The following is a 115,343-nucleotide window of genomic DNA, read 5'->3' as shown; positions in this document are numbered from 1 at the left end:
CTGCCAACTGTCGTCGGTTTCGGCCAGGGCGCTGGCGATGATGCCGAGGAACAACGGGATCAACAGGCCCATTTCATCCTGATACCAGCACAGCGCCATGCTGCCGGTCAGGGCGATGAACACCCGCACGCTGTAGCTGAATTTATCCAGCGCCCACAGGCGCCGCAAAGACTGACGAAACGAGGTCGAGGACATGAAGTGCGAAGGCCTTCCGAGGCGATGCCGCTAAATTGAGCCAGTAATGACGCCGACGCAATGGCGCCGATCACATCTGACAGCAAAAAGTGTTCCTTACTGCATCACACATAACAACTGTAGGAGTGAGCCTGCTCGCGATAGCGGCCTGTCAGCCAATAAATTCGGTGACAGACACACCGCTATCGCGAGCAGGCCCACTCCTACAGGGTTTTGTATTTGGCTCTGAGTTAGGCGTACTGCGCAGCGGCGTAGCCGGAGGCCCAGGCCCACTGGAAGTTGAAACCGCCCAGATGCCCGGTCACGTCGAGTACTTCGCCGATAAAGTACAGACCGGGGCTTTTCAGCGATTCCATGGTCTTGGAGGAAACTTCGCGAGTGTCGACGCCACCCAGTGTGACCTCGGCCGTGCGATAACCTTCCGTGCCCGCCGGCACGACTTTCCAGCTGCCCAGCCTCTCGGCAATTTCCGCCAGTTCCGCGTGGGTGTACTGCTTCATCGGCTTGGACACAAACCAGTTGTCCGCCAGCAAATTGGCCATCTTCTTGGTGAAGATTTCACCGAGCAGGGTTTTCAACTCGCTGTTCGGGCGCTCGGCCACTTGCTGTTGCAACCAGCTCGCCGCGTCGTGATCCGGCAGCAGGTTGATCTCCACCGTGTCGCCGGATTCCCAGAACGAGGAAATCTGCAAAATCGCCGGGCCACTGAGGCCACGGTGAGTGAACAGGATGTTCTCGCGAAAGCTCTGATCGTTGCAGCTGACCAGACAATCCACCGACGTCCCGGACAACTCGGTGCAGAGTTCCTTGAGCTGATCGGTGATGGTGAACGGAACTAGGCCTGCGCGGGTCGGCAGCAGTTCATGGCCGAACTGCTTGGCCACTTGATAACCGAAACCGGTGGCGCCCAGCGTCGGGATCGACAGACCACCAGTGGCGATCACCAGCGACTGACACTGAACCTGACCGAGGGTGGTGTCGAGCAGGTAACCGCTTTCGAGCTTCTCGATCGTTTGAATCGACGTGTCCAGATGCAGCTCGACGCCGGCCTGATCGCACTCGGTCAGGAGCATTTCAAGAATGTCGCTGGATTTGTTATCACAGAACAACTGGCCGAGTTTCTTCTCGTGGTACGGCACGGCGTGTTTGCCGACCATGCCGATGAAATCCCACTGGGTGTAACGCGCCAGCGCGGATTTGCAGAAATGCGGGTTCTGCGAGAGAAAATTGCTCGGCTCGGTGTACATGTTGGTGAAATTGCAGCGGCCACCGCCCGACATCAGGATTTTCTTGCCGGCCTTGTTCGCGTGGTCGAGCAGCAATACCTGGCGCCCGCGCCCGGCGGCGGTCAGTGCACACATCAACCCCGCGGCGCCAGCGCCAATGATCACGACTTCGGTAGAGCGCAAAACGGTGTCCTCTGAAATGTCACCACAAAACGAACTGTAGGAGTGAGCCCGCTCGCGATGGCGGTGTGTCATTCAACATAGAGGTTGGCTGACAGATTGCTATCGCGAGCAGGCTCACTCCTACAGGGGAGTTACGTTGTTCTTACAAAATACGGACGCGCAGCGAACGGCCCTTGATCTTGCCGTCGTTCAAACGCTGCAAGGCCTGCATGGCCACGGTGCGGTCCACCGCTACATAAGCCTGGAAGTCGAAGATGGCGATCTTGCCAACCTGTGCACCGGGAATGCCGGCATCGCCAGTCAATGCACCGAGAATGTCGCCCGGGCGAACCTTGTCTTTACGGCCAGCGCCGATGCAAAGCGTAGTCATCGGCGGTTGCAGCGGGGCGAGGCCCTGGGACTTGAGGTTATCGACCTGATCCCAGTTCAGCGGCGATTTCTGCAGTTGTTCGATGGCTTGCGCGCGATGCGCTTCACCCGGAGCAACCAGGCTGATGGCGATACCTTTTTCGCCAGCGCGACCGGTACGGCCAACGCGGTGAATGTGGATTTCCGAATCGCGCGCCAGTTCGACGTTGATCACCATGTCCAGTGCATCAATGTCCAGACCGCGTGCGGCGACGTCGGTGGCAACCAGTACCGAAGTACTGCGGTTGGCGAACATCGCCAGCACCTGATCGCGGTCACGCTGTTCCAGGTCGCCGTGCAGGCCGACGGCGGAAATGCCTTTGGCGGTCAGGTGATCAACGGTTTCCTGCACTTGCTGCTTGGTGAAGCAGAACGCCACGCACGACGCTGGGCGGAAGTGGTGCAGGACTTTGGTCACCACGCTCATACGATCTTCCGGGGAGATCTCGTAGAAACGCTGCTCGATCTGCGTGTCATCGTGGAACGCTTCGGCTTTCACCGTTTGCGGATCACGCATGAATTTCGACGCCAGTTGCTTGATGCCCACCGGGTAAGTCGCGGAGAACAGCAGGGTCTGACGACGCTCCGGGGTCTTGATGATGATGTCTTCGATGGCGTCGTAGAAACCCATGTCGAGCATGCGATCGGCTTCGTCGAGGATCAGCGTGTTCAGGCCATCGAGGACCAGCGAACCCTTGCGCAGGTGCTGCTGGATGCGGCCCGGGGTGCCGACGATGATGTGCGCGCCGTGCTCCAGCGAAGCGATCTGCGGGCCGAAGGACACGCCGCCGCACAGGGTCAGGACTTTGATGTTGTCTTCGGCACGGGCCAGACGACGGATTTCCTTGGCGACCTGGTCGGCCAGCTCGCGCGTCGGGCAGATCACCAGTGCCTGGCAACCGAAGTAGCGCGGGTTGATCGGGTTGAGCAGGCCGATGCCGAATGCGGCAGTCTTGCCGCTGCCGGTCTTGGCCTGGGCGATCAGGTCCATCCCTTTGAGGATCACCGGCAAGCTCTGCGCCTGGATCGGCGTCATCTGGGCATAACCGAGGGATTCGAGGTTAGCCAGCATGGCGGCGGACAGCGGCAGAGTATTAAAAGCGGTGGCGATGGTGGTCACGGGACTGGCCTGCAAAACAAAATGTCGCGCAGTGTAGCAGCCCCGTGCCACTTTCTTCGAAAGTTCTGGACGAACAGTGGTTAATGTTCGATGTGTTCTTGTGGACGTTTAGCGCGCCGGCCGTCTTCTTTCGACAGTTGCGAGAAGATCGTCGCGGCGAGCATCGCCATGATGCCGACGGTGACGAAGGTCAGCTGGAACGCGCCGAGCACGGTTTCCACGCCATCGTTGCCGACCTCCGCTGTAAACCCACCGAGCAATGCACCAGCGCAGGCAACGCCAAGACTCAGCGACAACTGCGCGACCACCGAGAGCAAACTGTTGCCACTGCTGGCGCTGGCGTCGTCCAGATCAATCAGGGTCACGGTGTTCATCGCGGTGAATTGCAGCGAGTTGATCGCGCCCAGCACTGCCAGCAGGCATAGCAGCAGCCAGTACGGCGTCTGCTCGCTGACCAGGCCCATGCTCGCCAGCATGATCCCCAGCGCCAATGTGTTGCCGGTGAGGACGATGCGATAGCCAAGCCGTTCGATCAGCGGCCGCGCGACCCACTTGGCGATCATCGCCGCCGCGGCCAGCGGCAGCATGCTCATCCCCGCTTGCGACGGCGAATAGCCCAGCGCTACTTGCAGCAGCAGCGGCACCAGAAACGGCAGAGCACCGCTGCCCAAACGCGCGAAGAGGTTGCCGAGAATGCCGACGGCAAAGGTGCGGGTCTTGAACAGCGACGGTGCGAACAGCGGGTTTTCGATGTGCCCGGCGCGCAACCAGTACGCCGCCAGACAGGCCATACCGCCGAACAGCAGCAACATCACGCGCAAGTGCGGCAGGTGCAGTTCGCCGAGGCCTTCCATGGCGATGGTGATCAAAATCATCGCCGCACCAAACAGCAGGAAGCCGAGGCTATCGAAGCGTGTGCGTTCAGTGCCGCGCAGGTCGGGAATGAACTTCCACACCGCGTAGCAGCCGATCACGCCGACCGGCAGGTTGATCAGGAAGATCCAGTGCCACGTCAGGTACTCGACCATCCAGCCGCCCATGGTCGGGCCGATCAACGGGCCGAGCAGACCGGGAATGGTGATGAAGCCCATGATCCGCACCAGTTCGGATCGTGGATAAGCACGCAACACCACCAGTCGCCCGACCGGCAGCATCAGTGCACCGCCCAGGCCCTGAATCACCCGGGCGCCGACCAGCATGCTCAGACTGCTCGACAGTGCACAAAGCAGTGAGCCGAAACTGAACAGCAGAATCGCGCCGAAGAAGATTTTCTTGGTGCCGAAGCGGTCGGCGATCCAGCCTGAGGCGGGGATCAGCAGCGCCACGGTGAGCATGTAAGAGATGACCACGCCTTGCATGCGCAACGGATCTTCGGCGAGATCGCGAGCCATGGCGGGCAGGGCGGTATTGAGAATGGTCCCGTCGAGGGACTGCATGAAGAAAGCGATAGCGACGACCCACGGCAACCAGCGGGCGGTGATGGCGTCGAGAGGCGGGCGGTTGGGCATGGAACCTCTGTTGTTGGAGTTAATACAAATCCAAGGTCGAGCACGGTCAGTGTGGGAGCGAGCCTGCTCGCGAAAGCGGTAGGTCAGTCGCCATCAATGTTGGATGACATGGCCTCTTCGCGAGCAGGCTCGCTCCCACAGGTTTTACGTTTACAGGGTTAGCGTCAAACGGCTGACCAGCGCCCCCGGCAGCAATGCCGAGGAGGTATTGCGCTGGCTATACGTACTCGCCGACAGCAGCAACTCGCGCTCGGTGGTCAACGCTTCCAGCTGCGAACCGAGCAGGCTGTAAGCGCTGTCGTCAAAACGCATGGTGCTGACCGGCGCCTGGATCTCGCCGTTCTCGACCCAGAAGGTCGCGAAACGGGTCATGCCAGTCATGCGCGCGGCCGGTTGATCCGAGTAGTTCAGGTACCACAGGTTGCTGATGTACAGCCCGGTACCCAACTGCTTGAGGATCTCTGCTTGCGACAGATCGCCCGCCGCCATGTTCAATGCACTGGGCATTTCACCGCCGCCGGCGCCGTTGGCGGTCAGCCCATATTCGGCCGCACTGCGTGAGCCGACCAGTTGATCGCCAGCCTTGCCTTCGACGATCAAACGCAAATCACTGCGCGGATAACCTTCGCCGGAAAACGCCGGGCTCAACGATTCGCTGACTTTCTCGTCCAGCGACAGCAGTGGGCTGAACGCCTGATCGCCGACATACAGCTTCTGCAACGGGCTGCTCTTGCTGGCAATCGACTGCGCCGAAAAACCGCCCCAGCTCAACATGCCCATGATTTCTTCCAGCGCCGCCGGTGCCAGGTACGCGCGGTACTGCCCCGGCGCCAAGGTGCGCAGCGGGCGGCCGAGAAACTCCAGTTGCTCGCGTGCCTGGCCGAAGCGCTTGGCGAAACCTTCGCTGCTCCAGTCATGCCCGGCGTAGCTGGCCTTAACCGCTTCACCGTTGTCGTGGAACAGGCTGAAATCGAAGTTGAAGCTGTTGGCCTGATGCCAACCGAACGCCCCTGAAGAACTGGCGAAACCACGGCTGATCGGGCCAGCAGCATAAAAGCCAACCAAGTCCAGACCTTCAGCGGCAGAACAGATTTCATCGACCACCTGTTCAGTATCCGGCAGCGGGTGCTCCTGCACGTTCTGGCTCTGCCAGCCGTTGTGATTGAGCAGCAGGTACGGATCCTGCGGCAGCAACGGCAGGGTTTCGCGCAGTTGTTGCAGGCCTTCGGCGAGGCGTCGCAGATCGCCTTCCTGATCACCGGACAGGGTGACTTGCAGGTCAGCGTGACGGCCATCGTTGATCAGCTTCAGGACGATATTGGCCTGCTGCACTTGGCCGGCCTGACGCACTTTGGCGTGATTGAAACGCACAAACGCCGAGGACTCGGCGGCATAGCTGAGGGTGAACTGTTCTGGCTCGCGCACGCTGTCGCGCAGCCACTCGACCATGACCTTGAAGGCGTCGGACTGACTCTTCGAAATGCTCATCAGGCGTCTCCCCCAAACACATCAACGTTGCTGAATACGCAGGCCGGCGAAGCGTGGCCGACGCGGATCACCTGGTTTGGTTCACCCTTGCCGCAGTTCGGCGTGCCCAGCACCTTCACGGTGTTGGCGTCGCCGACGGCGCGCAGGCTTTTCCAGAAGTGCGCGGAAATCGCCCGGTAGTTCGGGTTTTTTACCACGCCTTTGAGTTCACCGTTTTCGATCAACTGGCCCCATTCACAGCCGAACTGGAATTTGTTGCGCGCATCGTCGATCGACCACGAACGGTTGGTGCTCATCAGGATGCCGTGCTCGATGCCTTCGATCAGCTTGTTCAGCGGCTGATCGCCCGGCTCGATATTGAGGTTGGCCATGCGGTCGATCGGCGGCCGGTTCCAGCCACAGGCGCGGCTGTTGGCGACGCCGTCGAGACCGGCGCGGAACTGCGACAGCGCCCCGCCCAGTGGGCGCAGCAGCAAACCATCACGAATCAGGAATTGTTTGCTGGCCTTGCTGCCGTCGTCGTCATGACCATAGCTGGCCAGTTCTTCGGGAATACCCGGATCGAACGTCACGTTGAGCAGCTTGGAGCCGTATTGCAGGCTGCCGAAGTCGCTGGCTTTGACGAAACTGGTGCCAGCGTAATTGCGCTCGTCGCCGAGGATGCGGTCGAGTTCCAGCGGGTGGCCGATGGATTCGTGGATCTGCAGCATCATCTGGTCCGGCATCAACAGCAGGTCGCGCGGGCCTTGCGGGGTGTTCGGTGCGAGCAGCAGTTGCAAGGCCTGATCGGCGACTTGCGGGCCGGCGCCGATCAGGCCGCAGCGGCTGATCACGTCAGCGCCGCCCTGTTGGCCGAAGTTCTCGCGGCCGAGGCTACGGGTCTGGCTGTCGTTACCGTCGTAGGCGGTGACGTCGAGGCCTGGATAGACGAAGCGCTGGGCCTGGCGCAATTCAGCCCCGGCGCTGCTCAGGTAAATCTGTTCGACGTGGGTAATGCCAATGCTCACCTGCCAGTTCACCAGGCGCTCATCCTTTGGCACCGAGGCGGATTCCGCACCGAGCAACTCAAAGCATTCGCTCAGGGATGGGAAGGGTTGTTCGAGATTGGGCGAAAAGTAATCAGCGCGATCGCTGGACACTGGCTGATCGCGCAGGTCGAGCAAGGCGTGCGGCTTGAGCCGACGGGCTTGCTGCTCGGCGCGTTCGAGGGCGGCTTGCAGGCCTTGTTGCGACAAGTCATTGGTCGCCGCGTAAGCCTCAACGCCGTTGACGCGAACGGTGAGCATCGCCCCTTCGTCGCGGCTCAGGCTCGGCGGTTCGGCGACGTTTTTACGCACCGACAGGTACTGCCCGGATTCGCGTACATACCGCAAGGAAAAGAACTCAGCGCCCGTGCGCAAGGCAGCGAAGCGCTGCTTGAGCTGGGGGTGGAAATCGAACATTCGGGAACCTCCTTGTCAGGGGGAAGCGGTAGAGCAGCGGCGGGGAGGGGGTGAAACGGTTGCGCGAGGTCTAGAGTAGGCCTGCGTGGGGGTAGGATCAAGTGAAGAGGGGGTGTAGGGGGATTTACTTGAAACAGAGGGATTTGTGCTGAATTGTGGGGCCTCATCGCGAGCAGGCTCACTCCTACAGTTAATCTCCAGTGTTCACATGGATGTGTGTTCACTGGAGATCCTTGTAGGAGTGAGCCTGCTCGCGATCAGCCTTGATACGGTGTAACTGAATTACTGAGCAGCAGGCGTAATATCACGCATCGGCTTGCCCTTCACCGGCGCATCGCCCGCCACATAGTAAGCAGCGGTGCTACGCGGCAGCGGCTGGCGGCCACGGATCTTGTCGGCGATTTTCTCGGCGATCATGATCGTTGGCGCGTTGAGGTTGCCGGTGGTGATGATCGGCATGATCGAGGCATCGACCACACGCAGGCTCTGCATGCCGTGCACGCGACCTTCGCCATCAACCACAGCCATCTCGTCGGTGCCCATCTTGCACGAGCAGGACGGGTGGAACGCAGTTTCGGCGTGCTCGCGGATGAACTTGTCCAACTGCTCATCGGTTTGCACTTCGATGCCCGGGCTGATTTCGCGGCCACGGAAAGCGTCCAGCGCAGGCTGTTGCATGATTTCACGGGTCAGGCGGATGCCGTCGCGGAATTCCTGCCAGTCCTGCTCGGTGGCCATGTAGTTGAACAGGATGCTCGGGTGCTGGCGCGGGTCTTTCGACTTGGCCTGGATGCGACCACGGCTTGGCGAGCGCATGGAACCCATGTGCGCCTGGAAACCGTGCTCTTTCACACCGTTGCTGCCGTTGTAGTTAATCGCTACCGGCAGGAAGTGGTACTGGATGTTCGGCCATTCGAATTCCGGACGCGAACGGATGAAACCGCCGGCTTCGAACTGGTTGCTGGCGCCGATACCGGTGCCGTTGAACAGCCACTCGGCACCGATGGCTGGCTGGTTGTACCAGAGCAGCGACGGGTACAGCGAAACCGGTTGAGTGCAAGCGTATTGCAGGTACAGCTCAAGGTGATCCTGCAGGTTTTCACCGACGCCCGGCAGGTCGTGAACCACTGGTATGTCGAGCGACTTCAGAAGCTCGGCAGGGCCGACACCGGAACGCTGCAGAATCTGCGGCGAAGCGATGGCGCCGGAGCACAGCAGGACTTCTTTACGGGCTTTGGCTTCAACGCGCTCTTCAGCGTCGCCGACCAGGTAACGCACGCCAACCGCACGCTTGCCTTCAAACAGAATCTTGTCGGTCAGGGCGTGGGTGACGATGGTCAGGGTCGAGCGCTTCTTGGCGACGTCGAGATAACCACGGGCGGTGGAAGCACGACGGCCGTTCGGCGTGACGGTACGGTCCATCGGGCCGAAGCCTTCCTGCTGGTAGCCGTTCAAGTCTTCGGTGCGCGGATAACCGGCCTGTACGCCAGCTTCAACCATGGCGTGGAACAGAGGGTTGTTCCCAGCCTTCGGCGTGGTCACGCTGACCGGGCCTTCGCCACCGTGGTAGTCGTTCGGGCCGATGTCGCGGGTTTCGGCTTTGCGGAAGTACGGCAGGCAGTCGAGGTACGACCAGTTTTCCAGGCCTGGCAGTTTTGCCCAGCCGTCGTAGTCCATCGCGTTACCACGGATGTAGCACATGCCGTTGATCAGCGAGGAACCGCCGAGGCCTTTGCCGCGACCGCATTCCATGCGGCGACCGTCCATGTGTGGCTCTGGATCGGTTTCGTAGGCCCAGTTGTAGCGACGACCTTGCAGCGGGAACGCCAGAGCAGCCGGCATTTGCGTGCGGAAGTCGAAACGGTAGTCAGGGCCGCCGGCTTCGAGCAGCAGAACGGTGACGCCAGCGTCTTCAGTCAGACGGGTCGCCAGGGTGTTACCGGCCGAGCCGGCACCGATGATGATGTAATCGAATTCTTGGGACATTGAATGCACCCTCTTTAGATGTGGTCAGGTCGGGCCTGACGAGTGCTTTGCACTCGAATCGCAAGTAGGCTCGCTCCCACGTTGGAATGGGATCTCCTATGGGAGCGAGCCTGCTCGCGAAGACGGCCTCACGAGCAATACAAGACTCGGCTCTTAGAACACCGAGACGTAATCGCCCAACTCGACCTGTACCGATTTGATGCGGGTGAAGTTGTTCAGCGAGCTGATGCCGTTCTCACGACCAACACCCGACTGCTTGTAACCGCCAACCGGCATTTTTGCGTCGGACTCGCCCCAGGCGTTGATCCAGCAGATACCGGCTTCCAGTTGATGAATCACGCGGTGGGCGCGGTTCAGGTCTTTGGTGACGATACCGGCGGCCAGGCCGAAGTCGGTGTCGTTGGCGCGGCGGATCACTTCTTCTTCGGTTTCGTAGGAGAGGATCGCCATGACCGGGCCAAAGATTTCTTCACGAACGATGGTCATGTCGTCGGTGCAATCGGTGAACACGGTCGGCGCCACGAATGCGCCTTTGGCGAATTCGCCATCGGTCAGACGGTCGCCGCCGCACAGCACGCGGGCGCCTTGTTCTTTACCTTTGGCGATGTAGCTCAGCACGCTTTCCATGTGCGCGAAGCTGACCAGTGGGCCGAAGTTGGTGTTTTCGTCTTCCGGGTTACCGACGCGGATGCGTGCAACGCGCTCAACGATCTTGGCTTCGAAAGCGGCTTTCAGGTGCGCCGGAACGAACACGCGAGTGCCGTTGGTGCAGACCTGACCGGAGCTGTAGAAGTTGGCCATCATCGCGGTGTCGGCAGCGCGATCGAGATCGGCGTCGTCGCAGATGATCAGCGGGGACTTGCCGCCCAGTTCCATGGTCACGTCTTTCAGCGACGAAGCCGAAGCGCTGGCCATGACTTTCTTGCCGGTGTCGGTGCCGCCGGTGAAGGAGATTTTTTCGATGCGCGGGTGCTCGGTCAGCCAAGTACCGACTTCACGGCCGCTGCCGGTCAGTACGTTGAACACGCCATTTGGAACGCCGGCTTCGGTGTAGATCTCGGCCAGTTTCAGGGTGGTCAGCGAGGTGACTTCGCTTGGTTTGAAGATCATCGCGTTACCGGCCGCCAGGGCTGGTGCGGATTTCCACAGGGCGATCTGGATCGGGTAGTTCCACGCGCCGATACCGGCAACCACGCCCAGTGGCTCGCGACGGGTGTAGACGAAAGAAGTGTCGCGCAGAGGAATCTGCTCGCCTTCGATCGCTGGCACCAGGCCTGCGTAGTATTCCAGCACGTCAGCACCGGTAACGATGTCGACGTATTTGGTTTCGGAGAAGGATTTACCGGTGTCCAGGGTTTCCAGCGCGGCCAGTTCATCGTTGCGCTCGCGCAGGATGTCGACGGCACGACGCAGGATGCGCGAACGCTCCATGGCGGTCATCGCGGCCCAGATTTTCTGGCCCTTTTCAGCGCTGACCACGGCGCGCTCGACGTCTTCCTTGGTCGCACGTTGCACCAGTGCGAGGACTTCACCGTTAGCCGGGTTGATGGCTTCGAAGGTGGCATCGCTGCCGGCGTCGGAGTACGCGCCATCGATGTAAAGTTTTTGCAGTTCGAAACGGGCCATAGTGTCCTCGCAAGTGCATTGGTGGTTGGCGTTGACCACCGCGGTGAGGCTGCGGTGGCGTTCAGGGGCCGAGCGTTTTCTGTGTGCTCTAGCTCACCTTCTTGGCCAATTGGAAATCCATGTATTCGTAAGCGATCTGTTGCGCCTGCGCCGTGTCGAAAGCGTCTCCCGACAAAGCGCCGCGCAACCACAAGCCGTCGATCAACGCTGCCAGCCCCCGCGCTGCGCTGCGCGCATCTTCGAGCGGCAACACACGGCGGAACTCGCAGCACAGGTTGGAATACAGACGGTGATCGTTGATCCGCTGCAACCTGTGCAAAGACGGCTGGTGCATGCTGGTGGCCCAAAAGGCCAGCCAGGTTTTCATTGCCGGGCCATTGACCTGGCTGGCGTCGAAGTTGCCTTCGATGATCACCTGCAGATGCGCCCGTGGGCTGCTGTCTGCCAGCGCCTGCCGGCGCGCGGTGACGTTCTCGCTGAGGACGTTCATCAGATACCGCATCGTGGCGGCAATCAGGCCGTTCTTGTCCTGAAAGTAATGACTGATGATGCCATTCGAGACACCGGCCAAACGGGCGATCAGCGCAATGCTGGCGTCCCCCATTCCGACCTGATCGACCGCCTGCAATGTGGCTTCGATCAGTTGTTGGCGGCGGATGGGTTGCATACCGACCTTGGGCATCTTGCACATCTCCTTAGGCCTTCCGAGCGGCGAATCACGCCTATCGGATTGACGGCCAGTCTATTTTGTTTTGATTGAACGTTCAATCAACAAAGAATAAGATCTGCGACAAATCGTCGCTGCCTACAGATTTTTCCTACGTGTAAGTGGCGATAAAACCGACATCCGAAAAAGCTCGAAACCTGCGTGGGGCATGGCGCGGTTCGCGATTCGATGGACGTGTTGAAAGGGCAAGACGCTCAGGGCCAGGTTTCGGATGAACGTCCGTCCACCTTCGGCCACGAAAGCGATTCGCAGCGCCATTTCGGCAGGTTCGGGCATTTTTCGGGGTGTCTTTATATCACCCGCCGGTCGGCTGCCAACTAACCGATTGGTCGGGTTCCGTGTTGCCTTGTGTTCTTCTCTCGCACTGCCTGGAGCATTTGTGCCATGAGTTCTGCCTCGCTTATAAAGACCCCGCCCGAGAAGGTGACGGTCAACGGTTGGGTGTTTTACACCTCTACCGCGCTGATTCTGTTGTTGACCGCCATTCTGATTATCGCCCCGCAAGAGGCCGGCAGACTGTTGGGTATTGCTCAGGCCTGGTTGTCGCGCAGCTTCGGCTGGTACTACATGGTGGTGATCGCCGCCTACCTGGTGTTTGTGGTGGGCCTGGCGTTTTCCTCGTACGGCAAACTCAAACTGGGCAGCAAGGATGACACCCCGGATTTCAGTTACGGCGCCTGGGCGGGGATGCTGTTCTCGTCGGGTATCGGTATTTCGCTGCTGTACTTCGGCGCATCCGAGCCACTGGATCACTACTTCAACCCGCCGGAAGGCGCTTCGGCCAGCAACCTGGCCGCGCGTCAGGCGGTGCAGCTGACATTCCTGCACTGGGGCCTGCACGGCTGGGCGATCTACGCTCTGGTCGGTCTGGCCGTGGCGTACTTTGCTTATCGTCATAACCAGCCGCTGGCACTGCGTTCGGCGCTGTATCCGCTGGTCGGCGAGCGTTGGGTCAAAGGCGCGGCCGGACACGCGGTGGACGGCTTCGGCATGTTCGTGACCCTGCTGGGTCTGGTGACCAATCTGGGGATTGGTTCGCTGCAAGTGTCGTCGGGCCTGGAAAACCTGTTCGGCATGGAGCACAGCAACACCAACCTGCTGATCGTGATCATCGTGATGAGCACCGTGGCGACCATCGCTGCCGTGTCCGGCGTGGAAAACGGCATCCGTCGTCTGTCGAATCTGAACATCGTGCTGTTCAGCGGTCTGCTGATTTTCGTCCTGCTGTTCGGTCCGACCCTGCACCTGCTCAACGGCTTCGTGCAGAACATCGGTGATTACCTCAATGGCATCGTGCTGAAAACCTTCGACCTTTATGTGTACGAAGGCGACAACGCCAAGTCCGAACGCTGGATGGGCCTGTGGACGCTGTTCTACTGGGCGTGGTGGATTTCCTGGGCGCCGTTCGTAGGCATGTTCATTGCGCGTATTTCCCGTGGTCGTACCGTACGTGAACTGGTAGCTGGCGTGCTGCTGATTCCGCTGGGCTTCACCCTGGCCTGGCTGTCGATCTTCGGTAACTCGGCGCTGGATCTGGTGATGAACCATGGCGCGGTGGAGCTCGGCAAGACGGCGCTGGAACAGCCGTCGATGGCGATCTATCAATTGCTTGAACACTACCCGGCGTCGAAAGTCGTCATCGGTGTGTCGATCTTTGTCGGCTTCGTGCTGTTCCTGACCCCGGCCGACTCCGGCGCGGTGATGATGGCGAATCTGTCCTGCAAGGGCGGCAACGTCGACGAAGATGCGCCGCACTGGCTGCGGATCTTCTGGTCGGTGGTGATCACTCTGGTGACCATCGGTCTGCTGTTTGCCGGTAACTTCGAAGCCATGCAAACCATGGTGGTGCTGGCCGGTCTGCCGTTCTCGGTGGTGCTGGTGTTCTTTATGTTCGGCCTGCACAAGGCGATGCGCCAGGACGTGCAGATCGAACAGGAGCAAGCGCAACTGGCAGAGCGCGGTCGTCGTGGTTTCAGCGAGCGTCTGACGCAACTGGATCTGCAACCGAGCCAATCGGTGGTGCAGCGCTTCATGGACAAGCAGGTCAGCCCGGCGCTGGAAGATGCCACCGCGCAGATGCGTGCGCAGGGGCTGGAAGTGCAGACGCTGTTGGGTAAATCCAAGCGTTGCATGGGCGTGCGCGTCGAGATGGAAGAGGGCAACCCTTTCGTTTACGAAGTGAGCCTGGACGGCTATCTGGCGACCCCGACCGAATCGGCGCAGTCCGATGAAGCGCGCCAGCGTTACTACCGCGCTGAAGTGTATTTGCACAACGGCAGCCAGGATTACGACCTGATGGGCTTCACGCAGGATCAGATCACGCGGGATGTGCTCGATCAGTTTGAAAGCCATCGGCAGCTCCTTGGCCGGGTGTACAGCTAAAGTCAAAAGCCCCCTCACCCCAACCCTCTCCCCAAGGGAGAGGGGGAAGGGAGCAGATCGGGGGCTTTTCAAAGCCTGAGTTCGACTCAATTTCTCAGGTCGGTGTAGCTTGAAAGTACAACTCGGTCAGTCCCCTCTCCCTTTGGGAGAGGGCTAGGGTGAGGGGCTTTTCCCTGACCCAATAAAAAAGGGATCGCTCACCGCGATCCCTTTTTTTATCCCGCCTTAACCGAGGTTCTTGCCCAGCAGCGCGTGATACAACTCGCTGTCGCCCAAGATCCCCACCACATGATTGTCATCGTGCAGCACCAGCTTGTTGCCGGTCTGATAACGAATCTGCAGCGCATCACGCATGCCGATGTTCGAATCCACCAGCGTCGGCTTGCGCTCCAGGCCCTCGACCGCTTGCCCCGGTGCCCAGTTCTGCAGGTTCAGCACCGAACCATTCTGCCGCGCACCCTTGATGGTGTTGCCTTCAGCCAGGTCCAGCCACGAATCGCCGCCCGGATCGAGACACACCGAACCGTTGATACGTTTGCACTTGTCCAGTGTGCGCATCAGGCTGCGACCGCAAAGCACGTTGAGCGGATTGGTGTGCGCCACGAACGTACGCACATAATCGTCCGCCGGGTTCAGTACGATCTCTTCCGGCACGCTGTACTGGATGATTCGGCCGTCCTTCATGATCGCGATGCGGCTACCCAATTTGAGCGCCTCGTCGAGGTCATGGCTCACGAACACGATGGTCTTGCTCAGTTTGCGTTGCAGTTCCAGCAGCTCATCCTGCAGGCCCTGACGGATCAGCGGGTCGAGCGCCGAAAACGGTTCGTCCATCAATAGAATGTCAGCGTCCATCGCCAGTGCCCGCGCCAGACCGACACGCTGCTGCATGCCGCCGGAAAGTTCGTCAGGCTTCTTGTTGCGCCATTGGGTCAGGCCGACCAGTTCGAGTTTTTCATCGACGAGCTTCTTGCGTTCTTTCTCCGGACGGCCCTGCATTTCCAGACCGAAACTGATGTTCTCGCGCACCGTCAGCCACGGCATCAGGGCGAACTTCTGGAACACCATGGCGATGCGTTTGGTGCGCATCATTTTCAGCTCGGCGGGGGTGCAGGAGGCGATGTCGATCTGGCGGTTTTCATGCTCGACGAACAGTTTGCCGCGGCTCACGGTGTTGAGGCCGTTGATGCAGCGCAGCAGGCTCGACTTGCCGGAACCGGACAGGCCCATCAGCACGCAGATTTCGCCTTTGTTGATGTCCAGCGTGGCTTTCTCCACGCCGACGATCTGTCCGGTCTTTTTCAGGATCTCGTTGCGGGTCATGCCCTGATCCAGCAGCTTGAGCGCCTCGCGCGGATCCTTGGAGAAGATTACGTCGACGTCTTCGAAGCGAATTATGCTCATGCGTCACCCCCTACTTTAGCGTCGGGTTGTTTGCAGATACGGTCGAGCATGATCGCCAGCAGTACGATCGCCAGGCCCGCTTCGAAGCCCAGGGCGATATCAGCAGTGTTCAGTGCGTTGACCACCGGTTTGCCGAGTCCGTCGGCGCCCACCAGTGCCGCGATCACCACCATCGACAACGACAGCATGATGCACTGGGTGATGCCGGCCGCGATGCTCGGCATGGCGTGAGGCAGTTCGATCCGTGAGAGCAGTTGGCGACGCGAGCAGCCGAAGGCCTTGCCGGCGTCCATCAGTTCTTGCGGGACATCGCGGATGCCCAGGTAGGTCAGGCGGATCGGCGCAGCGATGGCGAACACCACCGTGGAGATCAGGCCCGGGACCACACCCAGCCCGAAGAGGGTCAGGGTAGGAATGAGGTAAACGAAGGTCGGTACGGTCTGCATCAGATCGAGTACCGGACGCATGACAGTGTAGAACATCGGTTTGTGCGCGGCGACGATGCCCAACGGCACGCCGATGACCACGCAGACCAGGGTCGCGAACATGACCTGGGCGAGGGTTTCCATGGTTTCCTGCCAGTACCCCAGATTGAGGATCAGCAGGAAGGAGGCGATCACGAAAGCGGTCAATCCCCATTTGCGCTGGATCAGATGCGCGAGCAGGGCGATCAGGCCAATCAAGACCAGTGGGTTGAACCAGGTCAGCGCAAACGTCACGCCGTGGATCATCGTTTCCAGGGTCACGGCGATTGCGTCGAAGGTGCTGGCGCCGTGTTGCGTCAGCCATTCAACGAAGCCCGCGATGTACTGGCCTAAAGGTATTTTCTGATCAATCAGCATGGTAGTGAACGTCCGCATGCAAGGAAATAAACAGCCCGGACGGCCGCAGCCGTCCGGCATAAGCGATTACTGAAGCTTGGCTTTCACGGCCTCCAGGCCAGGTTTACCGTCAATGGTGGTCACGCCAGTGAGCCAGGTATCGAGCACTTGTGGATTCTTTTTCAGCCAGGCCTTGGCGGCCGCGTCAGGCTTCATCTTGTCGTCGAGGATGTTGCCCATCAGTTCGCTTTCCATGTCGACGGTGAACTCCAGGTTCTTCAGCAACTGACCGACGTTGCTGCATTCCGCGGCGTAACCCTTGCGGGTGTTGGTCGCCACGGTCGCCGCACCGAAATCGGGGCCGAAGAAATCATCGCCACCGGTCAGGTATTGAATCTTGAAGCGCTTGTTCATCGGGTGCGGCGCCCAGCCGAGGAAGACCACCGCTGTGTCGCGTTTTTGCGCGCGATCCACTTGCGAGAGCATGCCCGCTTCCGAGGATTCGACGACTTTGAAACCGGCGGTCTTCAGGCCGAAGGCGTCCTTGTCGATCATGCTCTGGATCAGACGGTTGCCGTCATTGCCAGGCTCGATGCCGTAGATCTTGCCGTCGAGTTCTTTCTTGAATTTGGCGATGTCGGCGAAGTCATGCAGACCTTTGTCATACAGGGCTTGCGGCACGGCGAGGGTGTACTTGGCGCCTTTGAGGTTGGTGCGCACGGTTTCCACGGTGCCGGCATCGCGGTAGGCCTTGATGTCGTTTTCCATGGTCGGCATCCAGTTGCCGAGGAACACGTCCATGTTCTTGCCGTCGGCCAGCGACTTGTAGGTCACGGGTACGGAGATCATGGTGGTCTTGGTCTTGTAGCCGAGGGCGTTGAGCACAACAGAAGTGGTAGCGGTGGTGGCGGTGATGTCGGTCCAGCCGACATCGGAGAAGTTAACGGTACTGCACTGCGCCGGTTCTGCAGCTTGCGCCAGTAACGGCAGACTCAGCATGGCGGCCAACAACAACGACGGGGAACCTTTCATGGATGGACTCCTAGGTGTTTTTTTTGGCAGTGTTCCGACTGTGGACCACCGCACTTATAGGTTGCGGTTGGATGGCGTTCTGGAGACAGCTCTACCACGGCGCCTTGCAATCGAGTCACAACGATCATGTACCAGTGAAAATCTGACGCCTACAGGGGGGGTCGTATCCAGTACAGGGATGGTCGCATCCAGTGTCGGTGACGTCGTTTACAGCTTTTTTCAGCCCCCGATGGCCATCTGAACCGCATAAAAACGGCGAAAAACCGGGGCGAAAACGGCGCGGCGCTGGTGGGCATGAGTGCGTCGGTGTCAGACGCCGTGCGCTCCGACAAAAGCCTGATGATGCGGGCATTCCGGCGGATCGCAGCTTGAGCGTAGCAGCTCCGCCAGCGGGCGCTTTTGCGTCCCGGACCGGTATCCTCAGGAGCTCTGCAGCAATGGCTATCAGCGTTTTCGACCTGTTCAAAATCGGCATCGGCCCTTCCAGTTCCCACACCGTCGGGCCGATGCGCGCGGCGGCGTTGTTCGTCGAGTCGCTACGGGACAAGCACCAGTTGGAACAGGTGCGTCGTATAGAAGTGCAATTGTTCGGATCGCTGTCGGCCACGGGCATTGGCCACGGCAGCGACAACGCGGTGATCATGGGTTTGATGGGCGAGTGGCCGGACGCAATCGACCCGTCGCAGATCGGCCCACGTATCCAGGCGCTACGCGAAACGCACACCCTGCTATTGGATGGTCGCTTGTCGGTGCCGTTTGTCTGGGCACGGGACATGCGCCTGATCGACGAGAACCTGCCATTCCACCCCAATGCCATGACGATTGTGGCCGAGGGCGATCACGGCGAACTGCATCGCGACACCTACTATTCGGTGGGTGGCGGTTTTGTCGTCGATCAAAAGCAAGCCTCAAGCGGTGTCGTCGATCTGGATCGCACTGAATTGCCGTATGACTTTTCCAGCGCGGTTGAACTGCTGGATCTGTGCAAGAAGAACAACTTGCGCGTTGCCGAATTGATGATGGCCAACGAAAAGGTCTGGCGCAGTGAAGAAGAAATCCGCGCCGGGCTGATGAAGCTGTGGCGGGCGATGCAGGACTGCGTCGAGCAGGGGCTCAAGCACGAAGGCATCCTGCCGGGCGGTTTGAATGTGCGGCGGCGTGCGGCGAAGTTGCATCGCAGTCTTCAGGAATTGGGCAAGCCCAATGTGATCGGCTCGACGCTCAGCGCGATGGAGTGGGTCAACCTGTTCGCCCTGGCAGTTAATGAAGAGAATGCGGCGGGCGGGCGCATGGTCACGGCGCCGACCAATGGCGCGGCGGGGATCATTCCGGCAGTGCTGCACTACTTTATGAAGTTCAGCGAAGCGGTGACGGACGCCAACGTGGTCGACTACTTCCTCGGTGCGGCGGCGGTGGGGATTCTGTGCAAGAAGAATGCTTCGATCTCGGGCGCTGAGGTTGGCTGTCAGGGTGAGGTCGGTTCGGCCTGCGCAATGGCGGCGGCGGGGCTGGCGGAGATTCTTGGCGCTACGCCGGAGCAGTTGTGCAACGCGGCGGAAATTGGCCTGGAACATAACCTTGGGCTGACCTGCGATCCGGTCGGCGGCCTGGTGCAAGTGCCGTGCATCGAGCGCAATGCGATTGCCGCGGTTAAGGCAATCAATGCGGCGCAGATGGCGTTGCGTGGCGATGGTCAGCACTTTATCTCGCTGGACCGGGTGATCCGCACCATGCGTGATACCGGAGCGGATATGCATGACAAATATAAAGAGACATCGCGGGGTGGGTTGGCGGTCAGTGCGGTTGAGTGCTGAGACCGAGTCGCCTCCATCGCGAGCAGGCTCACTCCTACAGGGGAACGCATTCCAAATGTAGGAGTGAGCCTGCTCGCGATAGCGCTAGACCAGTCAAAATTGCTCATCAAGTGAACACAGACAATAAATCACGCTACCTTTTAGCGCGTCGCAAACAGATAAGAGTCTTTCCCACCTGTTACACGCGCTCAGCCCTTCTACCGTCCGTCACCCGTGCCTGCGGTGACACTCCCCACAAACTGCGCGCAGGCCCGTTCCCACAAGTGCTACCGATTTGCTCACACGCAACGGGGCAGGGCTTTCACCCACGCTGATGGCACTTCGAAATACCTTTCGTCGGACGTCTCGTATAGACACGTCGCGACGTCGTTTTCAGGAGTTATTGAACGGCCATCCAATTTTAGGCATGGCAATTGCTCTGTCATAACAAAGCCCGTCTCCCACGCGAGAACGCTGGCAATAACAAGAGCCTCCGCCTGAGGCCATCACCCGCTTTGTGTGAGGAGATACCGCGATGACGTCGTTCAACTCCGGGGCCCAACCCCAGAACCGTGCGCCTCAATCCATCGGCTTTCTGCTGCTGGACAATTTCACGCTGATTTCTCTGGCCTCCGCAGTAGAACCCCTGCGCATGGCCAACCAATTGTCTGGTCGCGAGCTGTATCGCTGGAGCACCCTCACCGTCGATGGCGGTCAGGTGTGGGCCAGTGACGGTCTGCAAATCACTCCCGACGCTTCCATGCACAAAGCGCCGCCGCTGGACACTGTGATTGTCTGCGGCGGTATCGGCATCCAGCGCACTGTCACCCGTGAACACGTCTCGTGGCTGCAAAGCCAGGCGCGTCAGTCCAAGCGTCTCGGCGCCGTGTGCACCGGCAGTTGGGCGCTCGCTTGCGCCGGGTTGCTCGACGGTTTCGATTGCAGCGTGCATTGGGAATGTCTGGCGGCGATGCAGGAAGCTTTCCCGCGCGTGGCGATGAGCACCCGTCTGTTCACCCTCGACCGTAACCGTTTCACCAGCTCCGGCGGCACCGCACCGCTGGACATGATGCTGCACCTGATCAGCCGCGATCACGGCCGTGAACTGTCCGCCGCGATCTCGGAAATGTTCGTCTACGAACGCATCCGCAACGAACAGGATCACCAGCGTGTGCCGCTCAAGCACATGCTCGGCACCAACCAGCCGAAACTGCAGGAAATCGTTGCGCTGATGGAAGCCAATCTGGAAGAGCCAATCGACCTGGATGAACTGGCGGTGTACGTCGCTGTGTCGCGTCGACAGCTGGAGCGCCTGTTCCAGAAATACCTGCACTGCTCGCCGTCGCGTTACTACTTGAAGCTGCGCCTGATCCGCGCCCGGCAACTGCTCAAGCAGACGCCGATGTCGATCATCGAAGTGGCGTCGGTGTGTGGTTTCGTTTCGACGCCGCACTTCTCCAAGTGCTACCGCGAATACTTCGGCATTCCGCCGCGTGACGAGCGCGTAGGCTCCAACACCACCCAGCAAGTGGCGATGCTGCCGCTGCCGCAGGCAATCGTGATGTCGCCGCTGTCGGGGCCGATGTCGGCGTTGAGTCAGGCGCGCAATGAGTCGACGTTTGCCAGCGTAAGGCTGTAGACCGAGTCATCGTTCTTCGCGAGCAGGCTCGCTCCCACAGTAGGAATGCATTCCAATGTGGGAGCGAGCCTGCTCGCGAATGGATTTATCAGGCGCTATGGCTTTGCTGATAGTCCGCCAATGCCGGCAACAACTGTTTGTCGATCGCCTGACGCACCGCCGGCTGAATGCTGGCGCCGCTGGTGTATATGTCCTTGACCATCTTGCGCAGTTCAAACGCGCGAACATTATCCAGACCGCGCACCGCGCACTCGCAAGCCTGATCGGCGGTAGTGCCGCTGGGTACTTGAATACCCAACGCCTTGAGCTGGCCCAACAAATCTTCCTGATCGATCAAATCGGCATACATCATGACGCGCATCCTTCTTCGGTAACGGAGGTCGTGGCTCGATTCTGGTAGCCATGCCGGGGCACGGCAAGGGCGATTTGTCGCAGTGGCTGCGACGACTATGAACAGGTCGTTTTCGGCTAACTCGCCGCTCAAGGGAGTGGGCACACTGAGCTCAGCTCGCAACACGAAGGTTTGGTCACCCTCGCACGGCAGCTCCTCAACAGTACCCTCTGCCCCGATCCTGTCACGGCTTGTATCGGGGCTTTTTTTTGCTGTGAATCAGTCAGAGATTTGTTGTTTCCGCTGACGCCTTCGCGAGCAGGCTCGCTCCCACAGGTGACCGCGTTCATTCATGGGAATGCGATTAAATGTGGGAGCGAGTCTGTCTCCGGGCGGCGTTCCGACGAAGAACGCTGACGCGGTCTAGCGTTGCAACACCAGAATCCGCGACAACAATTCATCTCTGTCGATATAGCAGCCCTGGAAATGCCGCGCCCCCGTGGCTGGATCAAAGGCATTGCGCGCATGCAGCGTGCGGCGATTATCGAAGCACCACAGCTCACCGGGATTGAGCCGTTGCATCAGCCTAAACCGTGGCTCGCGAGTCATCGCAATAAACCGCCGATACGCCCGATACAACTGCGGCATCTGCTCCACAGAGGTATCAAACGCCCCACGCAGAAAGTTCGCCATGCGAATTTCCGCCACGCGCCCCAACGGATCCACAGCAATGATCGGCGCCAGGCAGCGATAGTCGCTGTGGCGATCCTTGTTGCGAAACTCCACGGGGATTTCACACAGCGCCTGAAACGCTGCCGGATCCTCACTGCGCAACGCATCGGCAATCGCAAAACCATCGACAAAAATACTCTCGCCACCCTCGGCGTCATTCACCAGGCAATGCAGAAGTTGCAGCCCCGGTTGCAGCTCGCGGGTGGGCAGGTCGGTGTGCAACGGCAGGTTGAAAGCAGTGTAGGCGTTACTGTCGGCGTCGGCCCTGGATTGCACGTTGAACAGCACACCGAAGTTGCTCTCGCGGATAAAGGAAATACGTTGCGCGATGAGCTTCAGCGAACCGGGTTCGGTGGGTACGCCGCGCACTTGCGTCAGGCCGATGTCGCGCACGGCGAGCAGCCATTGCAGCAGCGCGGCGTTGTCGTTCATCAGCTCCGAATAGTCGAACACTGGCAACTGCAAATCGCTGCGCCACAGATAAGGCTTGGGTTTGCTGGCCAGGCGTTCGGCGCGTGATTCATCGTCATAGGCATGAGCGCGCAACCAGCCCGGATCGAAACGGCTGAGGTGGCCGTCCTGCCAGTCGATGCGCAGACAGCCGTCGGTATCGATATGCGCGGCTATCGGTTTCAGATCATCAGCAGCATCGACAGTCTCGAAAACCTGCTCACGGGTAACGTTGTAAACGCAACGTTCACACGGGCAGTTGTCGCGCAACCAGACATGGTGGAACGGGCTGATGCGACCATCAGCCCACTCAATGGCAACGCGATCCGCCAGGTTCTGCACGCCAGCGAGCGCGCTGATCAACGGATAAGTACGGAAATCGGCAACAGCGGCAGCGGTGTTCATGGCGGCTCCTTGCGATCGATGGATTTACCTTGCAGGCGGCAGCGCGATAACGCGGCCGATGTAAGCGGGAGCGGGCAGGTCGTTTTGCTCGGCGACGATGCTTTGCAGGCGGCTCAACGTGTCCGGGCTGAACGGCGCCGAACGTGGGCCTGCGAGGTCGACGTGCAACAGCATCTGTTCGTTGCCGGCCAGTTCCTGTTCGTCACCGACCTTGTGCAGGCTGTGATAGAGGTGCAGGCGTTTGCTGTCGTGGGCGATGATTTGCGTGTGCACTTCGACCTCGGTGTCGAGCTTCACTTCGTGCAGGTAGTTGAGGTGCAGTTCGAGGGTGAACAGGGAGTGGCCGCTGGCTTCGCGGTTGCTGCTGTCCATACCGAGGCGGTCCATCAGGGCGTCGGTGGCGTAGCTGAAAATCAGCAGGTAGAAGGCGTCCCGCAGGTGGCCGTTGTAGTCGACCCAGTCGGGGATGATTCGGGTTTGGTAGGTGGTGAGCTGGGGCATGGTTTGGGTTCCGGCAGTTAGGTGGTTTTCAAGATCAAAAGCTACCCCCTCACCCCAGCCCTCTCCCCAAGGGGAGAGGGGGAAAGGGAGCAGATCGGGGGCCTTTCAAAACTCGAGTTCGGCTCGGTGGTGCAAGTCGGCGTAACTCGAACAATCAACACGGTCAGTCCCCTCTCCCTCAGGGGGCAGAGGGGGAAAGGGAGCAGATCGGGTGCCTTTCAAAACTCGAGTTCGGCTCGGTGGTGCAAGTCGGCGTAGCTCGAACAATCAACACGGTCAGTCCCCTCTCCCTCAGAGGGCAGAGGGGGAAAGGGAGCAGATCGGAGGCCTTTCAAAACTTGAGTTCGGCTCGGTGGTGCAAGTCGGCGTAACTCGAACAATCAACACGGTCAGTCCCCTCTCCCTCAGGGGGCAGAGGGGGAAAGGGAGCAGATCGGAGGCCTTTCAAAACTTGAGTTCGGCTCGGTGGTGCAAGTCGGCGTAACTCGAACAATCAACACGGTCAGTCCCCTCTCCCTCCGGGAGAGGGTTAGGGTGAGGGCAGCGATGTCATGCCAGACACATCACTCGCTGAAACTCATCCCATGCTTTTCCTTGGTGGTCTTCACCGCCTCCAGCACTGCCAGCAAGCAATCATCACGATAGCGCTCCAGCGCCGAAATACTGTGACGACCAAGCTGATCACTGGTGCCATCAACCACATCATCAATCAACTTCTCCGTCAGCTCCGGTGCCGGCAGATAGGTCCACGGCAACTGCAACGCCGGGCCGAATTGCGACATGAAGTGGCGCATGCCCGCATCACCACCGGCCAGGGTGTAAGTCAGGAACGTACCCATGAACGACCAGCGCAACCCGGCGCCAAAACGGATCGCATCATCGATCTCGCCAGTGGTCGCGACACCGTCATTGACCAGGTGCAGCGCCTCTCGCCACAACGCTTCAAGCAAGCGGTCGGCGATAAATCCGGGCACTTCCTTGCGCACATGCAACGGGCGCATGCCGAGGGATTCGTAGACTTTCATCGCCGCTTGCACGGCTTCCGGCGCAGTGTTCTTGCCGCCCACGACTTCGACCAACGGCAGCAGATAGACCGGGTTGAACGGGTGGCCTACCACGCAGCGCTCCGGGTGCGTCGAGCTCTCGTAGAACTCACTCGGCAACAGGCCCGAAGTGCTCGAGCCGATCAACGCATTCGGCTTGGCCGCGGCGCTGATTTTGCTGTGCAGATCGAGCTTCAATTCGAGACGTTCCGGGGCGCTTTCCTGAATGAAGTCGGCATCGCGTACGCACTCCTCGATGGTCGCGACAAAGCGCAGACGATCCTGCGAAGCACCCGGCGCCAGACCGTTTTTCTCCAGCGCACCCCAGGCGTTGGCCACGCGTTTGCGCAGTGCCGCTTCGGCGCCGGGTGCCGGGTCCCAGGCGATCACATCCAGGCCATGGGCGAGGGCGCGGGCGACCCAGCCACTGCCGATGACACCGCTGCCCAGCGCGGCGAAGGTTTTGATTTCGGTGATAAAGCTCATGGTGATTTCCTGAATAGTTCGGCGATCAACTGTGGGAGCGAGCCTGCTCGCGAAAGCGGTGGCTCTGCTGATGAAGATGCTTCGGATGTACGGGCCTCTTCGCGAGCAGGCTCGCTCCCACAGGGGAAATGAGTGATGGTTTAACCACGCTGGGTCAGGCCCATTTTTTTGCGGCCTTCGGCAGGCGTGAGCACCCGGGCGCCGAGGCGGCTGAGGATTTCGCTGGCGCGCTCCACTAATTGGCCATTGGTCGCCAGCACGCCTTTGTCCAGCCACAGGTTGTCTTCCAGCCCGACCCGTACGTTGCCGCCGAGCAATACCGCTTGCGCGGCCATCGGCATCTGCATGCGGCCAATGCCAAACCCGGCCCACACCGCATCGGCCGGCAAGTTATCGACCATGGCTTTCATCGTGGTGGTATCCGCCGGCGCGCCCCACGGAATACCCAGGCACAACTGGAACAACGGGTTATCCAGCAAGCCTTCCTTGATCATCTGCTTGGCGAACCACAGGTGCCCGGTGTCGAAAATCTCCAGCTCGGCCTTCACGCCCAGCTCGGTGATGCGCTTGGCGCCGGCCCGCAATTGCGCCGGGGTGGAGACGTAAATGGTGTCGCCGTCGCCGAAGTTCAGCGTGCCGCAATCGAGAGTGCAGATTTCCGGCAATAGCGCTTCAACGTGGGCGAGACGAGTCAGCGGGCCGACCAGATCGGTGTTCGGGCCGAACTCCATCGGGTTCTCGCCGGCGCCGATTTCCAGGTCGCCGCCCATGCCGGCCGTCAGGTTGACGATGATGTCGACGTCCGCCTCGCGGATGCGCTCCATCACTTCGCGGTACAGCGCCACGTCACGGCTGAACTTGCCGGTCTGCGGATCACGCACGTGGCAGTGCACGACGGTGGCGCCAGCCTTGGCCGCTTCAACGGCGGCTGCTGCGATCTGTTTCGGGGTGACCGGCACATGCGGGCTCTTGGCGGTCGTGTCGCCAGCACCGGTGAGTGCGCAGGTGATGATGACGTCGTGGTTCATGGTGCGGTTTCCTTCAGGCGTGATGGGTCTGTCCGCAGCCTTTTTCGGGGCTGCGAAGCTTCGTCCGGTTCCCTCTCCCCTTGGGAGAGGGCTAGGGTGAGGGGCTTTTAAATGAGAGGGTTATTTGCTGGTCAGCTGCAGGTTTTCAGCAGCCGGTTTGCCATCGAACGTGGTCACACCTTCCAGCCAGCGCTGCTTGTCTTCAGGGTGATCCTTGAGCCATTGCCTGGCGGATTCAAAGGCGTCCTTGTGGTCGAGCAGCGGCTGCATCATCCGGCTCTCGTCTTCGGCGGTGAACGTCAGGTTGGTCAGCAGGCGACCGATGTTCGGGCACTGCTCGGCGTATTTCGGCGCGGTGACCGTCCACACCGTGGCCATGCCTTCGTTCGGGCCGAGGGCGTCGTCGCTGCCGGTCAGATACGTCATCTGCACGTTGACGTTCATCGGGTGCGGCGCCCAGCCAAAGAACACCACGGCCTCTTTGCGGCGCACAGCGCGGTCGACGGCGGCGAGCATCCCGGCTTCGCTGGACTCGACCAGCTGGAATTTGCCGAGGCCGAACTGGTTCTTGGCGATCATTGCCTTGATCTGCGTGTTGGCGCCCGAGCCCGGCTCGATGCCGTAGATCTTGCCGCCCAGTTCTTTTTCAAACCTGGCGATGTCGGCGAAGGTCTTCAGGCCCTTGTCGGCCAGATAAGTCGGCACGGCGAGGGTTGCACGGGCATCTTTCAGGATTGGCGCTTCGAGGACTTTGACCTGATTGGCGTCGACAAACGGCGTGATGGTCTGCGTCATCAACGGGTTCCAGTAACCGAGGAACAGGTCCAGGCGCTGATCGCGGATCCCGGCGAAGATGATTTGCTGGGAGGCGCTGGTTTGTTTGGTGTTGTAGCCGAGGCCGTCGAGCAGGACCTGGGTCATGGCACTGGTGGCGATCACGTCGGTCCAGTTGACCACGCCCATGCGCACGTTCTGGCACGAGGCGGGTTCGGCCGCCATGACGCTGGCGCTGAAGAAAGCGGTACCGCTGAGTGCGAGAACACAGCTGCTGATCAGTCGTTTCATGTCGGGTTCCTCGGCAGGTCGTTTATTGTGAGTTCCGGCATCTGTCGTGCCGGTGATGCAAAGTTACGCAGCTATACGCCCATGAAAGCGCACTGCGGCGACTGGCATTTGCACTGTAGCGACCTGTGCGCTTGAACGCTGACGACAATCGGCGTATCAACGAGCCACGCTCCCCTCCCTCTCGTTACCCGCGAATCGAGTGCGCACATGTCCCAGGATTTCTACTTTTTGCTGATGCCGGGGTTCTCCGCCATTGGCTTTATTTCCGCGATCGAACCGCTGCGCGTGGCCAACCGCTTCCGTGGCGAGTTGTATCGCTGGCATGTGTTGAGTGCCGACGGCGGCGCGGTGCTGGCGAGCAACGGCATGTCGGTCAACGCCGACGCGGCGCTGGAGCCGTTGAAGAAAGGCGCGACGTTGTTGGTGGTGGCCGGGTTTGAACCGCTGAAGTTCGCCACGCCAACCCTTGAACACTGGTTGCGGCGGCTGGATAACGAAGGCGTAACCCTCGGTGCCATCGACACCGGCAGCTTTGTCCTTGCTGAAGCGGGCCTGCTTGACGGTCATCGCCTGACCCTGCACTGGGAAGCCATCGATGCGTTCAGGGAATCTTATCCACAACTCAGCGTCACCCAGGAATTGTTCGAGATCGACCGGCGGCGCATCACCTCGGCCGGCGGCACGGCTTCCATCGATTTAATGCTCGATCTGATCGCCCAGGCCCACGGCCCGCAACTGGCGATTCAGGTCAGCGAGCAGTTTGTGCTGGGGCGCATTCGTCCACGCAAAGACCACCAGCGCATGGAAGTCGCCACGCGTTACGGCATCAACAACAAGAAATTGGTGCAAGTGATCGGCGAGATGGAGCAGCACAGCGAACCGCCGCTGACCACGCTGCAACTGGCGGAATCGATCAAAGTGACGCGACGGCAACTGGAGCGCTTGTTTCGGCTGCATCTGAACGACACGCCGAGCAACTTCTACCTGCGCTTGCGACTGGAAAAGGCCCGGCAGCTACTGCGCCAGACCGACATGAGCGTGCTCGAAGTGAGCATCGCCTGCGGCTTCGAATCACCGTCGTATTTCACCCGCAGCTACCGTGCACGCTTCGCTCGCTGCCCCCGCGAAGACCGGCGTACCGCCCAAGCCTGAATGGATGCACCCAAAACCCCTGTAGGAGTGAGCCTGCTCGCGATAGCGGTAAGTCAGACAACACTGATGTCGACTGACACTTCGTCATCGCGAGCAGGCTCACTCCTACAGTTTGATCGGGTTACTTCTTCAGCAACGCCGAACACGCCGCTTTATAAGCCTCATGCTGATACTTGTTCAGCGTCCCCGGCAGCTCGAAATTGTGCTTCTTCGCCTGCGCATTGATCGTCTGCGGCGACAACAACGTCACCTCACAACCATCCAGCAACTGCAAAATTCCTTCAATCTTGAACGTCGTCGGCCCACCGGCAAACTCACCTTTCTTGCTGCGCTTCTTGATCGCAATCCGGTCAACCGAATTCTCCCGCACAAACGACGCCACCTGCGCCGCAAAGAGCTTAACGTTTGCCGCTTCGTCATCGTCTTCGAGGGCGATCTTCTTGGTGGCAAGGGGAATGTGGCTCAACGCCGAACCGTCGAGAGCGGCCACGGCGATGATCGCTTCGCTGCCTTTGATTTCGATGCCGCAGATGTTCATGGGGAATTCCTTGAAGTGAAGAGGGCAAGCTTACAGCTCTAGCTGATTGGCGGTGATGCCGAACGCCGATGCAATTTTGTCACGCGTAGCTTTGCGAGGTTTGGCGACTGTTTCTTGCTGGGCAAACGCCGGTTGCGAAATGCCCATGCGTTTGGCGACTTCTTCCTGAGTCAGGTTTAGGTATTCGCGCCAGGCACGGATCGGTGTCGCTCCGTCGACCATCCGACTGACCACTTCATGGGGAATCAGATCGGGCTGCATTTTCTGCGCGACGTATTGCGCATAGGGAATGACCACGAAGGCGGGGTTGCCCTCGGCGTCGTTGATGATCTGGATATCTGTGGATAACTTCATATTCGGAGAAATATAAGTCTTTTATAAGATTTCAGAATCTTTGCTTATATTTCTCCCAAGGCCAATCAACAAGAATTGACGGCATGTTACGAGTGGTCAGGATCACTCCTGCCCAATCGACTCCAAAAACTCCGACCGTTCATCACTCATCCGCGCCACGCAGTCATTCTGCGCAATTGTGAAGGCCTTGCTGCCCGCCGTCGCCGGGAACGCTTCCACCGCGCAATCGGCATCCCGCGTCTTCAGCCATTGCTGCTGAGCCGTCTTGATCTTGGCGGTAATGTCCGCCAGTTGCGTGGCGTTTTTGCCGTACGCGGTCTGCATGCGTTCGGTCAGGCTGGCGTAGTTGTCCTTGAGCAGGTCTTCGGCGGTGCTGCGGCTGTAGGTCGAGCATTCCAGGGTCTGGACGTCGTTTTCGACGGCGTCGCAGGGGTTGTTGTCGGATTCTTCGGCGGCGTGTACGCCGGTCGCAAGCAAAGCCAAAGCCAGGAAGATCGATTTCATTGTTGTCGCCGCTCTAATCCAGTGGTGTTTCCAAGATGCCGGAGATTCTGGCTCAAGCTTGCGGGCTTGAACAGGTAGCTGATCGGAGCGTCTGGCGACCCTTTGTCGCGGATTGACGCTTTCGGCAATTCCCCTGTCGTTTTTGCACCCGGTCGCCCCGGCACCGAGGCATATGCTGGCCCCAAAGCGCCGGCAGACGATTCGGCGCATGAATCGCCAATAAGGGGACGCCTGATGAGCCCAGCCGAATTACACGCCGACAGCATCGTTATCGACGGTCTGATCATTGCCAAATGGAACCGCGAGCTGTTCGAAGACATGCGCAAGGGCGGTCTGACGGCAGCCAACTGCACTGTGTCGGTGTGGGAAGGCTTTCAGGCGACCGTGAACAATATTGCTGCCAGCCAGAAGCTGATCCGCGAAAACAGCGACCTGGTGATGCCGGTGCGCACCACCGCTGACATCCGTCGCGCCAAGGAGCAGGGCAAGACCGGCATCCTCTTCGGCTTCCAGAATGCCCACGCGTTTGAAGACCAGATCGGCTATGTCGAGGTGTTCAAGCAGCTCGGCGTCGGCATCGTGCAGATGTGCTACAACACCCAGAATCTGGTCGGCACCGGTTGCTACGAGCGTGACGGCGGCCTGTCGGGTTTCGGTCGCGAAATCGTTGCCGAGATGAACCGCGTCGGCGTCATGTGCGATCTGTCCCACGTCGGTTCCAAGACTTCTGAAGAAGTCATCCTCGAATCGAAAAAACCGGTCTGCTATTCCCACTGCCTGCCGTCGGGTCTCAAAGAGCACCCGCGCAACAAATCCGATGCAGAACTGAAGTTCATTGCCGACCACGGCGGTTTTGTCGGTGTGACCATGTTCGCGCCGTTCCTCGCCAAAGGCATCGATTCGACCATCGACGACTACGCCGAGGCGATCGAATACACCATGAACATCGTCGGCGAAGACGCCATCGGCATCGGCACCGACTTCACCCAGGGTCACGGTCAGGACTTCTTCGAATACCTGACCCACGACAAGGGCTACGCCCGCCGTCTGACCAGCTTCGGCAAGATCATCAATCCGCTGGGCATCCGCACCGTCGGCGAGTTCCCGAACCTGACCGAAACCCTGCTCAAGCGCGGCCATTCCGAGCGCGTGGTGCGCAAGATCATGGGCGAAAACTGGGTCAACGTCTTGAAAGACGTCTGGGGCGAATAACGCTGACTCAAGACCGCCGCCGAACTGCCCCCTCTCCTGTGGGAGAGGGCTGGGGTGAGGGCAGCGGTCAGCACTGAATCCACTATTTTTTCTGGAGTTAAGTTTCCATGGCCAAGATCGCCCCGCAATTGCCAATCGAAGTCGACAGCGAGACCGGTGTCTGGACCTCCGACGCCCTGCCAATGCTCTACGTGCCGCGTCACTTCTTCGTGAATAACCACATGGGCATCGAGGAAGTTTTGGGTGCTGACGCCTATGCCGAGATCCTCTACAAGGCCGGCTACAAATCCGCCTGGCACTGGTGCGAGAAAGAAGCCGAATGCCACGGCCTGGAAGGCGTCGCGGTGTTCGAGCACTACATGAAACGCCTGTCGCAACGCGGCTGGGGCCTGTTCAAGATCCAGGACATCGACCTCGACAAAGGCACCGCCAGCGTCAAGCTCGAGCACTCGGCGTTCGTCTACGTCTACGGCAAGGTCGGGCGCAAGGTCGATTACATGTTCACCGGTTGGTTTGCCGGGGCCATGGATCAGATTCTTGAGGCGCGCGGCAGCAAGATTCGCACGGTTGCCGAGCAAGTTTACGGTGGCTCCGAAGAAGGCCACGACGACGGCCTGTTCACCGTCAAGCCGTTGTAAGTCGAGGAACCCGCCATGGCTTTCGAAGCAATGTTCCAGCCGATCCAGATCGGCAAACTGACCATCCGCAACCGCGTGCTCAGCACCGCGCACGCCGAGGTCTACGCGACGGACGGTGGCATGACCACCGACCGCTACGTCAAGTATTACGAAGAGAAAGCCAAGGGCGGCATCGGCCTGGCGATCTGTGGTGGTTCTTCCGTGGTCGCCGTCGACAGCCCGCAGGAATGGTGGAGTTCGGTCAACCTGTCCACTGACCGGATCATTCCGCACTTCCAGAATCTGGCCGACGCCATGCACAAGCATGGCGCCAAGATCATGATTCAGATTACCCACATGGGCCGGCGCTCGCGCTGGGACGGCTTCAACTGGCCGACGCTGATGTCGCCCTCGGGCATCCGTGAACCGGTACACCGCGCCACTTGCAAAACCATCGAGCCGGAAGAAATCTGGCGGGTGATCGGCAACTACGCCCAGGCCGCGCGCCGGGCCAAGGCCGGTGGCCTCGACGGCGTAGAACTGTCGGCGGTGCACCAGCACATGATCGACCAGTTCTGGAGCCCGCGAGTCAACAAGCGTACCGACGAATGGGGCGGCACCTTCGAAGGCCGGATGAAGTTCGGCCTGGAAGTACTGAAAGCCGTGCGCGCCGAGGTCGGTGATGACTTCTGCGTGGGCATGCGTCTGTGCGGTGACGAGTTCCACCCGGACGGTTTGTCCCACGAGGACATGAAGCAGATCGCCAAGTATTACGACGACACCGGCATGCTCGATTTCATCGGCGTCGTCGGCTCGGGTTGTGACACCCACAACACCCTGGCCAACGTGATTCCGAACATGAGTTATCCACCGGAGCCGTTCCTGCATCTGGCCGCCGGGATCAAGGAAGTGGTCAAGGTGCCGGTGCTGCACGCACAGAACATCAAGGACCCGAACCAGGCCACGCGTATTCTTGAAGGCGGTTACGTCGACATGGTCGGCATGACCCGCGCGCACATCGCCGACCCGCACCTGATCGCCAAGATCAAGATGGGCCAGATCGACCAGATCAAACAGTGCGTCGGCGCCAACTATTGCATCGACCGCCAGTATCAAGGCCTCGACGTGCTATGCATCCAGAACGCCGCGACGTCCCGTGAATACATGGGCGTGCCGCACATCATCGAGAAATCCACCGGACCGAAACGCAAAGTCGTTGTGGTCGGTGCCGGCCCGGCCGGGATGGAAGCGGCACGTGTTGCTGCCGAGCGTGGCCACGACGTGACCCTTTTCGAGAAGAAAGAATTCATCGGCGGGCAGATCACCACCGCGTCGAAAGCGCCGCAGCGCGATCAGATCGCCGGCATCACCCGCTGGTTCCAGCTGGAACTGGCGCGGCTGAAAGTCGATCTGCGCCTGGGCACCGCGGCCGATGCCGAGACCATCATGGACTTGCGTCCGGACGTGGTGGTGCTGGCGGTCGGCGGGCATCCGTATCTGGAACAGAACGAACACTGGGGCGCCGCCGAAGGGCTGGTGGTCAGCAGCTGGGACGTGCTCGACGGCAAGGTCGCACCGGGCAAGAACGTGCTGGTCTACGACACGATTTGCGAGTTCACCGGGATGTCGGTGGCCGACTTCCTCGCCGACAAGGGCAGCCAGGTCGAGATCGTCACCGACGACATCAAACCGGGCGTGGCCATCGGCGGTACGTCGTTCCCGACCTACTACCGCAGCATGTACCCGAAAGAAGTGATCATGACCGGCGACATGATGCTGGAGAAGGTCTACCGCGAGGGCGACAAACTGGTCGCGGTGCTGGAGAACGAATACACCGGCGCCAAAGAGGAGCGGGTGGTCGATCAAGTGGTGGTTGAAAACGGCGTGCGGCCGGATGAGGAAATCTACTACGCGCTCAAAGAGGGTTCGCGCAACAAGGGGCAGATCGACGTCGAAGCGTTGTTCGCGATCCAGCCGCAGCCATCGCTGAGCGAGACGGGCGACGGCTACTTGCTGTTCCGCATCGGCGACTGCGTGGCGCAGCGCAACACCCACGCCGCGATCTATGACGCCCTGCGGCTCTGCAAGGATTTCTAAGGACTTGCACCAAACCCTGTGGGAGCGAGCCTGCTCGCGAATGCAATCTGTCAGTGAGCGATGAGCTGACTGATTCACCGCTTTCGCGAGCAGGCTCGCTCCCACAGTAAAGCGGATCGTGTTTCTCCAGGTTGTACTGGTGGGAGCTTCACCATGTTGAACACCCTTCTTCCAATCCTGTTGTTCGCAGCTCTGAGCCTTGGTGTCCTCGGCGCGTTGCGGCGGGTAGCGATGTGGCGCCGGGGCCGGGCCTCGAAGGTCGATCTGATCGGCGGCCTGTTGGCCATGCCCAAGCGCTACATGGTCGACTTGCACCACGTGGTGGCGCGGGACAAATACATCGCCAACACCCACGTCGCTACAGCGGGCGGCGCGGTGGCGTCGATTGTGCTGGCGCTGCTGGTGCACGGTTTCGGCCTGCATAACCGCATACTCGGTTACGCCTTGCTGCTGATGACGGCAGTGATGTTTGTTGGTGCGATTTTCGTTTACCTGCGTCGGCGCAACCCGCCGGCGCGGCTGTCGAAAGGCCCGTGGATGCGCCTGCCGAAAAGCCTGTTGGCGTTCTCGGTGTCGTTCTTTCTGCTGACCTTGCCGGTGGCCGGGATTCTGCCCGAGAACTTCGGTGGCTGGGTGCTCGCGGCGATCCTCGGGATCGGTGTGCTGTGGGGCGTGTCGGAACTGTTTTTCGGCATGACCTGGGGCGGGCCGATGAAACACGCCTTTGCCGGCGCGTTACACCTGGCCTGGCACCGTCGCGCCGAACGTTTTGGCGGCGGTCGTTCCACCGGCCTTAAACCGCTGGATCTCAATGATCCCTCAGCGCCGTTAGGTGTGGAAAAACCCAAGGATTTCACTTGGAACCAGTTGCTCGGTTTCGACGCCTGCGTACAGTGCGGTAAGTGCGAAGCGGCGTGCCCGGCGTTCGCCGCCGGCCAGCCGCTGAACCCGAAAAAACTGATTCAGGACATGGTCGTCGGCCTCGCTGGCGGTACCGATGCCAAGTTCGCCGGCAGCCCGTATCCGGGTAAACCTGTAGGCGAACATAGCGGTAATCCACATCAACCGATCGTCAACGGCTTGGTCGATGCCGAAACCCTCTGGTCGTGCACCACCTGCCGCGCCTGCGTCGAGGAATGCCCGATGATGATCGAGCACGTCGATGCCATCGTCGACATGCGCCGTCACCTGACCCTGGAAAAAGGCGCGACGCCGAACAAGGGCGCCGAAGTCCTCGAAAACCTGATCGCCACCGACAATCCTGGCGGTTTTGCCCCGGGCGGGCGGATGAACTGGGCGGCGGATTTGAACCTCAACCTGCTCAGCGAAAAGAAATCCACCGACGTGCTGTTCTGGGTCGGCGACGGCGCCTTCGACATGCGCAACCAGCGCACCCTGCGCGCCTTCGTCAAAGTGCTGAAAGCGGCGAAAATCGACTTCGCCGTGCTCGGCCTCGAAGAGCGTGACAGCGGCGACGTCGCCCGTCGTTTGGGCGATGAGGCGACCTTCCAGTTGCTCGCCAAACGCAATATCCAGACCTTGGCCAAATACAGTTTCAACCGCATCGTCACCTGTGATCCGCACAGTTTCCATGTGCTGAAAAACGAGTACGGCGCGTTCGACGGCAACTACCTGGTGCAGCACCACAGCACCTACATGGCAGAAATCATTCAGGCCGGCGCGCTGAACCTCGGTCAGCACAAAGGCAACAGCGTGACTTATCACGACCCGTGCTACCTCGGCCGCTACAACGGCGAATACGAAGCGCCGCGCGAAGTGCTGCGTGCGCTCGGTATCGAAGTCAAAGAGATGCAACGTTCCGGCTTCCGCTCGCGCTGCTGCGGCGGCGGCGGCGGGGCGCCGATCACTGACATTCCGGGCAAACAGCGGATTCCCGACATGCGCATGGAAGACATCCGCGAGACCGGTGCCGAACTGGTGGCGGTGGGTTGTCCACAGTGCACGGCGATGCTCGAAGGTGTGGTCGAACCGCGTCCGCTGATCAAGGACATCGCCGAACTGGTCGCCGACGCGTTGCTCGAAGACGCCGCGCCGAGCAAGCCTGCTACTCCGGCCAAACGTGAACCTGCGGAGGCCCACTGATGAGCGACATTATCCGCCGCGACCCGCGCGCCGAATGGATTGCGCGTAACCGCCTGCACCCGTTGCACGCGGCGATGCAACCGGCGCAACACAGCTGGATGGGCCCCAACGGTATCATCCGCAAAAACCTGCACGGCATCGGTTTTATCGGCCCGAACGGCATCAAGCGTATCGACCGCAGCGGCGCGCAACAGGGCGGGGCGGTCAAGCGTTCGGCTGCTGTGGAAGTGCAACTGCCGCTGCATCAAGTGCCAGCCCCGGCGTTCTACATCAGCGTGGTGCCGGACATGGTCGGCGGCCGCTTGAGCAGTCACGACCGTGATTTGCTTGGCCTCGCCCATCAACTCGCCGGCCAGGACGGTGCGGTGTTGGCGGTGGTCTTTGGCGAGCACAAGGAAAACGCTTTCGCCAGCGCAGGCGTCGATCGCTTGCTGGTGCTGGAAGGCGAGGAATTCAGCGGTTATGCACCGGAGCAACGGGTGCAAGGTTTGCGCGCTGTGGATAACCAGTTCAACCCGCGTCACTGGCTGCTACCGGACAGCCGCAGCGGTGGCGGCGAACTCGGTCGACGCTTTGCGGCGGCACTGGGCGAGCGCCCGGCCACGCGGGTCTGGCAGGTCAAGGATCAGGAGTGCATCGGCCGCGCTGGTGCTGGGCTGCAAGACCTTGCCCGCCCGGTTGCACGGTTGATTCTGGCCGCTGCCGAATGCGCCGAGCCGGTCAGTGAAACCCGTCACGAAGCGTTGCCGGTGGAGTTATCCACAAGTGTCGCGCGCAGCCTGTCGCGGATCGAAGACCTCGGCGCGGTGGCGGTCGACCCGGCAGCGATTCCGATGGCCGAAGCGGAGTTCATTTTCTCCGGCGGCAACGGCGTCAAGGACTGGCAGCTGTTCCACGAAACGGCGGCGGCGCTCGGTGCTACCGAAGGTGCGTCGCGGGTTGCGGTGGACGATGGCTTCATGGCGCGCGATCGCCAGGTCGGCGCATCCGGCACCTGGGTCACCGCGCGGGTCTATGTGGCTGTGGGTATCTCCGGCGCGATCCAGCACCTGCAAGGCATCGGCGCTTGCGACAAGGTGGTGGCGATCAACCTCGATCCGGGTTGCGACATGATCAAGCGCGCCGATTTGTCGGTGATCGGCGAGAGCGCAGAGATTCTGCAGGCCTTGATTGCGGCGGTCGCGGCTTACCGCAACGAAGCCAAGCGCGATGCGGCTTAAGGAAACGCTATGAACACGAAAGTTATCAGTCTGGTTTCAATCGGCGCCCACCCGACTTCCGGCAGGCCACGCCGCGCCGACCAGGATGCCCGCGCGGTGGAACTCGGTTTGCAATTGGCTGGGGATAACCTGCAAGTGCTGCATGCCGGCGACGTTGCGGAACCGGCGTTGCGCGCCTACTTGGGCATGGGTCTGGAACAGATGCATGTGCTGGAGCAACCGGCTGGCGCCGATGCGCTGCCGGCGCTGACCGCGTATCTGCGCGATGCCGGTGCGCAAGTTGTCCTGACCGGCAGCCAGGCAGAAACCGGCGAGGGTTCGGGGATGCTGCCGTTCTTGTTGGCGGAAGGTTTGGGTTGGCCGCTGGTGGTTGGGCTGGCGCAGGTCGAGTCGATCAATGACGGCTCGGCGCTGGTGCTGCAAGCCTTGCCGCGTGGACAGCGGCGACGGTTGAAGGTCAAGCTGCCGTTTCTCGCGACTGTGGATAACGCCGCGCCGAAGCCTCGGCAGAGTGCCTACGGGCCGGCGCGACGGGGTGTTTTGCAGGCTGAAGACGTCGAAGTGGTGGACGATGAGCTGCTCGCGGTTGCCACTTTGCAAGCGGCCAAGCCACGGCCGAAACGCTTGAAGGTGATCAAGGCCAAGAGCGGGGCGGACCGGATGAAGGCCGCGACGGCCAAGGCCAGTGGGGGTGGTGGGCAGGTGCTCAAGGGCGTCACCGCACAGGCCGGTGCTGAAGCGATTCTCAAGTTGCTGATTGAAGAGGGTGTTGTTCGCTGAAAAGGCCCTCACCCTAGCCCTCTCCCAGAGGGAGAGGGGACCGACCGAGTGGTATTGGCTAATTACATCGACCTGCGATTGCGCGGTGACCTTGGTTTGGCCAAGCCTGAGATCACACTGAACGTTCAGGTCGGCGTACCTCGCATAAGCGGCTCCGTCGGCCCCCTCTCCCTCCGGGAGAGGGCTGGGCGGGCGGCGTTCCGATGAGGGCAACTGCTTACCCACAATCCCTGTTAGCTGATCTGTGGATAACGTGTTCGCCCCTCTCCAAACCCCACGCTAATCAAGCCCTGCAGCCACCCGATTAAAAAACGATCAACCTAACTAACGGTTTTTACGGGATTTTTCCGCGGGATAACTTTATAAGTTGCCCCCAATCTCTGTTGGCGCTTCTGTGGATAAGATGTTCGCTATCCGCTGAGAGCTATATAAAACGTGGCTTTTAGAGAGTTGATCAATAACTGATCAATCTACGCTTTTGACCGATTAAATCACCCGTAGCGCCTGATTTTTCACAGCCTTCAGCGCTTTTCCACAGAAGATGCAAAGTTACCCCCGATCTCTGTTGGCGCTTCTGTGGATAACGTGTTTGCCATCCTCTACAGGCCATACAGACCGTGGCTTACAAGAATGTGATCAAAAATCAACCAGTGCGCCTTGCAAACCGTGCTTCTGGATAAGTCACGATTTTTCTTCACAAATCAGTCAGTTATTTTTTCGTTCATCCACAGTTACCCCCATTTGCTGTGGGTGGGTGTGTGGATAACTTGTTTGCGGAAGGCTGGGGGGCTTGGTGGGTATGGGGTGCGGGGTGATTGATCAGAAATTGTGCAATCAAGGTGTAGGGATGTGATGAATGTGAAGTAGCTATCGCGAGCAGGCTCACTCCTACAGGGGGAAAGCATTCCCAATGTAGGAGTGAGCCTGCTCGCGATGCTTTTTATCCTTGAACAGGAACGCCTTTGAGGTACGGCGCAGGCTCGGCGCCAAGGTTGTTCAGCAGACGCTCGCTGTACCAATCGACAAAGTTGACCACGCCGAATTCATAGGTCTTCGAATAAGGCCCAGGCTGATACGCCGTCGAGTTGATCCCGCGCTGGTTCTCTTCCGCCAGACGCCGGTCCTGATCATTGGTCGCGTCCCACACCTGACGCATGCGCTCGACGTCGTAATCCACGCCCTCAACCGCATCCTTGTGCACGATCCATTTGGTAGTGACCATGGTTTCCTGCGCGCTGATCGGCCACACCGTGAAGACGATGATGTGGTCGCCCATGCAGTGGTTCCACGAGTGCGGCAGGTGCAGGATGCGCATCGAGCCCAGATCCGGATTCTTGATCCGCCCCATCAGTTTCGCGCAGCCCTGTTTGCCGTCGAGGGTCATCGACACGGTGCCCTTGAGCAGCGGCATGCGCACGATGCGGTTGCGCAGGCCGAAGCTTGCGTGGGCGTAAGGAATCTTCTCGGCTTCCCAGGCAGCAGCGGACGCAGCAACGTGATCCTTGAACGCCTGATCGGCGCGCGGGTCGGTGACGTCGTCCCATTCCAGCAGGGTTTTCAACAGTTCCGGGTGCGACGCGTTGCAGTGGTAGCACTCGCGGTTGTTTTCCAGCACCAGTTTCCAGTTGGCTTTTTCCATCAAGGTGGTGGTGATCGCCACCTTGGTGTTCTCCATGTCGTACGGTTCCATGTAATGGTTCAGTGTCGACAGGAAGTCATCGATGGCCGGCGGGTTCTCCGCCAGACTGATAAAGATGTAGCCGCCGGCGGTCTTCACGTTCACCGGTTTCAGGCCGTACTGCTTCATGTCGAAGTCGGCGCCCATTTCGGTGCCGGCGAACAGCAGACGACCGTCCAGCTCGTACGTCCACTGGTGGTAATGGCAGACCAGTTTGGCGACCTTGCCTTTTTCACTGGTGCACAGACGCGAGCCACGGTGGCGGCAGACGTTGTGGAACGCATGCACCACGCCCTCGGCGCCACGAATGACGATGATCGGGTTCTTGCCGATCTGCAGCGTCAGGTAGTTGCCCTTGGCCGGGATCTCGCAGGTCATGCCGGCGATCAACCACTCTTTCTGGAAGATCTCCTGCATGTCGATATCGAACAACCGCTCATCGCTGTAGAACGGTTGCGGCAGCGAAAACGTCCGCTCGCGCTCCTGGAGCATTTGTGCGGTGGCCTTGCGTGCGGGTTCCAGCGGATCGCCCAGGCTGATTTTTGCGGTGACGTCCATCGATGTGATCCTCATGGCCATCTGCGTGGCCGGCGAAAAGTGGCTGATCAGGTGTGCTGCTAACGGTTGCTACGCAAGGTGTAAAGAAGCTGTCTTGGTGTTGGGGCGAGTGTGGGCCCGGCGCAGGGCGCAACCTTATCCATGGGCGACATGGTGCAATCTGTTCCCGACGCGCAACCCCCGGTGGTTGGGGGCTGGTCGCGATAAGTATGCCGATGTCGCGGATAGGTAAACGGGCGGTTCGCGCTATACGCAGAATCGCCGACATGAGGCCGACAGTCGGCCGTGGAGAACAGCATGTCCAACAGCTTCCTGAATCCGGTCACCACCCAGACCTGGGCCAATGGCCGACACATCGTCCGTTGCGTCAAAGTCATCCAGGAAACCTGGGACGTGCGCACCTTCTGCTTTATGGCTGACCAGCCGATCCTGTTCTTCTTCAAGCCTGGGCAGTTCGTCACCCTGGAGCTGGAAATCGAAGGCCAGCCGATCATGCGCTCGTACACGATTTCCAGTTCGCCGTCGGTGCCGTACAGTTTTTCGGTGACGATCAAACGGGTGCCGGGTGGCAAGGTGTCCAACTGGCTGCACGATACGCTGCATGAAGGCCAAGAACTGGCGGTGCACGGGCCGGTCGGGCTGTTCAATGCCATCGACTTCCCGAGCCCGAAAGTGCTCTACCTGAGCGGCGGCGTTGGTATCACGCCGTGCATGTCCATGGCGCGCTGGTTTTACGACACCAACGCCAACGTCGACATGACCTTTATCCACAGCGCGCGCTCACCGAAAGACATCATTTACCACCGCGAGCTGGAGCACATGGCGTCGCGGATCGACAACTTCAGCCTGCATCTGATTTGCGAGAAGCACGGCTTGGGTGAACCGTGGGCCGGTTATCGCGGTTATCTGAACCACAAGATGCTGGAACTGATGGTGCCGGACTTCCTCGAGCGCGAGGTGTTCTGCTGCGGGCCGACGCCGTATATGAATGCGGTCAAGCGCCTGCTGGAAGTGGCTGGTTACGACATGTCGCGTTATCACGAGGAATCGTTCGGTGCCACGCCGCCCGAGGCCCGTGCCGATGCGGTGGAACAGGCCGAGCAGGCTGCGGATGCGCCGGAAATCGATGCGGCGGATCTGCATCAGGTCGAATTCACTTCGTCCGGCAAGAGCATTCGTGTGGCACCGGGTGAGACCGTGCACGCGGCGGCGGCCAAGCTGGGGTTGATGATTCCGAAGGCGTGCGGCATGGGGATTTGCGGGACGTGCAAGGTGCTCAAGCTGGGTGGCGAGGTGGAGATGGAGCACAACGGCGGGATTACCGAGGACGATGAGGCTGAAGGGTTTATCTTGTCGTGCTGCAGTGTGCCGAAGGGGGATGTGCGTATCGATTTCTGATTGGTAAACCCTCACCCCAGCCCTCTCCCAGAGGGAGAGGGGGCCGACGGAGGTGTCTGGCGTTCTGCATCGACCTGAAAGACCTTATCGATTATGGATTCGGCAAAGCAGTTTCACGTCGGCGTATTTCTCGAGCATCCCCCAATCAGTCCCTTCTCCCTGTTGGAGAGGGGACTGACTGAGTTGTTCTCTCGAGGTACACCGACTTGAGATATCGAGTCGACTATGGATTCGGTAAAGCAGTTTCACGTCGGCGTAATTCTCAAATATCCCCCAATCAGTCCCCTCTCCCTCCGGGAGAGGGCTAGGGTGAGGGGCTTTTTCAGTCAACAAACAAATCCGTCATCAACGCCGCCTCGCTTTCCCGATCAAACCGATAATGATCAAACTCCGCCACACCGCTCTCCCGCAAAATCTCCTCATCAATCAACAACCGCCCAGTGATCTGCCGCTCACGGCTACCCAAAATCACATGCGCCGCATCCGCCATGATCGCCGGGGTCCGTGCCTGCTTGAACGACTCCCGGCTGCCCAACTGAAACTCAATCGCCGCCGTGGCAATCATCGTCTGCGGCCACAGCGAGTTGACGCTGATCCCGTAACTGGCAAATTCCTCGCTCATCCCCAGCGTCAGCATGCTCATGCCGTACTTGGTCACGGTGTACGGACTGAACTGCGCAAACCACTTGTTCGCCAGATTCAGCGGCGGCGACAGATTGAGAATGTGCCCGGCGGATTTCTTCAGATAGGGCAGGGCAGCCTGGCTGCACAGCAACACCGCGCGGGTGTTGATCTGGTGCATCAGGTCGAAACGCTTGAGTTCGATGTGTTGCACACCCGTGAGCTTGATCGCCCCGGCGTTGTTCACCAGCGCATCGATCGCGCCGAAATGTTCGTTGGCCTCGGCCAGTGCCCGGCGCACGCCGTCCTCATCACGCACATCCACCTGCAATGCCAGTGCCTTGCCGCCCGCCGCTTCGACTTCGGCGGCGACGCTGTGAATGGTCCCGGGCAATTTGGCGTGGGGTTCGGCGCTCTTCGCCGCAATCACGATATTGGCCCCGTCCCTCGCGGCACGCAGCGCAATTTCACGACCAATGCCACGGCTGGCGCCGGTGATGAACAGGGTTTTGCCTTGTAACGACATGCCGATGCTCCTGCTTATTGTTATCTGAGCGGATGGCTCGACAGACAATGTAGACCAAGAGTCATCGCCATCCCTGCCATTGATCGTTCCCAAGCTCCGCGTGGGAATGCAGCCACTGACGCTCTGCGTCATAGCGGTGCTCAGCATGGCGGTAGTGGTGAGGCTGGAACGCGGAGCGTCCCGGGAGGCATTCCCACGCGGAGCGTGGGAACGATCAGTGCGGAGGGAGGGGATCTGATCGCTCCTACGCTCTGCATCCCATTCAATACCAGCACTGAACCTCGATCAGCCCCGGCGTTCCCGCGTAGTTCCTGGCACTCGAATAACGCCAATGCTCTGGCAAATCCACATACCCGCGTTTTACCGGGTTGTTGTGAATGTATTCAAGTTTCTGTCGCATCACCGATTCGCTATAAACCATCTCTGAGTGAGAACCTTCCTGCCATAACTGGTAAACGCGATCCTGCTTGTGTGCACGTTTGCTAAAGCGCAGGCGTTGCAGTGCTTTGTCAGCGCCTTTGCTTTGCAGGTCATTAATGATCTGTCGAGCGGTGAAAGATTTGAACTGACTGAGGCATTTGCTCAGGTCAGGTGCCTGGGCGACGAAGTGAAGATGGTTTTCCAGAATCACGTAGCCGTACAGTTTCAGATCGTGATGAGTCTGTTGATATCGCCAGCAGTTGAGCAGGTGGTCGACTATGTATGGGCGGATGAACAGCGGTAACCATTCCATGATCGTGCAGGTCAGAAAATGCGGTTTGTCGGTTTCGGTAATGGTGTAGCGGCTGCGGCCCATGGGATTCTTCCTTGAATCTTGCGGTGCGACGGGAATGGAACGCGGAGCGTCCCGGGATGCGTTACCACGCGGAGCGTGGGAACCATCAGGGTGAGGCGGGCGAAGAGAACGCGCCAGAGGAGAAGTCTGGTCTCACGGTGGGAAAAATCATTCCCGATCGAAGATCGTTCCCACGCTCTGCGTGGGAATGCAGCCACTGACGCTCTGCGTCATAGCGGTGCTCAGCATGGCGGTAGTGGTGAGGCTGGAGCGCGGAGCGTCCCGGGAGGCGTTCCCACGCGGAGCGTGGGAACGATCAGTGCGGTGGCGGGAGGTCAGGCGGACATGACTTCGCGGATGTCGCGGGCCAGTTCGCGGACGCGTTCTTCTTCGGTGTCCCATGAGCACATGAAGCGCGCGCCGCCCTTGCCGATGAAGGTGTAGAAGCGCCAGTTTTTTGCGGTCAGCGCGGCAATCGCCGGTTCCGACAGTTGCAGGAACACGCCATTGGCCTGTACCGGGAACATCAGTTCGACGCCGGGAATGTCGCTGACCAGTTCTGCCAGCAATTGCGCGCAGTGGTTGGCGTGGCGCGCATATTTCAGCCAGGCGTCGGTTTCGAGGATGCCGACCCACGGTGCCGAGAGGAAGCGCATTTTCGACGCCAGTTGCCCGGCCTGTTTGCAGCGATAGTCGAAGTCTTCCGCCAGCTTGTGGTTGAAGAACAGGATCGCTTCACCCACGGCCATGCCATTCTTGGTACCGCCGAAGCACAGTACGTCGACACCGGCCTTCCAGGTCAGATCGGCTGGCGAGCAGCCGAGGAATGCGCAGGCGTTGGAAAAACGCGCGCCGTCCATGTGCAGGTGCAGGCCCAGCTCTTTGCAGGTGGCGCTGATGGCGCGGACTTCTTCCGGAGTGTAGACGCTGCCGACTTCAGTGGCTTGAGTCAGCGTAACCACGCGCGGTTTCGGGTAGTGGATGTCCTGGCGCTTGAGTGCGACTTCGCGGATCGACTGCGGGGTGATCTTGCCGTTTTCAGTGCCGGCGATCAGCAGTTTCGAGCCGTTGGAGAAGAATTCCGGGGCGCCGCATTCGTCGGTTTCGACGTGGGCGGTTTCCGAGCAGATCACGCTGTGGTAACTCTGACACAGCGACGACAGGGCCAGCGAGTTGGCGGCGGTGCCGTTGAAGGCGAAGAACACTTCGCAGTCGGTTTCGAACAGTTTGCGGAAATGGTCGGACGCGCGTGCGGTCCATTCATCGTCGCCATACGCGCGTTGGTGGCCGTGGTTGGCCTGCTCCATCGCAGCCCAGGCTTCAGGGCAGATACCGGAGTAGTTGTCGCTGGCGAATTGTTGGCTCTTGTCGGTCATGGCCGGCTTCCGTGGTCGAGACTCTTGTGAAGGCTCGTGGTCAATGATGGTGCGCACTTTACCGAAGATCTTCCGGGGAGCACACGGGATGTCGCTGGCAGAACATTACATGGACGCAGGCCGATTATGCACCTGACTAAACGCGACGGCGCGCTGGATCTGCTCAAGTGGCTGGCGCTGCTGAGCATGTTGTTCGATCACCTGCGATATGTCGGGTTCTCCGCCGATTGGCTGTATGTGTCGGGGCGGTTGGCGTTTCCGTGGTTTTGTCTGGCGATGGCGGCGAATCTGGCGCGTGATGGTTCGCGGAGGATGGAGTGGCGCTATCTGGGCTGGTTGTTGCTGTTCAGTGCGCTGAGCGAAATTCCTTACCGGTTGTACATTCCAGAGCCGGACACGTTGAACGTGATGCCGACGTTGGCGTTGGGTTTGCTAGTGGCGCGGGGGTGGCAGGATCCCTCGATCATGTCGCGATTGCTGGGCGTTGCTGCGCTGGTGCTGGCGATAGTTTTCCCGGAGCGGCTTATGTTTGGTTTCTTCGGGGTGTTGCTGCCGCTGGCGATGCTGTTGGTGTTTCGCCGCCCTTGGTACTTCAGCTTGCTGCCGGGTTTGATATGCCTCGCAGCGAATCAGTGGCAAGTGCTTTACGACTCGGCAAGGTTCGGTAGCAGCGTCGCCATTCTTGGCATTGCCACCTGTCTGTTTGCGCCCATGCTCGGAATGTTCCTGTTGCGACATGCGCGACATCTTCAGCCGCCACCGATGCGGCGCTGGGCTTACGCCTTCTATCCCGCGCATTTTCTCCTGCTACTCGCGGTTCGCCAGTTGATCGCATAACCCCCTGTAGGAGTGAGCCTGCTCGCGATGGCGGCGTATCAGCCAACATTTGCTCAGCTGACCCACCGCCATCGCGAGCAGGCTCACTCCTACAGGGGATCTGTGCAGATTCAACAAGCCATTTCAGGCCATGTCGTAAACGCACCTTTGCGTGGCGCGCGCAGGCATTTGAGCTGTCTGCGCCGGTCATACCATCGGCATCAAAGGGCACTGCCTTCATTGCCAGTGCCTTACCGAGACGAATGGCGCACAGATGCCGCTGGGAGAGACGCGATGTTCAGCAAGCAAGACCAGATCCAGGGTTACGACGATGCACTGCTGGCGGCGATGAATGCCGAGGAGCAACGTCAGGAAGATCACATCGAGCTGATCGCGTCGGAGAACTACACCAGCAAACGCGTGATGCAAGCGCAAGGCAGCGGCCTGACCAACAAATACGCCGAAGGCTATCCGGGCAAGCGCTACTACGGTGGCTGCGAGCACGTCGATAAAGTCGAAGCACTGGCCATCGAACGCGCCAAGCAGCTGTTCGGCGCCGATTACGCCAACGTCCAGCCGCACTCCGGTTCCTCCGCCAACAGCGCCGTGTACCTGGCGCTGATCCAGCCGGGCGACACCATCCTCGGCATGAGCCTGGCCCACGGCGGTCACCTGACCCACGGCGCCAAAGTGTCGTCCTCGGGCAAGCTCTACAACGCCGTGCAGTACGGCATCAACACTGACACCGGGCTGATCGATTACGACGAAGTCGAGCGTCTCGCCGTTGAATCCAAGCCGAAAATGATCGTCGCCGGTTTCTCCGCTTACTCGAAGACGCTGGATTTCCCGCGCTTCCGTCAGATCGCTGACAAAGTCGGTGCGCTGCTGTTCGTCGACATGGCCCACGTTGCCGGTCTGGTTGCTGCCGGTCTGTACCCGAACCCGCTGCCTTACGCCGACGTGGTCACCACCACCACGCACAAAACCCTGCGCGGTCCACGTGGCGGCTTGATCCTGGCCAAGTCCAACGAAGAGATCGAGAAGAAGCTCAACGCTGCCGTGTTCCCCGGCGCTCAGGGTGGCCCGCTGATGCACGTCATCGCCGGTAAAGCCGTGTGCTTCAAGGAAGCGCTGGAGCCAGGCTTCAAGGCTTATCAGCAACAAGTGATCGACAACGCTCAGGCGATGGCCAGCGTGTTTATCAAACGTGGCTACGATGTAGTGTCCGGCGGCACCGACAACCATCTGTTCCTGGTCAGCCTGATCCGTCAGGGCCTGACCGGCAAAGACGCCGACGCCGCCCTTGGCCGCGCGCACATTACCGTCAACAAGAACGCCGTGCCGAACGACCCGCAATCGCCGTTCGTCACCTCGGGCCTGCGCATCGGCACCCCGGCGGTGACTACTCGCGGTTTCAAGGTGACCCAGTGCGAAGTGTTGGCCGGCTGGATCTGCGACATCCTCGACAACCTCGGTGATGCCGATGTCGAGGCCAATGTTGCCCAGCAAGTGTCGGCCCTGTGCGCAGACTTCCCGGTTTATCGCTGAGTGTTCTGGAGTAACTGACTATGCAACGCTATTCGGGCTTCGGCCTCTTCAAACACTCCCTCAGCCACCACGAAAACTGGCAGCGCATGTGGCGCACGCCGACGCCGAAGAAGGTCTACGACGTGGTCATCGTCGGCGGCGGCGGGCACGGTCTGGCGACTGCCTACTATCTGGCCAAAGAGCACGGCATCACCAACGTCGCCGTGGTCGAGAAAGGCTGGCTGGGCGGCGGTAACACCGCGCGCAACACCACCATCGTGCGCTCCAACTACCTGTGGGACGAGTCGGCGCACCTCTACGAACACGCGATGAAACTGTGGGAAGGCCTGTCGCAGGATCTCAACTACAACGTGATGTTCTCCCAGCGTGGCGTCTACAACCTGTGCCACACCCTGCAGGACATCCGTGATTCCGAGCGTCGGGTCAGCGCCAACCGCCTCAACGGCGTCGATGGCGAACTGCTCAACGCCAAGCAAGTCGCTGACGAGATTCCGTACCTCGACTGCTCGAAAAACACCCGCTACCCAGTGTTGGGCGCCACCGTGCAGCGTCGCGGCGGCGTCGCCCGTCACGATGCCGTGGCCTGGGGCTTTGCCCGTGCCGCCGACGCCCTCGGTGTGGACTTGATCCAGCAGACCGAAGTGATCGGCTTCCGCAAGGAAAACGGCGTATGCATCGGTGTCGAAACCAACAAGGGTTTCATCGGCGCCAAGCGCGTCGGCGTGGTCACGGCCGGTAACTCCGGGCACATGGCCAAACTCGCCGGTTTCCGTCTGCCGATCGAATCCCACCCGCTGCAGGCGCTGGTGTCCGAGCCGATCAAACCGATTATCGACAGCGTGATCATGTCCAACGCCGTGCACGGTTACATCAGCCAGTCCGACAAGGGCGACCTGGTGATTGGCGCCGGTATCGACGGCTACAACGGCTACGGCCAGCGCGGTTCGTACCCGGTGATCGAGCACACCATTCAAGCGATCGTCGAGATGTTCCCGGTGCTGTCGCGCGTACGCATGAACCGTCAGTGGGGCGGCATCGTCGACACCACCCCGGACGCTTGCCCGATCATTTCGAAAACCCCGGTCCCGAACATGTTCTTCAACTGCGGTTGGGGCACCGGTGGTTTCAAGGCAACGCCTGGCTCGGGCAACGTGTTTGCCGCGAGTCTGGCCAAGGGTGAAATGCACCCGTTGGCCGCACCGTTTTCCATCGACCGTTTCCACAACGGCGCACTCATCGACGAACACGGCGCTGCTGCCGTCGCCCACTAACAGGAGAAATCCCCATGTTGCATATCTTCTGTCCTCACTGCGGCGAACTGCGCTCCGAAGAGGAATTCCACGCATCCGGCCAGGCGCACATTCCGCGTCCGCTCGATCCTGGCGCCTGCACCGACGAGGAGTGGGGCGACTACATGTTCTTCCGCGACAACCCGCGCGGTCTGCACCACGAACTGTGGGATCACGTTGCCGGTTGCCGCCAGTACTTCAACGTCACCCGCGACACCGTGACCTACGAGATTCTCGAAACCTACAAGATCGGCACCAAGCCGCAATTCACCGACAAGGCTGATACGGCGAAAACAGCCACGACGGCGCTGGGAGAGAAGGTATGAGCCAGACCAATCGCCTGTCCAACGGTGGACGGATCGACCGCAACAAAGTGCTGAGCTTCACCTTCAACGGTCAGAACTACAAAGGCTTCGAGGGTGACTCGCTGGCCGCCGCGCTGATCGCCAACGGCGTCGACATCATCGGCCGCAGCTTCAAGTATTCGCGTCCTCGCGGGATCTTCGCCGCCGGTGCCGAAGAGCCGAACGCGGTGCTGCAGATCGGTGCCACCGAAGCTACGCAGATCCCCAACGTGCGCGCCACGCAACAGGCGTTGTATCAAGGGCTGGTCGCGACCAGCACCAACGGCTGGCCGAGCGTCAACAACGACATGATGGGCATTCTTGGCAAGGTCGGCGGCAAGCTGATGCCGCCGGGTTTCTATTACAAAACCTTCATGTACCCGCAATCGTTCTGGATGACTTACGAGAAGTACATTCGCAAGGCTGCCGGTCTTGGCCGTTCGCCGACCGAAGTCGATCCGGACACCTACGACTACATGAACCAGCATTGCGACGTGCTGATCGTCGGCGCTGGCCCGGCCGGTCTCGCTGCTGCCTTGGCCGCTGCGCGCAGCGGTGCCCGAGTGATCCTTGCCGATGAGCAGGAAGAGTTCGGCGGCAGCCTGCTCGATTCCCGCGAAAGCCTCGACGGCAAACCGGCGATGGACTGGGTCGCCAGTGTCATCACGGAACTGAAGAACACCCCGGACGTGCTGCTGTTGCCGCGCGCCACGGTTAACGGTTACCACGACCACAACTTCCTGACCATTCACGAACGCCTCACCGATCACCTCGGTGACCGTGCGCCGATCGGTCAGGTGCGTCAGCGCATTCACCGTGTCCGCGCCAAGCGTGTCGTGCTGGCGACCGGTGCTTGCGAGCGTCCGCTGGTTTACGGCAACAACGACGTGCCGGGCAACATGCTTGCCGGTGCGGTGTCGACTTACGTGCGTCGCTACGGCGTAGCGCCGGGCAAGAAGCTTGTCCTCAGCACCAACAATGATCACGCCTATCGCGTCGCTCTGGATTGGCTCGACGCCAGTCTGCAAGTGGTCGCCATCGCCGATGCCCGCAGCAATCCGCGTGGTGCGCTGGTCGAAGAAGCCCGCGCCAAAGGCATCCGCATTCTCACTGGCAGCGCTGTGATCGAAGCCCGTGGCAGCAAGCGCGTGACCGCTGCCCGCGTTGCCGCGATTGATGTGAAGGCTCATGCCGTGACCAGCCCGGGCGAATGGCTCGACTGCGACGTGATTGCCAGTTCCGGTGGTTACAGCCCGGTCGTTCACTTGGCTTCGCACCTCGGTGGCAAGCCGACCTGGCGTGAAGACATCCTCGGTTTCGTGCCGGGCGAAGCACCGCAGAAGCGCGTGTGCGTCGGTGGCATCAACGGCGTCTACGGTCTCGGCGATTCGCTCGCTGACGGTTTTGAAGGAGGCGTGCGCGCTGCCGCAGAAGCCGGTTTCCAGACCGTCGAAGGCGTGCTGCCAAAAGCCCTGAGCCGTCACGAAGAACCGACGCTGGCGCTGTTCCAGGTGCCGCATGAAAAGAACACCGCACGGGCGCCGAAGCAATTCGTCGACCTGCAAAACGATGTGACCGCCGCCGCCATCGAACTGGCGACCCGCGAAGGTTTCGAGTCGGTCGAGCACGTCAAACGCTACACCGCGCTGGGTTTCGGCACCGATCAGGGCAAGCTCGGCAACGTCAACGGTCTGGCCATCGCCGCTCGCTCGCTGAACGTGACCATCCCGCAGATGGGCACCACGATGTTCCGCCCGAACTACACGCCGGTAACCTTCGGCGCCGTGGCCGGTCGTCACTGTGGGCACATCTTCGAGCCTGTTCGTCACACCGCGCTGCATGCATGGCATGTGAAGAACGGCGCCGAGTTTGAAGACGTCGGTCAGTGGAAGCGTCCATGGTACTTCCCGAAAAACGGCGAAGACCTGCATGCCGCTGTTAAGCGCGAATGCAAAGCCGTGCGCGACAGCGTCGGCCTGCTCGATGCCTCGACCCTCGGCAAGATCGACATCCAAGGCCCGGATGCCCGCGACTTCCTCAACCGCGTGTACACCAACGCCTGGACCAAACTCGACGTGGGCAAGGCGCGCTACGGTCTGATGTGCAAAGAAGACGGCATGGTCTTCGACGACGGTGTCACGGCGTGTCTGGCCGACAACCATTTTGTCATGACCACCACCACCGGCGGCGCGGCTCGCGTGCTGCAGTGGCTGGAGCTGTACCACCAGACCGAATGGCCGGACATGAAGGTTTACTTCACTTCCGTGACCGACCACTGGGCGACCATGACCCTGTCCGGGCCAAACAGCCGCAAGCTGCTCAGTGCCGTGACCGACATTGATCTGAGCAACGAGGCGTTCCCGTTCATGACCTGGAAAGAAGGTCAGGTCGGCGGTGTGCCGGCACGGGTGTTCCGCATCTCGTTCACCGGTGAGTTGTCGTACGAAGTCAACGTGCAGGCCGACTATGCGATGGGCGTGCTGGAGAAAATCGTCGAGGCCGGCAAGCAGTACAACCTGACCCCGTACGGCACGGAAACCATGCACGTACTGCGTGCCGAGAAGGGTTTCATCATCGTTGGCCAAGACACTGACGGCTCGATGACTCCGGACGATCTGAATATGGGCTGGTGCGTCGGTCGCACCAAACCGTTCTCGTGGATCGGCCAGCGTGGCATGAACCGTGAAGACTGCGTGAAGGATCAGCGCAAGCAACTGGTCGGCCTGAAGCCGATCGATCCGAACGTGTGGCTGCCGGAAGGTGCGCAGTTGGTGTTCAACACCAAGCAGGCGATTCCGATGACCATGGTCGGCCACGTGACCTCCAGCTACGCGCACAACTCCCTCGGTTATTCGTTTGCCATGGGTGTGGTCAAGGGCGGTCTGAAGCGCCTCGGTGAGCGGGTGTTTGCACCGCTGGCCGATGGCAGCGTGATCGAGGCGGAGATTGTTTCTTCGGTGTTCTTCGATCCGAAGGGGGATCGCCAGAATATTTGATGGTTCGGCGCCTGGGGAGTGCAGTTGCACCGCGTTGACTTCATCGCGAGCAGGCTCACTCCTACAGGTGATCGCGTACCCCTTGTAGGAGTGAGCCTGCTCGCGACAGCGGTAGATCTGCCTACACAGGGCTCAAGTCAGAATTCAGCAAAGGTGCTTTATGACCACAGCCAATGTTTACCAACAACGCCCGACCACTGGGGCCAAGGCCGAGTCGTCGCTGCACCATGCCGACCTCGCCAGCCTGGTCGGCAAGGGCCGCAAGAACGCCGGCGTGATCGTGCGTGAGAAAAAACTCCTCGGTCACCTGACAATTCGTGGTGATGGCCACGATGCCGCGTTTGCCGCCGGCGTACATAAAGCGCTGGGCATCGAACTGCCCGGCGCCCTCAGCGTCATCGTCAAAGGTGAAACCAGCCTGCAATGGATGGGCCCGGATGAGTGGCTGCTGATCGTGCCAAGCGGTGAAGAGTTCGCCGCCGAACAGAAACTGCGTGAAGCGCTGGGCGATCTGCACATCGCGATCGTCAACGTCAGCGGCGGCCAGCAAGTGCTCGAACTGAGCGGGCCGAACGTGCGTCAGGTGCTGATGAAGTCGACCAGCTACGACGTGCACCCGAACAATTTCCCGGTGGGTAAAGCGGTCGGCACGGTGTTCGCCAAGTCGCAGCTGATGATTCGCCACACCGCTGAAGACACCTGGGAACTGCTGATTCGTCGAAGCTTCTCGGATTACTGGTGGTTGTGGTTGCAGGATGCTTCGGCTGAGTACGGGTTGAGCGTTCAGGCCTGAAAGATCAAGAGCTACCCCCTCACCCCAGCCCTCTCCCCCAGGGGGGAGAGGGGGAAAGGGAGCTGATCTCGGGCGATTTCAACAGCCGAGTCTGGCTGGCGATAGATTTTCCAGAGCTTGAATTCGGCTCGGTATTTCAGGTCGACGTAACACGAAAGAACACCTCGGTCAGTCCCCTCTCCCTCTGGGAGAGGGCTAGGGTGAGGGAAAAACCTGACACCCCGCACAAAGAACAGGAGTCACCGCACCATGAGCCGCGCCCCAGACACATGGATTCTGACCGCCGACTGCCCCAGCGTCCTCGGCACGGTGGACGCGGTCACGCGTTTTCTGTTCGAGCAGGGCTGCTACGTCACCGAACACCATTCGTTTGATGACCGCCTCTCCGGGCGCTTCTTCATTCGCGTGGAATTCCGCCAGCCCGACGGCTTCGACGAACAATCCTTCCGCGCAGGCCTCGCCGAACGTGGCCAGGCCTTCGGCATGATCTTCGAGCTGACCGCGCCGAACTACCGACCGAAAGTGGTGATCATGGTTTCCAAAGCCGATCACTGCCTTAACGACTTGCTCTACCGCCAGCGCATCGGCCAGTTGTCGATGGACGTGGCGGCGGTGGTCTCCAACCATCCGGATTTGAAACCGCTGGCCGACTGGCACCAGATTCCCTACTACCATTTCCCCCTCGACCCCAACGACAAACCGTCGCAGGAGCGTCAGGTGTGGCAGGTGATCGAAGAGTCCGGTGCCGAACTGGTGATTCTCGCCCGCTACATGCAGGTGCTGTCGCCGGAGCTGTGCCGCAAGCTCGATGGCAAGGCGATCAACATCCATCACTCGTTGCTGCCGGGTTTCAAGGGCGCCAAGCCGTATCACCAGGCTTATAACAAAGGCGTGAAACTGGTTGGCGCGACGGCGCATTACATCAATAACGACCTCGATGAAGGGCCGATTATTGCCCAGGGCGTCGAGGCGGTGGATCACAGTCATTACCCTGAGGATTTGATTGCCAAGGGGCGCGATATTGAAGGCCTGACGCTGGCGCGGGCGGTTGGGTATCACATTGAGCGAAGGGTTTTCCTCAACGCCAATCGCACGGTCGTTCTTTAGATAGCTATCGCGAGCAGGCTCACTCCTACAAGGGGTACGCATTCCAATGTAGGAGTGAGCCTGCTCGCGATAGGGCCATAACAAACAACGCAAAACCAACAAGCAATAACCCGAGCACTTAACGCGCTGCCTGCCTGGGCAACGCGGTTCCATAAAAACAACAGCGAGGTGAAAGCATGTCTGGCAATCGTGGTGTGGTGTATCTCGGCGCTGGCAAGGTCGAAGTACAGAAAATCGACTATCCGAAAATGCAGGACCCGCGCGGTCGCAAGATCGAGCACGGGGTCATTCTCAAAGTGGTTTCCACCAACATCTGCGGCTCCGACCAACACATGGTGCGCGGCCGTACCACGGCGCAAACCGGTCTGGTGCTGGGCCACGAGATCACCGGTGAGGTGATCGAAAAAGGCTCCGACGTCGAAAACCTGAAAATCGGTGACCTGGTTTCCGTACCGTTCAACGTGGCTTGCGGGCGCTGCCGTTCCTGCAAAGAGCAACACACCGGCGTCTGCCTGACCGTCAACCCGGCCCGTGCCGGTGGCGCTTACGGCTACGTCGACATGGGCGACTGGACCGGCGGCCAGGCGGAATACGTGCTGGTGCCGTACGCTGACTTCAACCTGCTGAAACTGCCGGATCGCGACAAGGCCATGGAGAAAATCCGTGACCTGACCTGCCTCTCCGACATCCTCCCGACCGGCTACCACGGCGCCGTCACTGCCGGCGTTGGTCCGGGCAGCACCGTGTACATTGCCGGCGCCGGTCCGGTCGGTCTGGCCGCCGCTGCCTCTGCGCGGTTGCTCGGTGCAGCAGTGGTGATCATCGGTGACGTCAACACCATCCGCCTGGCCCACGCCAAGTCCCAGGGTTTTGAAATCGTCGACCTCTCCAAGGACACGCCGCTGCACGAACAGATCGCCGCACTGCTGGGCGAGCCGGAAGTGGATTGCGCAGTGGACTGCGTCGGCTTCGAAGCGCGCGGCCATGGCCACGACGGCGTCAAAGCCGAAGCGCCGGCCACCGTACTCAACTCGCTGATGGGCGTAGTGCGTGTGGCCGGCAAGATCGGTATCCCGGGCCTGTACGTCACTGAAGATCCGGGCGCCGTGGATGCCGCCGCGAAAATGGGCAGCCTGAGCATTCGCTTCGGTCTGGGCTGGGCCAAGTCGCACAGCTTCCACACCGGGCAAACCCCGGTGATGAAGTACAACCGCCAACTGATGCAGGCGATCATGTGGGATCGCATCAACATTGCTGAAGTGGTGGGGGTGCAGGTGATCAGTCTGGATCAGGCGCCGGAAGGGTATGGCGAGTTCGATGCGGGCGTGCCGAAGAAGTTTGTGATTGATCCGCATAAGTTGTTCAGTGCGGCGTAAGGCTTAAGCTCGATACAAAACGGCGACTTCAGGGTCGCCGTTTTTGTTGCAAGCCCAGGTCAAAAGCTACCCTCACCCCAGCCCTCTCCCGGAGGGAGAGGGGGCCGACCGAGGTGTCTTGCGTCGTACATCGACTTGAAAGATCGAGTCGACTATGGATTCAACGCAAGTCTTTCACGTCGGCGTATTACGTCAATATCCCACGGTCAGTCCCCTCTCCCTCTGGGAGAGGGCTAGGGTGAGGGGCTTTGCTTTACAGTGCCGCCAGCGCCCCTTGATACAGAACCGGTCCGGTCGGTTGTCCAGTCGGCGAGCCACCTTTAGGTTCCAGACTGACCGCCAAAGCAATCGGTTTGCCGATCAACATCTTCTGCGCCTCGTTCAGCTCAACCTTGCCTTTGCCCCCCGCCGGAATAACGCCGAGGGAAATCGGTTTGCCGTCAGCCGGAATCGCCCACAGTTCCAGGCTACGATCCGCACCAACCGCCGCCAGTGTCAACGGCTCGACCTGCAGATAATCCGCATGCGCCTCGACCTTCAGCGCCGGTTGCGCATCGGCGGTCAGCAGGGTGGCGTGGTAGCGGGCGTCGTCGCGGTTGTACAGCGAGCCGAGGAAGACCAACACCACGATCGAACACAGTGCAGCGGTGACGCGCAGCCAGTTCCAGAACGGCCGTTTCTCAGGCACATGCAGCACTTGCGGTTCGATTCGCGCGGTAATGCCTTGCCACACTCGGTCGGGCACGGGATGTTCCGGTATCGCTTCGGTGAGAGAGGCGAGGCTTTCCTGCCATTGCGCCACTTCAGCTCTCAACGCAGCGTCGTCCAGCAGCAATTGCTCAAACCGCCGCCGCGCAGGCGCAGACATCAGGCCGATGGCGTAATCGGCAGCGAGGGCGCGGCGCAGGGCAGGGGTCTGGTAGTTCATGATTCAAGGCACCGACGCAGACGCTCCAGGCCACGGCGGATCCACGATTTCACCGTTCCCAGTGGCGTGGCCAGGTGTTCGGCGAGTTCCGTGCACGACAATCCCTGAAAGTAAGCCACGGTGATCGACTGGCGCTGCATGCTTTCAAGGGTGTCCAGACAGCGGTTCAACGTCTGAGCCTCGCGTGCGCTGTTTAGTTGCTCGTGAGCCGAGGGGCTTTCGTCCGGCAGCGCGTCCTGTTCCAGATCGGTCAATGGCCGGTCACGATGTTTGCGCAACTGATCGATGGCCTGATTGCGGGTGATGTTGATCATCCAGGTCAACGGCGCCGACAGGTGCGCTTCGTAGCGCGAGGCGTTGTTCCAGATGCGCACGAAACTTTCCTGCAGCACTTCCTCCGCCAGATCGGTGCGGCCCATAAAACGCAGGGCGACGCCATGCAGGCGCGGGCCGACGCTGCGATAGAGCGTTTCGAAGGCGCGACGATCACCCAGTGAGCACTGGGCCAACAGCTGTCGCAGCTGATCGGTGTCGGCGATGGGAATGACGACTCTCCAGGCAAAGGTCGGGCGACGAGGGCGAGACTCGGACTGTTCACAGGCTAGTTCAGCGACAGCGGTTGTGCCATTCATCGCGAAGGTGTCCGGGATTTCACGTTTTATATACGCAGGCCGGACGAAAATGGATGCGCCGCGCCGGAACATGCCGGCGGATACCCGGTCAAACCGGCAGTTTCACTGCCCGTTCAACGGGTGGTTTTCACAGCGCAAGAGGATGTCTGAATGAAGATTTCACGCGGTATTGCCTTGGCTTCACTGATGACCCTTGCGGCCAGCCCGGTATTTGCTGGTTTCAGCCTCGACGACGTGACCAAGGCTGCTGCCAGCATGCAGGGCGGCAACGCGGCCACCGCTGCGGCTCCGACCTCGGAAACCGCCGGTCTGCTGCAAGCCGTCACCGGTCTGGGTGTGACGCCGCAGCAAGCCGTCGGCGGCACCAGCGCCATGCTGGGCCTGGCCAAGAACCAGTTGAGCAGCACCGATTATTCGCAGTTGGCCAAAGAAGTGCCGGGCATCGACAAACTGTCGGGCGGTAGCGGCAACCTGGCGGCGTTGAGCGGGTTGCTCGGTCAGTCCGGCAAATCCGCCGGTCTGGAGAACGCACTGGGCAACGTCAAGGACACCAATGACCTGAACAACGCCTTCGGTGCGCTGGGCATGGACAGCGGCATGGTTGGCCAGTTTGCTCCGGTGCTGCTCAAGTATCTGGGTGATCAAGGCGTCGGCGGCCCGCTGCTGCAAAGCCTGGGCAGCATCTGGGGCGCCGGCACCGGTAGCTGATTCAGCCGCGCTCGCTGCGCAGTTCGGCGATGCGCTGATCTTTCTCGTTCCAGAGCTGGTTGACCCAGCTCTGGACCTTCTCGCGAAACGCCGGATCATTCTCGTAATCGCCCTGCCACAGCGCCGGGTCGAGTTCGCGGGTCTTGATGTCGATGATCACGCGCGGCACGTTGCCGCTGATCAAATCCCAGAACCCGGGGATTTTCGCCTGTGGATAAACCACCGTTACATCGAGAATCGCATCCAGCTGTTCCCCCATCGCCGCCAATACAAACGCCACGCCGCCAGCCTTGGGCTTGAGCAGGTGGTTGAACGGTGATTGCTGCTGCGCGCTTTTCGCCGCGGTATAGCGCGTGCCTTCCAGATAATTGACCACGGTCACCGGCTGACGCTTGAACAGCTCGCAGGCCTGCTTGGTGATTTCCAGATCCTTGCCGGCCAGCTCCGGGTGCTTCGCCAGAAAGGCCTTGGTGTAGCGCTTCATGAACGGGTAATCCAGCGCCCACCACGCCAGCCCCAGAAACGGCACCCAGATCAGTTCTTTCTTGAGGAAGAATTTGAAGAATGGCGTGCGCCGGTTCAGCGTCTGAATCAGCGCCGGAATATCGACCCACGACTGGTGGTTGCTGACCACCAGATAGGAAGTGTCGCCGCGCAAGTCTTCACCGCCGCGAATGTCCCACTGGGTGGGGATGCACAGGCGGAAAATCAGCTTGTCGATTTCCGCCCAGGTTTCGGCGATCCACATCACCGCCCCCGACGCGTAATCGCGCCAGCGGCCTGGTGCGACCAGTTTGAGCAGGGCAAACACCAGCAACGGCCCGATCAGGATCAGGGTGTTGAGCAACAGCAGCAGGGTGACGAAACAGCCGGTGAGCAGGCGGCGCATAAGCAACTCTTTGCAAACGGATGGGCGCGCCATGATAAGCAGCTTCGCGCGGCAGGCCAAATCGGTGGTGACGAATGTTTCACTTTTGGGCCGGTATGCTTTGCTCAAGCGTTGTGTTGAATGTGCTGGCCTCTTCGCGAGCAGGCTCGCTCCCACACTGGATTCAGGTGTATTAAAAATGTCTGCTCAGCACAAAACCCTGTGGGAGCGAGCCTGCTCGCGAAAGCGATTTCAAGGCGAACGAATGCCTCAATGGGTGTCTAAAATCCCAGTCTGCCGCCCTCAATTTCCAAGGAAGCCCCTTACGTGAAATCCCTCCTTGCACTGTTTGCCCTCGTCGCGCTGCCGGTCATGGCCGCCGAGCCGACCCTGTACGGGCGCTATGAATACATCGCACTGCCGGAAATCGGCGGTGAAGTGCTCAAGGCCAAGATGGACACTGGCGCGCTGACCGCCTCGCTGTCGGCCAAGGACATCGAAACCTTCACCCGCGATGGCGATGAATGGGTACGGTTCCGCCTCGGCACCAAGGACGCCAGTAACAAGGTCTACGAACACAAGGTCGCGCGCATCAGCAAGATCAAGAGCCGTTCGGATGAAGAGGACGAGGGCGAAAGCACCGAAGTCGCCAAACGCCCGGTGGTCGATCTGGAGCTGTGCTTGGGTAACGTCAAGCGTACCGTTGAGGTCAACCTGACCGACCGCAGCAACTTCAATTACCCGTTGCTGATCGGTGCCAAAGCCTTGCGCGAATTCGGCGCGGCAGTGAACCCGGCGCGGCGCTTCACGGCCGACAAGCCGGACTGCTGAGCCAAGTGGTCTCATTGACGTAACGTCAGGCTTGGGGCACCGTTCGCGCACTTAACCCACGGGCTCGGACGCCATGCCTCATATCCTGATTGTCGAAGACGAAGCGGCAATTGCCGACACGCTGATTTTTGCCTTGCAGGGCGAAGGCTTCACCACCACGTGGCTGAGCCTCGGCGCGGCAGCGCTGGAGCATCAGCGGCAGACCCCGGCCGATCTGATCATCCTCGACATCGGCCTGCCGGACATCAGCGGTTTCGAGACCTGCAAGCAACTGCGGCGCTTCAGCGAAGTGCCGGTGCTGTTCCTCAGCGCCCGCGATGCCGAGATCGATCGTGTGGTCGGGCTGGAGATTGGCGCCGACGACTACGTGGTCAAGCCGTTCAGCCCTCGAGAGGTCGCGGCGCGGGTCAAGGCCATCCTCAAGCGCATGGCGCCGCGTCCAGTGATTGAAGCCACTTCGGCGCTGTTTCGCATCGATCCCGAGCGCGTACAAATCAGCTATCGAGGCCAGACGTTAAGCCTGACCCGCCACGAATTCCGCCTGTTGCAGTGCCTGCTCGAACAACCCGAGCGGGTGTTCAGTCGCGAACAACTGCTTGATGCGTTGGGCGTGGCGGCCGACGCCGGTTACGAGCGCAGCATCGACAGCCACATCAAAAGCGTGCGCGCCAAACTGCGTCTGGTGCGTGCCGACGCCGAGCCGATCCAGACCCATCGCGGCCTCGGTTACAGCTACAGCCCGGGGCACAGCTGATGTCGCTGGGGCTGCGGATCTTTCTGGTGTATGTGCTGTTTGTCGGCCTCACCGGGTATTTCGTGCTCAACACGGTGATGGAAGAAATCCGTCCCGGCGTGCGTCAGTCCACCGAAGAAACCCTGGTCGACACCGCCAACCTGATGGCGGAAATCCTCCGTGACGATTTCAAGGCTGGCACCCTTAGCGAGAACCGCTGGCCGGAGTTGCTGCGCGCGTATGGTGATCGTCAGCCGCAAGCGACGATCTGGGGCTTGCCGAAAAATCAGGTCAACCATCGCATCTACGTCACCGATGCCAAAGGAATAGTCGTGCTCGACTCCAGTGGCGTTGCGGTCGGTCAGGATTACTCGCGCTGGAACGACGTCTACCTGACCCTGCGCGGTGAGTACGGCGCCCGTTCGAGCCGCAGCGATGCGGATGACGCGAGTTCGTCAGTGATGCACGTCGGCGCGCCAATTCGCGATAACGGGCAGATTATCGGCGTGGTCACTGTGGCCAAACCCAACAGTTCATTGCAGCCCTATGTGGATCGTACCGAACGGCGTCTGCTGTTTTACGGCGCGGGTTTGATTGGTTTAGGTCTGTTGTTTGGCGCGTTGCTGTCGTGGTGGTTGAGCCGCGCGCTGCACCGTTTGACCGGTTATGCCCAAGCGGTGAGCGAAGGCCGGCGGGCGGAAGTGCCGCACTATCGCGGTGGCGAGCTGGAACAACTGGCTAACGCTGTGGAGCAGATGCGCACGCAGCTGGAAGGCAAGGCTTACGTCGAGCGCTACGTGCACACGCTGACCCATGAACTGAAAAGTCCGCTGGCGGCAATTCGTGGCGCCGCGGAGTTGCTGCAAGGGGACATGTCACCGGTTCAGCGGCTGCGCTTTGTCGGCAACATCGACAGCGAAAGTGCACGGATGCAGCAGTTGATCGAACGGTTGTTGAATCTGGCGCAGGTGGAGCAACGTCAGGGCCTGGAGGAACGGGTCGCGGTGCCGTTAACGGTCTTGGTCGATGAGTTATTGCAAGGTCAGGCGGCGCGGATCGAGGGCAAGCAATTGCGCATCGAGCAGACGATTGCGGCGGATCTGCTGCTGATTGGCGAGCCGTTTCTGTTGCGTCAGGCGTTGGGCAATCTGCTGGAAAACGCACTGGATTTCACCCCGGTTGAGGGGCTGCTGCGGTTCAGTGCCGAGCGGGTTGGCGAGCAGATCGAATTTCGAATGTTCAATGAAACGGCGCCGATTCCGGACTACGCTTTGCCGCGTCTGACCGAGCGCTTCTACTCGTTGCCGCGCCCGGACAGTGGGCGAAAAAGCACGGGTTTGGGGCTTAACTTCGTTGAAGAAGTGGTCAAGTTGCATGGTGGATCTATGCAGATTCGCAATGTCGAGAACGGTGTTGAAGTGATATTGCGCTTGCCTTGATACCGAGGCGCGGCCTTCGCGAGCAGGCTCGCTCCCACAGGGGAACGCATTCCAAATGTAGGAGTGAGCCTGCTCGCGATAGGGCCAGTGAATTCCCCACACAATCTCCATATTCCCCCCACATTCCCCTCATACAGCACCACCAGACTTTCCCCATCCAAACAGGGAGAGTCCCATGAACAAGAATCTGACGATAAAGCTCGGCGCCATCGCCGTGCTGATCCTGCTGTTGCTGATCCCGCTGCTGATGATCGACGGCGTCATCGACGAGCGCCAACAGTTGCGTGATGGCGTGCTCGAAGACATCGCCCGCAGTTCCAGCTCCAGCCAGCAACTGAGTGGGCCGGTGATGGTGGTGCCGTATCGCAAAGTGATTCACAACTGGAAAAACAACGACAAAACCAACCAGCGTTACGACGAACCGGGCGAAGAGCGCGGGCGTTTGTACTTCCTGCCGGAACGTTTTGAACTCGACGGCCAGGTGCAGACCGAACTGCGTGCGCGGGGTATTTATGAGGCGCGGCTGTTCCACGCCGATAACCGCATCAACGGCCATTTCTCATTGCCGGCGCAATTGGGCATCAAGGAAGACTTCAGCGATTACCAGTTTGATGCGCCGTTTCTCGCGGTCGGCATCAGCGACATTCGCGGCATCGAAAATGCGCTGAAACTGGAGCTCGATGATCAGCGTCTGGACTTTGTACCGGGGACTCAAGTGGGCTGGCTCGGTGAAGGTGTGCGGGTGACGCTGCCGTTGCTCGACACCAGCAAAGCCACGGAACTTGGCTTTGGCTTCGATTTGCGCCTGCAGGGCACCGGCTCGTTGCAAGTGCTGCCGGTGGGCAAGACCAGCAGTGTCAGCCTCACGGCCAACTGGCCACACCCGAGTTTTGTCGGCAACTTCCTGCCGGGCAAACGCGAGATCAACGATCAGGGTTTCAGCGCCGATTGGCAGACCACGTTCTTCTCCACCAACCTGCAAGACGCCATGAGTCGTTGCGTGAGCGGCAATGATTGCGAGGCGTTCAACGGTCGCAGCTTCGGTGTGAGCTTCATCGATCCGGTGGATCAGTACCTGAAGAGCGACCGGGCGATCAAATATGCGCTGCTGTTCATCGTCCTGACGTTCGCCGGTTTCTTCCTGTTCGAAGTACTCAAGAGCCTGGCCGTGCACCCGGTGCAATACGCGTTGGTCGGTGTGGCGCTGGCGTTCTTTTATTTGTTGTTGCTGTCGCTGTCGGAGCACATTGGTTTTGCCCCGGCGTATCTGTTGTCGGCCAGCGGTTGTGTGCTGTTGATCGGATTCTATGTCTGCCATGTGTTGCGCAGTGTGCGTCATGGCTTGAGCTTTTCGGCGGGGCTGGCGGCCCTGTACGGCCTGCTCTATGGCTTGCTGAGCGCCGAGGATTACGCGTTGTTGATGGGCTCGTTGCTGCTATTCGGTCTGCTCGGCGTGTTTATGGTGCTGACGCGCAAACTGGATTGGTACGGGATCGGGCAGAAGCCGGCCAAGCCGTTGGAGTTTGATGTGGGGGCGATGCAATGAGCGGGTTGCGTGAAGATCAGCGAGAGGTGGAGGTTTTGGTGACACTGATTTTTGCAGCGCTGCCGCCGGAACCGAGGTGGTGCATTCGCGAGCAGGCTCGCTCCCACAGGATTTGTGCTGAAACAGAGTTCTCTGCCACACCCAAAACCAATGTGGGAGCGAGCCTGCTCGCGAAGAGGCCGGAACAGGCGCCGCCGATTTAAGGCTTGGGCATCGTGGCGATCATGGACGGTCGCTGACTCACTTCAAAGAACCAGTTGGCCAATTGCGGGTTGGCCTCACGCCAACCCAGATCAGGGAAACGCAGGTCGAGGTAACCCAGCGCACATGCCACGCTGATCGCTGCCACATCGAAATGGCTGGTCAGCTCGGCAATCGCATCCTTTTCCAGTACAGCGAGGGCGCGGCGGATCTTGTCGCGCTGGGCCTCGAGCCATTCGTCCCAATGCTTTTCCGGAGCACGCAGGACCATTTCATAACGCACCATCACCGACGCATCCATGATCCCGTCGGCCATCGAGGCCAGGGTCAGACGCCGCCAGCGCGCCGAACCTTCGCGCGGGATCAGCGGGTTGCCGACGTGCTGCTGGTCGAGGTAATCGAGGATGACGCGGCTGTCATGGATGACATTGCCATCGGCCAGGCGCAGGGCAGGGATCTTGCCCAGCGGGTTGTCGACATTGAGCTCGGCGCTCGGGCTGACCGGGCTGAGTACGCAGTCTTGCAGGGTGACGCGATCCTGCTGGCCGGTTTCGTGCAGCAACACCATCACTTTGCGCACGAACGGGGAGAGCGTGTTGTGGTACAGGGTCATGCTGGGGGCGGACATTGGCAGGGTCTCGATCAGAACGATGAGGGAGCAGCATAGCCTGTCAGTGCACGAGCTCAAGCCTTGCGCCGATCCAAATGTAGGCCTTCGCCTGCTCGCGATAGCGTAATAACATTCAACAACTATGTTGACTGATCCACCGCTATCGCGAGCAGGCTCACTCCTACAAAGGTTTTTCAGCTTCGCTGCAGCAATCCTCTTATGGCCAGAAATGCCGGCACACCGAGCCCGACCCAGCTCAGCGCATCCCAAATCCCATCCCCAAGCAACGCCGCAAACAACCCCGCTGCACTGAGCAACGCAATCACGATCGGCGTGCTGAATACCTTCCAGAAATTCGACTGACGTGGCTTCATGCAGACGCCTCCGCCGTTTCCAGCACAGGCTTGGCCGCTTTGCGCCGCACCACCCACAGATACACGCCACTGCCGAGCACGATGATGGTCAGCACATCAAGCGTGGCCCAGAGGATTTTCATTGGCATGCCGCCGTAGTCACCGAAGTGCAGCGGTTGCGACATGCCCATGGCGTCCATGTACCACGGCCGTTCGGCCACGGCGGTGACCTGCAGCGTGGTGGCATCGATCAGCACCGGCGTCAGCAGATGCGAGGTCAGGTGCGTACCGCCCTTCATGAACACCGAGTAGTGGTGTTCGCTGGAAAACCGTGTGCCGGGGAAGGCAATGAAATCCGCTTTCATGTCCGGTGCCACTTCGGCGGCGATATCGAGCAAACGCGTGGCCGGTGCCAGGTGGGTCAGCGGTGGCGCATCGCGGTAGGGTTCGATCAGCGCAGTCAGTGCATCGTTGCGCCAAGCGGCGATCAACAGGTCTGCGCAAGCGCTGATCACACCGGTCACGCCGACCACCAACGCCCAGGTCAACGTGACCACGCCGATCAGGTTATGCAGGTCGAGCCAGCGCAACCTTGTGGATTTGTCCTGACGCACCGTGCCGAACTTCAAACGGCGCATGAACGGCAAATACAGCACCGTCCCGGATACGATGGCCACGACAAACAGCAGCCCCATGAACGCCAGCAGCAATTTACCCGGCAATCCGGCAAACATGTCGACGTGCAGGCGCAGGATGAACAGCATCAAGCCGCCGTTGGCCGACGGCGTTTCCAGCGCTTCACCGGTACGCGCATCGAGCATGAAGGTGTGCGACGAATTCGGCTCGGTGCCGGCAGTTTTCGCCATGATCGTCAGCACGGCATTCGGCTCATCGTCATCGAAACCGAAGTACTGCACGACTTCGTCGGGACGATGTTTTTCTGCGGCCTCGACCAGTTGCGCCAGATTCAGCCGTGGCGTGTCCGCCGGCATCTCGCGCACTTCAGGCGCATCGCCGAGCAGGTGCTCGATCTCGTGATGGAAAATCAGTGGCAGACCGGTCAGTGCCAGCAGCAACAAAAACACGGTGCAAATCAGGCTGGTCCAGGTGTGCACGAACGACCAGCGGCGGATTGTTTTACTTTTCATTTCATGACCTTCAAAAACACCAAAACCGTCCACGAGGGACGGCCTGGTCACAGGGCCTGTTTCAGCTCAATCGCTTACCACTTGTAAGTGGCGCTGGCGACGACACTGCGCGTGTCGCCGTAGTAGCAGTAGAAACTGTCGCAGGTGGAAATGTATTCCTTGTCGAACAGGTTGGTCGCGTTGACGGCCAGCGACGCGCCTTTGAGGCTGTTGTCCAGACGACCGAGGTCGTAATGCACCGAAGCGTCGAACACGGTGTAGGCGTCAGCCTTGCCCAGCCAGGTGTTGGCCTTGTCGCCGTAGGTGTTGCCGGTGTAACGCACGCCACCGCCAATGCCGAAGCCGTCGAGCACGCCGGCGTGCCAGGTGTAATCGGTCCATAGCGACGCTTGCTGGTTCGGCATCAGTTGCAGGCGATTGCCCTTGTCGACGCCATTCTGCACTTCCGATTTGGCCAGGGTGTAGGCAGCGATGACTTTGAGGTTGTCAGTCACGTCGGAAACCGCTTCCAGCTCCAGGCCTTTGACTTTCACTTCGCCGGTCTGGCTGGTGATCGACACGTTGTTGACGAAGGTGTTGACCGAAACGTTCTTCTGAGTGAGGTCGTATACGGCAGCGGTCAGCAGGGTTTTGCTGCCCGGTGGCTGGTACTTGATGCCCAGTTCCCACTGCTTGCCTTCGGTCGGTTTGAGCGAGCCGGTCGAAGTAGCGTCGGCGCCCGTGGTCGGCTGGAAGGATTCGGCGTACGACAGGTACGGCACGAAACCGTTGTCGAACACGTAGCTGAGCGCTGCGTTGCCACTGAAGGCCTTGTCGCGCTGGGTGTTGGTGGCATCACCCTTGTTGAGGAATTTGGTGCTGGTGTGTACCCAGTCTTCACGGCCGCCGAGGGTCAGGCGCCACTGGTCGAGGGCCATCTGGTCCTGGATGTACAGGCCGGTCTGGTAGGTCTTCTGGTCGTAATCGTAAAACGCCGTCGAGCGTGCCGGGCGCACGATCGGCTGACCGTAGATCGGGGTGATCACGTTGGTGGTCAGGCCGTCACCGAAGATCGAGGTGTAGTTGGTGTTGTTGCGCTGGTGATCAAGGCCCAGCAGCAGGGTGTGGCGGATGTCGCCGGTGGCGAAGTCGGCCTGGAAATTGTTATCCACGGCGAACTGGCTGATGTCTTCGTCGACGCTGGTGCTGGTGCGGTTTACGTTGCCCTGATCGTCAACTTGCGCGAACGGGTAGGAACCCGGCGTCAGCGACTGGAACGACAGATCCGACTTGGTGTAGCGCAGGTTCTGCTTGAACTGCCAGACATCGTTCAGACGATGTTCGAAGGCATAGCCCAGCGCGTAGTAGGTGCGGTCGTAATATTCCCAGTCCGGATCACCCAGATTCTTGTGGTGGGAAATATCACCGAACGGTGACTTGATCTTGGTGCCCTGAATCGGCAGAAACTGGCTGGTGATGCCGGTATCGTCGCGGGTGAACTGGCTCAGCAGGGTGAGCTTGGTGTCATCGTCGATGTTCCAGGTCAGGCTCGGCGCGATGTTGTAGCGCTTGTTGTCGACGTGATCGACCTGCGTGCCGCTGTCACGTACTACGCCACTGAGGCCATAGAGAAACTGGCCGGCGTCATCGATCTTGCCGGTGCTGGCGAAGTTGATCTGGCGGTGATTGTCGCTGCCGTACTGGAGCTGGATTTCGTTGCTGGCTTCAGCACTTGGGCGACGGCTGACCATGTCCAGCAGGCCGCCCGGTGGCGTCTGGCCGTAAACCGAGGAGGCTGGGCCGCGCAGCAGGGCGAGGCGGTCGAGGTTCCAGGTTTCCTGTTTCGGGTTGGCGTACACGCCTTTTGGCAGCGGCAGGCCGTCGAGGAACTGGGTCGGTTCGAAACCGCGCACACGCAGCCAGTCGGCGCGGGTGTCGCTGCCGTAGCTGCTGGCGGTGATGCCGGGCATGTAGCGCACAGCGTCGTCGAGACTGTGCACGCTGCGGTCGTCCATTTGCTGGCGAGTGGCGACGGAGATCGAACGCGGTGCTTCGACCAGCGCGGTGTCGGTCTTGCTGCCAGCGGCGGTGCGAGTGGCGGTGTAGCCTTCGACCGGGCCCCAGGCGCTTTCGAAGTTTTCCACGCCGATGACCGAAGTTTCCGGCAGGGCCAGCGTTCCTTCAGGCACGGCCACGAGGGTGTAGGTGCCGGTGCTGCTTTGCTCCAGTTGCAGACCGGTGCCACGCAGCGCCGCGCGCAGAGCGCCTGCCGCATCGTACTGGCCGTTGACCGGTGCCGAAGTCTTGCCTGCCGCCAGCGACGGATTCAGCGACAGCGCGATGCCGCCCTGGCTGGCGATCTGGTTCAGGGTGGTCGACAGTGGCGCCGCCGGCAGGTTGTAGGCGCGCACGCTGGACGCTTGTTCAGCGGCGAGCAACGGACTGCTGATCAGCGGTGCGCTGAGCGCGATGGCGACGGCCAGCAGACTGGGGCGCAACAAGGTGTCTAGCGAACGGGACATACGGCGGCTCCTGAATGGAAATATTTCTCAATTGCCTGTGTGCCGGATGAAAAGCAGAAAGTGATAGGGCTGGATGAAAATAATTTCGATTTAGGGAAAATAGCGTTGTAGCGGATGACGCCATCGCGAGCAGGCTCACTCCTACAGGGGAACGTATTTCAACTGTAGGAGTGAGCCTGCTCGCGATAGCAATAGCTCAGCCGCCACATCACTCAGGCTTGATATCGGCCTTCGCGACTGTGACCCAATACGGCGTATGCCGCTCGATCTGCACCGGCAGGGTTGGCAGCAATGCGCTCAAGGCTTTATCGGTGTCATGCAGCGGGAAGCTGCCGGTAATCCGTAAATCCGCCACGTCCGGCGCCACGCCCAGATGCCCGCGACGATAACGCCCGAGCTCATGCACCAGATCGCCGAGGCGCGCGTTATCCACCACCAACATGCCGCGCGTCCATGCGTCGGCGCCGGGATTGAGCGCGACAATCGAGCCTAACCCGTCACTGCGCAGCAGCACTTGCTGGCCTTCATGGAGAATGTGTTCTTCAGGATTGGATTGCGGGTGCGCCGCCACCGCCGACTGCAATACGCTCAGACGCGTGCCTTCGTCTTCACGCTTGACCAGAAACCGCGTACCCAGGGCACGCATGCTGCCTTCGCGGGTTTCGACGATAAAGGGCCGTGCATCGCCATGACCGGTCTCGACGAGAATTTCGCCTTCCTGCAATACGATCAGTCGGCGCTTCTCATCGAACTGCACATCCACCGCACTGTGGGTATTGAGATTCAGCACAGTGCCGTCCGCCAGGCGCACGGTGCGCTGTTCGCCCGTAGCAGTGCGTTGATCGGCGAGCCAGTAATCCAGCGGCATAAACCGTTCACTGGCGAACAACCCCAAACCAACAATCACTACAACGCTGGCCAACCCACTGCCAAGCTTGCGCACCCGTCGGCGAATGCCTTCGCGCGACTGTAGCAAGGCACTGCGTGCCGGGCCTTTAGCCACACTGAAACGCTGATCGAGCATGCCCAGTTGCCGCCACGCGCGGGCGTGTTCTTCATGGGCCGCGTGCCATTTGGCGAACTCTTCTCGCTCCAGCGGACTACTCGAATCGAGGGTCAGTTGCCAGGCAATCGCCGCGTCCAGCACATGCGCCGGCACCGGTCTGGAACTGGCCGGACTCATGTCGGTTCCCCGTACAGAGCGATGTAGCACTGCCGAATGCCTTGCGCCAGATATTGCCGAACGCGCGGCACCGAAACGCCGAGCTTCCCGGCGATCTCGGCATGGCTGAGACCATCGAGGCGGTTATAAAGGAAAGCGGCACGGGCCTTGGTCGACAGTTTGCCGAGCAAGCGGTCGATGGCTTTGAGGTCTTCGAGGATCATTTGCTGTTCTTCCACCGAGGGTTGTTCGCCTTCGGGGATCAGCATCAGTTCGGTGAGGTAGGCCTGTTCCAGCGCCGCGCGACGGAAGTAGTCAAACAGCAGACCTTTGGCGATCGCCACCAGAAAGGCCCGCGGCTCGCGCGGTGTCAGCATGTCGTCGCGACCGAGCAGGCGCACAAAGGTATCTTGGCTCAGGTCTTCGGCGCGCTCTGGGCACGCCACATTGCGCCGCAGCCATGCCAGCAGCCAACCACGATGGTCGCGATACATCGCACCGACGAGCTCACTGTTAGGGCTTGGGACTGACGACACCGGACATCACCGATTGGGAAATGTTAACTAACGCGAATTGTTCGCGATTGTGGCAGAGGTGGGAATGGTTAGCAATTGGCCACTGGTCAGGTGGGCGGTTAAAGGCAGACCCTCACCCTAGCCCTCCCGAAACGTCGGACCGCCCAGAGGGAGAGGGGACCGATCGGGGGATATTGACGCAATACGCCGACGTGAAAGATTTCTGCTGAATCCATAATCGACTCGATTTCTCAGGTCGATGGAAAACCCGAGACCCCTCACCCCAGCCCTCTCCCTCTGGGAGAGGGCTGGGGTGAGGGGGATGGATCTTGGACTTGACTCAACTTCAGAACGAAGGCGCCTGCTGCCGCCGCTTCCACTGACTCAACCGCTGCTGCAAATTCAACGGACTATGAATCTGCTGCCCCCGCGCCCGGCTGAACAGAATCAACGCCAACTCCGCCGTCGCCAGCGCATCGGCACTCGCGTTATGTCGCTCGAACACTTCCAGCTTGAACCAGTCGATCCACTCATCCAGCCCGGCCTCACGAATCTGCGCCTGCGGACACACCAGCGGTGCAATGTCGGCGACATCGAGAAACACCTGCTGCAACTTGTGCCCCAAATGTTCCTTCAACGCGCGACCGAGCATGTGCTGATCGAACGGCGCATGAAACGCCAATACTGGGCTTTCACCGATAAACTCCAATAACTCCAGCAGCGCCTCGGCCGGCTCACTGCCGGCGGCAATCGCATTCGGCCCCAATCCGTGAATCAACACGCTGGGGCTGAGCTTCAATTCGCGACATTGCAGCGTGCGTTCGAACTGCTGGCTGAAGTCGATCGCGCCGTCCTCGATCACCACCGCGCCAATCGACAGCACACGGTCTTTGTTCAGATTCAGCCCGGTGGTTTCCAGATCCAGCACCACCCAACGTTGTTCGCGCAACGTGCATTCGCGCAGTTCGGTGATCGTCGGCAGCTGCGCCAGACGCTGCTGAAAATCCACCGGCACCACCGCACTCGCCGGGCGCAGCCACGAGAACAGGCTCATAGCTGATACCGCAACGTCAGGCTGCTTTGCAGGCGCTGGGCCTGGCGCAGGGATTCTCGCAGGATGCGCCGGTCGAGGTGATTGAGGCTGTCCGGGTCGACGCGGTTGGAATAGGGCAGGTTCTCCCGCGTCTGCAGTTGATGCTGCTGCATGCGCGTTTGCTGAATGAAGTGATACGCCTCTTCATACGCCGCGCCATCCAGTCGCTCGATGACTTCTTTCTCGACCAACTGACGGAAACGTTCGAGGGTGTTGTTGGCGTCGATGCCGTTGGCCAGCGCCAGCAATCGTGCGCCATCCACGAACGGCGTCAGCCCCTGCACCTTGAGGTCCAGCGTGGCTTTCTCGCCATTCTTGCGCGCCAGCACAAACTCGCGGAAACGCCCAACTGGCGGACGATTGCGCAGGGCGTTCTCGGCCATCATGCGCTGGAACAAACGGTTGTCGCCGACCTGATCGAGAATCCCCCGGCGCAATTGTTCGCAGCTTGTTTCATCGCCCCAGACCACGCGCAGATCAAAGTAGATACTCGAACCCAACAGATTCTCCGGTGTCGCCTCACGAATAAAAGCCGCAAAGCGCCGTGCCCATTCCGCTCGCGACAAACACAGCTCGGGGTTGCCGGCCATGACGTTGCCCTTGCACAGAGTGAAACCGCACAGCGCCAGACTCTGGTTGATCTGCTGGGCGATCGGCAGCAGCTTGCCGCGAATTTCCGCCGCATGTGCTGCGTCTCTCGCATCGAACAAAATGCCGTTGTCCTGATCGGTGTGCAGCGTCTGCTCGCGGCGGCCTTCGCTGCCGAAACACAGCCAGCTGAACGGCACGCCGGGATCGCCCTTTTCGGCGAGGGTCAATTCGATCACCCGGCACACGGTGTGGTCGTTGAGCAAGGTGATGATGTGGGTGATCTGCGTCGACGACGCGCCATGAGCGAGCATGCGTTCGACCAGTTGGCCGATCTCGCCGCGCAGGCTGACCAGTTGTTCGACGCGCTGGGCGCTGCGAATCGTCCGCGCCAGATGCACCAGATCGACCCGTTGCAGCGAGAACAGGTCGCGCTCGGAGACTACGCCGCACAGACGCTGATCCTTGACCAGGCAGACGTGGGCGATGTGCCGTTCGGTCATGGCAATCGCCGCATCGAAAGCACTGTGATCCGGCGACAGATAAAAGGGCGAAGGCGTCATGTGGCGCTCGATGGCCTCACTGAAATCGCCGATGCCTTCGGCCACGACATGACGCAAATCGCGCAGGGTGAAAATCCCCAGCGGTGCCTTGTGTTCATCCACCGCAACGATGCTGCCGACCTGCTGTTCGTGCATCAGCTTCACCGCTTCACGCAGTGGCGTGTCGGGGCTGCAGGTTACCGGGTGACGCATCGCCAGTTCGCCCAGTCGGGTGTTCAGCGAATACTGGGTGCCGAGGGTTTCCACGGCTTTCTGCTGCACTTGCTGATTGACCTGATCAAGCAGGCTGCTGACCCCGCGCAAGGCGAAATCACGGAAGGCGTTGGAAAGGGCAAACAGTTTGATGAACGCCAGTTTGTTCAGTTGCAGGCAGAAGGTGTCTTCGCCGGCCAGGTGCTCGGTGCGCGTCGCGCGTTCGCCGAGCAATGCGGCCAGCGGAAAACATTCGCCGGTGGTGATTTCAAACGTGGTTTCGGTGCCGGGCTTGGTGATGTGCTGACGTTCGCCGACCACCCGACCTTGCTTGACGATATAGAAGTGTTCGACCGGGCCGTCGGCGGGTTTGATGATGCTCTCGCCCTGGCCGTAGAAACGCAGCTGACATTGCTCCACCAGATAAGCCAGGTGGGCGTGTTCCATCTGATTGAAGGGCGGGAAGCGCTGAAGGAATTGCAGGGTGCCCTGAATGTTCTGCAATACCGCGGTTTTCCCTGCCTGGGTGAAGGCGTCCGCTTTACTCATAACCATTACCGCAGTCTTTTTCGAATTGTTGTTGTCGGATCGTTACGGCCATGGTCGACCCCTACGGACAGGGTGCCCATTGGACGTAAGTCTAGGTTTTGCCACCATTGGCGCAGTTTCGGAGATGCCCTACACAAACAGTCGGAAATTCCCTTGTTTGCCCCCTTGGAAAAAAATCCGACGAAGTGCACATTGAAGCTCTGCCCAGCGATGTCTGACCACTTGCCAAGGGACTGTTTTGAATACTTAGAGAACGCCATGTCCGACCACGATATTTTGAGCGATGCCGAGCGAGAAGCGCTCAGTGCAGTCATGCTCGAACCTGATCTTCCACCTCAGCGTGTATTGATCGTTGATGACGACAAGGACGCCCGGGAGCTGTTGTCGGAGATTCTCGCGTTGGACGGTATTCGTTGCATGACTGCTGCCAGTGGTGAAACGGCGCTGAAGATGCTTTCGGAAAAACCCTCGATTGGGCTGGTGATCACGGATCTGCGCATGGGCAATGTCGATGGGCTTGAGCTGATTCGCCAAGTGCGCGAATCGGAGCGGGCAGAGTTGCCGATCATCATTGTTTCCGGCGATGCCGATGTGAAGGACGCGATTGCGGCGATGCATTTGAGCGTGGTGGATTTTTTGCTCAAGCCGATTGATACGGGCAAGTTGTTGGCGTTGGTGAAACATGAATTGGGGATTGAGCCCTAAGAGCCCCTCACCCTAGCCCTCTCCCAGAGGGAGAGGGGACTGACCGAGGTGGATGTGCAAGATACGCCGACCTGAAACTCCTCAGTCGAACTCAGGTTTTGAAAAGCACCAAGATCTGCTCCCTTGTCCCTCTACCCTTGGCAATTCCTGAGTCGAGCTCAGATTTTGAAAAGCATACAGATCTGCTCCCATTCCCCTCAACCCTTGGCAATTCCTGAGCCGAGCTCAGATTTTGAAAAGCATATAGATCTGCTCCCTTTCCCCCTCGCCCCCGTGGGGAGAGGGCTGGGGTGAGGGGGATCGATCTCAAGCCCTCCACAAATACCAGCCCACACCGCACTAACAAAAAAGCCCTGATCACTCGATCAGGGCTTTTTCATGTCCGGCATTCAGCGCAAGTTACAGGCCGTTGGCCTTCTTGAACTCGCGACGACGACGGTGCAACACCGGCTCGGTGTAACCGTTCGGCTGTTTGGTGCCTTCGATCACCAGTTCGACCGCCGCCTGGAAGGCGATGTTGCTGTCGAAGTTCGGTGCCAGCGGACGGTACAGCGGGTCGTTGGCGTTCTGACGATCCACCACCGGTGCCATGCGCTTGAGGCTTTCCATCACTTGCGCTTCGGTGACCACGCCGTGGCGCAGCCAATTGGCGATGTGCTGGCTGGAGATACGCAGCGTGGCACGGTCTTCCATCAGGCCGACGTCGTTGATGTCCGGCACTTTCGAGCAGCCGACACCCTGGTCGATCCAGCGCACTACGTAACCGAGAATGCCCTGGGCATTGTTGTCCAGTTCGTTCTTGATCTGCTCTGGCGTCCAGTTCGGGTTGACCGCCAGCGGGATGGTCAGGATGTCGTCCACCGAAGCACGAGCACGATTGGCCAGTTCGGCCTGACGGGCGAATACGTCGACCTTGTGGTAGTGCAGCGCGTGCAGCGCAGCAGCGGTCGGCGATGGAACCCAAGCGGTGTTGGCGCCGGCCAATGGGTGAGCGATTTTCTGCTCAAGCATCGCCGCCATCAGATCCGGCATTGCCCACATGCCTTTACCGATTTGCGCACGACCCTGCAGGCCGGTGCTCAGACCGATATCGACGTTCCAGTTCTCGTAGGCGCCGATCCACTTCTCAGCCTTCATGTCAGCCTTGCGCACAACCGGGCCGGCTTCCATGGAGGTGTGGATTTCGTCGCCGGTGCGGTCGAGGAAACCGGTGTTGATGAACACCACGCGCTCGCTGGCTGCCTTGATGCAGGCCTTGAGGTTGACCGTGGTACGGCGCTCCTCGTCCATGATCCCGACTTTCAGAGTGTTGCGCGTAAGGCCCAGCACGTCTTCGATGCGGCCGAACAGCTCGTTGGTGAACGCTGCTTCTTCCGGACCGTGCATCTTCGGCTTAACGATGTAGACCGAACCGGTGCGGGTGTTGCGGCGCGAGGTGTTGCCGTTGAGGTTGTGCATCGCCGCGAGGCAAGTGACCAGACCGTCGAGAATGCCTTCCGGCACTTCGTTACCGTCTTTGTCGAGGATCGCGTCGATGGTCATCAGGTGACCCACGTTACGCACGAACAACAGCGAACGACCGTGCAACGTCACTTCACCGCCATTCGGCGCGGTGTAGGTGCGATCCGGGTTCATGGTGCGGGTGAAGGTCTGGCCGCCCTTGGACACGGACTCCGACAGGTCGCCCTTCATCAGGCCGAGCCAGTTGCGGTAGATCACCACTTTGTCGTCAGCATCGACGGCGGCTACGGAGTCTTCGCAGTCCATGATGGTGGTCAGTGCCGCTTCCATCAGGATGTCTTTGACGCCGGCAGCATCGGTCTGGCCGACCGGGGTGCTGGCGTCGACCTGGATTTCGAAATGCAGACCGTTGTGTTTCAGCAGGATGGCGATTGGCGCGTTGGCGTCGCCCTGGAAACCGATCAGTTGCGCATCGTCGCGCAGGCCAGTGTTGCTGCCGCCCTTGAGGGTGACCAGCAATTTGCCGTCAGCGATTTTGTAGCCAGTCGAATCGACGTGGGAGCCAGCCGCCAATGGCGCAGCTTCATCGAGGAACGCACGGGCGAAGGCGATGACTTTGTCGCCACGCACCTTGTTGTAGCCTTTGCCTTTTTCTGCGCCACCGTCTTCGCTGATCGCGTCGGTGCCGTAGAGGGCGTCATACAGCGAACCCCAGCGGGCGTTCGAGGCATTGAGAGCGAAGCGGGCGTTCATCACCGGCACAACAAGTTGCGGGCCGGCGGTACGGGCGATTTCATCATCGACGTTTTGCGTCGTTGCGTGGAAATCAGCCGCTTCTGGCAGCAGATAACCGATTTCTTGCAGGAAGGCTTTATAGGCCACGGCGTCGTGCGCCTGACCGTTGTGTTCCTGGTGCCAGGCATCGATACGAGCCTGGAAGTCATCGCGTTTGGCGAGTAGGGCTTTGTTCTTCGGCGCCAGGTCATGAATGACCTTGTCGGCACCTTCCCAGAATTTTTCGGCGGTGAGGCCGGTACCGGGAATGGCTTCGTTGTTCACGAAGTCGAACAGGACTTTGGCGACCTGCAGGCCACCGACTTGAACGTGTTCAGTCATTGCTTGCCTCACTCTGCTCAGCTATTTCGCTTTTCAGCTCTTCAATTTTGACAATGAAGCCTCTGGCCATTTAAACCACAAACCTGCCGACCAGTACATGCCATTGCGGGCGGCTGGGCTGGGACCAATCAAAGGCTTGGGGCCTTGCTGACGGGGCTTTCAGGGTTGCGAACAGGCCTTGGGCAGACATCGATCCAGCGTTATGTAGTGCGCGCTGCGGCATACTACATGATGAGTTGCGCTTGTGAAAATCAGACTAATTACGTCGTTCTGCGACCTCATGTCGCATTGCGGTCACATCGCGGAACGGGATGTTCTCAAAAAACAGATGGATTGTTCCAGCTAAATATAAAAAGTTGTACACATAAATAGTATTTGGCTGCTATGCCAGCGGTTTATGTGGGAGCGAGCCTGCTCGCGAAAGCGTCGCTCGCCTCAACGCAAAATCGACCCTTGCCTATACTTCCCCTTCTATAACAAAAGTCATGACAAGAGGGCGACGCCATGGACCATCTCGTACTCACTGTTTTCGCCCCGGACAAGCCCGGACAGGTCGAGCGCATCGCCCAATGCATCGCCGAGCACGGCGGTAACTGGCTGGAAAGCCGCATGTCGCGGATGGCCGGGCAGTTCGCCGGGATTCTTCGGGTGGGCGTGCCGGCGGAGGCTTACGACGAATTAGTCGATTCCTTACAAGCACTGTCGACGCATGGCATCCGCGTATTGATTGCCGAGAGTGGCATCGAGCAATCCTGCACGTGGAAGCCGATTTCCATGGAGTTGGTGGGCAATGATCGGCCCGGCATCGTCCGCGACATCACACGGCTTTTGAGCGAGCAGGGCGTCAATCTTGAGCGGCTGGTTACCGAAGTGCGCCCGGCACCGATGAGCAGTGAACCGCTGTTTCACGCCGAGGCGATTCTGGCGGTGCCGCTGACCTTGTCGCTCGACGTTTTGCAGTCGCGTCTGGAAACCCTGGCCGACGATCTGATGGTCGAACTGGTGTTACGCACAGACGTTTAAGGGTCGATCAGGTTATCCAGTTTTAACGTGCACCTGCCTGTGGATAACCTGTAGAGACCGGGCGCAGCGTCAAGCCGGCCGGGGCTTGCGCGGAACTGATCAAAAAACCGCCAACATTCAGTGACTTGCGCACAAACGGCGGGGATCACGCTGTGGATAACCTTGGGAAGGAACGATGCAGGCCACGAGAACCGTGGCCTGCGAGGGTTTGTGCGTTTTTTGATCAGCTGCGCCGACGCAAACTGATCACCGCATCGACGCTGTAAACGGCCAGACCGGCCCAGATGAAGATAAACGCGACTAACGTGCTCGACGACAAGTGCTCTCCGAACAATAGCACCGCTTGCAACAGCACCAGGGTCGGCGCCAGGTATTGCAGGAAGCCGATCGTGGTGTACGGCAAGTGGCGCGTGGCGGCGTTGAAGCACACCAGCGGCACCAATGTCACCGGACCGGCCGCCACCAGCCACCAGGCTTGGGACGTGGTCCAGAACTCCGGTTGAGCACTGGTCGCGGTCTGGTTGAAGAGCAGCCAGGCAATCGCAATCGGCACCAGCATCCAGGTTTCCACCACCAGCCCCGGCAATGCCTTGACCGGCGCCTGTTTGCGGATGAGACCGTAGAAGCCGAACGTCAGCGCCAGCACCAGCGACACCCACGGCAGACTGCCGACCTGCCACACCTGTTGCGCCACGCCAACCGCCGCCAGAGCGACCGCGAGCCACTGCATCCGCCGCAAGCGTTCGCCGAGAATCAACATGCCCAACAGCACGTTGACCAACGGGTTGATGTAGTAACCGAGGCTTGCTTCCAGCATGCGTCCGTTGTTCACCGACCATACGTAGGTCAGCCAGTTGGCCGCAATCAGCGTGCCGCTCAGGGCCAGAATCGCCAGTCGCTTGGGATTGTCGAGCAATTCGCGCCACCAGCCCGGGTGTTTCCACACCATCAGCAACAGCGCACCGAACAGCGCCGACCACAGCACCCGATGGATGATGATCTCGACGGCCGGCACTTCGGCAATGGCTTTGAAGTAGATCGGGAACAGGCCCCAGATGATGTAGGCACTCAGGCCCAGAATGTACCCGCGACGCGGGTTGGCGGCTTGCATGCAGAATCCTTGCTTAGGCAGCTAACAAAGGAGGGATTGTAAGGAGGTTTGCCGGCGAGTGCCGTAGCACAATGGTCGGGAAATTGTGAACACCGAGCAAATGTCGGAGTGAGCCTGCTCGCGATCGCGGTCTGACATTTAACATTTACGTCGACTGACAAAGCGCTATCGCGAGCAGGCTCACTCCTACAAGGGGGAGGTGGTGATCAGAAAAGTTTCAGTGGCTCTTCATTCAGCGCGGACAGTTGCTCACGCAACGCCAACACCTGATCGCCCCAATAGCGTTCGGTGCCGAACCACGGAAAGCTGTGCGGGAACGCCGGGTCATCCCAGCGCCGCGCGAGCCAGGCGCTGTAGTGCATCAGGCGCAAGGCGCGCAGCGGTTCGATCAGTGCCAGTTCGCGCGGGTCGAAATCGTGGAACTCGTTGTAGCCATCCATCAATTCCGACAGCTGCCCGAGACATTCCTGGCGGTCGCCGGCGAGCATCATCCAGATGTCCTGCACCGCCGGGCCCATGCGGCAGTCGTCGAGGTCGACGATGTGGAACATTTCGTCGCGGCACATCATGTTGCCGGGGTGGCAGTCGCCGTGCATGCGGATGTTCTGGTGCGGTGTGTTGGCGTAAGCATCTTCCACGCGTTTAAGCAGGTCGCGGGCGACGGACTCGTAGGCCGGCAGCAGGCTTTTCGGAATGAAATTGCCTTCGAGCAAGGTGTTCAGCGAAGCGTGGCCGAAGTTCTGCACGGCAAGGGCTTCACGGTGTTCGAACGGCTTGGTTGCGCCGACCGCGTGAATCCGCCCGAGCAATTGGCCGAGGCGATACAGCTGATCAAGGTTGCCCGGCTCCGGCGCCCGACCGCCGCGACGCGGGAACAGCGTGAAGCGGAAACCGGCATGCTCGTGCAGGGTTTCGCCGTTGTGGATCAGCGGCGCCACCACCGGGATGTCGACGTCGGCCAGTTCGAAGGTGAACTTGTGTTCTTCGAGGATGGCTTCGTTGGTCCAGCGCTGCGGGCGGTAGAACTTGGCGATCAGCGGTTCGGAGTCTTCGATGCCGACCTGATAGACGCGGTTTTCGTAGCTGTTGAGCGCCAGAATGCGCGCATCACTGAGGAAACCGATGCTTTCAACGGCATCAAGGACGAGGTCGGGGGTGAGGGTTTCAAACGGGTGGGCCATGCTGACTCCTGCGCGCAGCAGGCTGCCGCGTCCGGCCCAGCATGGTAGCGCAGATGGCAGCGGGAGAGGTGGTTGGTGTCTGTGCTGACGCCATCGCTGGCAAGCCAGCTCCCACATTTGGAATGCGATCCCTGTGGGAGCGAGCCTGCTCGCGAAAGCGGTGTATCAGGCGCCGACGATCCCGCCATCCTCCCGAGTAATCGCCATCACCGAAGACCGCGGCTTGCCATTCGGCAAATGCTCAGGGAAGGTCGAACCGCCGTTCTCACCCGGATGCTGAATCCCGACAAACAGGGTTTTCTGATCCGGCGAGAAGCTGATCCCCGTTACCTCGCAACCAATCGGCCCGACCATGAACCGGCGAATCTCACCGGTCTTCGGATCGGCACAGAGCATCTGGTTGTTGCCCATCCCGGCAAAGTCGCCGGCGTTGCTCGAATCACCATCGGTGAGAATCCACAAACGCCCGGCCTTGTCGAAGCCCAAGCCATCCGGGCTGTTGAACATGTTCTGCGGGGTGATGTTCTTCGAGCCACCCTTCGGTGTCCCGGCATGCACACCCGGGTTGCCGGCGACCACAAACAGATCCCAGGCAAATGTCTTCGAAGCGTGATCGTCGCGGTCGGTGCGCCAGCGCAGGATCTGCCCGTAAACGTTCTTCTCGCGCGGGTTCGGCCCGCCCACCGGCTGGCCGTCCTCGCCGCGCTTGGCATTGTTGGTCAGGGTGCAATAGACCTGGCCGTCCTTCGGACTGACGACGATCCATTCCGGACGGTCCATGCGCGTTGCGCCAACGACACTGGCGGCGAGGCGTGCGTGGATCAGCACTTCGGCCTGATCGGCGAAACCGCTGCTGGCGTCGATGCCGTTTTTGCCGTGTGTCAGCTCGATCCACTGGCCCTGGCCTTTCGGGTGATCGGGGTTGCTGTCGCCGTTGTCGAATTTCGCCACGTACAGGGTGCCGTGGTCGAGGATGTCGCGGTTAGCCTTGGCGTTGCGGTGGTTGATGCGGTCGCGGCTGACGAATTTGTAGATGAATTCGCCACGCTCGTCGTCGCCCATGTACACCACGGCGCGACCGTCGTCGGTCTCGGCCAGTGCGGCGTTTTCATGCTTGAAGCGGCCCAGCGCGGTGCGTTTGACCGGGGTCGATTGCGGATCGAACGGATCGATCTCGACCACCCAGCCGTGACGGTTGAGTTCGTTGGGGTTCTTCGCCATGTCGAAGCGCGGGTCGTACGGGTGCCAGTTGATCTCGCGACTGGCGACCGAGACACCGTAGCGCTTCTGCGCCGGGTCGAACTGCTGCTGGGCGTTGCTGCTGCCGAAGCAGTCGGTGAAGTTTTCTTCACAGGTCAGATAGGTACCCCACGGCGTTTTACCGTTGGCGCAGTTCTGGAAGGTGCCGAGGACTTTTTTGCCGTGTTTGTCGGCAGCGGTTTTCATCAAGTCGTGACCGGCCGCTGGACCGCTGATGCGCAGCGGCGAGTTGCCGTGAATGCGGCGGTTGTAGCGCGAACCCTGAACGAACTGCCACTGACCGTTTTTGCGCTGCACTTCAATCACCGACACGCCTTCGCAGGCCAGTGCCTTGCGCACGTCTTCGGCCGATTGCGGCATGCCGCCGTGCGGGTAGAGGTAGCGGTAGTTGGTGTATTCGTTGTTGATCGCCATCAACGCGCGGTTGCGGTCGTCGGAGAAGGCGAACAGGCTCATGCCGTCGTTGTTGTCGCCGAACTGCACTTCCTGTGCGGCGGCGGTGCCGTTGCCGCTCGGGTCGAAGGCCGGACCGTTTTTCTGCAATGGCTGGCCCCAACTGATCAACACCGAAGACTTGTAGCCCTTGGGCAGCGTGATGACGTCGGTGGTCGCAGCGGGAATGCTCTCGAAACCGAGCAAGCGACTGTTGCCGGCGCTGACGCCGGTGGCCAGTGCGCTGCGGCTCAACAGACTACCGCCGAGGAACATTGCCGCGCCGCACAGTGCGCCTGCGCCGATGAAACCGCGACGGCTGAGGCCGACCATTTTTTCCAGGTCAGTGGATTGGTTTTCTTCTAATAGGCTCACATCAGGCTCCCTGCTTGGTTTTGGCAGCTACCTTAATGAGCGTCGATGACGCTTTCGTTGCAGCGCCGGATTACAGCGGCGTGCCGATCAGCACATTGGACGGCGAAAACTGCACCTGCACCGGTTGTTCGACCGTCAGCCCGCGAGTGCGCAACTCCAGCGGTTCCGCCAGCGCGCAGAGGGTATGGCCGTTGGGCAGGGTAATCCGCACTTCACTCGGGCCGTCCTCGGCGTCGAGAATCGCTTCGATGGTGCCCTTCAGAAGATTGTGACCAGACGTTGCAGATTGCTCGCTGCCGAGCAATTCCAGCCAGCCGGCCTTGATCAACGCGACCACTTCGGTGCCGGCTTGCAGCTCCAGATGCACGGTGCTCTCGTGGGTAATCTGGGCGTCGAGGCACAACCCTTCGGCCAGTTCGAGGCGGATCAGGTCATTGCGGCCCTGCGCCTCGATCGCCACGACTTTGCCGTGCAATTGATTACGCGCGCTGGTTCTGAGCATCAAGCGACCGAGCAGGTCGAGGTCGCTGGCATCTTCCGCTGCCTCCAGCACCTGCGCCTGCAAGGCCTGCAATTTTTGGTACAGACGCAAAACGCGCTCGCCTTCGCTGGAGAGTTTCGCGCCGCCGCCGCCCTTGCCACCGACGGCGCGCTCGACCAATGGTTTCTGCGCCAGGTTGTTCAGCTCATCGATGGCGTCCCACGCGGCTTTGTAGCTCAGGCCAGCGCTTTTCGCCGCGCGGGTGATCGAGCCCTGTTCGGCGATGTGTTGCAGCAGGGCGATACGCTGCGGACGGCGGACGATGTGCTGGGACAACAGGGAAGGCATGGACATGGATGGATGCTTTTTTGTGGCTGTGGCGTGGAAGTTGGCCGTTAGCGACGCGAGAGTCAAGTCGAGCCGAGATCCCTTGTAGGCCTTCGCCTGCTCGCGATTGCGGTGGATCAGTCAGCATAAATGTTGGCAATGATGACGCTATCGCGAGCAGGCTCACTCCTACAGGGGGGGTGTGTTGGCTTCAGCTTCCGGGTTTTGGCGTGCGCGCCAGACAATAGACATCGACCCGGGCGGCGCCAGCGTCCATCAATAGACGCGCAAGCGCCTGCGCAGTGGCGCCAGTGGTCAGCACATCATCAACCAGCGCCAGATGCCGGCCTTTCACCTGCGCATCCGGCATGAGGTTGAAAGCATTACGCAGATTGCGTTTACGCGCCTTGGCGTCGAGATCCTGCTGTGCGTCGGTCTCCTTGACTCGCCGCAGAACCTGTTCTTCGCACGGCAGATCCAGCGACTGACTCAACCAACGCGCCAACATCGACGCCTGGTTGAACCCCCGTTGGCGCAGACGCTTACCCGCCAGCGGCACCGGCAACAACGCATCGGGTCTTGGCAAACCTTCATCGAAGCGATGTTGCAGGTATTGCCCGAGAACGTCGGCGAGCAGGTGGCCAAACGGCCATTTTGCGTTGTGTTTAAAACGCGTAATCAAGCTGTCCACCGGGAAGCCATACGTCCACGGCACAACGACCTGTTCGAATGCCGGAGGCTCTAGCAGGCATTCACCACATGTCATGTCCGCCGCGGCCAAAGGCAAAGCGCAGGTGATGCACTGCTCGCCAAGCCAAGGCAGATCAGTTTCACAGGCCACACAAATTGGCATTTCTGCTTCTGCCGGCTCATCGCAAAGCAAGCAGGCCTGTACATTATTTAAACAGATGTAAACCTGTCCTTCGTATCGTGGTTGACAGCGCATGACTCTTCCTTAAATATGCCGAACATCCGTGTCGCGCCTGTGGGTATTCCGTTCCCGCAGCCGCCAGCCAAGCATAACCAAGGAATTACCCATGAGCGCGAGCACCACCGCCACCCTGCGTCACGACTGGTCTCTGGCCGAAGTCAAAGCACTCTTCGTACAGCCATTCAACGACTTGCTGTTCCAGGCGCAAACGGTGCACCGCGCACATTTCAACGCTAACCGCGTGCAGGTCTCGACCCTGCTGTCGATCAAGACTGGCGCCTGCCCGGAAGACTGTAAGTACTGCCCGCAGTCCGGTCACTACAACACCGGCCTTGAAAAAGAAAAGCTGATGGAAGTGCAGAAGGTCCTCGAAGAGGCGGCACGCGCCAAGTCCATCGGTTCGACGCGTTTCTGCATGGGCGCGGCGTGGAAACACCCGTCGGCCAAAGACATGCCGTACGTGCTGAAAATGGTCGAAGGCGTGAAAGCCATGGGCCTGGAAACCTGCATGACCCTGGGGCGTCTCGATCAGGATCAGACCGAAGCGCTGGCCAAGGCCGGCCTCGATTACTACAACCACAACCTCGACACGTCGCCGGAGTTTTACGGCAGCATCATCACCACCCGTACTTACAGCGAGCGCCTGCAAACCCTGGCCTATGTGCGTGAGTCGGGGATGAAAATCTGCTCCGGCGGCATTCTCGGCATGGGCGAGTCGCTGGATGACCGCGCCAACCTGCTGATCCAACTGGCCAACCTGCCGGAGCATCCGGAATCGGTGCCGATCAACATGCTGGTGAAGGTCGCGGGTACGCCTTTGGAAAACGCCGAAGACGTCGACCCGTTCGACTTCATCCGCATGCTCGCCGTGGCTCGCATCCTCATGCCGCAATCCCACGTGCGCCTGTCCGCCGGCCGCGAAGCGATGAATGAGCAGATGCAGGCTCTGGCGTTTTTTGCCGGTGCCAACTCGATTTTCTACGGCGACAAGCTGCTGACCACCGCCAACCCACAGGCGGACAAGGACATGCAACTGTTTGCGCGTCTGGGCATTCAGCCGGAAGCTCGTGAAGAACATTCCGATGAGGTTCACCAGGCCGCGATCGAGCAGGCATTGGTTGAGCAGAAGAGCAGCGAGCAGTTCTATAACGCCGCGGTGTAAAAACGTGCGCAAATTCCTCTGAAGGAATGCAAAACCCCTTGTGGGAGCGAGCCTGCTCGCGAAAGCGGTGCCTCAGTCGACATTGATGTTGGATGTGAAGGCCTATTCGCGAGCAGGCTCGCTCCCACATGGGATCTGTGTCACTTGAAAGTCGAGGCCTGCATGTCTTTCGATCTCGCCGCACGCCTTGCTGCCCGTCGTGCCGAAAACCTCTATCGCCAGCGCCCGCTGCTCGAGTCCCCGCAGGGGCCTGAAGTGGTGGTCGACGGCAAACCGCTGCTCGCGTTCTGCAATAACGATTATCTCGGTCTGGCCAATCATCCGCAGGTCATCGAAGCCTGGCGCGCCGGAGCTGAACGCTGGGGCGTCGGTGGCGGTGCATCGCATCTGGTGATCGGCCACAGCGGCCCGCATCACGCACTGGAAGAAGCATTGGCTGACCTCACCGGTCGCCCGCGTGCGTTGCTGTTCACCACCGGTTACATGGCCAATCTCGGCGCGGTCACTGCGCTGGTGGGGCAGGGCGATACGGTGCTGGAAGACCGCCTCAATCACGCTTCGTTATTGGACGCGGGCCTGTTGTCCGGCGCGCGTTTCAATCGCTATCTGCACAACGACGCGGTGAGTCTGGCCAAACGCCTGGAGAAAGCCACCGGCAATACGTTGGTGGTCACCGACGGTGTGTTCAGCATGGACGGCGACCTCGCTGACCTGCCGGCATTGGCTCGTGAAGCCAAGGCCAAAGGTGCATGGTTGATGGTTGATGACGCTCACGGTTTTGGGCCGCTCGGTGCGAATGGCGGCGGCATCGTCGAGCATTTTGGTTTGAGTCAGGAGGATGTGCCGGTGCTGGTCGGCACCCTCGGTAAAGCCTTCGGCACCGCTGGCGCATTCGTCGCGGGCAGCGAAGAGCTGATCGAAAGCCTGATTCAGTTCGCCCGTCCGTACATCTACACCACCAGCCAGCCACCGGCGCTGGCCTGCGCGACCCTGAAAAGTCTGGAGCTGCTGCGCACTGAACACTGGCGTCGTGAACATCTGCAGACGTTGATTCGCCAGTTCCGCCAGGGCGCCGAGCAGATCGGCCTGGAGCTGATGGACAGCTTTACGCCGATCCAGCCGATCATGATCGGTGATGCCGGGCGCGCGGTGCGGTTGTCGCAGATGTTGCGCGAGCGCGGACTGATGGTCACCGCGATTCGTCCGCCGACCGTGCCTGCGGGCAGCGCTCGCTTGCGCGTGACCCTGACCGCCGCCCACAGCGAAGCGCAGGTGCAGCTATTGTTAGAGGGACTGGCCGATTGCTTTGCCCAACTGTCGTCGGAGCCAAGCCATGCGTGATCGCCTGATTCTGCTGCCCGGCTGGGGCCTCGGCGTGTCGCCGATGGAGCCGCTGGCCGCCGCATTGCAAGGTCTTGATGAGCATCTGAAAGTCGACATCGAGCCGTTGCCGGAACTGGATTCCAGCGACCTGCAGGACTGGCTCGACGAACTTGATGAAAGCATTCCTCAGGACGTCTGGCTGGGTGGCTGGTCGTTGGGCGGCATGCTCGCGTCCGAGCTGGCGGCACGGCGTGGCGAGCGTTGCTGCGGTTTGCTGACGTTGGCGAGCAATCCTTCTTTCGTTGCCCATGAGCAGTGGCCGAACGCGATGCCCGGCGAAACTTTCGACGCGTTTCTTGCCGGTTGCCAGGCCGATCCGCGCACAACTCTCAAACGCTTCTCGCTGCTCTGTGCTCAAGGCGCGCAAGACCCGCGCGGCTTGTCGAGATTGCTGTTGGGCGGCGCGCCGAACACCGCGCCGGCGGCGCTGATGGCGGGACTGGAATTGCTCGCGCAACTGGACACCCGCGAAGCACTGCAAGCATTTCGCGGTCCGCAATTTCATCTGTTCGCCGGACAGGACGCTCTGGTCCCGGCGGAAGCGGCGGGGGCGTTATTCGCCCTGTTGCCGGATATCGAAATAGGTCTGATCGAACAGGCCTGTCATGCGTTTCTTCTGGAAGACCCCCACGGATTGGCGGGTGCTATCCAGGCTTTTCTACACGAGTGCGGTGATGACTGATTTGTCTCTTGTGCTGCCTGGCGGCTTGCCTGACAAACGTCAGGTCGCAGCCTCTTTCTCCCGCGCGGCGGCCAGTTACGACAGCGTCGCCGAGTTGCAACGTGATGTCGGTACACAGTTGATTGAGCGTTTGCCGCAGCAATTCGTGCCGGCGCGTTGGCTGGATCTGGGTTGTGGCACGGGTTATTTCACCCGCGCGTTGGCCTCGCGTTTCGCCGAGGGCCACGGTCTGGCGCTGGACATTGCCGAGGGCATGCTCAATCACGCGCGGCCATTGGGCGGTGCCGAGCATTTCATTGCTGGCGATGCAGAGCGGCTGCCACTGCAGGATTCGACCTGCGACCTGATTTTCTCCAGCCTCGCCGTGCAGTGGTGTGCGGATTTCGATGCGGTGCTCAGCGAAGCCTTTCGCGTGCTGAAACCGGGTGGGATTTTTGCGTTTGCTAGTCTTTGTGTAGGGACGCTGTTTGAGTTGCGCGACAGCTGGCGGCAGGTCGACGGGCTGGTGCACGTCAACCGCTTCCGCGAGTTCGCCCGCTATGAGCAGTTATGTGCGGTGAGTGGTTTACGCACGCTGAGTCTGGAGAATCAGCCTCACGTGCTGCATTACCCTGATGTGCGCAGTCTGACCCACGAATTGAAGGCATTGGGCGCGCACAATCTGAATCCGGGGCGGCCGGACGGTTTGACCGGGCGCGCGCGGATTCTCGGGTTGGTCGAAGCTTACGAGCAGTTCCGTCAGGCGTCGGGGTTGCCGGCGACTTATCAGGTGGTCTACGCCGTGTTGGAGAAACCCGTATGAGCGCAGCCTATTTCATCACCGGAACGGACACCGATGTCGGCAAGACCACCGTTGCCGCCGGGTTGCTGCATGCAGCTCGTTCGGCAGGGCTAAGTACGGCGGCGGGCAAACCGGTGGCGTCCGGGTGCGAAGTGACGCCGAAGGGATTGCGCAATGCCGATGCATTGGCGCTGTTGGCCGAATGTTCGCTGCCGCTGACTTATCAACAGGTCAATCCGGTGGCGTTCGAGCCGGCGATTGCTCCGCATCTGGCGGCGCGTGAAGCGGGTGTGGCCTTGACCGTGCAATCGCTGCTGGCGCCGATGCGCGAGATTCTGGCGATGAATGCCGATTTCACTCTGATCGAAGGCGCGGGCGGCTGGCGGGTGCCGTTGGCCGATCAGGATAATCTGTCGGATCTGGCGATTGCGCTGAAGCTGCCGGTCATTCTGGTGGTGGGTGTGCGATTGGGGTGCATCAGTCATGCTTTGCTGACGGCCGAGGCGATTGCCCGTGATGGCCTGCAATTGGCTGGATGGGTGGCGAATATCATCGATCCGAAGACTTCGCGGCTGGAAGAAAATCTCGCGACGTTGGCCGAGCGAATTCCGGCGCCGTGCCTCGGGCGCGTGCCTAAACTCAAGGCCTTGAGTGCAGAGGCGGTGGCCGATCATTTGCAACTGGATTTGCTCGACTAAGCTTTTCTCTATGGGCAGGCACTGTGCCATTAGTGTTTTTGACGGGTGTTTTTCTGACGCCTCTGCTTCAATGGCGTCATTGATCCTTCCCAAGGATGAGAACCGTTATGGAAATCTCCGGTAACACAGCTTTTTATGCAGGTCTCAGTTCGATTCAGAGCGGGCAGAACCGCGTCGATCAGGCTGCCAGCCAGATTGCCAACAACACCATCGAGCGTTCGGTCACCAGCCAGTCTTCGGAAGCGCAGGTCGATCGGCTGCGTGGTGTGGATCGCAGCCAGCAAATGGACCTGGGCAGCGACATGGTTCAAATGGCCCAAGGCAAATTTCAGGTGGAGCTGGGCGTGAAAGTCGCCAAGGCATCCGACGAAATGCTCGGCACGATCATCGATACGTTTGCCTGATTTTTCGCAATCTGCTTCATGAACGCCGCGCCTTGTCGCGGCGTTTTTCGTTGTAAGTCCTTCTCCCTCAACTAATCTTTTTTCAGCGCCCATGACTCGTTCGAGCTCATGGCGGTTTGCTGTGTCCGGTGTTTGAAAAATCTGATGACGAACGGCAAAAGATCGATGCTTGACAAGATTTCGGCGTAAACGTATGTTTCAAACAACTGTTTGACCGTCACAACAAATCAACACGGTCGTTCATTCCCGGTTACATCAGCAGAGGTTTATCGCTATGCCTGACTACAAGGCCCCCTTGCGTGATATTCGCTTCGTTCGTGACGAACTGCTCGGCTACGAAGCGCACTATCAGAGCCTTCCGGCTTGCGCAGACGCAACTCCGGACATGGTTGACGCCATTCTCGAAGAAGGCGCCAAGTTTTGTGAGCAGGTACTGGCACCGCTGAACCGCGTGGGCGACCTCGAAGGTTGCACCTGGAGCGAGTCCGGCGTGAAAACCCCGACGGGCTTCAAAGAGGCTTACAAGCAATTCGTTGAAGGCGGCTGGCCAAGCCTGGCGCACGACGTTGAGCACGGCGGCCAAGGCCTGCCGGAGTCGCTGGGTCTGGCCGTGAGCGAAATGGTTGGCGAAGCCAACTGGTCGTGGGGCATGTACCCAGGCCTGTCGCACGGCGCGATGAACACCATCTCCGAGCACGGCACCCCAGAGCAGCAAGAAGCCTATCTGACCAAACTGGTTTCCGGCGAATGGACCGGCACCATGTGCCTGACCGAACCGCACTGCGGCACCGACCTGGGCATGCTGCGCACCAAGGCCGAACCTCAGGCTGATGGTTCCTACAAAGTCTCTGGCACCAAGATCTTCATCTCGGCCGGCGAACACGACATGGCCGACAACATCGTCCACATCGTGCTGGCCCGCCTGCCGGACGCACCGGCTGGCACCAAAGGCATCTCGCTGTTCATCGTTCCAAAGTTCATGCCGAATGCTGATGGCACCGTCGGTGCACGCAACGCGGTGACCTGCGGTTCGCTGGAACACAAGATGGGCATCCACGGCAATGCCACCTGCGTGATGAACTTCGACGGTGCAACCGGTTACCTGATCGGCCCGGCGAACAAAGGCCTGAACTGCATGTTCACCTTTATGAACACCGCACGTCTGGGCACCGCGCTGCAAGGTCTGGCCCACGCCGAAATCGGTTTCCAGGGCGGCCTGAAATACGCTCGTGATCGTCTGCAAATGCGCTCCCTGACGGGCCCGAAAGCGCCGGACAAAGCTGCTGACCCGATCATCGTGCACCCGGATGTACGCCGCATGCTGTTGACCATGAAGGCGTTCGCCGAAGGCAACCGTGCGATGGTTTACTTCACCGCCAAACAGGTCGACATCGTCAAATACGGCGTCGATGAAGAAGAGAAAAAGAAAGCCGACGCACTGCTGGCCTTCATGACCCCGATCGCCAAAGCGTTCATGACCGAAGTCGGCTTCGAATCCGCTAACCACGGCGTACAGATCTACGGCGGCCACGGCTTCATCGCCGAGTGGGGCATGGAGCAGAACGTTCGCGACAGCCGCATTTCGATGCTGTACGAAGGCACCACCGGTATCCAGGCACTGGACCTGCTCGGCCGTAAAGTGCTGATGACGCAAGGCGAGGCCCTGAAAGGCTTCACCAAGATCGTTCACAAGTTCTGCCAGAACAACGAAGGCAACGAAGCCGTTGCAGAATTCGTTGCACCGCTCGCCGCGATCAACAAAGAATGGGGCGAGCTGACCATGAAGGTCGGTATGGCCGCCATGAAAGATCGCGAAGAAGTCGGCGCGGCTTCCGTGGACTACCTGATGTACTCCGGTTATGCCTGCCTGGCTTATTTCTGGGCCGACATGGCGCGTCTGGCTGCTGAAAAGCTGGCAGAAGGCAGCGGCGACGCTGCGTTCTACACCGCCAAGCTGCAAACCGCGCGTTTCTACTTCCAGCGCATCCTGCCGCGTACCCGTACTCACGTGGCCACTATGCTGTCGGGCGCCAACAACCTGATGGACATGAAAGAAGAAGACTTCGCACTGGGCTACTAAGCCTTAACGCGGTCTTTTGAAAAACCGCTGCGCCTTCGGGGGCAGCGGTTTTTTTTCGCGTTGAATTTGTCCCCAACTCTGGGGGGGAATCCCCAGCAGAAACGGTAAGCAGACAGCGCGCAGCCCTCGTGTTTATTGATTCAAAATGTTTCTCGAAAGGATGGCCAATTAATTGCACTGCGCAGATTAACCGGCGCTCACGAGAAATCCTGTGCTGTTCCACGACGCCTCTCGCCCGGCAAAACGCATAACAACAACGTCAGGGTGAAGCACATGAACATCTGCCGACTTGTCTGGTTAGCCTTTGCACTCGCCACTTTCAACACGATGGCCGCTACACCGGCCGAAGTCGATCCGCCCGTACCGGAAGTGCCAAGCCTGCAATCCTTGCGTGGCATGGTGCCGCCCGATCCCTCCGGAACCGAGGGCGGACGCAAGGTCGACCTGATGACCGACTACGTGCTCAACCGCTCCGCCGCGATCCTGCTGGGCAAGGCGTTGTTCTGGGACATGGAAGTCGGCAGCGATGGCGCCACGGCGTGCGCGTCCTGCCACTACCACGCGGGCGTCGATCACCGCATCACCAACCAGCTCAACCCCGGCCAGGCGCACACCAACGCCAACGTCGCCTCGATCTTCAACAAACCTTTCATTGCGTCAGATATCCCCGGTGATGTGGCGTCCTACGCGACGTTGTCCGGTGGTAAGGGCGGGCCGAACTACACGCTGAAGAAAACCGATTTCCCGACCCATGTGCTGAGCAACCCTTTGGAGCGCAACTCGCCGATTGTTTATTCGAGCGACGACGTCGTCGGCTCACAAGGCGTGTTCGACGCCAACTTCGTCAAACCCAATCAGCCACGTTTCGACAAATGCACGCAGCAGCCTGACGGCATCTTCCAGGTCGGCGGCATCAACGTACGCCGCAGCACCGGGCGTAATGCGCCGTCGGTGATCAACGCCGCGTTCAACGTGCGCAATTTCTGGGATGGTCGGGCCAATAACGTGTTCAACGGTTTTTCCCCGTTCGGTAATCGTGATCCGGATGCGGGCATTTACGTGACCAGCGAACGCAACACCGTGGCGACCAAAGTCAGACTCGCACTCAATGACGCGTCTGCCGCTTCGCAAGCCGTGGGCCCACCCGGCAGCGCGGTGGAAATGTCCTGCGGTGGTCGCACCTTCGCCGACATTGGCCGGCGCATGCTCGATCAGTTGATGCTCAAGCAACAGCGGATTTCCTCCAACGATTCCGTGCTCGCCCCCGTATCCGGCGCGCGACGTCCGACCTATCGCGAGCTGATCAAGAACGCCTTCCAGCCACGCCTGTGGAATGCCACGCAGAATGTGCTGGTGGGCGGTGCGCCGTATACGCAGATGGAGGCCAACTTCCCACTGTTCTTCGGTCTGGCGATTCAGATGTACGAAGCCACGCTGGTCTCCGATCAGGCCCCCATCGATGCTTACCTGCAAGGCGATTCAACCGCGATGAACGCGCAGCAGGTCCAAGGCATGAACCTGTTCCTCGGCAAAGGCAAATGTGTCAGCTGCCATGGCGGCCCGGAGTTGACCAACGCGGCCAGCCGCCTGCTGATGCATCCGCGTGAACGCATCGAACGCATGGTTATGGCCGATAACCTGACCACCCTCTACGACAACGGTTTCTACAACACCGGCGTGCGCCCGACCTCCGAGGATCTGGCGCTCGGTGGCTCGGATGCCTGGGGCAACCCATGGTCGTTCAGTCGTCAGTACAACAAGCTGTTGCAAGGCGGCAGCATTCCCGATCCGCTGGACGTCGACGTGTGCACCTTTGAAGCGCCACTCAGCGCAGCGATCCCTTGCGACGCCACGCTTAAACCCAACGTTGGCTTCCGCGATTCGGTCGATGGTGCTTTCAAAACCCCGACCCTGCGCAACATCGCGCTGACCGGGCCGTACTTCCACAACGGCAGCCGCGCCACGCTCAAACAAGTGATGGAATTCTACAACCGTGGCGGCGACCGCCGTGGCGAAGACGCCAACAACACCAGTGGCTTCGAGCACCCGGCGGCGAATCAGCACAATACGTCGAATCTCGATCCGGACATGACCAATCTCAACCTGACGCCGGATGAGATCGATGCACTGGTGAAATTCATGGAAGTCGGCCTCACCGATCCGCGCGTGGCCTGGGAGCGAGCGCCGTTCGATCATCCTTCGCTGGTCCTTCCGCAAGGCGAGATCGGCGATGAAAACGCCGTGACCCAGCGGCCGGCCAGTCCGAAAGTCACCACCCGGCAAGCGACGGACGCTTTGTTCTCGCTCAAGCCATACGGGGCCGAGGGACGGAGTTCGGCGGAAGGGCCGTTGTTGCCGTTCTACAACGATCTGTGAGGGATATTTTCAGGCCTGGCCATCAGTGATGGTGGCCAGCACGGCAAATCGGGCAAAAAACTTGGCAAATCGCTCAGATAGTCAGGTTTTCTGCCGTTAAAGAGACTGCGTGTGATCTGGATCACATTGTGTGTGCTTAACTGGCCACATTGCAGGCACAATGCCATCTCTTTGATATGACGGGTCGGAGCTTTACCCTTGCCGCGTTCTTCCGCTGTACGTTTCAGCCATTTCCTACCTTCACTGCTGTTGTTACTAGCGGGGTTGGCGGCTGCGTACGTCAAAGACCTCAGCGTGTTCTTCACTTCGCTGTTCAACGTGTTGCCGACCTTGGTGCTGTTGCTGGGCGGCGCGTATTGCGCGGTTTACCGACGTCAGCGCGAACTATTTCTGATGCTTACGGTGTACATCGCCTACTTCTTGCTCGATACCCAGACCGATTATTACCGCGACAACGGCAAGGTCCGCGAAGACGCTGCGGTGGTGTTCCACCTCGTCTGTTTGCTGCTGCCGTTGTTGTTTGGGCTGTTTGCGGCGTGGCAGGAGCGCACGCATCTGTTTCAGGACATGGTTGCGCGCTTCGCCGTGTTGCTGGCCTTTGGCAGTGTCGCGTTGGGCCTTGAGCAAAGTTATCCCCAGGCATTGCTGATGTGGCTCTCGGAAATCCGCTGGCCGGCGCTGCACGGCGCATGGATGAGCCTGATCCAGCTGTCCTATCCGGTGTTTATCTCGGCATTCCTGTTGCTCGCCTGGCAATACTGGCGCAACCCGCGCCCATTGCACGCGGCGCAACTGGTCGGCTTGCTCGGCGTGTTCTGGATGCTGCCGAAAACCTTCATCCTGCCGTTTACCTTGAACATCATGTGCAGTCAGGTGATGTTGATGATTGCCGCCGCCGTTGCGCACGAGGCTTATCAAATGGCCTTCCGCGACGAACTGACCGGTCTGCCGGGACGTCGTGCGCTCAACGAACGCATGCAGCGCTTGGGCCGCAATTATGTGCTGGCGATGAGCGACGTCGATCACTTCAAGAAATTCAACGACACCCACGGTCACGATGTCGGTGACCAGGTACTGCGTCTGGTCGCCAGCAAGCTGTCGAAAATCAGTGGTGGCGGTAGGGCGTATCGCTACGGTGGTGAGGAATTCGCCCTGGTGTTCGCAGGCAAAACCCTTGAGGAGTGCATGCCGCATCTTGAGGTGATCCGTGAGTCGATTGCTTCCTACAGCATTCAACTGCGCAATCAGGAAAACCGTCCGCAGGATGACCAGCAAGGTCGTCAGCGCCGGGCCGGTTCCGGTGCCTCTAGCGTTTCGGTGACGGTGAGCATCGGCGTCGCCGAGCGAGTGGAGCAGCGCAATCCGGAACAAGTGCTGAAATCCGCCGACGAAGCGCTCTACGCGGCTAAAGGCGCAGGACGTAACTGCGTTGTCGCATTCGGCCAGAACCGCCGCGGCGCGGTGCGCATGGACACGGCCGCAGGTTGAGTGATGACGGCGCATTCAGCGCCTGCACAATGATTGTCGGGCGTGGTGGCCAGCAGTAGGTTGGAGCAATCTGCTGACGGAGAAGCCACCATGCCTGAGTACAAAGCTCCCCTGCGCGACATGCGCTTTCTGATCGATCACGTCTTCGACTTCCACGCCAATTACGCCGCCCTCGGCGCCCACGACGCCAGCCCCGACATGATCAGCGCGATCCTCGAAGAGGGCGCGAAGTTCTGCGAGAACGTTCTGGCGCCGCTCAATCGTAGCGGTGACGAAGAGGGCTGCCATTTCGACAACGGCGTGGTGACAACGCCCACAGGCTTCAAGCAGGCCTTCGCACAATACGTCGAGGGCGGCTGGCACGGTCTGGCCGCAGACCCGACCTACGGCGGCCAAGGCCTGCCGAGTTCGCTTGGGCTGGTAATCAGCGAGATGGTCGGCTCCAGCAACACGTCCTGGGGCATGTACCCAGGGCTGACCCACGGCGCGATGTCGGCGATCCACGCCCACGGCAGCGCCGAGCAGAAAGAGACTTACCTGAGCAAACTCACCGCCGGGCAATGGACCGGCACCATGTGCCTGACCGAAGCCCATTGCGGCACCGACCTGGGCATCATCAAGACCCGCGCCGTGCCTCAGGCTGACGGCAGTTATGCGGTCACCGGCAGCAAGATTTTCATCTCTGCCGGCGAGCACGACATGAGCGACAACATCATCCATCTGGTGTTGGCCAAACTGCCGGACGCGCCGGCCGGGACCAAAGGCATTTCGCTGTTTATCGTGCCGAAGTTCTTGCCAGATACGGCGGGCGAAGCGGGCGAGCGCAACGGCGTGTCCTGCGGTTCGATCGAGCACAAGATGGGCATCAAGGCTTCGGCCACTTGCGTGCTCAACTTCGATGGCGCCAAGGGCTATCTGATCGGCGAGCCGAACAAGGGCCTCAACTGCATGTTCACCATGATGAACCATGCCCGCCTCGGTACCGGCATGCAGGGTTTGTGTCTGGGCGAAGCGAGTTTTCAGGGCGCGATCAAATACGCCAACGACCGCTTGCAGATGCGTTCGCTGACCGGTGCCAAAGCCCCGGACAAAGCGGCGGATCCGATCATCGTCCATCCGGATGTGCGGCGCATGTTGCTGACCATGAAAGCCTTCAACGAAGGCAACCGCGCGCTGACTTACTTCACTGCACAATTGCTCGATACCGCGCATCTGAGCAGCGATGCCGACGCGCGTCAGGAGTCCGAAGATCTGTTGGCCTTCCTCACGCCGATCTGCAAGGCGTTCATGACCGACACCGGGCTGGAAGTGACTAACCATGGCATGCAGGTGTTTGGCGGCCACGGCTTCATTCGTGAATGGGGCATGGAGCAACTGGTGCGCGACTGTCGGATCGCGCCGATCTACGAAGGTACCAACGGCATTCAGGCGCTGGATCTGCTGGGTCGCAAGGTGCTGGGCAGTCAGGGCAAGTTGCTGCGCGGGTTTACCAAAATCGTCCATAAGTTCTGCGCGGCCAACACTGAGCATCCACAACTGGGCAGTTTTGTTGCGCAGCTCAATGAGCTGAACCAGCAGTGGGGCGACCTGACCATGAAGGTCGGCATGGCGGCGATGAAGAACCCGGATGAAGTGGGCGCGGCGTCGGTGGATTATCTGATGTACAGCGGTTACATCATCCTCGGCTATCTGTGGTTGCGTATGGCATTGGTGGCGCAGGCGCAACTGGAGGCGGGCGAGGGTGAGGCGGATTACCTGCGCGGGAAGTTGGCGACGTGCGAGTTTTACTTCAAGCGTTTGTTGCCGCGTACGGCAGCGCATCGGATGGCGATCGAGGCGGGGAGTGATTGTTTGATGAAGTTGCCTGCTGAACTGTTTGCGCTTTAAGGAAGATCAAAAGATCGCAGCCTTCGGCAGCTCCTGCAGGGAATCTGGGGTTGGAGGGGCTGCGATTTTTGTGGTGACTAAAAATAACAAAACAGTCACCGGTTGACCCTATGTGTCGCAAAAGTTGTTGAGGTACACTCCGGCTCAACGAAAACACCCTTCCACGAATTACCTGTTTAGATCTTGCGAGGTTTGCCATGGCTGACTACAAAGCGCCGCTGCGCGATATGCGCTTCGTCCTCAATGAAGTGTTCGAGGTCGCCAAACTCTGGGCCGAACTGCCAGCGCTCGCTGAGACCGTCGACGCCGAAACCGTTGAAGCCATTCTCGAAGAGGCCGGCAAGGTCACCAGCAAAAGCATCGCGCCACTGAGCCGCGCCGCTGACGAAGAAGGTTGCCATTGGGCCGACGGTGCCGTCACCACACCGGCAGGTTTCCCACAGGCTTATCAGACTTATGCCGAAGGCGGCTGGGTTGGCGTCGGTGGCGATCCGCAATACGGCGGCATGGGCATGCCCAAAGCCGTATCGGCGCAGGTTGAAGAAATGGTCAACTCCGCCAGCCTGTCCTTCGGTCTGTACCCGATGCTGACCGCCGGCGCCTGCCTGTCGATCAACGCCCACGCCAGCGAAGAGCTGAAAGCAGCCTACCTGCCGAACATGTACGCCGGCGTCTGGGCCGGTTCGATGTGCCTGACCGAGCCGCACGCTGGCACCGACCTGGGGATTATTCGCACCAAGGCCGAGCCTCAGGCCGACGGTTCCTACAAGGTCAGCGGCACCAAGATCTTCATCACCGGTGGCGAACACGACCTCACCGAAAACATCATTCACCTGGTGCTGGCCAAGCTGCCGGACGCCCCGGCCGGTCCTAAGGGCATTTCGCTGTTCCTCGTGCCGAAGTTCATGGTCAATGCCGACGGCAGCCTGGGCGCGCGCAACCCGGCGAACTGCGGTTCGATCGAACACAAAATGGGTATCCAGGCCTCCGCGACCTGCGTGATGAACTTCGACGAAGCCGTGGGTTATCTGGTCGGCGAGCCGAACAAAGGCCTCGCCGCGATGTTCACCATGATGAACTACGAACGTCTGGGCGTCGGCATCCAGGGCCTGGCCACCGGCGAGCGCTCTTACCAGAACGCCGTTGAATATGCGCGTGACCGTCTGCAAAGCCGTTCGCCAACCGGTGCGCAGAACAAAGACAAAGTCGCAGACCCGATCATCGTCCACCCGGACGTGCGGCGCATGCTGCTGACCATGAAAGCCTCGAACGAAGGTGGACGCGCGTTCTCCACTTACGTGGCAATGCAACTCGACACCGCCAAGTTCAGCGAAGACGCCACCACCCGCAAGCGTGCGGAAGATCTGGTCGCGTTGCTGACGCCAGTGGCCAAGGCATTCCTCACCGATCTGGGTCTGGAAACCACCGTGCACGGCCAGCAGATTTTCGGCGGCCACGGCTACATCCGCGAGTGGGGCCAGGAGCAACTGGTGCGTGACGTGCGCATTACCCAGATCTACGAAGGCACCAACGGTATTCAGGCACTGGACCTGGTCGGGCGCAAGATCGTCGGCAGCGGCGGCGCGTTCTACAAACTGTTCGCCGACGAGATCCGCCACTTCACCGCTACCGCGAGCGCCGATCTGGGCGAATTCACCAAGCCGCTGAACGATGCCGTCGGCACCCTCGACGAGCTGACCTCATGGTTGCTGGACCGGGCGAAAACCAACCCGAACGAAATCGGCGCGGCTTCGGTCGAATATCTGCAAGCGTTTGGATACGTTTCCTACGCCTACATGTGGGCATTGATGGCCAAAGCCTCACTGGGCAAAGAAGCGCAGGACGATTTCTATGCCAGCAAGCTTGGCACTGCGCGCTTCTATTTCGCCCGTTTGCTGCCGCGCATTCACTCGTTGAGCGCGTCGGTGAAGGCCGGTAGCGAGTCGCTGTTCCTGCTGGATGCGGCGCAATTCTGATGCGATAACGTCATGTAAGCATTTGCTTACATGACGTGCTGCTGTTCTCCCATAGGCGTAGATTGGATCCACGGCTAATCTACATTTCATGGACGTCGCGCAGGAAGCGCAAAGCAACAACACGGACACGTAGGATTCTGCCAGGGTGGCGGAGTGAAATGGATGTCAGGGAAACAGTCTGCAAAGCCCCGCTTCGGCGGGGTTTTCTTTTGCCTGCAGAAAAGTAGTCAGGCCAACGGATCCAGCGCCGGTTTCACTTCGCGCTCCATCACTTCTTCCAGCAACGTCTGCAAAAGCGCCAAAGGCGCCTGCTGGCGCTGCACATCGCGACAGACCAAGCCCACTTTCAGCGGCACCCGCGGTTCACTCAGCGGTTTCCACAACAGATCCTGATCGTCGTACTCCTTTTGCGAGCGCCCCGGCAGAACCGTCGCCAGTTTGGTGTGCGGCAGGCTGTCGAGAATCCCCACCATATTGTTCAACTCGGCTTGCACCTGCGGGCGTCGTCCGAGGGCGGTCAGTTGCGCCTGCCAGATTTGGCGGATCTGAAACTCTTCACCCAGCAGCAACATGGGCAGTTCGGCGGCCTGGCGCATCGAGACTTTCTTGAATTCGCGCAATGGGTGGTCCGCCGGGATCACTAGCGTCAGTTCATCTTCGTAGAGCATTACGCCGTGCAGGCCCGGTTGGCGTGGCGGCAGATAACTGATGCCAATATCCAACGAGCCGTTGAGCAGTCGTCGCTCGATCTCAAGTCCGGTCAATTCATAAATCTGCACCACCAGATGCGGCTGCGCCTTGCGCACCCGCTCAAGCATTTGTGGCACCAGACTGGTGTGCACCGTTTGCAGCACGCCGATCGCCAGCGTGCGCAAGGCCTGTCCTTTGAAATTCCCCAACGCCTCGCGCGCCCGTTGCAAACCATCGAGCAGCGGCAGGGCATGGTTGTACAAAGTGTGAGCGGCGAGGGTCGGCAGCAGCCGTTTGCTGCTGCGTTCGAACAGAGTGACGTCGAGGTTCTGTTCGAGCTGGCGGATCTGCTGTGACAGTGCCGGTTGCGAGATCGACAGGCGTTCCGCCGCCCGCCCGACATGGCCCTCTTCGTAGACCGCGACGAAATAACGCAGTTGTTTGAAATCCATAAGTAATGCTTATCGAAAATGCTGGTAAATCGAAATGGCCCACAGGCCTCAGTGAGCCTAGTCTAACCGCATTCACAAGGCTTACAGGGCCAGAAAGCGCGATGAATAGCGTTCGCTTCGACAGTGTTTGCATAGGCAGTTCAAAACACCTGAAACGAGGTGTTTTTCAATGAATCTGTTCAGTTTGCGGCGTCAGACGCCGAGTCTTGATGACCTCGCCTTCGAGGCCAATCCCGCAGAAAGCAGCGAAAATCTTAGCGTTGAAAGGCTGATGCCCAGCATCGAACGACCGCAGCAGGTGTTCGTCCGGGGGCAGGGATCGTGGTTGTGGGACAGTAACGACCGCGCGTACCTCGATTTCTCCCAAGCCGGTGGCGCCAACAGCCTTGGCCACAGCCCTTCGGCATTGGTCAAAGCCATCAGCAGTCAGGCGCAGGCGCTGATCAATCCCGGTTTCAACCTGCACAATCGCGGCATGCTCAGCCTCGCCGAGCGCCTCTGCGCCGCAACTTCCAGCGATCAGGCCTACCTGCTCAACAGCGGCAGCGAAGCCTGTGAAGCGGCGATCAAACTCGCGCGCAAATGGGGCCAACTGCATCGCGGCGGCGCCTCGCGGATTATCGTTGCGAAGCAGGGTTGTCATGGTCGCAGCCTGGCGACGATTTCCGCCTCCGACAGCTGCAACCTGCACAACCGGTTTGCGCCGTTGCTGCCGGGTTTCGATCCGGTGCCGTTTAACGATTTGTCGGCCCTGCACGCGGCGGTCGACGCGCAAACTGTAGCGATCATGTTGGAGCCGATCCAGAGCGACGCCGGCGTTGTGCCGGCGACCGAGCATTACCTCAAAGGTGTCGAACGACTGTGCCGCGAATTGGGCATTCTGCTGATTCTCGACGAAGTACAGACCGGCATCGGTCGCTGCGGCACCTTGCTCGCCGAACAATCCTACGGCGTGCGCGCCGATATCGTTGTGCTCGGCAAAGGGCTTGGCGGCGGTGTGCCGTTGGCGGTGCTGCTGGCGCGGGGCAAGGCCTGCTGTTTCGAGGCCGGCGAGCTCGGCGGTACGCATCACGGCAATGCATTGATGACGGCGGCCGGTCTGGTGGTGCTCGACAGTGTGTACGACTGCAGCTTCCTGCAGCAGATCAACGACAACGGCCAGCATTTGCGCGAAGGCCTGGCCCGATTGGCACACCGCTACGACCACGGCGAACTGCGCGGCCAGGGTCTGTTCTACGGACTGACCCTGTCAGACGATTCCGCAGAGGCCGTGGTCCACGCCGCCCTGCATGAAGGCTTGCTGCTCAATGCCCCGCAAGCCAACTGCCTGCGCTTCACCCCGGCACTCACGGTCAGCAAAGCCAACATCGACGAAATGCTCCTGCGCCTGGGCCGCGCCTTTTCGCGAGTGCGCACAGCACAACTGCAATGCCGCAAAGGGATTGCCGTCTGAGCTGAAGTTTCCTACCCGATTTCCAGAACCGTCTCGCGGTATAACGCACGCCCCACGCCTGATTCTTTTGGCGTGGGGCGTTTTTTTTGAGGTGATGGCGATCAAATGGCCGTTGCACTGAACCCTGACGAGCGGCGCAGGTCGATTAGCTTGTATGGCTCAAGTGAGCCAACCCCCATACAGGAGCTGCCCCATGGATTTCATTCGCATCATCATCGCTATTCTGTTGCCACCACTGGGCGTGTTTCTGCAGGTCGGGTTTGGCGGGGCGTTCTGGTTGAACATTCTGCTGACGTTGTGCGGGTATATTCCGGGGATCGTGCATGCGGTGTATATCATCGCCAAGCGCTGAGTTCTGCGGCGCCAAGTCGATAGCTTTCGCGAGCAGGCTCGCTCCCACAGGGGATTTGTGAACGACACAGATCCAATGGGGTAGCGAGCCTGCTCGCTAATGCGGCAACTCGGTTTTGAACGGGGCGCGGTGATCAGTCCGCCAACCCCATCACCCGCCGATAGAACTTCCACTCCTGCTCCAGTGCATGCGCCTGATTGGCCGCGCGGCGGAAGCCATGGCGTTCGTCGGGGTAGTAATGCGCTTCGACCGCGATGCCGTTCTGCTCCAGCGCCGTGACCATGTCGCGGGTCTGTTGCGGGACAACCACGGCGTCTAGTTCTCCCTGAAAGAAGATTACCGGCACCCGGATGTTGCCCGCGTGCAGCAACGGCGTGCGTGCGGCGTAGCGTTCGGCGTCTTGCTCGGGATCACCGATCAGCCAGTCCAGATAATCACCCTCAAATTTGTGCGTTGCCCGAGCTAGCGCGACCGGGTCGCTAACGCCGTACAAACTCGCTCCGGCGCGGAAAACCTGTTTGAACGCCAGCGCACATAATGTGGTGTAGCCGCCTGCGCTGCCGCCACGAATGAATGCGCGTTCACCGTCGATCAAACCCTGCTCGGCAAGATAGTTCACCACCGCACAAGCATCCTCGACATCCACTTCACCCCAGCTCAGATGCAAGGCCTGTCGATATTCGCGGCCATAACCGCTGCTGCCGCGATAGTTGAGATCGGCGACGGCGAAACCGCGTTGCGTCCAGTACTGAATGCGCGGATCAAGCATCGGGTAGCAGGCCGACGTCGGGCCTCCATGGATGAACACCACCAACGGTGGTTTCGTCTCGCCGCTCATGGCGGGATAGAAGAACCCGTGAGCTTGGCCCGAACCACTCGGGTAACGCAGGGTTTGAGGACGGCTGATGCGTTCAGCGGGCAGGGGAGCAACACCACCGGCCAGCACGTTCACTTCACGCGTGGTTCGATCAATGGCGATGACCGCCGAAGGGCTGATCGGCGAGGCGGCAATGCAGTAGATAAATTGCGCATCCAAAGCCAAATGCCGGAAGCGGCTGTATTCGCCAGTGAAATCGTCATCGCCAAGCGTCAGACGCCCGAAACCACCTTCGCTCCAACTGGCTAAAACCGAATTTTCAACAGGCAACCAAGTGCAGCCGCCCAGTTGCCACGGTGCTGGCGCGTGATCGGCTTGCGCAGCAGGTAATGGCTCCAAACCGTCGGAAGTCTCAGCCCACGGCTGCCAGAATCCACCACGATCGGTCAGGCAATAAAGGCGATTTTCGGCATCGAATCGCGGTTGTTGAATGGATTCTTCAAACTCGGCGCCAGCCACGCATTGCGGCGAACCAAATGCACCGTCAGTCGAACGCTCAGCCACCATCAACCGGGTCGACGTCCACGGCTGATGCGGCCGGCTCCACTCGATCCAGGCCAAACGCTTGCCATCCGGGCTGAGTGTTGGCGCAGCATAAAAATCCGCGCCCTCAGCCAGCACATGTCGACGGCCATCAGCCAGATCAATCGCCACCAGCCGATGCTGATCCTGCTGTTCTTCAACCGCCAGCACTTGGCCGAAAGCAAAATGCACATCGCCATAACGGCACTCGCCCGAGGTCAATGCTTCCGGCTCGCCGCCGAGCTTCTGGCGGTACAACTGCTGATCCGCCTCAGCGACGAAAACCACCCCATCCGGCGTCAGACAAAACGCGCCACCGCCATATTCGTACACCCGACTGCGCACACTGAAGCCATCCGGCGTCAGACATTTCGCCACGCCATCGCGCCAATGCCAGATCCGGCAGGCGGCATCTTCGGGGCGATATTCATTCCAGAACAGCCCATTGGCGCCGAGCTGCAACTCGGCGAAGTCCATACCGGCAGCGACGGCTTGCGAAGCGCTGAAAGGCTCAGCCCTTGGCGATGAGGCGTGAGTTTCGTTCATTGCGGAAGGCCAGTTGTTCGATGGTTTGAGTGGCGGTCTCGGCTTCTTCGCGGGCCTTGAGGATCACGCCGTGATGTTCGGACTTGCTGCATACCGGATCGGCATTGCTCGCATCACCGGTGAGCATGAACGCCTGGCAGCGGCAGCCGCCGAAGTCTTTTTCTTTCTCGTCGCAAGAGCGGCACGGCTCGGGCATCCAGTCGTAACCGCGAAAACGGTTGAAGCCGAACGAGTCGTACCAGATGTGCTGCATGCTGTGATCGCGCACATTGGGAAATTGCACCGGCATCTGCCGGGCGCCATGGCAGGGCAGGGCGGTGCCGTCCGGGGTGACCGTCAGAAAGATGCTGCCCCAGCCGTTCATGCAGGCTTTCGGGCGTTCTTCGTAGTAATCCGGGGTGACGAAAATCAGCTTGCATGGATGCCCTTCGGCTTCCAGTTTTGCGCGGTATTCGTTGGTGATGCGTTCGGCACGCACCAGTTGCTCTTTGGTCGGTAACAGGCCGACACGATTGAGCTGCGCCCATCCGTAGAACTGGCAGGTGGCGAGCTCGACGAAGTCGGCTTCCAGCGCGATGCACAGCTCGATGATGCGGTCGATCTTGTCGATGTTGTGCCGATGGGTGACGAAGTTCAGCACCATCGGATAGCCATGGGCCTTCACCGCGCGGGCCATCTCCAGCTTCTGCGCGAAAGCTTTTTTCGAGCCGGCGAGCAGGTTGTTCACTTGCTCGTCGCTGGCCTGGAAACTGATCTGGATGTGATCGAGGCCGGCCTTTTTGAAGTCGCTGATTTTCTGCTCGGTCAGACCGATGCCGGAGGTGATCAGGTTGGTGTAGAAACCCAATTGCCGCGCTTCATGAATCAGCTCGGCGAGATCCTGACGCACCAGCGGCTCGCCGCCGGAAAAGCCCAGTTGCGCTGCGCCCATCTCCCGCGCTTCGCCGAACACCTTGATCCACTGCTCGGTGCTCAGCTCTTTGCCCTGCTCGGCGAAATCCAGTGGATTGGAGCAGTACGGGCATTGCAGCGGGCAGCGGTAGGTCAGCTCGGCGAGCAGCCACAGCGGCAGGCCGATTTCAGGCTTGGCCGGCAGATCAGGCAAGTTCGATCCAGTGCTGCGCACGGGCAACCTCCATGAATTGCTCGATGTCGTCACCGAGCTCGGGCACGCCGGGGAACTGCTCATCGAGTTTGGCAATAATCGCCGCAACGTCGCGCTCACCGTCGATCAAACCACCGATCAATGCGGCGCTGTCGTTGAGCTTGATCATGCCTTCCGGGTAAAGCAGCACATGGCCTTTTTGCGCCGGTTCGTACTGGAAGCGGTAGCCGGGACGCCAGGTCGGGACTTTGCTGCGGTCGAAACTCATAAGGTGATTCCTTTATGCCAGACCCGTTGTTCGGTGACGCTGTGGTACGGCGGGCGGTTCAGTTCGTAGGCCATGCTCATGGCATCGAGCATGCTCCAAAGAATGTCCAGTTTGAACTGGAGAATTTCCAGCATGCGCTCCTGGCCTTCGCGCGTCTTGTAGTGCTCCAGCGTGATCGCCAGACCGTGCTCGACATCACGCCGTGCCTGACCGAGGCGGGTGCGGAAGTATTCGTAACCGGCCGGGTCGATCCACGGGTAATGCTGCGGCCAACTGTCGAGGCGCGATTGGTGGATCTGCGGCGCGAACAGTTCGGTCAACGAGCTGCTGGCGGCTTCCTGCCAGCTGGCGCGACGGGCGAAGTTGACGTAGGCGTCGACGGCGAAACGCACGCCGGGCAGCACCAGTTCCTGGGAGCGCAGTTGATCCGGGTCGAGACCGACCGCTTGCCCGAGACGCAGCCAGGCTTCGATCCCGCCGTCTTCACCGGGGGCGCCGTCGTGGTCGAGCAGGCGCTGGATCCACTCGCGACGGATTTCCCGATCCGGGCAATTGGCGAGGATCGCCGCGTCTTTCAGGGGGATGTTCACCTGATAGTAGAAGCGGTTGGCGACCCAGCCCTGAATCTGCTCGCGAGTGGCGCGGCCTTGGTACATCGCCACGTGATACGGGTGGTGGATGTGGTAGAAGGCGCCTTTGGCGCGCAGGGCCGCTTCGAATTCGGTGGGGGACAGCGGGGTGTCGGTCATTGCGGTTCTCCGGGGAACAACCCTAGAAATAGCTGGTGTCTGTGCCGGCCTTATCGCGAGCAGGCTCACTCCTACAGGTGATCGCATTCCAATGTAGGAGTGAGCCTGCTCGCGATAGACCGCGCAGCGGTCTCAAATGCTTACAACACAATACTCATGCCGTCATACGCTACTTCAACATCCCGCCGCGCCAACTCGGCACGCTCCGGCGAATCTTCGTCGAGAATCGGGTTGGTGTTGTTGATGTGGATAAGCACTTTGCGCTGCTCAGGCAACTGCTCCAGCACTTCGAGCATGCCGCCAGGCCCGTTCTGTGCCAGATGGCCCATCTCGCGACCGGTGCGAGTGCCAACGCCACGGCGCTGCATCTCATCGTCATCCCACATCGTGCCGTCGACCAACAGGCAATCGCTGCCCGCCATGATCTCCAGCAACGGCGCATCGACCTTGCCCAGCCCCGGCGCGTAGAACAGCTTGCCGCCGGTGTTCAGGTCTTCAACGATCAAGCCGATGTTGTCGCCCGGGTGCGGATCAAAGCGATGCGGCGAGTACGGCGGCGCGGCGCTGCGCAATGGCAGGGGGGTGAAACGCAGGTTCGGGCACGCGGCCACGGTGAAGCTCTGGTCGAGTTCGATGCGATTCCAGTCCAGCCCGCCGTTCCAGTGGGTGAGCATCTTGAACAGCGGAAAACCGGTGCTGAGGTCTTCGTGAACCATGTCCGTGCACCAGACCTGATGCGGGCAGCCTTCGCGCAGGCTGAGCAGACCGGTGGTGTGGTCGATCTGGCTGTCCATCAGGATGATCGCGCTGATGCCGGTGTCACGCAGAGCGCGGCCCGGTTGCATCGGGGCGAAGCTTTGCAGCTGCGCGCGGATGTCCGGCGAGGCGTTGCACAACACCCAGTTCACGCCGTCATCGGAAATCGCGATGGACGATTGGGTGCGGGCCTTGGCATTCAGGCTGCCGTCGCGAAAGCCTGCGCAGTTGACGCAGTTGCAGTTCCACTGCGGAAAACCGCCGCCAGCGGCCGAACCCAGAATCTGGACGAACATGAACACTCCATCATTTCAACGCGGAAAATAAAACGCCCCGGCGAGCCGAGGCGTTGCACTGCAATTCTACGTAAGCAGAACTCAGCGGCTGGCGAAGTACATAGTGACTTCGAAGCCGATACGCAGGTCGGTGTAAGCCGGTTTTGTCCAGGACATGGTGTGTCTCCTCAGGGTGGGTGGGATAGCGCTGTCCATAGTTATAGTCCACGGCAGCGCAGAGATGTTCCAAATAGTTAGGCTGCTATGTTACTCAAAATTTCCAGACAAATGCCCGTGAATCTTTGAGAAAGCTCCTTGCAGCCTCGGTAATGATCAATTTGTCGCTCGCCATGGGGTTGCGGGCGCTTGATCGCTGGCGAGGCAGAGCCAGCCGCCTTCTGCATTGATCAAGCGTTGAGCCGCCGCGAGCAATGTCTGGCGATCCAGCTGGCCGATGGCGACCGTCAATTGCGCGAGATAATCCGACGAGTGGCCCGCGAGCCTGGCCTGCCAGAGCAGTTCGGCGGCGTCTTTGCTGGACAGATTGGCGTCGTCGAATTGATCGGCGAGGCTCTTGCGCTGCTGGTCAAAACTCGCCTCATCCAATTGTTCGATTCGCATTGGAAGGCTTTCGAGGAATTGCTGAATATGGCCAAGCACTTCCACTGGTGCACTGCTCGGGGATTGCACGCCGAACAGCATTGCCGCTTGCCCGTGAATTTGGCGCAGTGTGCTGAACACCGCGTAGCCCAATTGCAACTCGACGCGCAGGCGCTGATAGAAAGGCGTTTGGCACAACTGCGCCAACAGTCGCCATGCGGCTTCGTCGGTGATGTCGCGGCTGGGGGGCAGGCAGCACAGCAACAAGGCGTGTTCGCTGGAGGCGGTATCGATATGTCGCCAGAGCTTTTGCGCGGGAATCGTCGTCGGCGCTGGCAACTGATTGTCAGGGATCCCGGGAATACGGCTCAAGGCCAGGCCCATGGCGGATTGCGTTTGTTGGTTGAGGCCCAGAGCAAGGCCGTCCCAGCGCGAAGTTGTCCACAGGTGTTTGGCGTCGTCGCCGGTTTCGGCTGATTGCAGAACATGTTCCGGCAGCGCTTTAAGCAGCTGGCGGATGGCGATCAGTGGCGTTTCCAGCTCGCTGCGCGGCGAATCAGGGTCAACTTGCGTCAGACATTTCAGCGCGTGCTCGAGGACGCTGGGCATCGGCTCTTGCAGACCGGTGAGCTTCAGCAGCCATTGATTGCCAGTGGCGCTAAAAGACAAATCGACCCCGGCTTCGCGCGCGTCCTGCTGAGTTTGCCGAAGACTGCGCTGCAACCTTGAGAGCAGATCAGCACTGGCGGCAGCCTCTACTTGCCAGCGCAGATAGATCGCACCTTCATCGCCAGAGTCTGGCAGCGCCTGGCTGAATTGCATCGGTGAACGCTCACGACGACCGCGTGAGCGATCCTGAGCGAACGTGCGCAGCCCCCGGTGGGCGCTGGTCTGGCCGCGAATCAGCCCGGCATTGGCCAGAGGTTCGCTGGCGCGCAGGAATGGGTTGGCGGCAGGCAGGTGCCAGTGAGCACTGAAGTTATCCACAGTGCCGATTTTGCCGAGGATGTGAACAAGGGCCTTAACGCCTGCCTCGGACAGGCCATTTTCCAACTGTTCACTGTCGAGTCGCGCCAACTGCAGCGCGCCGCTGACTTGCTGCTGGCGCTGAAGCATAACTGCGTATTCTTTGCGCAGTGGCGCCCAATCTTGTTGAGCAAAGAAACTCAGCCAATCCAGCACCTGCGCGCCAATGGCGTTTAACGATTCGGGAGCTGCGATGAACTCCAGATGCAGCAACGCTTGGCTGTCAAAGTGATAGACCGGCGCAGCTTTTAAACCATCAGCCAGATTCTGCTGCTGCAAATGCGCCAGTAACCCGCCTGGTTCGGCGCTGTTCATCCAATGGCAAAGAAACGCCAAAGCCTCGACAGAAGACTCAGGCAAGGCATCGAACGCAAACATCAGGTTGCCGCGCTGTTTGCCGACCTGTTGATAACTTTTCACCGCCAGCGGCAGGGGCATGACCTGCGCAACTTTATCCCCAACCGGCAACATAGACGCGAAATGCTCAGCCAGCGCTTTTAGTTCTTCAAGACTTTGCGGCCCCGCCAGACTCAAGGTCATTTGCCCGGTCTGATAAAACTGTTGGTGGAAATCGTTCAACCCCTGCTGAAACGCCGGATCCTCCACTCTGAGACTGTCCCGATTCCCCGCGTGAAACCCGCGCAACGGATGCTCTGCCGGTAAACCTTCATACAACGCAAACTGCTGCTGAGCCGCAGGATCCTGCGACCAAGCGATAAATTCCGCCTGCAACACTTCGCGTTCACGCAGCTGATCGTCCGGATTCATACACGGCTTGGCGAGCATGTCTGACAAGCGCTCCAGCCCAGCGCTGAACGCTTGTGTCGGCAACTCAAAGAAAAAATCAGTGGTGCGTTCGCGGGTGCTGGCATTCACCTGGCCACCGTGACCTTGCACGTAAGCCATCAGCCCTTCGTCCGCCGGAAAACGCTCGGTGCCGAGAAACAGCAAATGTTCCAGAAAATGCGCCAGCCCCGGCCACGCCAGCGGCACGTCATGGCTACCGGCGGCCACGCGCAAAGCAGCCGCGCAGCGCTTCAGGTCAGGCACATGACGCAGGGTCACGCGCAAGCCATTGGCCAGGGTTTCAGAGTGGGGGCGGGGGTGAGTCGGCGCAGGCATGGGCACTTCCAGAACAGTGAAGTGCCAATGCTAGCGGATTAGCGCTTGTTCAGCGCGCCGTAAAGCTCCGGGCGGCGGTCGCTGAGGTAGCGATTGGCGGCGCGCGAATCGATCATTAGCTGCCGATCCAGTTCTCCGATGATCAATGCTTCGTCGAGTCCGGCCTGAGCGATGCGGCTGCCATCCGGTGCGGCGAGGCTGCTTTGCCCGCAGTAGTGGATCTCGCCTTCGCTGCCGCAGTAGTTGGCGTAGGCCACATAGCACTGGTTTTCGAAGGCGCGCGAACGCACGGTGACATCGGCGACGAAATCGAACGGAATCATGTTCGCCGTCGGCACCAGAATCAGCTCGGCGCCGGCGAGTGCCAGACGGCGGGTGTTTTCCGGAAACTCGAGGTCGTAGCAGATCAGGAAGCCGAGTTTCCAGCCGTTGAGGTCGACGATGGGGAAATCATCATCGCCCGGGCTGAACATCGACCGGTCAAGATCACCAAACAGATGCGTCTTGCGGTAATTGCACAGGCGCTCACCGTTTGAATCAATCAACTGCACGGCGTTGTAAATCTGCCCGTCGGCGGTGCGCTCCGGATAACCGTAAGCAATCGCCAGACCCGCAGCCTTGGCGATCCGACCGATCTGTTGCGCCCATTCACCGTTGTAGACCTCGGCCAAGGTGCTGACCGCTTCAGCGCCGATGTTGTAGCCAGTCATGAACATCTCCGGCAGCACCAGCAGGTCAGCGCCCTTGGCCTCCATCGCCAGTTGATGCAGGCGTTGCAGGTTGGCGGCGGGGGCCAGGGGCAGCGGTGGACATTGGTAAAGGGCTACACGCATCAGGGATTCCTCTTACTCGGGCAGGGCGATAGGGCCGATGTCTTTGAACACATCACCCGGGCCCGGGTTCGCTTTATGTGTCGAACCACCGAAATGCTTCATGATCCCCCACACCGCGTTGAGCGATGTTTGCACCGCGCCTTCGACCCAGGCCGGCGTCCACGAAACGTCGTCGCCGGCGATGAAAATCCCGCGTTGCTCGGCCGGCATGTCGTCCTGCATGAAGTGCGCGTACATGCGCTGGTTGTAGCGATAGTGTCCGGGCAGGGCGCCTTTGAAGGCACCGAGGAAGTACGGGTCGGCTTCCCACGACACGGTGATCGGGTCACCAATGATCCGCGCGGCGATGTCGACTTTCGGGTAGATCTTTTTCAACGCGTTCAACGCCAGCTCAACGCGTTTTTCCACCGGATGCGGGAGCATCTTCAGCGCGTCACTCATCCACGAGTACGACAGGCAGATCACCCCCGGCTTGTCGTCGCCGTTGTCGAACAGATAGGTGCCCCGGGTCAGGCGATCGGTGAGGGTCATGCTCATCAGGTCGCGACCGGTTTCCGGGTCCTTGTCCTTCCAGAACGGCCGGTCGACCATCACGAAAGTCTTCGACGACTGCATGTAGCGCGTGCGGTCGAGGGCCATCCACATTTTCTGCGAGAACAGGCTTTCGTCGCATTCGATCTGGGTGGTCAGCAGCCAGCTCTGGCAAGTGGTCAGCACGGCGGCGTATTCGCGGGTATCGCCGTTATTGTCGGTGACGGCGAAACGGCCATCTGGTGCATGGGCGATTTTCTTCACGCCGGAACGCGGCGCGCCACGGTGCAGGGATTTCAGGCTGGTGCCTTCGGGCCAGTGCACGCAGCGCTCCGGCACATGCCGCCAGATGCCTTGCGGTACTTGCTCGACGCCGCCGACCACCAGATGTTGATGGTCGTCGCAGTTGGTCATCACCACACGGAAGATTTCCAGCATCGAGTTAGGGAAGTCCGAATCCCAGCCGCCGGTACCGAAACCGACCTGACCGAACACTTCGCGGTGATGGAACGACAGCTTGGCGAAGGCTTCGGAGGTGGCGACGAAATCATAGAAAGTGCGGTCGTCCCACAGCGGCACCAAGGTATTCCACAGCTCTTTCAGGCGCGGCACATCGCGGTCGCGAATGGCTTGCTGGATATCGGCGAACTGCGAGCCGGCCTCCAGTGCATCCGCCCAGGCGTCAGCCACTTCCTGAAACAGCGCAGGAAGATCCGCCAGTTTCTGTGCGTAATGGGTTTTGCCTTCCAGGTCGATCACGGTGCTGCCGGAGGCCGGCGTCAGCGGGTTCGGGAAAGGTTTGGTCTCAAGGCCAAGCTTGTCGACGTAGTGATAAAACGCGGTGGAAGACACCGGGAAACGCATGCCACCGAGTTCAGCGACGATGCCGTCCGTGCCATTGAAGGCTTGCGAACGCAGACGGCCACCGAGCTTCGAAGCCTCGTAAACCACCGGTTTCAGACCGAGCTTCATCAACTCGTAAGCCGCCACCAGACCAGCGATGCCCGCGCCGACAATCGCCACTTCAGCGCCATGATTGTGCTCAGGAATGCTGCCGAGTCCGGCCGGGTGTTCGATCCAGTCGTCGAACGCAAACGGAAAGTCCGGACCGAAAATGGTGATTGGTTTCTTACCGTCTGCAGGATGGCGATTGTTCTTGTTCATGGCTGACCTTGCTGGCGACCCGACGCGGGATGCGCGTCTGAGTATAGGAAAAGATGCCAGCCATTCTAGGGAGCGTAGAACACGTTAATAAGACGCAAAGTGTCGTCGTTTTGCCAAATTAGCGATCAATATGACGAGCGGATACTACACACCGATCAGAATTTGGGAGCGAGCCTGCTCGCGAAGAGGCCCTGAAACTCGCCCGAGAAGCCCGATCAAAACCTTAAACCGGCTGCCCTCGATCAATCTTGCTACTCAAAATAATCGACGTGGTCGTCTTCTCCACCCCATCCACCCCGCCAATCTGATCCAGCAACTGATCCAGTTGCTCCGGCGAATCCGTACGCAACCAAGCGACATAGTCAAACTCGCCACTCACCGCACACAGTTGTTGCACCTGCGCCATCGCACTCAACCGGCGCACCACCTCTTTGCCGGAACGCGGCTGCACCTTGATCCCGACATAGGCCTGCAATCCGCCATCGACCACCCGCTGACCCAAGCGCACGCCATAACCGGTGATCACTTTGGCCTTCTCCAGACGTGCCAAACGCGATGTCACGGTGGTGCGCGCAATGCCCAATTGCCGGGCGAGCATGGCCACGCTTTCGCGGGCGTTGATCTGCAGGGCGGCAATTAGTTGACGGTCGATTTCATCGAGCACGGGCGGGCGGGTGTCTGGCAAGGGCGGCTCCATGGTGTGTGGGGGCGGTGAGTTGCGAATGTTACAGGCACTACGAGCGATACGCTGCGGGTGATTTGGAGCGATTCATCCAAGCGTCGACGCTATCGTTGCGCTGAAACAAAACATCGGATATTTGATTTGACTTGCCTGGCCTATTTATCAAGAATGCCAGCAAGAGCGCGAAATCTGCTGCCTTGCAGGGCATTAGCGGACGTAGGTACCTCAGCGATGCTGCAACATCGGTGTAAGGTGAGACCTCTTCATCCCATTTCCTGAGGATGCAAATATCAGGATTCAAACATCAAGGGCAGCCAAATGGCTGCCCTTTTCTTTGTCTTCAAGAATGTACCGCTTGTACAAAAGCTCGCCTTGGCGGTGTTTGTTCATCGCTCTGGCCGGTGCGTGCATGAAGTTCCAGAGGACATGCCCGTTTCGTACATCGACCACGACCAGCATGTCGTTTTTTGCCTCATAGGCATTGATGAATGCCATTCGGTGACCGCCATTATCGTAAAGGACTTTCCAGACTTCGAAAGGTCCCGTGAGCGTATCGATGGCATGTCGAACATAGCGCTCTCGGGAGTCTGGACGTTTCTCAACGATATGAGCCAGTTTGTCTCTCATGACTGCCACCCTCCCAATGGGTGTGAGGATAGTAACGGTCAGTACGGACTCGTCGAGAAACCCAAATTGATCCAGAAGGATTTTGAGGGCGTCTTCTGCGTTGTCAGCCCTTTTCATCTCGTCGATTGCCGCTGACCGAAGTTCTCTCGATAACGTTCTCAGATCAGGTAAAGCAAGGTTGATCCAGGTTGGTTGGTGGGCTGCTTCCTTTATCAGTGACGCAGCATTCACGAGCATAAAAACAATCCTGGACGGGCGGTGGCGTCCGGAGATTACTCGTCTGGAGAATTGGTCGACAACGCGCGGAGAGGGGGGGGAAACATAGTTTGGGAACATTCCTACAGATCTTGCGGTTATATTCCTAACAATGCGTTTCCGAACATTGCGCTCGCCAAGACTTCGAACCTCAATCCATCACCCAAAAAAAAGCCGCGCATTTGCGCGGCTTTCAATTTGGTGGGCCCACACGGACTTGAACCGTGGACCAAAGGATTATGAGTCCTCTGCTCTAACCAACTGAGCTATAGGCCCTCAGTAGGCCGCGGATTATAGCGACGGTTTCTCGGCTGTGCTATCCGAATAATCCGATACGGTTACACGAAGAAACGTCGCGGCGAATTCTTCCGGCGGTAGCGGCAGGCTGACGATGTAGCCCTGGATCTGTTCGCAGCCTTCGGCGGCGAGAAATTGTTGTTGCGCCTGGGTTTCCACACCTTCGGCGATGATCGTGAATTGCATGCTCCGGCCCAGCGCAATGATGGCCCGGACAATGGCCGCATCATGGGGATCGTCGGGCAGTCCGCGAACGAATGATTGGTCGATTTTGAGGATATCCAGCGGCAAGCGTTTGAGGTAACTGAGCGAAGAATATCCGGTACCGAAGTCGTCGATCGCCAGTTGTACGCCGAGGTGTTTGAGCTGGTGCAACACGGCCAGCGCCTCTTCGGCCTGACTCATGATGAAATTCTCGGTAATTTCCAGTTGCAGTAAATCCGGCTGCAGGCCGTTGTCGTTGAGCAGTTGTTCGATGCGTCCGAGTAGATTTGGCTGACGCAGTTGCGCGCCGGCGAGGTTCACCGAGAGCGGGCCGAGGCTGTCGTAGACCTGATTCCATTCGAACATCTGCCGGCACGCGGTCTCCAGCACCCAGTCACCGATCTGCAGGATCATGCCGTTCTCTTCCGCGAGCGGAATGAAATGCTCTGGCGGCACGTCGCCGAAGGTCGGATGGCGCCAGCGGATCAGCGCTTCGGCACCGACCAGGCTGTGATCCTCCAGACTGATTTTCGGCTGGTAGTAGAGAAACAGTTCATCGCGCTCGATGGCCCGGCGCAGTTCGTGTTCCAGCGCGATGCGCTCGCTGGCCTGGGCCGTGAGATCGCGAGTGTAGCTCTCGACGCGGTTGCGGCCCTTGGCCTTGGAGCGGTACATCGCCGCGTCGGCGTTTTTCACCAAGGTGGCGACGTCACAACCGTCCCGTGGGTAGAGGCTGGTGCCAATACTGGCGCTGATGAAGAACTCATGTTCGCCGGCCTGAAACGGCGCACCGAAACAATTGAGCAGTTTGGTGGCGATGTTGTCGGCGTCGCTGGCCTGTTGCAGGCCGGGCAGCAGGATGATGAATTCGTCACCACCCAGACGCGCCACGGTATCGATGTCGCGCAGTTGCTCTTTCAGGCGCACGGCGATGCCCTTGAGCAGCAGGTCGCCGACCGGGTGACCGAGGCTGTCGTTGATGTGTTTGAAACGGTCGAGATCGAGAAACAGCACGGCGCCTTGACCGCCGTTTTCCTGCTGACTGTTCAGTGCCATCAGCAAGCGGTTTTCGAACAGCGTGCGGTTCGGCAGGCCAGTGAGCGGGTCGTGGTGCGCCTGATAGTCGAGTTTGGCTTGCGCATGCTTGAGGCTGGAGATGTCGGCAAACACCGCGACAAAGTGGGTAATGAACTTGTCGCGATTGCGTACGGCACTGATGGTCAGCCAGCTCGGGTACAACTCGCCGTTCTTGCGCCGGTTGGAGATCTCGCCCTGCCAGTGACCTTCGTCGGTCAACTGGTGCCACATTGCCGCGTAGAACGCGCTGTCATGCAGGCCGGAGGCGAGCAGGCGCGGTGTATGGCCGAGCGCTTCGCTTTCGCTGTAACCGGTAATCTCGGTGAAGGCGCGGTTGACCGCACTGATGTGCTGTTGGGTGTCGGTGATCAATACGCCTTCGGCAGTGCTTTCGAACACAGTGGCGGCCTGTTGCAGTTTTTCCTGCATCAGATGACGCTCGGTGATGTCGCGGGCGATGGTCAGCATGCAGTCTTCTTCACCGATCGGCAGCGGACGGCTGGAGACTTCACAGAGGCGAATCTGCCCGTCACTGCGGCGGATATGGCAGGTAAAGTCACGCACAAAGCCGTCGCGGTGCAACAGGTCTAGCATCTGTTTGCGCTCGTTGAGGTTGACCCAGATGCCCAGATCCAGCGCCGACCTATCCACCGACATGGCGCTATTGAAACCGGTGATACGGCTGAAACCCTCGTTGACCTCCAGTAGCAGGCCATCGCTCTGGCGTGACAACAACAAACCATCCGGCGAGGCATGGAAGGCTTTGGCGAATTTCTCTTCGGAGGTTTGCAGCTGCTGCTGGGTTTCCTTGAGCTGGGTGATGTCACGTACAACGACCACCAAGGCTGGCGTGGTGTCCAGATCGAACGGCTCGGCGGAAATCAGACCAGTGAACAGTTGGCCGTTGTTGCGGCGAAAGGGCATCTCCAGGTTGCGAATGCTGCCCGCCTGCAAACGTTGCAGCAGTCCCGGACCAACGCCGGGAATGCCCCAGATATTCAGCTCGGTCGCCGTCTGCCCAAGGACTTCCTCGGCTTTCAGCCCGATCTGTTCTTCAAACGCTTCGTTGACCTCCAGCAGGCAACCGTCGGACAGCCGTGCAATCACCAGAATGTCCGGGCATTGCTGGAAGACCGAGGCGAACTTTTGCTCCGAGAGCTGCAACGCCTCTTCAGTGCGCTTGATTTCGCTGATGTCGATCATCAGGCCGCGCATTACCGGCTCATGACCATGTTCGATCAGGCTGACGATGTCGCGCACCCACAAGCAGCGGCCATCGGCGGTGATCACTCGATAGTCGACGATGTGATCACGGCCTTCGCGCAGGGCTTCCTTGCAGTAGCTTTGCGTACGGGTCAAATCTGCCGGGTGAATGATGTTGTGCCAGAAGCCGGGGATCAGCCAATGGGATTGTGGGTAGCCGAGCAGGTCTTCGGCGTGGGGCGAGACATAGCTGTAGGTGAAGTCGCTTATCCGCGCTTCCCAGGCGATGGCCGACAGGCTCTCGACCAGGCCGCGATAGTGATATTCGCTGCTGCGCAGTTCCTGTTCGAGGTCGATGCGTCGGGCGATTTCCGAACTCAGGCGGCGGTTGATGCGGA

General features: G+C 60.0%; 94 protein-coding genes and 1 tRNA gene (2 of these 95 cut by a window edge). 39 read left to right on the top strand and 56 right to left on the bottom strand.

Annotated features, from left to right (window positions below; translation table 11 throughout):
• The 9 genes from yccS to betI all read right to left on the bottom strand — a co-directional run.
• On the bottom strand, positions 1 to 195 hold the beginning of the coding sequence (yccS, locus tag VY732_RS27510) for a YccS family putative transporter (protein ID WP_331692824.1). It extends 1,998 nt beyond the left edge of the window; the window shows 195 of its 2,193 coding nt (coding positions 1-195); its start codon is at positions 193 to 195; the stop codon falls past the left edge of the window.
• A 230-nt stretch (positions 196 to 425) separates the two neighbouring features.
• Complete coding sequence (locus VY732_RS27505; protein ID WP_331692822.1) at positions 426 to 1,604, bottom strand: NAD(P)/FAD-dependent oxidoreductase; 1,179 nt, start codon at positions 1,602 to 1,604, stop codon at positions 426 to 428.
• A gap of 142 nt (positions 1,605 to 1,746) precedes the next feature.
• Positions 1,747 to 3,132: an ATP-dependent RNA helicase DbpA gene (gene dbpA, locus VY732_RS27500; protein ID WP_077574844.1), complete on the bottom strand. Its 1,386-nt coding sequence runs from the start codon at positions 3,130 to 3,132 to the stop codon at positions 1,747 to 1,749.
• A gap of 80 nt (positions 3,133 to 3,212) precedes the next feature.
• Entirely contained in the window at positions 3,213 to 4,640 is a 1,428-nt protein-coding gene (gene mdtD, locus VY732_RS27495) for a multidrug transporter subunit MdtD (protein ID WP_331692820.1), read from the bottom strand.
• Between the two features lie 150 nt (positions 4,641 to 4,790).
• On the bottom strand, positions 4,791 to 6,128 hold the full coding sequence (locus VY732_RS27490; RefSeq protein ID WP_331692818.1) for a TldD/PmbA family protein: 1,338 nt from the start codon (positions 6,126 to 6,128) through the stop codon (positions 4,791 to 4,793).
• Positions 6,128 to 7,570 carry a TldD/PmbA family protein gene (locus VY732_RS27485; RefSeq protein ID WP_150693771.1) on the bottom strand — a complete coding sequence of 481 codons (1,443 nt, stop codon included), beginning with the start codon at positions 7,568 to 7,570 and terminating at the stop codon, positions 6,128 to 6,130. The genes VY732_RS27490 and VY732_RS27485 overlap by 1 nt, the downstream gene beginning before the upstream one ends.
• A gap of 282 nt (positions 7,571 to 7,852) precedes the next feature.
• Complete coding sequence (gene betA, locus VY732_RS27480) at positions 7,853 to 9,556, bottom strand: choline dehydrogenase (protein ID WP_150651706.1); 1,704 nt, start codon at positions 9,554 to 9,556, stop codon at positions 7,853 to 7,855.
• A 153-nt stretch (positions 9,557 to 9,709) separates the two neighbouring features.
• On the bottom strand, positions 9,710 to 11,182 hold the full coding sequence (betB, locus tag VY732_RS27475; RefSeq protein ID WP_331692814.1) for a betaine-aldehyde dehydrogenase: 1,473 nt from the start codon (positions 11,180 to 11,182) through the stop codon (positions 9,710 to 9,712).
• Positions 11,183 to 11,270: 88 nt separating this feature from the next.
• Entirely contained in the window at positions 11,271 to 11,864 is a 594-nt protein-coding gene (gene betI / locus VY732_RS27470) for a transcriptional regulator BetI (RefSeq protein ID WP_077574838.1), read from the bottom strand.
• Between the two features lie 486 nt (positions 11,865 to 12,350).
• Between betI and VY732_RS27465 the strand changes: the two genes are divergently transcribed.
• Complete coding sequence (locus tag VY732_RS27465; protein ID WP_235372426.1) at positions 12,351 to 14,291, top strand: BCCT family transporter; 1,941 nt, start codon at positions 12,351 to 12,353, stop codon at positions 14,289 to 14,291.
• Positions 14,292 to 14,516: 225 nt separating this feature from the next.
• Here VY732_RS27465 and choV read toward each other — a convergent pair whose 3' ends face one another.
• The 3 genes from choV to VY732_RS27450 form a co-directional block, all read right to left on the bottom strand.
• Positions 14,517 to 15,695 (bottom strand): choline ABC transporter ATP-binding protein, encoded by a 1,179-nt coding sequence (gene choV, locus VY732_RS27460; RefSeq protein WP_034153601.1) that lies wholly within the window; start codon positions 15,693 to 15,695, stop codon positions 14,517 to 14,519.
• Positions 15,692 to 16,537 (bottom strand): choline ABC transporter permease subunit, encoded by an 846-nt coding sequence (gene choW / locus VY732_RS27455; RefSeq protein WP_137217404.1) that lies wholly within the window; start codon positions 16,535 to 16,537, stop codon positions 15,692 to 15,694. The genes choV and choW overlap by 4 nt, the downstream gene beginning before the upstream one ends.
• 66 nt (positions 16,538 to 16,603) lie before the next feature.
• A complete protein-coding gene (locus tag VY732_RS27450; RefSeq protein WP_150708243.1) occupies positions 16,604 to 17,548 on the bottom strand; it encodes a choline ABC transporter substrate-binding protein in 945 nt (314 codons plus the stop codon).
• Positions 17,549 to 17,985: 437 nt separating this feature from the next.
• Here VY732_RS27450 and VY732_RS27445 point away from each other — a divergent pair, with 437 nt between their 5' ends.
• Both VY732_RS27445 and VY732_RS27440 read left to right on the top strand, forming a co-directional pair.
• Positions 17,986 to 19,362: an L-serine ammonia-lyase gene (locus tag VY732_RS27445; protein ID WP_077574836.1), complete on the top strand. Its 1,377-nt coding sequence runs from the start codon at positions 17,986 to 17,988 to the stop codon at positions 19,360 to 19,362.
• Between the two features lie 514 nt (positions 19,363 to 19,876).
• Positions 19,877 to 20,980, top strand: coding sequence for a GlxA family transcriptional regulator (locus VY732_RS27440; RefSeq protein WP_007949927.1), 1,104 nt, complete (start codon positions 19,877 to 19,879; stop codon positions 20,978 to 20,980).
• 88 nt (positions 20,981 to 21,068) lie between these two features.
• Here VY732_RS27440 and VY732_RS27435 read toward each other — a convergent pair whose 3' ends face one another.
• From VY732_RS27435 to VY732_RS27410, 6 genes are all read right to left on the bottom strand, one after another.
• Positions 21,069 to 21,332: a hypothetical protein gene (locus VY732_RS27435; RefSeq protein WP_331692804.1), complete on the bottom strand. Its 264-nt coding sequence runs from the start codon at positions 21,330 to 21,332 to the stop codon at positions 21,069 to 21,071.
• A 402-nt stretch (positions 21,333 to 21,734) separates the two neighbouring features.
• The gene (locus VY732_RS27430) at positions 21,735 to 22,898 is read right to left on the bottom strand and encodes a gamma-butyrobetaine dioxygenase (RefSeq protein WP_331692802.1); all 1,164 of its coding nucleotides are present in this window, start codon (positions 22,896 to 22,898) and stop codon (positions 21,735 to 21,737) included.
• A 24-nt stretch (positions 22,899 to 22,922) separates the two neighbouring features.
• Complete coding sequence (locus VY732_RS27425; protein WP_331692800.1) at positions 22,923 to 23,399, bottom strand: thioesterase family protein; 477 nt, start codon at positions 23,397 to 23,399, stop codon at positions 22,923 to 22,925.
• Positions 23,400 to 23,962: 563 nt separating this feature from the next.
• On the bottom strand, positions 23,963 to 24,928 hold the full coding sequence (locus VY732_RS27420; protein ID WP_137217402.1) for an L-carnitine dehydrogenase: 966 nt from the start codon (positions 24,926 to 24,928) through the stop codon (positions 23,963 to 23,965).
• A gap of 140 nt (positions 24,929 to 25,068) precedes the next feature.
• Positions 25,069 to 25,956, bottom strand: coding sequence for a 3-keto-5-aminohexanoate cleavage protein (locus tag VY732_RS27415; RefSeq protein ID WP_008083182.1), 888 nt, complete (start codon positions 25,954 to 25,956; stop codon positions 25,069 to 25,071).
• 120 nt (positions 25,957 to 26,076) lie between these two features.
• Positions 26,077 to 27,021, bottom strand: a complete 945-nt coding sequence (locus tag VY732_RS27410) for a choline ABC transporter substrate-binding protein (protein WP_331692799.1) — start codon at positions 27,019 to 27,021, stop codon at positions 26,077 to 26,079.
• Positions 27,022 to 27,228: 207 nt separating this feature from the next.
• Here VY732_RS27410 and VY732_RS27405 point away from each other — a divergent pair, with 207 nt between their 5' ends.
• Positions 27,229 to 28,173, top strand: a complete 945-nt coding sequence (locus tag VY732_RS27405) for a GlxA family transcriptional regulator (RefSeq protein ID WP_331692797.1) — start codon at positions 27,229 to 27,231, stop codon at positions 28,171 to 28,173.
• A gap of 121 nt (positions 28,174 to 28,294) precedes the next feature.
• Here the strand turns inward: VY732_RS27405 and VY732_RS27400 are convergent, their stop codons facing one another.
• The 3 genes from VY732_RS27400 to VY732_RS27390 all read right to left on the bottom strand — a co-directional run bounded on the left by VY732_RS27400 (position 28,295) and on the right by VY732_RS27390 (position 29,569).
• On the bottom strand, positions 28,295 to 28,711 hold the full coding sequence (locus VY732_RS27400) for a DUF3010 family protein (protein WP_331692796.1): 417 nt from the start codon (positions 28,709 to 28,711) through the stop codon (positions 28,295 to 28,297).
• 30 nt (positions 28,712 to 28,741) lie between these two features.
• Positions 28,742 to 29,065 (bottom strand): helix-turn-helix domain-containing protein, encoded by a 324-nt coding sequence (locus tag VY732_RS27395; protein WP_137217400.1) that lies wholly within the window; start codon positions 29,063 to 29,065, stop codon positions 28,742 to 28,744.
• A gap of 102 nt (positions 29,066 to 29,167) precedes the next feature.
• Positions 29,168 to 29,569 carry a lysozyme inhibitor LprI family protein gene (locus tag VY732_RS27390; protein ID WP_034153591.1) on the bottom strand — a complete coding sequence of 134 codons (402 nt, stop codon included), beginning with the start codon at positions 29,567 to 29,569 and terminating at the stop codon, positions 29,168 to 29,170.
• A 234-nt stretch (positions 29,570 to 29,803) separates the two neighbouring features.
• Between VY732_RS27390 and VY732_RS27385 the strand changes: the two genes are divergently transcribed.
• The 6 genes from VY732_RS27385 to etfB all read left to right on the top strand — a co-directional run bounded on the left by VY732_RS27385 (position 29,804) and on the right by etfB (position 37,598).
• On the top strand, positions 29,804 to 30,781 hold the full coding sequence (locus tag VY732_RS27385) for a dipeptidase (RefSeq protein ID WP_007962626.1): 978 nt from the start codon (positions 29,804 to 29,806) through the stop codon (positions 30,779 to 30,781).
• Positions 30,782 to 30,888: 107 nt separating this feature from the next.
• The gene (locus VY732_RS27380; protein ID WP_005792152.1) at positions 30,889 to 31,419 is read left to right on the top strand and encodes a DUF5943 domain-containing protein; all 531 of its coding nucleotides are present in this window, start codon (positions 30,889 to 30,891) and stop codon (positions 31,417 to 31,419) included.
• 15 nt (positions 31,420 to 31,434) lie between these two features.
• On the top strand, positions 31,435 to 33,495 hold the full coding sequence (gene dgcA, locus VY732_RS27375) for a dimethylglycine demethylation protein DgcA (RefSeq protein ID WP_331692786.1): 2,061 nt from the start codon (positions 31,435 to 31,437) through the stop codon (positions 33,493 to 33,495).
• A gap of 153 nt (positions 33,496 to 33,648) precedes the next feature.
• Positions 33,649 to 35,598 carry a dimethylglycine demethylation protein DgcB gene (dgcB, locus tag VY732_RS27370; protein ID WP_331692785.1) on the top strand — a complete coding sequence of 650 codons (1,950 nt, stop codon included), beginning with the start codon at positions 33,649 to 33,651 and terminating at the stop codon, positions 35,596 to 35,598.
• Positions 35,598 to 36,818 carry an electron transfer flavoprotein subunit alpha gene (etfA, locus tag VY732_RS27365; RefSeq protein ID WP_331692783.1) on the top strand — a complete coding sequence of 407 codons (1,221 nt, stop codon included), beginning with the start codon at positions 35,598 to 35,600 and terminating at the stop codon, positions 36,816 to 36,818. The genes dgcB and etfA overlap by 1 nt, the downstream gene beginning before the upstream one ends.
• Positions 36,819 to 36,827: 9 nt before the next feature.
• Positions 36,828 to 37,598 carry an electron transfer flavoprotein subunit beta gene (etfB, locus tag VY732_RS27360; protein ID WP_077574827.1) on the top strand — a complete coding sequence of 257 codons (771 nt, stop codon included), beginning with the start codon at positions 36,828 to 36,830 and terminating at the stop codon, positions 37,596 to 37,598.
• Positions 37,599 to 38,538: 940 nt separating this feature from the next.
• Here the strand turns inward: etfB and gbcA are convergent.
• On the bottom strand, positions 38,539 to 39,834 hold the full coding sequence (gbcA, locus tag VY732_RS27355) for a glycine-betaine demethylase subunit GbcA (RefSeq protein WP_008083155.1): 1,296 nt from the start codon (positions 39,832 to 39,834) through the stop codon (positions 38,539 to 38,541).
• 297 nt (positions 39,835 to 40,131) lie between these two features.
• On the opposite strand from gbcA, the gene gbcB reads away from it, so the two are divergent.
• A complete protein-coding gene (gene gbcB / locus VY732_RS27350) occupies positions 40,132 to 41,232 on the top strand; it encodes a glycine-betaine demethylase subunit GbcB (RefSeq protein WP_007911227.1) in 1,101 nt (366 codons plus the stop codon).
• Positions 41,233 to 41,554: 322 nt separating this feature from the next.
• Here gbcB and VY732_RS27345 read toward each other — a convergent pair whose 3' ends face one another.
• From VY732_RS27345 to VY732_RS27335, 3 genes are all read right to left on the bottom strand, one after another.
• Positions 41,555 to 42,379, bottom strand: a complete 825-nt coding sequence (locus VY732_RS27345; RefSeq protein ID WP_331692779.1) for an SDR family oxidoreductase — start codon at positions 42,377 to 42,379, stop codon at positions 41,555 to 41,557.
• 262 nt (positions 42,380 to 42,641) lie between these two features.
• A complete protein-coding gene (locus tag VY732_RS27340; protein WP_137217393.1) occupies positions 42,642 to 43,175 on the bottom strand; it encodes an REP-associated tyrosine transposase in 534 nt (177 codons plus the stop codon).
• Between the two features lie 314 nt (positions 43,176 to 43,489).
• Positions 43,490 to 44,530, bottom strand: coding sequence for a threonine aldolase family protein (locus VY732_RS27335; RefSeq protein ID WP_064119210.1), 1,041 nt, complete (start codon positions 44,528 to 44,530; stop codon positions 43,490 to 43,492).
• A 126-nt stretch (positions 44,531 to 44,656) separates the two neighbouring features.
• Between VY732_RS27335 and VY732_RS27330 the strand changes: the two genes are divergently transcribed.
• From VY732_RS27330 to fdhA, 8 genes are all read left to right on the top strand, one after another.
• Positions 44,657 to 45,367 carry a TraX family protein gene (locus tag VY732_RS27330; protein ID WP_331692777.1) on the top strand — a complete coding sequence of 237 codons (711 nt, stop codon included), beginning with the start codon at positions 44,657 to 44,659 and terminating at the stop codon, positions 45,365 to 45,367.
• A gap of 273 nt (positions 45,368 to 45,640) precedes the next feature.
• Positions 45,641 to 46,894 carry a serine hydroxymethyltransferase gene (locus VY732_RS27325; RefSeq protein WP_007913117.1) on the top strand — a complete coding sequence of 418 codons (1,254 nt, stop codon included), beginning with the start codon at positions 45,641 to 45,643 and terminating at the stop codon, positions 46,892 to 46,894.
• Between the two features lie 20 nt (positions 46,895 to 46,914).
• Entirely contained in the window at positions 46,915 to 48,165 is a 1,251-nt protein-coding gene (locus VY732_RS27320) for a sarcosine oxidase subunit beta (RefSeq protein WP_034155011.1), read from the top strand.
• Positions 48,166 to 48,179: 14 nt separating this feature from the next.
• Positions 48,180 to 48,509 carry a sarcosine oxidase subunit delta gene (locus tag VY732_RS27315; RefSeq protein WP_016986286.1) on the top strand — a complete coding sequence of 110 codons (330 nt, stop codon included), beginning with the start codon at positions 48,180 to 48,182 and terminating at the stop codon, positions 48,507 to 48,509.
• Positions 48,506 to 51,523 carry a sarcosine oxidase subunit alpha gene (locus tag VY732_RS27310; protein WP_331692774.1) on the top strand — a complete coding sequence of 1,006 codons (3,018 nt, stop codon included), beginning with the start codon at positions 48,506 to 48,508 and terminating at the stop codon, positions 51,521 to 51,523. Before VY732_RS27315 ends, VY732_RS27310 begins: the two co-directional genes overlap by 4 nt.
• A 160-nt stretch (positions 51,524 to 51,683) precedes the next feature.
• Positions 51,684 to 52,316, top strand: a complete 633-nt coding sequence (locus VY732_RS27305; RefSeq protein ID WP_008086919.1) for a sarcosine oxidase subunit gamma — start codon at positions 51,684 to 51,686, stop codon at positions 52,314 to 52,316.
• Positions 52,317 to 52,565: 249 nt separating this feature from the next.
• On the top strand, positions 52,566 to 53,423 hold the full coding sequence (purU, locus tag VY732_RS27300) for a formyltetrahydrofolate deformylase (protein ID WP_008086918.1): 858 nt from the start codon (positions 52,566 to 52,568) through the stop codon (positions 53,421 to 53,423).
• Positions 53,424 to 53,599: 176 nt separating this feature from the next.
• Positions 53,600 to 54,799: a formaldehyde dehydrogenase, glutathione-independent gene (fdhA, locus tag VY732_RS27295; RefSeq protein WP_038363199.1), complete on the top strand. Its 1,200-nt coding sequence runs from the start codon at positions 53,600 to 53,602 to the stop codon at positions 54,797 to 54,799.
• A gap of 253 nt (positions 54,800 to 55,052) precedes the next feature.
• Here fdhA and VY732_RS27290 read toward each other — a convergent pair whose 3' ends face one another.
• Both VY732_RS27290 and VY732_RS27285 read right to left on the bottom strand, forming a co-directional pair.
• The gene (locus VY732_RS27290) at positions 55,053 to 55,727 is read right to left on the bottom strand and encodes an anti-sigma factor (RefSeq protein WP_331692770.1); all 675 of its coding nucleotides are present in this window, start codon (positions 55,725 to 55,727) and stop codon (positions 55,053 to 55,055) included.
• Positions 55,724 to 56,359, bottom strand: a complete 636-nt coding sequence (locus tag VY732_RS27285) for a sigma-70 family RNA polymerase sigma factor (RefSeq protein ID WP_331692768.1) — start codon at positions 56,357 to 56,359, stop codon at positions 55,724 to 55,726. Before VY732_RS27285 ends, VY732_RS27290 begins: the two co-directional genes overlap by 4 nt.
• A gap of 150 nt (positions 56,360 to 56,509) precedes the next feature.
• On the opposite strand from VY732_RS27285, the gene VY732_RS27280 reads away from it, so the two are divergent.
• Positions 56,510 to 57,067: a DUF2780 domain-containing protein gene (locus tag VY732_RS27280; protein ID WP_077574816.1), complete on the top strand. Its 558-nt coding sequence runs from the start codon at positions 56,510 to 56,512 to the stop codon at positions 57,065 to 57,067.
• Position 57,068: 1 nt separating this feature from the next.
• Here the strand turns inward: VY732_RS27280 and VY732_RS27275 are convergent, their stop codons facing one another.
• Complete coding sequence (locus VY732_RS27275; protein WP_331692766.1) at positions 57,069 to 57,956, bottom strand: acyltransferase; 888 nt, start codon at positions 57,954 to 57,956, stop codon at positions 57,069 to 57,071.
• A 306-nt stretch (positions 57,957 to 58,262) separates the two neighbouring features.
• On the opposite strand from VY732_RS27275, the gene rloA2 reads away from it, so the two are divergent.
• The 4 genes from rloA2 to creD all read left to right on the top strand — a co-directional run bounded on the left by rloA2 (position 58,263) and on the right by creD (position 62,484).
• Complete coding sequence (rloA2, locus tag VY732_RS27270; protein ID WP_007909997.1) at positions 58,263 to 58,766, top strand: retropepsin-like aspartic peptidase RloA2; 504 nt, start codon at positions 58,263 to 58,265, stop codon at positions 58,764 to 58,766.
• Between the two features lie 73 nt (positions 58,767 to 58,839).
• Positions 58,840 to 59,520 carry a two-component system response regulator CreB gene (gene creB / locus VY732_RS27265; protein ID WP_331692763.1) on the top strand — a complete coding sequence of 227 codons (681 nt, stop codon included), beginning with the start codon at positions 58,840 to 58,842 and terminating at the stop codon, positions 59,518 to 59,520.
• The gene (gene creC, locus VY732_RS27260; RefSeq protein ID WP_331692762.1) at positions 59,520 to 60,938 is read left to right on the top strand and encodes a two-component system sensor histidine kinase CreC; all 1,419 of its coding nucleotides are present in this window, start codon (positions 59,520 to 59,522) and stop codon (positions 60,936 to 60,938) included. Before creB ends, creC begins: the two co-directional genes overlap by 1 nt.
• 175 nt (positions 60,939 to 61,113) lie before the next feature.
• A complete protein-coding gene (gene creD / locus VY732_RS27255; RefSeq protein ID WP_331692761.1) occupies positions 61,114 to 62,484 on the top strand; it encodes a cell envelope integrity protein CreD in 1,371 nt (456 codons plus the stop codon).
• Positions 62,485 to 62,683: 199 nt separating this feature from the next.
• Here the strand turns inward: creD and VY732_RS27250 are convergent, their stop codons facing one another.
• The 8 genes from VY732_RS27250 to VY732_RS27215 all read right to left on the bottom strand — a co-directional run bounded on the left by VY732_RS27250 (position 62,684) and on the right by VY732_RS27215 (position 71,959).
• Positions 62,684 to 63,313: a glutathione S-transferase gene (locus VY732_RS27250; protein WP_331692759.1), complete on the bottom strand. Its 630-nt coding sequence runs from the start codon at positions 63,311 to 63,313 to the stop codon at positions 62,684 to 62,686.
• Positions 63,314 to 63,489: 176 nt separating this feature from the next.
• Complete coding sequence (locus VY732_RS27245) at positions 63,490 to 63,669, bottom strand: hypothetical protein (RefSeq protein ID WP_077574808.1); 180 nt, start codon at positions 63,667 to 63,669, stop codon at positions 63,490 to 63,492.
• Complete coding sequence (locus tag VY732_RS27240; protein WP_331692757.1) at positions 63,666 to 64,796, bottom strand: PepSY-associated TM helix domain-containing protein; 1,131 nt, start codon at positions 64,794 to 64,796, stop codon at positions 63,666 to 63,668. The genes VY732_RS27245 and VY732_RS27240 overlap by 4 nt, the downstream gene beginning before the upstream one ends.
• Positions 64,797 to 64,870: 74 nt before the next feature.
• Positions 64,871 to 67,297 (bottom strand): TonB-dependent siderophore receptor, encoded by a 2,427-nt coding sequence (locus VY732_RS27235; RefSeq protein WP_331692755.1) that lies wholly within the window; start codon positions 67,295 to 67,297, stop codon positions 64,871 to 64,873.
• Positions 67,298 to 67,505: 208 nt separating this feature from the next.
• Complete coding sequence (locus tag VY732_RS27230) at positions 67,506 to 68,480, bottom strand: FecR family protein (RefSeq protein WP_331692753.1); 975 nt, start codon at positions 68,478 to 68,480, stop codon at positions 67,506 to 67,508.
• A complete protein-coding gene (locus VY732_RS27225) occupies positions 68,477 to 68,953 on the bottom strand; it encodes an RNA polymerase sigma factor (protein ID WP_331692751.1) in 477 nt (158 codons plus the stop codon). Before VY732_RS27225 ends, VY732_RS27230 begins: the two co-directional genes overlap by 4 nt.
• Before the next feature lie 367 nt (positions 68,954 to 69,320).
• Positions 69,321 to 70,028, bottom strand: a complete 708-nt coding sequence (locus VY732_RS27220; RefSeq protein ID WP_123594016.1) for a 3'-5' exonuclease — start codon at positions 70,026 to 70,028, stop codon at positions 69,321 to 69,323.
• Positions 70,025 to 71,959 carry a putative nucleotidyltransferase substrate binding domain-containing protein gene (locus VY732_RS27215; protein WP_331692750.1) on the bottom strand — a complete coding sequence of 645 codons (1,935 nt, stop codon included), beginning with the start codon at positions 71,957 to 71,959 and terminating at the stop codon, positions 70,025 to 70,027. The genes VY732_RS27220 and VY732_RS27215 overlap by 4 nt, the downstream gene beginning before the upstream one ends.
• Positions 71,960 to 72,217: 258 nt before the next feature.
• Between VY732_RS27215 and VY732_RS27210 the strand changes: the two genes are divergently transcribed.
• On the top strand, positions 72,218 to 72,664 hold the full coding sequence (locus tag VY732_RS27210) for a response regulator (protein ID WP_331692748.1): 447 nt from the start codon (positions 72,218 to 72,220) through the stop codon (positions 72,662 to 72,664).
• Between the two features lie 399 nt (positions 72,665 to 73,063).
• On the opposite strand, the gene VY732_RS27205 is transcribed toward VY732_RS27210, so the two are convergent.
• Complete coding sequence (locus tag VY732_RS27205; RefSeq protein WP_331692746.1) at positions 73,064 to 75,241, bottom strand: malate synthase G; 2,178 nt, start codon at positions 75,239 to 75,241, stop codon at positions 73,064 to 73,066.
• Positions 75,242 to 75,745: 504 nt separating this feature from the next.
• On the opposite strand from VY732_RS27205, the gene VY732_RS27200 reads away from it, so the two are divergent.
• A complete protein-coding gene (locus VY732_RS27200) occupies positions 75,746 to 76,264 on the top strand; it encodes a glycine cleavage system protein R (RefSeq protein ID WP_116028337.1) in 519 nt (172 codons plus the stop codon).
• A 223-nt stretch (positions 76,265 to 76,487) separates the two neighbouring features.
• Here VY732_RS27200 and rarD read toward each other — a convergent pair whose 3' ends face one another.
• From rarD to VY732_RS27175, 5 genes are all read right to left on the bottom strand, one after another.
• On the bottom strand, positions 76,488 to 77,375 hold the full coding sequence (gene rarD, locus VY732_RS27195; protein WP_116028336.1) for an EamA family transporter RarD: 888 nt from the start codon (positions 77,373 to 77,375) through the stop codon (positions 76,488 to 76,490).
• A gap of 206 nt (positions 77,376 to 77,581) precedes the next feature.
• Entirely contained in the window at positions 77,582 to 78,556 is a 975-nt protein-coding gene (locus tag VY732_RS27190) for a serine/threonine protein kinase (RefSeq protein ID WP_007910023.1), read from the bottom strand.
• 165 nt (positions 78,557 to 78,721) lie between these two features.
• The gene (locus VY732_RS27185) at positions 78,722 to 80,623 is read right to left on the bottom strand and encodes a PhoX family protein (protein WP_331692743.1); all 1,902 of its coding nucleotides are present in this window, start codon (positions 80,621 to 80,623) and stop codon (positions 78,722 to 78,724) included.
• A 70-nt stretch (positions 80,624 to 80,693) separates the two neighbouring features.
• The gene (locus VY732_RS27180; RefSeq protein ID WP_331692741.1) at positions 80,694 to 81,458 is read right to left on the bottom strand and encodes a TOBE domain-containing protein; all 765 of its coding nucleotides are present in this window, start codon (positions 81,456 to 81,458) and stop codon (positions 80,694 to 80,696) included.
• Between the two features lie 184 nt (positions 81,459 to 81,642).
• Positions 81,643 to 82,377 carry a ComF family protein gene (locus tag VY732_RS27175; RefSeq protein ID WP_331692739.1) on the bottom strand — a complete coding sequence of 245 codons (735 nt, stop codon included), beginning with the start codon at positions 82,375 to 82,377 and terminating at the stop codon, positions 81,643 to 81,645.
• A gap of 91 nt (positions 82,378 to 82,468) precedes the next feature.
• On the opposite strand from VY732_RS27175, the gene bioB reads away from it, so the two are divergent.
• From bioB to VY732_RS27120, 11 genes are all read left to right on the top strand, one after another.
• A complete protein-coding gene (gene bioB / locus VY732_RS27170; protein WP_331692738.1) occupies positions 82,469 to 83,524 on the top strand; it encodes a biotin synthase BioB in 1,056 nt (351 codons plus the stop codon).
• A gap of 162 nt (positions 83,525 to 83,686) precedes the next feature.
• Positions 83,687 to 84,865 carry an 8-amino-7-oxononanoate synthase gene (gene bioF, locus VY732_RS27165; RefSeq protein WP_137217376.1) on the top strand — a complete coding sequence of 393 codons (1,179 nt, stop codon included), beginning with the start codon at positions 83,687 to 83,689 and terminating at the stop codon, positions 84,863 to 84,865.
• Positions 84,858 to 85,589: an alpha/beta fold hydrolase gene (locus tag VY732_RS27160; RefSeq protein WP_123594022.1), complete on the top strand. Its 732-nt coding sequence runs from the start codon at positions 84,858 to 84,860 to the stop codon at positions 85,587 to 85,589. Before bioF ends, VY732_RS27160 begins: the two co-directional genes overlap by 8 nt.
• On the top strand, positions 85,582 to 86,391 hold the full coding sequence (bioC, locus tag VY732_RS27155; RefSeq protein WP_331692735.1) for a malonyl-ACP O-methyltransferase BioC: 810 nt from the start codon (positions 85,582 to 85,584) through the stop codon (positions 86,389 to 86,391). The genes VY732_RS27160 and bioC overlap by 8 nt, the downstream gene beginning before the upstream one ends.
• Entirely contained in the window at positions 86,388 to 87,068 is a 681-nt protein-coding gene (gene bioD, locus VY732_RS27150; protein ID WP_108225152.1) for a dethiobiotin synthase, read from the top strand. Before bioC ends, bioD begins: the two co-directional genes overlap by 4 nt.
• A gap of 107 nt (positions 87,069 to 87,175) precedes the next feature.
• Entirely contained in the window at positions 87,176 to 87,472 is a 297-nt protein-coding gene (locus VY732_RS27145) for a pyrroloquinoline quinone biosynthesis protein PqqE (RefSeq protein ID WP_093429944.1), read from the top strand.
• Positions 87,473 to 87,746: 274 nt separating this feature from the next.
• Positions 87,747 to 89,552: a phenylacyl-CoA dehydrogenase gene (locus tag VY732_RS27140; protein WP_331692731.1), complete on the top strand. Its 1,806-nt coding sequence runs from the start codon at positions 87,747 to 87,749 to the stop codon at positions 89,550 to 89,552.
• A gap of 273 nt (positions 89,553 to 89,825) precedes the next feature.
• Positions 89,826 to 91,928, top strand: a complete 2,103-nt coding sequence (locus VY732_RS27135; RefSeq protein ID WP_077574792.1) for a cytochrome-c peroxidase — start codon at positions 89,826 to 89,828, stop codon at positions 91,926 to 91,928.
• Positions 91,929 to 92,126: 198 nt separating this feature from the next.
• Positions 92,127 to 93,416, top strand: a complete 1,290-nt coding sequence (locus VY732_RS27130) for a GGDEF domain-containing protein (protein WP_095050296.1) — start codon at positions 92,127 to 92,129, stop codon at positions 93,414 to 93,416.
• Positions 93,417 to 93,506: 90 nt separating this feature from the next.
• Positions 93,507 to 95,303: an acyl-CoA dehydrogenase C-terminal domain-containing protein gene (locus VY732_RS27125; protein ID WP_137217372.1), complete on the top strand. Its 1,797-nt coding sequence runs from the start codon at positions 93,507 to 93,509 to the stop codon at positions 95,301 to 95,303.
• Positions 95,304 to 95,500: 197 nt separating this feature from the next.
• Positions 95,501 to 97,279, top strand: a complete 1,779-nt coding sequence (locus tag VY732_RS27120) for an acyl-CoA dehydrogenase C-terminal domain-containing protein (RefSeq protein WP_127930015.1) — start codon at positions 95,501 to 95,503, stop codon at positions 97,277 to 97,279.
• Positions 97,280 to 97,506: 227 nt separating this feature from the next.
• Here the strand turns inward: VY732_RS27120 and VY732_RS27115 are convergent, their stop codons facing one another.
• Positions 97,507 to 98,421, bottom strand: a complete 915-nt coding sequence (locus tag VY732_RS27115; protein ID WP_077574788.1) for a LysR family transcriptional regulator — start codon at positions 98,419 to 98,421, stop codon at positions 97,507 to 97,509.
• Positions 98,422 to 98,590: 169 nt separating this feature from the next.
• On the opposite strand from VY732_RS27115, the gene VY732_RS27110 reads away from it, so the two are divergent.
• Both VY732_RS27110 and VY732_RS27105 read left to right on the top strand, forming a co-directional pair.
• Complete coding sequence (locus VY732_RS27110) at positions 98,591 to 99,874, top strand: aspartate aminotransferase family protein (protein WP_331692726.1); 1,284 nt, start codon at positions 98,591 to 98,593, stop codon at positions 99,872 to 99,874.
• A gap of 193 nt (positions 99,875 to 100,067) precedes the next feature.
• Entirely contained in the window at positions 100,068 to 100,226 is a 159-nt protein-coding gene (locus tag VY732_RS27105; RefSeq protein ID WP_003228885.1) for a YqaE/Pmp3 family membrane protein, read from the top strand.
• Between the two features lie 133 nt (positions 100,227 to 100,359).
• Here the strand turns inward: VY732_RS27105 and VY732_RS27100 are convergent, their stop codons facing one another.
• The 13 genes from VY732_RS27100 to VY732_RS27040 form a co-directional block, all read right to left on the bottom strand.
• Positions 100,360 to 102,171, bottom strand: a complete 1,812-nt coding sequence (locus VY732_RS27100; RefSeq protein ID WP_331692715.1) for a S9 family peptidase — start codon at positions 102,169 to 102,171, stop codon at positions 100,360 to 100,362.
• The gene (gene pqqE, locus VY732_RS27095) at positions 102,137 to 103,276 is read right to left on the bottom strand and encodes a pyrroloquinoline quinone biosynthesis protein PqqE (protein ID WP_442968580.1); all 1,140 of its coding nucleotides are present in this window, start codon (positions 103,274 to 103,276) and stop codon (positions 102,137 to 102,139) included. Before pqqE ends, VY732_RS27100 begins: the two co-directional genes overlap by 35 nt.
• Positions 103,269 to 103,544, bottom strand: coding sequence for a pyrroloquinoline quinone biosynthesis peptide chaperone PqqD (pqqD, locus tag VY732_RS27090; RefSeq protein ID WP_007910068.1), 276 nt, complete (start codon positions 103,542 to 103,544; stop codon positions 103,269 to 103,271). Before pqqD ends, pqqE begins: the two co-directional genes overlap by 8 nt.
• The gene (gene pqqC / locus VY732_RS27085; RefSeq protein WP_077574782.1) at positions 103,541 to 104,293 is read right to left on the bottom strand and encodes a pyrroloquinoline-quinone synthase PqqC; all 753 of its coding nucleotides are present in this window, start codon (positions 104,291 to 104,293) and stop codon (positions 103,541 to 103,543) included. The genes pqqD and pqqC overlap by 4 nt, the downstream gene beginning before the upstream one ends.
• 140 nt (positions 104,294 to 104,433) lie before the next feature.
• Complete coding sequence (gene pqqB / locus VY732_RS27080) at positions 104,434 to 105,345, bottom strand: pyrroloquinoline quinone biosynthesis protein PqqB (RefSeq protein ID WP_077574781.1); 912 nt, start codon at positions 105,343 to 105,345, stop codon at positions 104,434 to 104,436.
• Positions 105,346 to 105,426: 81 nt separating this feature from the next.
• Positions 105,427 to 105,501, bottom strand: a complete 75-nt coding sequence (pqqA, locus tag VY732_RS27075; RefSeq protein ID WP_003422658.1) for a pyrroloquinoline quinone precursor peptide PqqA — start codon at positions 105,499 to 105,501, stop codon at positions 105,427 to 105,429.
• Positions 105,502 to 105,657: 156 nt separating this feature from the next.
• Positions 105,658 to 108,072: a pyrroloquinoline quinone biosynthesis protein PqqF gene (gene pqqF, locus VY732_RS27070; RefSeq protein ID WP_331692711.1), complete on the bottom strand. Its 2,415-nt coding sequence runs from the start codon at positions 108,070 to 108,072 to the stop codon at positions 105,658 to 105,660.
• Positions 108,073 to 108,110: 38 nt separating this feature from the next.
• Entirely contained in the window at positions 108,111 to 108,905 is a 795-nt protein-coding gene (locus VY732_RS27065) for a carbon-nitrogen hydrolase family protein (protein ID WP_331692709.1), read from the bottom strand.
• 12 nt (positions 108,906 to 108,917) lie between these two features.
• A complete protein-coding gene (locus VY732_RS27060) occupies positions 108,918 to 110,600 on the bottom strand; it encodes a flavin monoamine oxidase family protein (protein ID WP_331692708.1) in 1,683 nt (560 codons plus the stop codon).
• 223 nt (positions 110,601 to 110,823) lie between these two features.
• A complete protein-coding gene (locus VY732_RS27055) occupies positions 110,824 to 111,285 on the bottom strand; it encodes an Lrp/AsnC family transcriptional regulator (RefSeq protein WP_064119257.1) in 462 nt (153 codons plus the stop codon).
• Between the two features lie 294 nt (positions 111,286 to 111,579).
• Positions 111,580 to 112,146: a PBECR2 nuclease fold domain-containing protein gene (locus VY732_RS27050; RefSeq protein WP_331692706.1), complete on the bottom strand. Its 567-nt coding sequence runs from the start codon at positions 112,144 to 112,146 to the stop codon at positions 111,580 to 111,582.
• A gap of 217 nt (positions 112,147 to 112,363) precedes the next feature.
• A tRNA-Ile gene (locus tag VY732_RS27045) sits at positions 112,364 to 112,440 on the bottom strand.
• 15 nt (positions 112,441 to 112,455) lie between these two features.
• Positions 112,456 to 115,343 carry the 3' portion of a bifunctional diguanylate cyclase/phosphodiesterase gene (locus VY732_RS27040; RefSeq protein ID WP_331692704.1) on the bottom strand. It continues 859 nt past the right edge of the window, so the window shows 2,888 of its 3,747 coding nt (coding positions 860-3,747); its start codon lies off the right edge, out of view; the stop codon is at positions 112,456 to 112,458.

This window comes from Pseudomonas sp. ZY71 (genome assembly GCF_036542145.1).
GTDB classification, from domain to species: domain Bacteria; phylum Pseudomonadota; class Gammaproteobacteria; order Pseudomonadales; family Pseudomonadaceae; genus Aquipseudomonas; species Aquipseudomonas koreensis_A.
The sequence above is the reverse complement of the archived record's forward strand: the minus strand, read 5'-3'. Positions and strand labels throughout refer to the sequence as shown.

Bases quoted from the DNA above. Each gene is read 5' to 3' on its own strand.
- VY732_RS27380 (WP_005792152.1), top strand. From the start codon at position 30,889: ATGGCCAAGATCGCCCCGCAATTGCCAATCGAAGTCGACAGCGAGACC.
- VY732_RS27060 (WP_331692708.1), bottom strand. From the start codon at position 110,600: ATGAACAAGAACAATCGCCATCCTGCAGACGGTAAGAAACCAATCACC.
- VY732_RS27240 (WP_331692757.1), bottom strand. From the start codon at position 64,796: ATGAAAAGTAAAACAATCCGCCGCTGGTCGTTCGTGCACACCTGGACC.
- VY732_RS27250 (WP_331692759.1), bottom strand. From the start codon at position 63,313: ATGTCCGCCCCCAGCATGACCCTGTACCACAACACGCTCTCCCCGTTC.
- VY732_RS27420 (WP_137217402.1), bottom strand. From the start codon at position 24,928: ATGAGCTTTATCACCGAAATCAAAACCTTCGCCGCGCTGGGCAGCGGT.
- VY732_RS27200 (WP_116028337.1), top strand. From the start codon at position 75,746: ATGGACCATCTCGTACTCACTGTTTTCGCCCCGGACAAGCCCGGACAG.
- VY732_RS27485 (WP_150693771.1), bottom strand. From the start codon at position 7,570: ATGTTCGATTTCCACCCCCAGCTCAAGCAGCGCTTCGCTGCCTTGCGC.
- VY732_RS27335 (WP_064119210.1), bottom strand. From the start codon at position 44,530: ATGACCGACAAGAGCCAACAATTCGCCAGCGACAACTACTCCGGTATC.
- mdtD (WP_331692820.1), bottom strand. From the start codon at position 4,640: ATGCCCAACCGCCCGCCTCTCGACGCCATCACCGCCCGCTGGTTGCCG.
- VY732_RS27400 (WP_331692796.1), bottom strand. From the start codon at position 28,711: ATGAACATCTGCGGCATCGAAATCAAAGGCAGCGAAGCGATCATCGCC.
- bioF (WP_137217376.1), top strand. From the start codon at position 83,687: ATGTCTTTCGATCTCGCCGCACGCCTTGCTGCCCGTCGTGCCGAAAAC.
- VY732_RS27315 (WP_016986286.1), top strand. From the start codon at position 48,180: ATGTTGCATATCTTCTGTCCTCACTGCGGCGAACTGCGCTCCGAAGAG.
- gbcA (WP_008083155.1), bottom strand. From the start codon at position 39,834: ATGGACGTCACCGCAAAAATCAGCCTGGGCGATCCGCTGGAACCCGCA.
- betB (WP_331692814.1), bottom strand. From the start codon at position 11,182: ATGGCCCGTTTCGAACTGCAAAAACTTTACATCGATGGCGCGTACTCC.
- VY732_RS27305 (WP_008086919.1), top strand. From the start codon at position 51,684: ATGACCACAGCCAATGTTTACCAACAACGCCCGACCACTGGGGCCAAG.
- VY732_RS27050 (WP_331692706.1), bottom strand. From the start codon at position 112,146: ATGCTCGTGAATGCTGCGTCACTGATAAAGGAAGCAGCCCACCAACCA.
- pqqF (WP_331692711.1), bottom strand. From the start codon at position 108,072: ATGCCTGCGCCGACTCACCCCCGCCCCCACTCTGAAACCCTGGCCAAT.
- VY732_RS27065 (WP_331692709.1), bottom strand. From the start codon at position 108,905: ATGCGTGTAGCCCTTTACCAATGTCCACCGCTGCCCCTGGCCCCCGCC.
- VY732_RS27100 (WP_331692715.1), bottom strand. From the start codon at position 102,171: ATGAACGAAACTCACGCCTCATCGCCAAGGGCTGAGCCTTTCAGCGCT.
- pqqC (WP_077574782.1), bottom strand. From the start codon at position 104,293: ATGACCGACACCCCGCTGTCCCCCACCGAATTCGAAGCGGCCCTGCGC.
- VY732_RS27125 (WP_137217372.1), top strand. From the start codon at position 93,507: ATGCCTGAGTACAAAGCTCCCCTGCGCGACATGCGCTTTCTGATCGAT.
- VY732_RS27405 (WP_331692797.1), top strand. From the start codon at position 27,229: ATGTCCCAGGATTTCTACTTTTTGCTGATGCCGGGGTTCTCCGCCATT.
- VY732_RS27320 (WP_034155011.1), top strand. From the start codon at position 46,915: ATGCAACGCTATTCGGGCTTCGGCCTCTTCAAACACTCCCTCAGCCAC.
- VY732_RS27330 (WP_331692777.1), top strand. From the start codon at position 44,657: ATGCACCTGACTAAACGCGACGGCGCGCTGGATCTGCTCAAGTGGCTG.
- VY732_RS27445 (WP_077574836.1), top strand. From the start codon at position 17,986: ATGGCTATCAGCGTTTTCGACCTGTTCAAAATCGGCATCGGCCCTTCC.
- VY732_RS27425 (WP_331692800.1), bottom strand. From the start codon at position 23,399: ATGCCCCAGCTCACCACCTACCAAACCCGAATCATCCCCGACTGGGTC.
- VY732_RS27190 (WP_007910023.1), bottom strand. From the start codon at position 78,556: ATGGCCCACCCGTTTGAAACCCTCACCCCCGACCTCGTCCTTGATGCC.
- creD (WP_331692761.1), top strand. From the start codon at position 61,114: ATGAACAAGAATCTGACGATAAAGCTCGGCGCCATCGCCGTGCTGATC.
- VY732_RS27135 (WP_077574792.1), top strand. From the start codon at position 89,826: ATGAACATCTGCCGACTTGTCTGGTTAGCCTTTGCACTCGCCACTTTC.
- dgcA (WP_331692786.1), top strand. From the start codon at position 31,435: ATGGCTTTCGAAGCAATGTTCCAGCCGATCCAGATCGGCAAACTGACC.
- VY732_RS27210 (WP_331692748.1), top strand. From the start codon at position 72,218: ATGTCCGACCACGATATTTTGAGCGATGCCGAGCGAGAAGCGCTCAGT.
- bioC (WP_331692735.1), top strand. From the start codon at position 85,582: ATGACTGATTTGTCTCTTGTGCTGCCTGGCGGCTTGCCTGACAAACGT.
- etfA (WP_331692783.1), top strand. From the start codon at position 35,598: ATGAGCGACATTATCCGCCGCGACCCGCGCGCCGAATGGATTGCGCGT.
- VY732_RS27140 (WP_331692731.1), top strand. From the start codon at position 87,747: ATGCCTGACTACAAGGCCCCCTTGCGTGATATTCGCTTCGTTCGTGAC.
- VY732_RS27110 (WP_331692726.1), top strand. From the start codon at position 98,591: ATGAATCTGTTCAGTTTGCGGCGTCAGACGCCGAGTCTTGATGACCTC.
- VY732_RS27285 (WP_331692768.1), bottom strand. From the start codon at position 56,359: ATGAATGGCACAACCGCTGTCGCTGAACTAGCCTGTGAACAGTCCGAG.
- VY732_RS27325 (WP_007913117.1), top strand. From the start codon at position 45,641: ATGTTCAGCAAGCAAGACCAGATCCAGGGTTACGACGATGCACTGCTG.
- VY732_RS27205 (WP_331692746.1), bottom strand. From the start codon at position 75,241: ATGACTGAACACGTTCAAGTCGGTGGCCTGCAGGTCGCCAAAGTCCTG.
- rarD (WP_116028336.1), bottom strand. From the start codon at position 77,375: ATGCAAGCCGCCAACCCGCGTCGCGGGTACATTCTGGGCCTGAGTGCC.
- VY732_RS27415 (WP_008083182.1), bottom strand. From the start codon at position 25,956: ATGAACCACGACGTCATCATCACCTGCGCACTCACCGGTGCTGGCGAC.
- VY732_RS27290 (WP_331692770.1), bottom strand. From the start codon at position 55,727: ATGAACTACCAGACCCCTGCCCTGCGCCGCGCCCTCGCTGCCGATTAC.
- VY732_RS27225 (WP_331692751.1), bottom strand. From the start codon at position 68,953: ATGTATCGCGACCATCGTGGTTGGCTGCTGGCATGGCTGCGGCGCAAT.
- purU (WP_008086918.1), top strand. From the start codon at position 52,566: ATGAGCCGCGCCCCAGACACATGGATTCTGACCGCCGACTGCCCCAGC.
- VY732_RS27490 (WP_331692818.1), bottom strand. From the start codon at position 6,128: ATGAGCATTTCGAAGAGTCAGTCCGACGCCTTCAAGGTCATGGTCGAG.
- VY732_RS27215 (WP_331692750.1), bottom strand. From the start codon at position 71,959: ATGAGTAAAGCGGACGCCTTCACCCAGGCAGGGAAAACCGCGGTATTG.
- VY732_RS27440 (WP_007949927.1), top strand. From the start codon at position 19,877: ATGACGTCGTTCAACTCCGGGGCCCAACCCCAGAACCGTGCGCCTCAA.
- VY732_RS27275 (WP_331692766.1), bottom strand. From the start codon at position 57,956: ATGCGCCGCCTGCTCACCGGCTGTTTCGTCACCCTGCTGCTGTTGCTC.
- bioB (WP_331692738.1), top strand. From the start codon at position 82,469: ATGAGCGCGAGCACCACCGCCACCCTGCGTCACGACTGGTCTCTGGCC.
- fdhA (WP_038363199.1), top strand. From the start codon at position 53,600: ATGTCTGGCAATCGTGGTGTGGTGTATCTCGGCGCTGGCAAGGTCGAA.
- creC (WP_331692762.1), top strand. From the start codon at position 59,520: ATGTCGCTGGGGCTGCGGATCTTTCTGGTGTATGTGCTGTTTGTCGGC.
- VY732_RS27435 (WP_331692804.1), bottom strand. From the start codon at position 21,332: ATGATGTATGCCGATTTGATCGATCAGGAAGATTTGTTGGGCCAGCTC.
- choV (WP_034153601.1), bottom strand. From the start codon at position 15,695: ATGAGCATAATTCGCTTCGAAGACGTCGACGTAATCTTCTCCAAGGAT.
- VY732_RS27390 (WP_034153591.1), bottom strand. From the start codon at position 29,569: ATGAAATCGATCTTCCTGGCTTTGGCTTTGCTTGCGACCGGCGTACAC.
- pqqD (WP_007910068.1), bottom strand. From the start codon at position 103,544: ATGAGTTTCGACCGCAGCAAAGTCCCGACCTGGCGTCCCGGCTACCGC.
- VY732_RS27175 (WP_331692739.1), bottom strand. From the start codon at position 82,377: ATGCGCTGTCAACCACGATACGAAGGACAGGTTTACATCTGTTTAAAT.
- VY732_RS27450 (WP_150708243.1), bottom strand. From the start codon at position 17,548: ATGAAAGGTTCCCCGTCGTTGTTGTTGGCCGCCATGCTGAGTCTGCCG.
- VY732_RS27105 (WP_003228885.1), top strand. From the start codon at position 100,068: ATGGATTTCATTCGCATCATCATCGCTATTCTGTTGCCACCACTGGGC.
- VY732_RS27385 (WP_007962626.1), top strand. From the start codon at position 29,804: ATGAGCCCAGCCGAATTACACGCCGACAGCATCGTTATCGACGGTCTG.
- VY732_RS27310 (WP_331692774.1), top strand. From the start codon at position 48,506: ATGAGCCAGACCAATCGCCTGTCCAACGGTGGACGGATCGACCGCAAC.
- choW (WP_137217404.1), bottom strand. From the start codon at position 16,537: ATGCTGATTGATCAGAAAATACCTTTAGGCCAGTACATCGCGGGCTTC.
- VY732_RS27235 (WP_331692755.1), bottom strand. From the start codon at position 67,297: ATGTCCCGTTCGCTAGACACCTTGTTGCGCCCCAGTCTGCTGGCCGTC.
- VY732_RS27430 (WP_331692802.1), bottom strand. From the start codon at position 22,898: ATGAACACCGCTGCCGCTGTTGCCGATTTCCGTACTTATCCGTTGATC.
- VY732_RS27345 (WP_331692779.1), bottom strand. From the start codon at position 42,379: ATGTCGTTACAAGGCAAAACCCTGTTCATCACCGGCGCCAGCCGTGGC.
- betA (WP_150651706.1), bottom strand. From the start codon at position 9,556: ATGTCCCAAGAATTCGATTACATCATCATCGGTGCCGGCTCGGCCGGT.
- pqqB (WP_077574781.1), bottom strand. From the start codon at position 105,345: ATGTTCGTCCAGATTCTGGGTTCGGCCGCTGGCGGCGGTTTTCCGCAG.
- VY732_RS27220 (WP_123594016.1), bottom strand. From the start codon at position 70,028: ATGAGCCTGTTCTCGTGGCTGCGCCCGGCGAGTGCGGTGGTGCCGGTG.
- VY732_RS27145 (WP_093429944.1), top strand. From the start codon at position 87,176: ATGGAAATCTCCGGTAACACAGCTTTTTATGCAGGTCTCAGTTCGATT.
- VY732_RS27230 (WP_331692753.1), bottom strand. From the start codon at position 68,480: ATGAGTCCGGCCAGTTCCAGACCGGTGCCGGCGCATGTGCTGGACGCG.
- bioD (WP_108225152.1), top strand. From the start codon at position 86,388: ATGAGCGCAGCCTATTTCATCACCGGAACGGACACCGATGTCGGCAAG.
- VY732_RS27340 (WP_137217393.1), bottom strand. From the start codon at position 43,175: ATGGGCCGCAGCCGCTACACCATTACCGAAACCGACAAACCGCATTTT.
- VY732_RS27280 (WP_077574816.1), top strand. From the start codon at position 56,510: ATGAAGATTTCACGCGGTATTGCCTTGGCTTCACTGATGACCCTTGCG.
- VY732_RS27410 (WP_331692799.1), bottom strand. From the start codon at position 27,021: ATGAAACGACTGATCAGCAGCTGTGTTCTCGCACTCAGCGGTACCGCT.
- etfB (WP_077574827.1), top strand. From the start codon at position 36,828: ATGAACACGAAAGTTATCAGTCTGGTTTCAATCGGCGCCCACCCGACT.
- VY732_RS27160 (WP_123594022.1), top strand. From the start codon at position 84,858: ATGCGTGATCGCCTGATTCTGCTGCCCGGCTGGGGCCTCGGCGTGTCG.
- VY732_RS27115 (WP_077574788.1), bottom strand. From the start codon at position 98,421: ATGGATTTCAAACAACTGCGTTATTTCGTCGCGGTCTACGAAGAGGGC.
- VY732_RS27120 (WP_127930015.1), top strand. From the start codon at position 95,501: ATGGCTGACTACAAAGCGCCGCTGCGCGATATGCGCTTCGTCCTCAAT.
- VY732_RS27395 (WP_137217400.1), bottom strand. From the start codon at position 29,065: ATGAAGTTATCCACAGATATCCAGATCATCAACGACGCCGAGGGCAAC.
- VY732_RS27245 (WP_077574808.1), bottom strand. From the start codon at position 63,669: ATGAAGCCACGTCAGTCGAATTTCTGGAAGGTATTCAGCACGCCGATC.
- creB (WP_331692763.1), top strand. From the start codon at position 58,840: ATGCCTCATATCCTGATTGTCGAAGACGAAGCGGCAATTGCCGACACG.
- VY732_RS27180 (WP_331692741.1), bottom strand. From the start codon at position 81,458: ATGTCCATGCCTTCCCTGTTGTCCCAGCACATCGTCCGCCGTCCGCAG.
- dgcB (WP_331692785.1), top strand. From the start codon at position 33,649: ATGTTGAACACCCTTCTTCCAATCCTGTTGTTCGCAGCTCTGAGCCTT.
- gbcB (WP_007911227.1), top strand. From the start codon at position 40,132: ATGTCCAACAGCTTCCTGAATCCGGTCACCACCCAGACCTGGGCCAAT.
- betI (WP_077574838.1), bottom strand. From the start codon at position 11,864: ATGCCCAAGGTCGGTATGCAACCCATCCGCCGCCAACAACTGATCGAA.